Consider the following 109,661-nt stretch of genomic DNA (forward strand, 5'->3'; position numbering starts at 1 on the left):
GCTTCATGAACCGCCGTATACGGAACCGTACGTACGGTGGTGTGGGGGGAGGGCCTAAAATGCCCTCCTACCCGATCCGGATCAATAGAGAATGCGCTCGTTGAGCTTCGTTATTGTCTCGCTGGCATCGGAAACGCCGTGCTCTTCCATGAGGCAGGACCAGCCCCCTTCAGGGCGTTTATCGATACTGAATATATTATAGCGGGCGGCGGGTTTATGGCCGCCGAAGTTCTGGCTCGCAGACGGTACGCTGATAACGGGAATCTTGCCGTCAGGTCCGTCGATCTCATAATGCGTGATCAAATGCGTGTGGCCATGCAGAACCAGCTCAGCACCGTGTTTGCGTATGATCTTTTGAAAACGGCGAATGCCATAAAGGCGTTTATGGGCGGGTGTCGCGCCATAAATGGGCGGGTGATGGATCATCACGATACGGAAGAGCCCGCGCGCACCGGCTTCATCGAGCATTGCAGCCAGACGTTTCCCTTGCTCAGACCGAAAGTCGCCGCTGGCCATGAAGGGAGCTGTTGCTCGCGCCGAAGAAACACCGATCAGCGCAACGGGTCCACGCACCCGCATATAAGGGAATTGCGGGCGATTGCCGTGATTGTCGATGCCGTCACCGCGCATCCACGGTTCCCATTTCCGACAGGTCTTGTCGAGCGCGCCGGGCACATAAGCATCATGATTGCCAGGAACGACCGAAACATCGTTCGGGTTGCCCAATTTGGACAGCCAGTCATGGGCAATATCGATTTCCAGATTGAGCGCCAGATTGACGAGATCGCCTGTCACCGCGATGTGATCCGGCGATTGCGCCTGCATGTCGCCGATGAGACTATCCAGCACAGTTCCGTGCATCGCGTTTTTGCGATTGCGCAGCCAGTTGATGTAGCCGGTGATGCGCTTCGATGCCAGTTCGCGGTATCTCACGCGAGGCAAAGGCGAAAGGTGTATATCGGAGATGTGCGCGAGACGAAACATTAAGCCCATTTACTGGATAATGCGTGAAACCGAAACCTGTTTAGCGACTTTTTGTTGATGTCATTGCTGTTTTGGATAGAGCGCCGTGCATCCTTAAGGATGCACGGCGCTCTAAACTATTGAATCTACGCATCGTGCTTTCCAAAAATCGATTCCGATTTTTGGGCTGATGCTGTAGGTATATTGCCTCGCGGAGAGACGGTATGCGCTTTCGTCATTTTATATTTCATACTTATTTTCTAATGCGGCGCCCGATGACCCTGGGCGTCAGGGCTATTGTCTTCGATGAAAACAAAAATTCCGTTTTCCTGGTGAAGCACACCTATGTGCCGGGATGGCAATTGCCGGGCGGGGGCGTCGAGCGCGGCGAGACCTTCGGGCAGGCGTTGGAAAAGGAATTGCGCGAGGAAGCCAATATTGTTCTGAAAGGCCCGCCACAGCTTTTTGCGCTCTACAAGAATGCGCATGCATCGCCGCGCGACCACGTGGCACTTTATATATGCAGGCAATTCGAACAGACGGCACCGCGTTTGCCGGATCGGGAAATTGCGGAATGCGGTTTTTTCCCGCTGGACGATCTGCCGGAAGGGACGACACCGTCGACCAAGCGGCGTCTGCAGGAAGCGCTTCACGATCTGGAACCGCTTCCGCTTTGGTAAAGGCGCGGATGCCGCACCTTTACCGGAACGTAGAGGTTTAGAATCGGTAGGTGATACCCGTACCGATCAGCCATGGATTAAGCTTGGCCTTGCCGCTGACTTCCACGCCGCCAGCCAGAGTGGCGTCGAACTTGGGCTCCAGGAACAGCTTCTTGACGTCGAAGTTCACGCCCCAATGCTCGTTGAGCATGTAGTCGAAACCGATCTGCAGCGCGCCACCGAATGCATTCTTGACCTTGAGATATTCAACGCCGGTCGCATCCTGGTTGTAGAACATGGTGTAATTCACGCCAGCACCGACATAAGGCTTGAAGGCGCCGAAATTGGTGAAGTGATACTGCAGGGTGAGGGTCGGAGGCAGAATCCATGCCTTGCCGATCTTGCCCAGTCCGTCGATTGAACCCGCGCCGTTGATATTGGCATAGGTGGTGCCGAGAATGAGTTCGGCTGCGAAATTATCCGTGAAGTAATAGGTGATGTCGAGTTCAGGTGTGATCGACTTCGAATAGTCGAGATCCGAACCCGAAACGCCGTTCACATAGCCGGAATTCTGGGGAACGACGCCAAGTGCGCGCACGCGGATCTGCCATGGTGACAGGGCTTCGGGCACAGCCTGAATTTCAGACGCTGGCTGGGCTATGATGGCGTCCGCAGCGAATGCAGCCGGTGCGGCAAATGTCAGCGCTGTCGCAGCCAGCAATCCCCTCGTGAAGCGGTTCATCTTCTCTCTCCTTAAGTCGTGGTCGGTCTTGGGTAATCGTGATGCGTGCAATCTGGACCGCGCAACGAAACGCCCCATTGATCGAAATCAAAGGGGCGCAAGAGATTTCAGAGAGTGCTGATGTTCTTCCCGCACTGTTGCAGGAAGACCGCAGTTTCGTCGGGTCAGTCCTTCGGGAAGCGATCCCGGTCGTGAGGTGCAGAAAAGTCGATTTCCGGCCCCACAGGAACGATACCCGTCGGATTGATCGTCTTGTGGCTGCGATAATAATGACCCTTGATGTGCTCCATGTTCACGGTCGAGGCCACGCCCGGCGTCTGATAGAGCTCACGCGTGTAATTCCAAAGGTTCGGGTAATCGGTGATACGGCGCAGATTGCACTTGAAATGGCCGACATAGATCGGATCGAAGCGCAACAGTGTCGTGAACAGCCGCCAGTCGGCTTCTGTCAGGCGGTCGCCGGTCAGATAGCGCTGCCGCGAAAGGCGATCCTCAAGCGAATCAAGCGCTGCGAACAACTGCCCGAACGCTTCTTCATAAGCGTCTTGCGCGGTGGCGAAGCCGGCGCGATAGACCCCATTGTTGATATTTGGGTAGACGAAGTCGTTGAGCGCATCGATCTCGCCGCGCAGTGCTTCAGGATAGAAATCGAGCGAAGCATCACCGAATTCGTTGAAGGCGGTGTTGAGCATCCGAATGATTTCCGACGATTCGTTGGACACGATCGTCTGGCGCTGCTTGTCCCAAAGCACCGGCACGGTGACACGGCCGGAATAGTTCGGATCGGCGCGGGTGTAGATTTCATACAGCCGCTTCGAACCGTAGAGCGCGTCGCCAGTGCTGCCGGTCGTGCCGGTGAAGGTCCAGCCTTCTTCCGCCATCAGATAGTCCACGACGGATACTGAAATGACGTCTTCCAGCCCTTTCAGCGCGCGAAAGATCAACGTGCGATGCGCCCACGGACAGGCATAGGAAACGTAGAGATGGTAGCGCTCCGGTTCGGCTTTGAAGCCGCCTTCGCCGGTCGGACCGGCACTTCCGTCAGCGGTCACCCAGTTGCGGAATTGCGATTTCGAACGCTCAAAACGGCCTTTCGTGCTCTCGGTGTCGTACCAGGCATCATGCCACTTGCCATCGACCAGAAGTCCCATGTGATTTCTCCTTTTGGATAGAGAATAGGGCTGAAACCGCCGTTTTGCAGCACCGCAAGCCGTGAACAGTGCGTAACGGTGCCAAAACGAACAATCAGCTCTGCCATTTTGAAAAAAATAGTTTTACCTCTGTCCATTTTGGTGTAATGCAACTTCCAAATTGCGGTCGACAGGCCGCCTAGGAGAGCGATGTAATGGAAATGCTTTTCATCCGACGATGAAACTTGGACCGTGCCGTGCGCGCGGAATGCATTCCATTGACCTGATGGTCCCCGACTTCTCCTATTGCGATCAAAGCCCATGCAGCAGCTTGAACTGACCTACGCGCAGGAATGCCCGGCGCACGACATTGAAATCGAAGCCATCAATGCTAGAGCCTTCGGACCGGGACGGTTTACGCGGGCCGCGCATTTCATCCGCGAAGGCGGCCCGCACGCTCTCGACCTCTCCTTTGTTGCGCTTATGGGCGGTATCGTCGTGGGGTCGGTGCGGCAGACGCCGGTTATCGTCGGCAAGACGCCCGCACTCCTGCTTGGCCCCCTTGCTGTGCGGCCTGAATGGAAAAAGCGGGGCATTGGCGGCAAGCTGATGCGCATGTCGCTGGAAGCGGCGACGAAAGCCGGTCACAAGCTGGTCATTCTCGTCGGTGATGAGCCCTATTATGGCCCGTTCGGTTTCAAGATGGTGGAGCCGGGTTCGATGGTCATGCCAGCGCCGGTCGATCCGCGCCGGATGCTTGCTTGCGAACTGGCGCCCGGCGCGCTGAACGGTGTCAGCGGAATCGTGCGCCACGCGAACCGGGGCTGATTTCTGAATAATTTCTCTTGTTTACGGAAATGCTTGTCCTCCCCTCATCCTGAGGAGCCGTCGCAGACGGCGTCTCGAAGGAGAGGGAAGCTGAACTGACGCTCGCCCTTGATCCTTCGACAAGCTCAGGATGAGGGCGTTGGGCGAGTCGGGGCGGGTTACCGCCCTTCGCGATACCACATGCTGCCGAAGACGAAGAGCAGCAGACTGAGCGCCAGAAAGCCGGAGAAAAGCGGCAGGCGATTGACACTTTTCAGTTGCGTGTCCGAAGTCTCGCGGAGGCCGATCCAGTCATTGCCGCTCGCTGCACGGTTGCCGCCGACGGCGGTGATCGTGGGAACCCGGACTGAACTGTCGGCGCTTGGATGCACGCGATGGACCGAGCCGCCGGTCGCCTCGGCAAGTGGCTTCAGGCGATCCGCTGTGGAGATGCTGTCTGCAAATTCCGGCGCATCGATCGGCCCCACATGGGCCAATGCTTCCAGATCGCCGTTCTTCACCCGGAAGATGCCGATCTCGTCCGTCTGCAGCGAGCCTTCGAACAGGCCCGGCTTGCTTTGCGCAAGATTGACCTGCACTTCCTTGCCGGAAGGTGTTGTAACGGCCGCTGTACCCGGATTGTCGCCCATGGTCTGGCGGCGGATGGAAAGCGTGCGGCCATTGCCCGCGGCGGTGAGTGCTTCTTCCTCCAGTTCAGGTTCCTGCATCAGCCAGTGGGCAATGCGACGATAGAGCGAAGCATAGGGGCCTCCGCCTTCGAAGCCGCGCGCCCAAAGCCAGCCCTGATCGGAGAGGAACATGCCGACACGGCCTTTCCCGACGCGGTTGAGAACCAGCAGCGGCTTGTTGTCTGCGCCGCTCATGACCGTTTCGCCCTGCGGCGCCGTGATGTCGATAGTGCGGAACCAGCGGCTCCAGTGCGGCGGCTCCTGTTCGCTGCCGTCGAGGCCGCGTGTCACTGGATGGCGTTTGCCGATAGTCGTGAGACGCGGATAGAACGCCTTCTCTGTCACGGCGCCGGTGGGCATCGCGGGCAGGGCGCTATAAAGCGGTGTGCGTGCAATTGACATGTCGCCTGCATATTCCGGACCGGCCGCGACCAGCAGCGCACCGCCATTCTCCACATACTGCGCGATGTAATCATAATAGAGAAGCGGCAGCACGTCGCGGTGCTGGTAGCGGTCGAGAATGATGAGATCGAACTCGTTGACCTTGTCCACGAAGAGTTCACGCGTCGGGAATGCGATCAGCGACAATTCGTTGATCGGAGTGCCGTCCTGCTTTTCCGGCGGGCGCAAAATGGTGAAGTGGACGAGATCGACAGCAGCATCGGATTTCAGCAGGTTGCGCCAGGTGCGTTCGCCATTGTGCGGCTCACCGGAGACGAGCAGTACGCGCAGGTTCTCGCGAACGCCGTCCACGGTCGCCACGGCACGATTGTTGGCGTCAGTTACTTCGCCGGGAAGCGCTGGCGTGGCGATTTCGACAATGTTCACCCCGGCGCGTGGCAGGGTGATGGTTACAGGCGTTTCCTGCCCGACCTGCGCTTCTTCCTCGCTGACGGTTTCGCCATTGACGCGGATTTCGACCGGCGCGGGACTGCCGAGGCTCTTGCCTTCATCGATCACCGTAAACGACATTTCGAGCGGCTTGCCGCTGATGCCGTAGCGCGGTGCCTTATTGAAGCGGATGCGGCGGTCGAATTCGTCCGGTTTGCCGGTCACAAGCCCATGCAGCGGTGCATCGAAGCCGAGCGCATTCTTGTTGGCGGGGATATCGTGCACCTGACCGTCGGTAATCATGATCGCGCCCGCCACGCGCGATGGCGGCACATCGAGAAGCGAACGCGCCAGCGGTCCAAACAGCCGGGTGGCGTAACCGTCTTCGTTTTCGCCGGGTTTGCCAGCTTCCACGACGCGGGTTTCAAACTGCGGCATGGTTGCAAGCTGGTCCTGCACCGCTTTCAAGGCGGCATCGGTGTCGGCGCGGCGCTGTCCCAGTTCCTGGCTCTGGCTGCGATCCACGACTATTGAGACCACGCTTTTCAGCGGTTCGCGTTCTTCATTGATGATGACGGGATTGAAAAGAGCGAGTGCAAGCGCTGCCGCGGCCAGCAACCGGATCAGCCCGCCACGCATTCTTAGCGCAATCGTGGCCAGAACCAACAGCGCCAGCGGCACGAGAATGGCGATAAGCCACGGCGTGGAGAGGAACGGTTCGAATTCGATATTCATTCTCACCTCCTATCGCCGTAGGTTTCTACCGCGTCAGCTACTACGCTTCCATCCTCATCCTGAGGTGCGGAGCGAAGCGAAGCCTCGAAGGATCGAGGGTGAGGGCAGGCGCGCCGTGCGTTTCCCCTCAGCCCTTCGAGACGCCATCCCCGCGCAAGCGCGGGATGGCTCCTCAGGATGAGGGGGAAAGACAAACGGGATTGGGCGATGACGTGGCTGCAAAACATCATGCTAATTCCCCAGCCGTTCGATGAGGTCCTTGGCGTGGACCTGATCGGACTTATAGTTGCCGGTCAGCATATACATCACGATGTTCACGCCGCCGCGAATGGCATAGATGCGCTGCATCGGATCATTTGGTACGGTCGGGAGCAGCGGATTGCCTTGCTCATCGACAGCCCACGCGCCCGCAAAATCATTGGCCGTAATCATGATCGGCGTCACACCGTCGCCGGTGCGCACGGGACGTTCCCGGGGCGAGGCGTTCGGTGTCGAGGCCTCCACCCAGAGCGGGCTTCCTTCATAGCGACCGGGGAAATCCGGCATGATGAAGAAGGATTTGGTCAGCACGTGATCATCAGGCACGGGTTCCAGCGGCGGAACGTTCATGCCATCGAGAATGGCGCGCAGGCGCTGGTTGGCAGGCGAGGCGGACGGATCGAGACTGGCACCAGCCTGCAACTGGTCGCGCGTGTCGAAAAGCACTGTGCCACCTTGCTGCATATAGGCATCGACCTTGGCAATCGCTTCCGGGCTTGGCATCGGCGCATCAGGGTCGATCGGCCAGTAGATCAGGGGATAAAAGGCCAGCTCGTCCTTGGCGGGGTCGACACCGATAGGGTCGCCGGGTTCAAGTGCGGTCTTGTCCGTCAATGCGAAGTTTAGACCCCGCAGTCCTGCCTTGCTGATATCGTCGGTCTGGGCTCTGCCGGTGATGACATAGGCAAGATGCGTCTGCGAGACGGAGTTGATGATCGCCTCGTCTCCCGGCTTGCTGTCGTCATGCACCTGTTCTTGAGCTTGCGCTTCGCTTACTCCAGATGGAAGAAGGTTGAAGGCGAGGGAACCGGCAAGCAGGAGAGCTATGCCCGCCGCCTTGGCACGCACCTTCATGCGACGACGGAAGGCTCCGCGCAGCCACAACATCAAAAGCGTATCAAGTGCGAGAAGCATCGCTGCGGTCGCAAAGAATGGTCCCGCCAGTGAAATCGACTGATCTGATGTATAGGAAGCAGGCGTTACTCCAACGGAAAGTGCCGGCTGGGCGATCGGTTGCAGCTTGATATTCGCACCTTCGAAAATATTGAGAGCTTTCAAGCCGTCCTCATTGCCATAGAAACCGGGCGGCGTGTTGATGCTGACGCTGGTCTGCTTGTTCTTTTCGACGATCAGTGGCTTGGCTTCCGATGTGGGCGGGGTCAGGGCGCCGGAAGCCGAAAGAAGCTGGTACGGCGGCAGCGAGACCGAAGCCTGATTGTCCTGCGCGCCGGTCCTCTGCGACAGCGACACAATGCGGCGCAGCATCTCCACGAAGGAGCCTGAAATGGGCAGGCTCGACCAGCTAGCATCGGGAGAGATGTGGAACAAAACGATATTGCCGCGCCCGCGCTCTTCTCCAGTCACAAGCGGCGTTCCATCCTGAAGAATGGCATACGCCTTGTCGTTGAGATCGAATGACGGCTCGGCAAGGACCTGCCGGGTGACAGTTACATCATCGGGGACATCCAGACCGGCGAAAGGCCCCTTATCCGGGAACGTGCGTAATTTCTGCGGTTCGGACCAGGACAACGTTCCGCCCAAGGCACGCTCGCCCTTTCGCAGCTTCACCGGCAGGAGCGGATCGTTGTCGCTGGCTCCAGCAAGACGCGGGCCTGCAAATCGCACGAGTGTGCCGCCATCCTGTATCCATTTGGAAAGCTGCTCGGTGACCGGCTGCGGTAATGTTCCGATGTCGGCCATGATGAGGATCGACGGCTTTGCATCCAGCACTTCCGGCACGGATTGCAGAAGATCGGCAGAGCGCGGTTCGATCAGATTGACGTAAGGCGAAAGCGCCCTGGAAATATAATGCAGTGGCGAGAGCAAAGGCTGCGCCAGATCACCGTCACCGCTGGCGATAAGGCCGACTGTGCGCCGTTCCGATCCCGCATCGATCAGCCGGGTTGCACCGGCCTGTTCGATACCATCAACGCGGATCAGGCGGAAATCGTTGCGAAGTTCCACCGGCAGGTTGAACCGTGCAGTGCCTTCCGTGCTTCCAAGCCCGAAGGAAAGCGGCGCTTCGGCGATGCGGCGTCCCTTGTCGTCATAGGCAGCGGCGGTGAGCGTGCGTGGTGCCGACACGCCTTCCGGGCGGATGGCGATGGCTTCGAGACTGTCAGCCTTGTTGTCGATGCCGGTCAGCGCGAAAGTGCGGCTGAGGCTCGCGCCATACCAGAGAACGGAGGCCAGACGCCCTGACTTGTCCAGTTCTGCAAAGGTTTCCGCGTCACCTTGCGATGCGAGCCCATCGCTCATGAAGGCAAGGCGGACCTTTGTATCTGCGGGCAAGGCAGATGCCAGCCGTTCCATTGCCGACTTGCGGTCGACCGGGATCGGGCGCGGTTCCAGCGCCTGAAGACGCTCGGCAGCGCGCTTGCCGTCATAGGGGCCGATTTCGGCGTTGGCTGGTTCTGCCGAGCCCAAGATGTAGATCGGCGCATCGGTGCCTTCCGCATCGGAGATGAGTTTTTCGGCAGCATTGACCCGCTGTTGCCAATCCTCGGCGGAAGCCCAGCCATTATCGATGACGATGGCGAGCGGTTCGTCGCCTGCAAGCGCGACCGGACGTGGATTCCAGATCGGCGAGGCCAGCGCCAGAATGACGAGCGCGGCAATCAGCAGCCGCAGCAAGGTCATCCACCATGGGCTTTTCGACGGGACTTCCTCGCGCTTGAAGACCTGCGCCAGAATGCGGAGCGGCGGAAAGGTTTCCTCCTGCGGACGTGGTGGCGTCATGCGTAGAAGCCACCAGATGACCGGCAGGGCGATCAGTCCTGCGAGAATGAGCGGCGAACCGAAGGCGAGCGGCAGAAAACTCATGCGCCCGCACTCCCGGTTGCGCTGAGCGCATTATGCAGGCGTGCCAGTGCTTCCGCCGTCGGCCGGTCCGTCCGGTGGACCGTATAGCTCCAGCCAAGCCGCTTGCAAAAATCCGACAGGGTTTCGCGGCGGGCGGTGTAGAGGCGGCGATAGTCGTCTGCATAGGTCTCGGCCCGGCCGGCGACGAGCGTGGCGCCGGTTTCAGGATCGCGGAACTCGGTGCGACCGGAATAGGGAAATGTTTCCTCCGCCGGATCGGCAACTTCCACCAGATGCGCGCGGACACCCCGCTTCGCCAGACGGTTGAGAAGGTCGGTCAGCTCGTCGAACGGATGCAGAAAGTCCGACACGAGGACGACTTCGGAAAAACGGCGAATCTGGCCGATGTCCGGCAGTGCTGCAACCGGCACTTCGTGCATCAGTGCGCCTGCCAGACGTTCCGCGCCGTTGCGAGCCGAAAAAGGCTGGATAAGCGCCGGAAAGGCGATGCGTTCGCCTGAGCGCGACAGAAGTTCGGCAAGAGCGAGTGTCAGCACGAGCGAACGCGCTTCCTTGGAAACGGGCGCAAGCTGCGAGCGATAGAGCATCGAGGGCGAGAAATCACACCAGAGCCAGACGGTGTGGGCGGATTCCCATTCGCGGTCGCGGACATAGGTATGGTCGTCGCGGGCGGAACGCCGCCAGTCGATGCGGGCAAGAGATTCGCCGTCCACATAGGGGCGGAACTGCCAGAAATTTTCGCCGGGACCGCGTTTGCGCCGTCCGTGCCAGCCATTCATGACCGTGTTGACCACGCGCTGCGCTTCGACCAGCAGATCGGGGATGGCCGCTGCCCGCGCACGGGCGCGAGCAAGTGTCTCCTTGCGATCTGCGGTGGAAACTTCTGCGCCAATGACCATCAGACAGCAGCCTTTACCAGATTTGCGATGACGTCGCGAATATGCATGCCATCGGCGCGCGCAGCGAAATTGAGCGCCATGCGGTGTTGCAGAACCGGCTCGGCCAGCGCTTTCACGTCGTCGACGGACGGGGCGAGACGGCCTTCATAAAGCGCTCGGGCACGGGCGCACAGCATCAATGCCTGGCTGGCGCGTGGGCCGGGACCCCAGGCGATATGTTTCTTCGCGTGCTCGTTGTCGGCATCCGGTCTGGCGGAGCGCACCAGCTTGAGGATTGCTTCCACGACGCTTTCCGACACCGGCATGCGTCGCACCAAAGTCTGCATTTCGATCAACCGTTCGGCGTTGATGATCTCATAGGCCTTTGCTTCCGAAACGCCGGTTGTCTCCAGAAGAATGCGGCGCTCCGCATCCAGTTCCGGATAGAGAATGTCGATCTGCATCAGGAAGCGGTCGAGCTGGGCTTCCGGCAGCGGATAGGTGCCTTCCTGCTCCAGCGGATTTTGTGTCGCAAGCACATGAAACGGTGCGGGGAGATCGTAGCGCTGGCCGGCGACAGTGACATGATATTCCTGCATCGCTTGCAGCAACGCGGACTGGGTGCGTGGGCTAGCGCGGTTGATCTCGTCGGCCATCAGGAGCTGCGCGAAGATCGGGCCCTTGAGATAACGGAACGAGCGGCGCCCGTCCGCATCCTGTTCCATGACTTCCGAACCGATGATGTCGGAAGGCATCAGGTCGGGCGTGAACTGGATGCGCTGGCCGGAGAGGCCGAGGACAGTTCCCAGCGTTTCGACCAGCTTGGTCTTGGCAAGGCCCGGTACGCCGACGAGCAAGGCGTGCCCGCCAGCCAGAACGGCGACGAGTGCGCGCTCGATCACATTTTCCTGACCGAAGATCACAGTCCCGATGCTGTCCTTGATGCGGGCGATGTCTGCGAGCGCCCGTTCGGCCTCCGCGACTATCTGTTCGGGATTGGCGGTTTCAGGCGTAACGACAACGCTCATGTGGACCTCGCAATATGACCGCTCTGGCGGAAGTGCCTTATAAATCGCATATAGTGCTGACAAGCCGCGAAACGGTGACTATTTCATGACTTCGAGCATATAAACACATTCGGGCAGGAATAACCGAGTCGGATGATAAAAAGCACCCCTGAAGGCAAAGACGCGCCGCAAGATTCCTTATGGAATATTGGGCGGAGCACTGAGACGACCGGCGGATTGGAAGCCCTGATCGCGCGCGCCCATGCCGATGCGCAAAGTGGACCGGCGACGAAAGAGCGCGGAATCCCGCCTGTGGAGCGCTGGAACCCGGACTTTTGCGGCGACCTCGATATGGAAATCAAGGCGGATGGCACCTGGTTCTATATGGGCACGCCGATTGGCCGCAAGCAGCTTGTGCGGTTGTTTTCGACCGTTCTGCGCAAGGATGAGGACGGCAGAACCTATCTCGTAACGCCGGTGGAAAAAGTCGGTATCCGCGTCGAGGACGCCCCTTTTATCGCTGTGGAAATGGAAGTTTGCGGCGAAGGCGAGGCGCAGGTGCTGACATTCCGCACCAATGTGGGTGACGTGGTGACCGCCGACGCGCAGCATCCCTTGCGCTTTGTGATCGAGCCCGTCAGTGGTGGGCTGAAACCCTATGTGCTGGTTCGCGGGCGGCTGGAGGCGCTGATCACACGTGCGGTCATGTATGATCTGGTGGCGTTGGGCGAGGAAATCGAAATCGATGGCGTGCCGACATATGCCGTTCGCTCGGGCGGCATGGTGTTTCCGATCATGGCATCCGATGCACTGGAGGCTGCACTGCAATGAATGAATTCCCAGCCTTTTCAGCCGGTGATTTTGCCGAGCGGGTTCGGCAGTGGCGTCCCAACCAGGATGATCTGACCGGCGATCATTCGCTTAATCCCGATATTACACAATTAATGCAGATGGCTAAGATGCGCGATGCCGCCGTGCTGGTGCCGGTGGTGGATCGCGGATCGGAAGCCACATTGCTTCTGACACAGCGCACGGATACTTTGCGCAAGCATTCCGGCCAAATCGCCTTTCCGGGCGGTGCAATCGACCCGGAAGATGGCACGGCGGAGCGGGCAGCGCTTCGCGAGGCCAATGAGGAAATCGGGCTCGCTGCGGATCGTGCCGAGATCATCGGCAATCTGCCACGTTATCTCACCGGCAGCGGTTTTTCGATCACGCCCATTCTTGCAGTGGTGAAGACGCCGTTCGACGTTCATCCGAACCCGGACGAAGTCGCCGATATTTTCGAGGTGCCGCTTTCCTTCCTGATGAACCCGGAGAACCATCGGCGTGAAAGCCGGGTATTCAACGGCAAGGAACGCTTTTTTTACGCCATGCCCTATCACGAGCGATTCATCTGGGGGGCAACCGCCGGTATCATTCGCGGACTTTATGAAAGGCTCTACGTTTGAGCGAGAGTATGAATATTTCCGGCAAGGCGGACTGGCTGAAATCAAAGCCGTTGCAAGCCCTGTTCAAGGCGCTGAATCGTGATGGCGGCGAAGCGCGTGTCGTGGGTGGCGCGGTGCGCAACACGCTGCTGGGCACCAAGGTGAGCGACGTCGATCTGGCGACGACGCATCTGCCGCAGGATACGGTCAGACTGGCGACAGAGGCCGGTTTCAAGCCGGTGCCGACCGGCATCGAGCATGGCACGATCACAGTCGTCGTGCAGGGGCACCCGTTCGAAGTGACGACGCTGCGGCAGGATGTCGAAACCAATGGCCGCCACGCCAAGGTCGCCTTTGGGACCGACTGGAAAGTCGATGCGGAGCGGCGCGACTTTACCATCAATGCGCTTTATGTGACGGCTGACGGCACGATCATCGATCATGTCGGCGGCCTTGCCGATATTGAATCCCGGACGCTGCGTTTCATTGGCGATGCGGAACAACGCATTCGCGAGGATTACCTGCGTATCCTGCGCTTTTTCCGTTTCTTCGCCTGGTACGGTTCGGGACGGCCGGAGGCTGATGGCTTGCGGGCCAGCGCACGATTGAAGGACGGTCTTTCACAGCTTTCCGCCGAACGGGTCTGGTCGGAACTGAAGAAACTCCTGTCAGCTCCCGATCCGTCGCGTGCGCTTTTGTGGATGCGGCAGGCCGGTGTCTTGAATCTCATTCTGCCTGAAAGCGAAAAATGGGGCATCGACGCCATTCATGGGCTGGTGCGGACCGAGACTGATCTTGGCTGGCAGCCCGATCCGCTGCTGCGGCTTGAGAGCATCATTCCGCCCGATAGCGTGCGGATGGAAGAGATGGGCAAACGGCTGAAAATGTCCAATGCGGAAAGGGCCCGTCTTGAGGCTTGGGCACGCGCTGATGCGGTCAAGCCGGAGCTTTCCGAACAGGCGCTGAAGAAAACAATCTATCGGGGTAGCAAGCAGGCTGTGCTCGACCGCATTCGCCTGGCCTATGCCGCGGCTCGGGCCGATGCTGCAGACAGCGACGATGCGATGATCCGCGCCGGTGGTTTCGCGCGTCTTCTGGATGCCGCCGAACATTATGATACCCCTGTTTTCCCCGTCACGGGCAGCGATCTTCTGGCTATCGGCTTTGAAAAGGGGCCGGAGCTTGGAGAAGCATTGCGGTCGCTTGAAACTTTCTGGATTGACTCCGGTTTTAGCCTTGACCGGGCAGCACTTCTGCGCAAGCTTGATCGCGGTTAGTGCGGTTCCGCTCTAACCGTTTTTTCCCAAGCATTTCCGAACACAAAACCGTGTCTCACTTTTGTTGGAAATGCTTTTAAATTGAACAACTGATGGCTTGCCTGCAAATTTCAGCCGTAGTTTCATCGCCTTATAGCTGGAGCATGTTTCCCGAAAGTGGGAACCGGTTTTGGGGCAAAACATGCCCAAAACAGGAAATGAGAACTTTTTAGCGCGCGTTTTGAAAGAGCATGAGATGTCCAATCCCGATACATCGATACAAGACAAGGCAGCTACCGATCCGCAGCAGAAGTTTGGCACCGAAGGCCTTGCCGCAATGGAGCGGCCGAGCAAAATCACCCGTTTTTTTATGGGGATCGTATCCTGGGCCGAAGGTCTCAATCTGAAATATGCCAAGCTCGGCAATCCGCCTGTCTATGACAATGCGACCTTCCCCTGGTCAGCCGAAATCGAGAAGGAATGGCCCGCCATCCGCAAGGAACTGGAAAAAGTTCTGCTGCGCCAGAGTGAGTTGCCTTCCTTTCAGGATATTTCGACCGATGTGAAGACGATCTCGACCGACAATCGCTGGAAGACATTCTTCCTGCTCGGTTTCGGCGTGAAGTCGGAACAGAACATCAATGCCTGCCCGGAAACCTGGCGTATCGTCAACAAGATCCCCGGCCTGACGACGGCGATGTTCTCCATCTTCGAGCCGGGCAAGCATCTGCCGCCGCATCGCGGGCCTTATAATGGCGTGCTGCGCCTGCATCTTGGCCTCATCGTGCCGGAACCCAACGACCAGCTTGCCATTCGCGTGGACAAGCAGGTTTGCCATTGGCAGGAAGGCAAGGTGCTGATCTTCGACGATGCCTATGAGCACGAGGCGTGGAATCATACCGACAAGACGCGCGTGGTCCTGTTCGTCGATTTCGTGAAGCCGCTCAAGTTTCCGGCGCGTTTCGTCAACTGGTGCCTGATGAATCTTGCGATCTTCACGCCCTTCATCAAGGAAGGGCTCGATAATCACAATGAGTGGGAAAAGAAGTTCTATGCGGAAGCAGAAAAGCTTCGTAACCAGCCGAAGAACTGAACGGTCTGACACTGGTTTGACTTTCAGATCGTGCGCTCTTAGATACGGATAAAGGGCCGTGTCGCCCTTTTAACTATCCACCTCTGAACGAGGAATTGTTGATGCTGGAGATTGTAGGAAGCCTTTGAGCGTTCCGGACGAAACTGCGAATGACAGGGGCTAAGGGCGCCTGACAGGCAGGTCCAGGAGCGGAAACGGCATTGGCCGTGGATGGTTCACCGTCCGCGAGTGCTGATGCTTGTCATGGTTTCCATCCAGGCAAAAACAACAATGAATATCTCACGCATGGAACAGCGCGTCTTGCACGTGCTGGCGCAGGGCGGTTACATCCGCCATCTGCGCGAAGACGGACGTATCTGCGACATCGAATGCTTTACCCGTGAAGGCTATCTGCTTTCCGATTGCACGATGGCAATTTTCCAGCAGTTGCGCCGTAAGCGACTGATCGAATCCCGAATGGGCAGTCCTTATCGCATCTCGTTCAAAGGGCGCGAAAATGTTCGCGCTCAGCTCAACAACCGCTGAAGGAGAGCATCATGCATATTCGCAAGGAAACGCCCGAAGATGCCGCTGAAATCCGCCAGGTGACGGAGACCGCTTTCCGCCCCGTGGCCTATAGCAATCAGAAGGAAGGGGAGATCGTCGATGCGCTTCGCGCTGCAAAGGCGCTTACCCTGTCGCTGGTTGCGGAAGAGAACGGACAGATTCTGGGCCATGTCGCGTTCTCACCGATTCTGATCGACGGCGAGAATAAGGGTTGGTATGGGCTTGGCCCTGTTTCAGTCCATCCGGATCGGCAAGGCGAGGGGATAGGTGGCAAGCTTATCCGCGAGGGGCTTGCCATTCTGCGGCGCGAAGGCGCCAAGGGCTGTGTTCTTCTGGGCGATCCCGGTTATTACGGGCGCTTCGGCTTCAAGGCCGATTCGCGGCTGAAACTGCCGGGCGTGCCAGCGGAATATTTCCAGTGTCTGGCCTTCGGGCCGGATATGCCGGAAGGCGATGTGGCCTATAACGCGGCATTCGATACATAGATGTCTGATCCAAAAGTCACCATGCCTTGCTGCAAATGGCGTTTTTCTGCGCTTCCGGTGCTCATGTACTCAAGTACACTGCGCTCCGGTTCTCGAAAATCACCATTTTCGCTACGGCCTGACGCTTTTTGATTCAGACACTAAAACAAAGGGCCGGAAAACCGGCCCTTTTCATTCAGTGCCGTTACGGCCACTTCACCACAGGCGGCATGGAAGACAGGATGGAATTCACATTGCCGCCGGTCTTGAGACCGAAGATCGTTCCTCGGTCGTAAAGCAGGTTGAACTCGACATAGCGGCCACGGCGGATGAGCTGTTCGTTGCGATCCGCGTCGGTCCAGTCCTTGTTGAAGTTCTGGCGCACCAGATGCGGATAGACGACGGAAAAACCGCGTCCCACATCGCGCGTATAGGCAAAATCCGCGTCCCATCCGCCTTTTTCGTCCGGTGAATGCAGCCAGTCATAGAAAATGCCACCGGTGCCGCGCGGCTCATTGCGATGCGGCAGGAAGAAATATTCGTCGCACCAGTCCTTCACGCGCTGGTAGTCGACAATATCTTTGTGCTTTTCGCAGATGAAACGGAAAGCCTTGTGGAAGGCAAGGGTGTCCGGGTCATCCTGCGTGCGACGGCTGTCCAGAACCGGCGTGAGGTCAGCGCCGCCGCCGAACCACTGGCGCGTGGTCACGACCATGCGCGTGTTCATGTGGACGGCAGGCACGTTCGGGTTCTGCGGATGAGCGATGAGCGAAATGCCGCTGGCCCAATAACGGGGGTCTTCCTCGGCACCGGGAATCTGCTTGCGGAATTCCGGCGAAAACTCGCCATAGACCGTCGAGACATGCACGCCGACCTTTTCGAAGACGCGACCATGCATGATCGACATGACGCCACCGCCGCCACGGCCTTCATCCTTCTGCCACGGGGTACGAACGAAACGTCCGGGTTCGCGATCCGAAAGCGGGCCTTGCAGTTCATCTTCAAGCTGTTCGTAGCTTGCACAGATACGGTCGCGCAGTTCCTCGAACCAGAGCTGTGCCGCCTGCTTCTTCTCTTCGATGTCTGCGGGGATGATTGCCGGAATTTCGTCGCGTTGCATTGTCTGTTTCCTTCCGGCGCGGTTCGCCGGATCGCTTGGCGATATCGCGCAGCCAAGGTTAAATGGATGAACTATTGTTTCATGGCTTATCAAAGTCCGCGATTGGCGCAAAGCGCGAAGCGCGCGATTGCAGGGCAGTATAGACCCTCTCCCCAAGAAAAGACTCGTCTTTGTGAAACTGCTCCCCTATCTTTCTCTACCTAGGGTTTGGAAGTCGTTCATTTCCGGTTTTGCCGGGAGGGCATCGCATGACAGCAGCACCGCCCCGTCCACCGCTCGAAGGCTTGCGCAAGCAGCTTCAGAAGAGCCGTGTCCAGAAAGGCATGAAGCAAAGCCGTATGCCGCGCGATGGGTTCGTTCGCGAGACATTCACCCTGCCGAGGCTGGCGGCGCGCGAAAAGGCGCGCGAATGGTTCGAGACATTCCCCAAGGCGGCCTATTGGACCGAAATCGAGAGCTGGTGCGAGCGACCGGACGATGTGATCGAATTCACGATGCGTCGACTGGAGACTGCGGATTGAGTTGCGCTTTAATCGCAACGGTCAAAGCCTTGAAATACGATTCAGATTAGAAGTCCTGAAGGCGCCCTTCACAGACGCCTTCTCTGTTTGAATCGTTATTCCATTACAGCCTTATTTCGCCGTCGTTTGCGGTGCTTTTTCCCACGCATTCCAGTTCTGGATGATGCTGTCGGCATAGGCCTTGCCGACGCGATAGGCGTTGGTCGTGGCGAGCGGGAAGCCGCCGGAGTTCGCGGCAAGCGATTCAGCCGCAGTCTGGTCCTTGCCCTGACGGTCGAAGTTCGATGCGGTGCGCAGCAATGCGATGCGGTCGAAATCGAGCTTGCCCGCCTCGGCAGCGCGCTTCAGCGCGGTCAGTGTGGCATTATCTTCCATCTGCGATGTGCAATAGTCGGCCTTGCCGTCGGTCAGAAGCTTTACCCATTCGGTCATGGCTTCGCCAAGCTTCGCGCCATGCCAATAGGTATCGCCCGAAGCCGTATCGCAGATTGTGACCTTTGGTGCGCCGGTCGCGGCTTCTTGCGTATAGTGCTTGCGATATTCCTTCGCTGCGTCACTATCCAGAAGTGCGACGTCCTGGGTCGTTGCCAGTGCATAGTCGGCCAGCTTGCCGTTCAGTTCGAAGACCTCCGTGCCTGCGGCCCATTTCGGCTTCTCGCCGGGCTTTGCAGCGCCGAGGCCGAAGAAGTCGGTCGGCCAGCCTTCCGGCGTTTCACGAATATCGATGCGGTGGTTCAGATTGGCATCGATGGCGTATTTTGCCCAATGCGCCGATCCAAGCGTGCCATGCTTCGGATCGACACCGGCGATGCCCGCGATCAGGAAATAGGTGTGGCTGAGGTCGAGCTTGTCGCTCAGCGCCATAGCTGCCGTCGCGCTTGCGGCATTGGCGAAGCCCATCGCCGTCGTCATGTGGCAGAGGCCGTCGGCTGTGCAGTCGATTTCCGGATATTCCGGATTGAGGCCCGGCAGCTTGATTTTCTGCGTGAATTTTTCGCCTTCCAGCCATGGCTTGGCTTCCTCACCGAACATGGTGATGACCATCACCTTCGGTGCGATGGGCGAAGCCTCCTTGGCAAAAGCCGGAGCGCTTGCCAAAAGCGAAGCGGTGGAAGCGGCAAGAGTGATAGTGCGAATAGACAGGTTCATGGAAGAGCGAGCCTTTCAGACCGGATGGGGGGATGGGATGCCTTGCGAAACCGGCCCTTTCGCTAAGCGCAATGCTGGAGTCGTCATTCCTGTCGGAGGGAATCGACGTTTTCCTTCCGCTGGCGCAGAGCTTCGCCTGCTGTCATTGCAACCGAAACCGCAAGATTTAGCGATCTGGCACCGGGCACCATCGGGATCAAAAGCCGGGCATCGGCACAATCGTGGACATCGTCAGGAACGCCCGACGACTCACGCCCGAAGAGCAGAATGTCATTTTCCTGAAACTGATAATCCGTATAGGGGATCGCTGCCTTGGTGGACAGCAATACGATGCGGCGCTTTGCTTGCAGGCGCCAGTCTTCGAAGTGACGCCAGTCTGCATGGCGGGTGAGGGTGGCCTGCTCCAGATAATCCATGCCGGCGCGCTTCAGGGACCGGTCGGAAATATCGAATCCGGCGGGTTCGATCAGGTCGACCGCGAAGCCGAGGCAAGCGGCCATACGCAGGATGGTTCCCGTATTGCCGGGAATGTCGGGCTGGTAAAGTGCGACGCGCAGTTCCATATGAAGCGGGTAGCCCACAAAGCCGGTGGCTGCAAGCGTTCAAAGTGGTTGCGCATCTCACGTCAACACATCAGTTGGCGGGATAGTGTTCGCAAGAATAAAATCATTCCGGCATCACGAAAATATTCCTGTTTTGTTCCCCTTCCGTCTTGGCAATTCCTGCGGGGCCACCTAAAAGGATCACCATGTTCAGATGGTTTGAAAAACGACTCGAAGCCTATCCCGAAGAACCGCCGCGTGAACCCCCGCGCGGACTGGTAGCCTTTTGTCTTTATTACACCCGCGGCGCATGGCCGTGGATCATCGGCATGGCGATTTTCACGACGCTCATCGCCGTGATCGAAGTGTCGCTCTTTGCCTTCATGGGCAATATCGTAGACTGGCTGTCACACCAGTCGCGCGAGACATTCCTGAGCAATGAAGGCTGGCGGCTTGCGCTGATTGCCGGTGTCGTTCTGATTGTCCTGCCGGGCGTGGTGCTGATCCATTCGCTGCTCATCCACCAGACATTGCTCGGCAATTATCCGATGCGCGTGCGCTGGCTGATGCATCGCTATCTGATCCGCCAGTCGATGGCGTTCTTTCAGGACGAGTTTGCCGGGCGCATCTCGACCAAATTGATGCAGACTGCTCTCGCCGTTCGTGAAACGGTGATGAAGCTTCTGGACGTGCTCAACTATGTCATTGTCTATTTCGCGGGCACGCTGTTCATCGCAGCGTCTGCGGATCTGGTTCTGATGATCCCGTTCGCTGTCTGGCTCGGCGTCTACATCATCTTGCTGCGTATCTTCATTCCGCGCCTGCGCGTGATTTCGGAACAGCAGGCCGATGCGCGTTCGTCGATGACGGGACGCATCGTCGACAGCTACACCAACATCGCGACTGTGAAGCTTTTCTCGCATTCCAGCCGGGAGGAATCATACGTACGCGAGAGCCTCGATGGCTTCCTCGGCACCGTGCATCGGCAGATGCGACTCATCACGTTGTTCCATTTCACCCTTTACATGGCGAACTGCATTTTGCTGTTTGCTGTGGGTGCAATCGGCATCCAGCTCTGGATGAATGAAGCAATTTCGGTTGGTGCCGTAGCAGTTGGCATCGGACTGGTGCTGCGCCTCAATGGCATGTCACAGTGGATCATGTGGGAAATGTCCGCCCTGTTCGAAAATATCGGCACGGTTGAAGACGGGATCACGACGATTGCACGCTCGCATGAAGTTGTGGATGTCCCCCGTGCACCCGCGTTGCAGGTGACCAGAGGCGAGCTCGACTTCAACAAGATCGGCTTCCATTACGGCAAGGGCAAAGGGGTTATCGAAAATCTCACGCTCACCATTCAGCCCGGCCAGAAAGTGGGATTGGTCGGACGTTCCGGCGCTGGCAAATCCACGCTGGTCAATCTGCTGTTGCGCTTCTACGATCTGGAGAAGGGCCGCATCCTGATCGACGGGCAGGATATTGCCAAAGTCACGCAGGATTCACTGCGCGCAAATATCGGCATGGTGACACAGGATACATCGCTTCTGCACCGTTCGGTTCGCGAGAACATCATGTACGGACGACCGGACGCAACGGAAGAAATGTTGCAGCAGGCTATCCGGCTGGCACAGGCCGACCAGTTCATTCCGTTGCTGACCGACCCGAAGGGACGGCAGGGACTGGATGCCCATGTCGGCGAGCGCGGCGTCAAGCTTTCGGGCGGACAGCGCCAGCGCATCGCCATTGCGCGTGTGATGCTGAAGGACGCGCCGATCCTCATCCTGGACGAGGCGACATCGGCGCTCGATTCAGAGGTTGAGGCGGCCATTCAGGACAGCCTCAATACTTTGATGGAAGGCAAGACGGTGATTGCCATCGCACATCGTCTTTCAACCATCGCGGCGCTCGATCGTCTCGTGGTGATGGACAAGGGCCGCATCGTCGAAGACGGTACGCATGAGGAACTTGTCGCGCTTGGCGGCATTTATGCAAGTCTGTGGGCCCGTCAGTCCGGCGGCTTCCTCGGTTTCGATGATAATTCCGAGGATGCGCTGGTAAAATAAGGACAGAAGCCATTGATGAAAGCGGTTTACAGCCTGTTCGAACGCTGGGTCGATCCCTTTCGCGAACCGGACAGGCTGAGACCGCCTTCAACCACGCTCGGCTTTCTCTGGCATTATGCAAGGCAGGCGAAATGGCCGCTGGCTGCTTCCCTCGTGGTCGGCGGATTGCTGCCGCTGGTCGAGGCTGGACTGTTCTATTTCACTGGTAGGCTGGTCGATATTCTCGACCAGGCGGGAAAAGGTGGTGTTGAGCGAAGCTGGTCGGCGCTTTTGCAGGCGGCAGGCCCCGAACTGCTTTTCATGGGAATCACAGTCCTTGTGATCCGTCTCGTCGTGACAGCGATCAATACGCTGTTGGATGATCAGACCTTGTCGCCGGGCTTCTACAATATGATCCGCTGGCAGGCGAATTCCTATGTACTCCGCCAGTCCTATGCCTTCTTCCAGAATGATTTCGCCGGGCGGATTGCCACCAAGGTCTGGCAGGCGGGCCAAGCGGCAGGCGACCTCATAGAAAGTCTCATTCAGGTCGTCTGGTTCATGGCGATCTACAGCATCACCACGCTGTTTCTGGTTGGCCGGCTCGACTGGCGGCTGGCGGCAGCCGTGATCCTGTGGATCATTGCTTTCGGTTTCATCGCATGGCGTTATCTGCCGCGCATCCGCAAGAATGCCGAGGCTACGGCCGAGGCGGGCTCCATGATTAACGGGCGTATCGTCGATAGCTATTCCAACATCCAGACGATCAAGCTCAATACCGCCGATGACGACGAACGCTATCTGCGCGAAGGGTTCGAGCGCTATCTTGGCGCCATTCTTCCGTTCATGCGTTCGCTTACCGGGGTCCGCGTTTCGCTCACGGCACTTTCCGGCCTGATGATCGTGACGGTTGCGGCGATTGCCATCGATCTTTGGACGCGCAATGCCATCACAGTCGGGCAGGTGTCGTTCACGCTTGGGCTGGTGCTACGCCTCAACATGCTGCTTGGCCGTCTCATGATGCAGCTCAATGGAATGCTGCGCCAGCTCGGACTGATCGAAAATTCCATGCGGCTGGTTTCTGCCCCGCTCGGTCTGGAGGATAGGCCCAATGCCAAGCCCCTGCAGGTAACAGAGGCGCATATCCAGGTTCAAAACGTCACCTTTCATTACGGCAAAGCTGCGGGTGTTCTCGACAATATAAATCTGAACGTGCGTGGTGGCGAGCGGGTCGGTCTTGTCGGTCATTCCGGTGCGGGTAAATCCACCCTCGTGAACCTCATCCTGCGTCTTTACGATGTTGAGAAGGGCGCGATTCTCATAGACGGGCAGGACATTCGCGATGTCACCCAGACATCGTTGCGCCGTGCCGTTGCCGTCGTCAGTCAGGAAACCGCCCTGTTGCATAGGTCGTTGCGCGACAACATCATGCTGGCGCGCGACGATGCGACCGATGAAGAATTGCTGAAGGCGGCACGACAGGCCGAGGCTGACGGGTTCATTGCCAATCTGGAGGATTTTCAGGGACGACGCTCCTTCGATGCCTTTGTGGGCGAACGCGGCGTCAAGCTTTCCGGCGGCCAGCGCCAGCGCATTGCGATAGCGCGCGCCATTTTGAAGGATGCACCCATCCTCATCCTCGATGAGGCGACATCCGCGCTCGATTCGGAGGTGGAAGCCACCATTCAGGAGAATCTGAAGCGCCTTATGGAAGGCAAGACCGTGATTGCGATTGCCCATCGCCTTTCCACCATTGCGGCGCTCGATCGCCTCGTCGTGATGGATCAGGGGCGAATCGTGGAGGAGGGCACGCATGACGAACTTATTGCCCGTGACGGCATCTATGCGGGACTTTGGGCCCGCCAGTCGGGTGGTTTCATTGGGCGGAATGGATAAAGTTGAAAGCTTTGCGTTATCTGTGGTGCATTATCAGTTTGTTGCGCATTCGCTGAATTGAGCAAGCAAATCCGCCTGCGACATCGTGCCGTCATAAGGGCTTGGTGTCTGGACAAGCGATTTTTACACGCCTAAACCGGAAAGTGAAATGGAGGGAATTTCGTCCTGTGAGCACTTGCGGGACTACTTTTGCGCAAGTGCAAAAGAGGACGAGGGGAGAGTTCAATTGAACATGCAGGTTGAAAAGGAATTGGCACGTGAGCGCACACGACACGGCTGAGCCGACACGGCGTGATTTTTTGTATATTGCGACGGGAATGGCCGGTGTCGTCGGAGTTGGCGGACTGGCCTGGCCGTTTATCGACCAGATGCGTCCGGACGCTTCGACACTCGCGGCTGCGTCCATCGAGGTTGATGTTTCGTCCCTTGCGGAAGGAGCATCATTAACTGTTAAATGGCGTGGTAAGCCGGTTTTTATTCGTAACCGCACCGCCAAGGAAGTCGAGGATGGCAAGACGACCGTTCTTGGCGATCTCAAGGATCCGATTGCGCGTAATGCCAACCTTGCGTCGGACGCGCAGGCGACCGATCTCGCCCGCTCGGCAGGCGAAGGCAAGGAAAACTGGCTGGTGATGATCGGCGTGTGTACCCATCTGGGTTGCGTGCCGCTCGGTGAGTCCGGTTCTTTCGGTGGCTGGTTCTGCCCATGCCATGGTTCGACCTATGACACTGCCGGTCGTATCCGCAGTGGTCCGGCACCGGAAAACATGCACATCCCGCAATATGCGTTCACTTCCGATACGGTCATCAGGATCGGCTAACAGGTCTTGGGGAGAGAAGACATGAGTGCTGGACACTCCACATACACGCCGAAGACCGGCATCGAAAAATGGGTGGACGAACGGCTTCCCTTGCCGCGTCTCGTCTATGATTCCTTCGTGGCCTATCCGACGCCGCGTAACCTGAACTATATGTACACCTTCGGTGGCATTTTGAGCTTCATGCTCATTTCGCAGATTCTGACCGGCGTCGTGCTGGCCATGCATTATGCTGCGGATACGGGCATTGCGTTCAATTCCGTCGAGAAGATCATGCGCGACGTCAACTCCGGCTGGCTGCTGCGCTATATGCACTCCAACGGCGCATCGTTCTTCTTCATCGCCGTTTATCTCCATATCGCTCGCGGTCTCTATTACGGTTCCTACAAGGCGCCGCGTGAGCTCCTGTGGATTCTGGGCGTGGTGATCTTCCTTCTCATGATGGCGACCGCCTTTATGGGCTACGTGCTGCCCTGGGGACAGATGTCCTTCTGGGGAGCCACCGTTATCACGGGCTTCTTCACGGCCTTCCCGATCATCGGCGAACCGATCCAGCAGCTTCTGCTGGGCGGCTTTGCGGTCGACAATCCGACGCTCAACCGCTTCTTCTCGCTGCATTACCTGCTGCCGTTCATGATTGCAGGTGTCGTTATCCTGCACGTCTGGGCGCTGCATGTGACGGGCCAGACCAACCCGACCGGTATTGAAGTGAAATCGAAGACCGATACGCTGTCGTTCACGCCATATGCGACCATCAAGGACGCTTTCGGCGCGCTCGTCTTCTTCGTGTTCTTCGCCTACTTCGTCTTCTATCTGCCGAACTTCCTCGGCCATCCGGATAACTATATCCCGGCCGATTCTCTAAAGACGCCCGCTCACATCGTTCCGGAATGGTACTTCCTGCCTTTCTACGCGATGCTGCGCGCCATCACCTTCAACATCGGCCCGATCGACTCGAAGCTCGGCGGCGTTCTGACCATGTTCGGTTCGATCGCGATCCTTTTCGTCGTGCCGTGGCTCGATACGTCGAAGGTTCGTTCGGCTGTCTATCGTCCGTGGTTCAAGCTGTTCTTCTGGCTGTTCGTGATCAATGCCATCTTCCTCGGATGGCTGGGTTCGCGTCCGGCGGAAGGTTCCTACGTCTTCATGGCGCAGCTCGGTACGCTCTACTACTTTGCCTTCTTCATCGTCATCATGCCGGTCATTGGCCTGATCGAAACGCCGAGGCGTTTGCCGAACTCGATCACCGAGGCGGTTCTGGAGAAAAGCGGCAAGGCCGAGATTACCCCAGTGGAAATCCCTGTTGAAACTCGGGGCTGAACCAGCGAGAGAGATGAAGGACGTAACAATGAAAAACATCCTCAAGAGTTTCGCTGCCTTCGGTATTGCTCCGCTGGTTGCGCTTGGTATCGCCCTGGGTACGATGGGTGGTGCCTCGGCTGAGGAAGGCGGTAATGCCGCGGAGCCGGAACATTTTCCGATCCACCATCCCAAGCAGGAAAAGTGGAGCTTCGCCGGTCCGTTCGGAACCTATGACAAGGGACAGCTTCAGCGTGGCCTGAAGGTCTACAAGGAAGTCTGCTCGGCTTGTCATTCGATGAACCTGGTGGCTTTCCGCACGCTGGAAGGCCTCGGCTACTCGCCGGAGCAGGTCAAGGCGCTTGCCGCTGAATATGAAGTGGAGGATGGCCCGAATGCGGATGGTGAGATGTTCACCCGCAAGGCGCTTCCGACCGACCACTTCCCGGCACCATATCCGAACACGGCTGCGGCTGCGGCGGCAAACAACGGTGCGGCTCCGCCCGACTTTTCGCTGATCGCCAAGGCGCGTGCGGTGGAACGCGGGTTCCCGCAGTTCATCTTCGACATATTCACGCAATATGCTGAAGGCGGTCCAGATTATATCCATTCTCTGCTGACCGGCTTTGACGAACAGCCGCCAGCGGGCATGCAGATTGCCGAAGGTACGCATTACAATCCGTACTTCATTTCGGCAAAGGCTCTGGCGATGGCGAAGCCGCTGAGCGACGACCAGGTCACCTATGACGACGGCGCGCCGCAAACGGTGGATCAATATGCGCGCGACGTTTCGGCTTTCCTGATGTGGGCTGCAGAGCCGCATCTGGAAGATCGCAAGCGGACCGGTTTCCGGGTCATCATATTCCTGATTCTTTTTGCCGGTCTGGTTTATGTTGCCAAGCGTTCGATCTGGTCGAACGTGAAGCACTAACCGGTCAATCCGAGTTAAAAAAATGGGCGCCGCGGGCGCCCATTTTTTTGTGGTATGGATGCATGGAAAGTGATTGTTCGGTTCGCCGGGATACCATTGCCGCAATTAAGCCATAAAAATGACGGTGCGTCGCCGCAATGTTCTTGGCGCAAATGGGCGGTTTCTTTTGCAATTTGCTCGTTTGAGGGTGTAAAGGAGCTTGGCCCCAACTTTGCCTTGATTAATTTGACCGGCCCAACGGCCGCCTGAAAGGATGGAAAATGGAATCCGGATTTAAAGCCAGCTTGAAGGATGCGATCCGCACTATTCCGGATTATCCGAAGCCCGGCGTCCAGTTCCGTGACGTGACGACGCTTATGGGCGATGCACAGGCATTTCGCCGTTCGGTCGATGAACTGGTCTATCCTTATGCAGGCAACAAGGTCGACAAGGTAGCCGGCATCGAAGCGCGTGGCTTCATTCTCGGAGGTGCCATCGCGCATCAGCTTTCAGCCGGTTTCGTGCCGATCCGCAAGAAGGGCAAGCTGCCGCGCGATACCGTGCGGATTGCCTACAGCCTTGAATATGGCATCGACGAAATGGAAATGCACCGCGACGCGATCGAAAAGGGTGAGCGGATCATTCTGGTCGATGATCTGATCGCAACGGGTGGAACGGCGGAAGCGGCGGCGAAACTTCTGCTTCAGATGGGGGCAGACATCGTCGCAGCCTGCTTCATCATTGATCTGCCGGACCTCGGCGGACGCAAGAAGCTCGAAGCTCTCGGCGTGCCGGTTCGCACGCTCGTTGCCTTCGAAGGCGATTGAGAATACGAGAAAGCCCGGACTATACTCCGGGCTTTTCTTATTTCAGGCGCCGGTCTTGGGCGGCAGCTTCACCATCGCCGCGTTGTCGAATAACAGCACTTCTTCACCGTTCTGGTTATAAGCGCTTGTCGTCATGGTCAGCATCGACCAGCCGGGACGGGACGCAAGCGGTCGGATGGCATGGACCACACGCTTGTAGGTAATGGTATCTCCGGCATAAACGGGCTTCGACCATTTCAGGTTTTCAAAGCCGGGCGAGGGGCCGAATGTCGGGGGCGTCTCGCCGCGTTTCAGCGCTTCTTTCGTCGCCGCGAGGATGGACGCGACATTGAGCTTCATGAACACCGCCGTGGTATGCCAGCCGGAAGCGCAAAGCCCGCCGAAGACGCTCTTCTTTGCCGCTTCCGCATCCAGATGGAACGGTTGCGGATCATATTTTCTGGCGAAATCGATGATTTCATCGGCAGTAAACGTATAGCTGCCGATGACGAGGTTCTGTCCGAGATTTTCTTCCAGGAAACTCATGACGCATCTCCCGCTTTCTCATCGTAGTCGCGGCGTCCCATCATGCATGGATGCTGCATTTCGCACACGCTTTCGCCGCGCTGATTGAACAGCTCATGGTGGAACGTTACCAGCCCGATGGCCGGACGCGATTTGGAAATGCGCTTGTCCTTGATGGTCGTCACGCCGTTCAGCGTATCACCGGCAAGCACGGGGCGTTTCCAGCGTGTGAATTCGACGCCGGGGCCGCCTTGCGACGTGGAATTGGTGAGATAGGCATCGCAGACCATGCGCATGATGAGGGAAGTGGTCTGCCACCCCGATGCTGCCAGCCCGCCGAGAACGCTCGCCTTGCCCGCTTCTTCATCGAGATGGAACGGCTGCGGGTCGAACGCGCTGGCAAATTCGATGATTTCTTCCTTGTTGATCGCACGAGGGCCGAAGGGAAGGGTCATTCCCGGTTCCATATCCTCGTAGGCATATTTTGGCAGAGGCTTGGTCACCCTCGATCTCCTCCCACTGGAGCGGATTGCGTTCACATTCGGCAGCGCTTCCGCTCTATCTGTTTGTCTTGGATCGCGCATCCTATTCCGAAAACCGCTTCGCACCTTTCGGGATGCGCTTTATGCAGAATAAAGAAAAGGCCGCCGGTTTTTGGCGGCCTGATCGTATCAGGTATTGAAGCGGAACAGCATCACATCGCCGTCATGGACGATGTATTCCTTACCTTCGTCCCTGGCCTTGCCGGCTTCCTTGGCGCCGACTTCGCCATTGTATTTGACGTAGTCTTCATAGGCGATGGTCTGGGCGCGAATGAAGCCGCGTTCGAAATCTGTATGAATGACACCGGCAGCACCGGGAGCCTTGGTGCCGCGCCGGATGGTCCATGCACGGGTTTCCTTCGGTCCAGCGGTAAAATAGGTGATGAGGTCGAGAAGCTTGTAACCGGCGCGGATGAGGCGGTCGAGGCCCGGCTCTTCCAGGTCCATGCTTTCCAGATATTCCCTGGCTTCCTCGTCGGGAAGCTGGGCAACTTCCGCTTCGATTGCAGCCGAAATGATGACCGTCTGGGCACCCTGCTCATCTGCCATCTTTTCGATGGCGGCGCTGTACGCGTTGCCCTTGGCGGCATCGCCTTCGGCGACGTTGCAGACATAGAGCACAGGCTTGGAGGTCAGCAGGTTCAGACCTTTAAGCGTCAGCAGGTCTTCTGCTGCGATGTCCTTCAGCATGAGGCGAACCGGCTGGCCGTTCTGGAGCAGTTCCAGTGCGGTTTCCATCACCGGCAGAATGGTGAGGGCTTCCTTGTCCTTGGCCGTAGCGCGCTTGCGGATCTGCACGATGCGGCGCTCGATGCTTTCGAGGTCCGACAGCATCAGTTCCGTTTCGACCGTCTCGGCGTCTGACACAGGATCAATGCGGCCTTCGACATGGGTGATGTCATCATCTTCGAAGCAGCGCAACACATGCACGATGGCATCGACTTCGCGGATATTGGCGAGGAACTGGTTGCCGAGACCTTCGCCCTTCGAAGCGCCACGCACGAGGCCGGCAATATCAACGAAGTTGATGCGGGTCGGGATGATTTCCTTCGAACCCGCGATTTTCGCAATGCCGTTCTGGCGTGGATCGGGAACAGCCACTTCACCGGTGTTCGGCTCGATGGTGCAGAACGGATAGTTTGCGGCCTGTGCAGCGGCCGTTTTGGTCAGCGCGTTGAAAAGGGTCGACTTGCCAACATTTGGCAGACCGACGATGCCGCATTTGAAACCCATGATCGTACCTGTCAGACTAGAATAGAATTACCGTCGCTATGCGACATTGAGGTGTGAAGCGTCAAGAGGCGCAGCCGTCGCCGGGGATTAATCCTTCTTCCCCAGCAGCTTTTTCAGCATTTCAGCCATCGGGCCGCTTTCGGGAATGCCCGGCTTCCTCTGGTTCTGCCGCGCCTGCCGGATATGGCTCTGCGCCTTGGCCTTTGCTTCAGGGGGGGCCTTTTCCGCTTGCGCGGGATTGGCCTTGAAGCCGCTTGGCCGCTGATTGCCGTCGCCCATGGCGAGCGCAATGCGGTTCATGAAGCTGTTGTCTTCGCCTTTGGTGGCAAGCAGGCCCACATTGTCGGCGATAGCACCCAGAAGCGTATCCAGCCATTCATTGTCAGCCTTGGCGAAGTCGCCGAGGACATAATTATGCACGAGTTCCTTCGCGCCGGGATGGCCGATGCCAAGCCGCATGCGGCGATAATTTTGGCCGCCGGGGAAAGACTGTACATGCGCGTCGATGGATTTAATGCCGTTATGGCCGCCAGAGCCGCCACCGGTCTTGATACGCAGCTTGCCCGGAATAAGGTCGAGTTCGTCATAGATCACGACGAGATCGGCGGATGTCAGCTTGTAGAAGCGCATGGCTTCGCCGATGGACTGACCCGAGAGATTCATGAAAGTCTGCGGCTTGATCAGCAGCACCTTTTCGCCGTCGATCACACCGTCGGCGATCTCGGCCTGAAATTTCTTCTGCCATTTGGAAAAGCGATGGCGGCGGAATATTTCATCCGCCGCCATGAAACCGATATTGTGCCGGTTATGCGCATATTTGGGGCCCGGATTGCCAAGACCTGCGATGAGCAGCATGGTTCAGAGTCCCCAAAATACGAAAAGCGATTATTCGCCGTCCTTGGCTTCTTCTTCTGCAGCGCCTTCCGAAGCATTTTCTTCCGACTTCAGGCCGGCAGGAGCAGCAATCGTGGCGATGGTGAAGTCGCGGTCCTGAATGGCAGCGGTCGCGCCCTTCGGCAGCTTGATTGCCGAAATGTGGACCGAGTCGCCGATTTCGAGGCCGGTCAGGTCGAATTCGAGCGCTTCCGGAATTGCATTAGCCGGAACAATCAGTTCAACGTCGTGACGAACGATGTTGAGAACGCCGCCGCGCTTGATGCCCGGTGCAGCTTCTTCGTTCTTGAAGTGAACAGGAACGTTCACGTGCACAACCGACTTGGCGGAAACGCGCAGGAAGTCGACATGCTGCGGGAAGTCACGAACCGGATCCAACTGGTAGTCCTTCGGGAGGACCTGAATCTTCTTGCCGTCTACTTCGATCGTGGCAACCGTGGTCTTAAAACCACCGCCATGAATCTTGTAGAAGATTTCCTTGTAGGGGACGGCGATTGCGAGGGGTTCCTGCTTGTCGCCATAGATGACTGCAGGAATCTGGCCGTTGCGACGCAGTTCGCGGGAGGACCCCTTACCAACCCGGGTACGCAGATCGGCCTTGAGCACGTAAGTCTCGCTCATGGCATTTCCTTTCGATGTTACTGGAGTGTCGCTAGTACCGCTTGATGAGCCGTGCAAACGACATGAAACAGCCCGTATCGTCTGTCACAAGGTGAAAGACCGGACCGCTCCATTCCGCGTTGCCTCCAAGGGTGTCTACGCGGATGGCGGTGGCTATAGACCATAGCGTGCGGCGGCGCAAGTTTTTTGGATTTGCCCTCGCGCGGAGGCTGACAGGCTATAGTTGAAAAAATGATCCCGATAGCCTATATTCGGATCGGTAGCTGAAGCGCGAACTCCAGCTACCATGTTCTTAGATAAAGAATTGAACCCGCACTGTGGCTCGCCAGCTGGTGCGGGTTTTCTTTATTCTAAGCGTGAATCTAATAGGTATAAACCACATAGAGTTCACCTCCGAATAGAGGGCAAAGCCTTTGCCACGGTCCAGGTGGCTCATCCTCCCCGACGCGCCCGCTGGCTGGACGCTTGCTGCTTTTGCCCCCTGATCCAATTGCTATCAAAACTTCTGGTTGAAATCTACTGCCCGGCATCTGTGGGCATTTGTCTTAACGGGTGGCAATGGCAGCCGCAAAAGTGTTAAGCGAATGCCTGATCGACTGGCGGCTTGACCGTACGAGTCGTCTGTTCCTGCAATGTTTAAATAGAGCGGTTCCGGGCAAAGCTGAATCGTCGGAACCGCTCCATCAATTTGTTTTAACGCGCATCTTGTCCGAAAACCACTTCGCACTTTTCGGGATGCGCTAAAAGGAGGCGAGATGCAGGTCGGTATCGACATGGGTTCTGTTGCCGGAAGCGGTTCTGCCTCGGCAGCGGCGCTTGGCGGTGGCAAGCAGGCCATGCTTGATCTTGAGGAGCTGCTCGCCACGCGTCTGCTGGTGCAGGGCAATTCCGGCTCCGGCAAGTCGCACCTTCTGCGTCGTCTTCTGGAACAGAGCGCGCAATGGGTGCAGCAGTGCATCGTTGATCCTGAAGGCGATTTCGTCACACTGGCCGATCTTTACGGCCATGTCGTTGTCGATGCCGCTCGTACCGAAGCTGAACTGACCCGCATTGCCGGACGTATCCGCCAGCACCGTGTTTCGGTAGTGCTCAATCTGGAAGGGCTGGACGTCGAGCAGCAGATGCGCTCGGCTGCGGCTTTCCTCGGCGGTCTTTTCGATGCCGAGCGCGACTATTGGTATCCGATGCTCGTGGTGGTGGATGAGGCGCAGCTTTTTGCGCCTGCCGCCGCAGGCGAAGTGTCGGACGAAGCGCGCAAGCTGTCGCTGGGCGCGATGACAAATCTCATGTGTCGCGGACGAAAGCGCGGCCTTGCGGGTGTCATTGCCACGCAGCGACTGGCAAAGCTTGCTAAAAACGTGGCTGCCGAAGCCTCCAACTTCCTGATGGGGCGCACATTTCTCGATATCGACATGGCACGCGCTGCCGATCTTCTGGGCATGGAGCGCCGCCAAGCTGAAATGTTCCGGGATTTGCAGCGCGGGCATTTCGTGGCGCTTGGCCCTGCATTGTCGCGCCGTCCCTTGCCGATCAAGATTGGCAAGGTGGAGACATCGGCACGTTCGTCATCGCCGAAACTGATGCCGCTGCCGGATGCACCGGAAGATGCGCTCGACCTTATCTTCACGCCCGCACCGCAAGAAATCCGCACTGTTGTGCGCAGGACGCCGCCACCTCCACCGCCGCCATCGACGGCGGAAATTCTGGCGCAGGTGGCAAAGCCGAAGCCCGAGGCCGAACCGGCACAAGAGCCGTTGTTCCCCGGCATCGTGGAAGCCGAGCGCGATGAGCTTCTTGAAAAGGTCATGCGCGAGATCGTGGACGATCCGGAAGCTTCGTTCCGCTCAGTTGCCGTTCTCTATCAGGACTTTCTTGTGCGCTGCCGCATTCACCGCGTTCCGGGCGAGCCGCTGGCTCTGCCTGCCTTCCGCCGCAGGCTGGCGGTGGCGCAGGCCAGCATTGAAAGCGATGTGGCCAGTGGCGAAACATGGCAGCAGGCGCTGTCGCTGTCAGAAAGCCTCACCGACGATGTGCAGGGCGTGTTCCTGATCGTGGCGCAGGCAGCCGTCACCGGTGCGCCTTGCCCCTCCGATGCGGCTTTGGCGCGGGCTTACGGCACGCATTCGTTCAGCCGCGCGCGGCGTTTGCTGACCTATTTCGAGGAGCGCGGGCTTCTGGTTGTTCGCAATGATTTCAAGGGAATGCGCATCGTCAATTTCCCCGATCTTGCCTGTGAGACCGCTCCGGGCGACCCGAATGCGCCGGACGAGCTGGCGGAAGAAGGCGCTGCGGCTGAATAGAATAAGTTGTTGCCTGTGAAAACTGTCATGAACCTGTAATGATCCTCGCCGACAGCTTGCGAAACGGATCATTCAGGGCGACAGCGTGACAGAGCCAGTAAAGCAGCCGGATTTCAAAGAACTTTTCACGACTTTCGGTAAAGTGGGCCTTCTGTCCTTCGGCGGACCAGCCGCGCAGATCGCCATGCTGCAGCGCATCCTCGTGGATGAGAAAAAATGGATGGATCAGGAACGGCTGATCCATGCACTCAATTTCTGCATGTTGCTGCCGGGACCGGAAGCCATGCAGCTTGCGACCTATTCGGGCTGGGCGGTGAAAGGCTGGCGCGGCGGCCTGCTGGCAGGGCTGTTATTCGTGCTGCCCGGCGCAGTTGTCATGCTTGCATTGTCGGCACTTTATATCGCTTTCGGGCATGTCGAGGTCGTGGCGGGGCTGTTGTTCGGCCTCAAGGCTGCGGTTTTGGCCGTGGTTTTCGAAGCGCTCTACCGCATGGCCAAACGGACATTGGCCTCCAGCTTCTCCTACACAGTGGCGATTGCGGCATTCATTGCGATCGCCTTTCTGAAGCTGCCGTTTCCGCTCGTTGTTCTGCTGGCGGCTCTCGCGGGTGGGTTGCGACATATAGTTCAGGGAAATGGCGCAGCAACAATTCTGGGAGAGGCGACACCCGGTGCCCTGCGCGAATTCACGCAGCAGACGTTGATCTGGGGCGGGCTATGGCTTTTGCCTCTTGTCGGGCTTTTCATCATTTTTGGCGGTACGCATGTCTTTGTGCAGGAAGCCGCATTTTTCTCGAAGCTCGCCGCGGTGACATTTGGTGGCGCTTATGCCGCCCTTTCCTATACAGCGCAGCAGGCGGTCGAGCATTTCGGCTGGATGAAGCCGGGTGAGATGCTGACCGGGCTTGGTCTGGCCGAGACCACGCCGGGGCCGTTGATCCTCGTGCTGGTCTTTGTAGGCTTCGTGGGAGCTGCGAACCTATCGGGCCTGCCACCGCTTCTGGGTGGCTTCTTCGGCGGGTTGATTGCGCTCTGGTTTACCTTCGTACCGTGTTTTCTATGGATATTGGCGGGCGCGCCATTCGTGGAGCGGCTGCGTCAGGTGCGCTGGCTGTCGGCGATGCTGGGCGGGATCACGGCTGCGGTTGTCGGCGTGATTGCCAATCTGGCGCTATGGTTCTCGCTGCATGTCCTGTTTTCGCAGGTGGTCGAGAAGGCTGTCGGTCCCTTCACATTGCCGCTGCCGGTCTGGAGCACAATAGACAATGCCGCCGTCCTGATCGCAGGCGCGGCGGCATTATTGCTTGTCGTCTTCAAAATGAACATGCCGCTCGTGCTGTTGCTGGCGGCATGTTTCGGAATTGCTATTCGCCTGATGTTTTGATTAGTCGAACAGGCTCGAAACAGACTCTTCCGCTGCTGTACGCGCAATGGCTTCGCCGATCAGATCGGAGATAGAGAGCACGCGGATATTCGGCGCATCGTTGATCGCGGTGGTCGGCTGGATGGAATCGGTGATGACCAGTTCCTTCAGCTTCGACGCGGCGATACGGGCAACCGCGCCACCGGACAGAACGCCATGCGTAATGTAGGCGGTGACGCTGTTCGCGCCCTTGGCCAGCAGGGCTTCGGCTGCATTGCAGAGCGTGCCGCCGGAATCGACGATATCGTCGAACAGCAGACAATCTTTGCCGACGACGTCGCCGATGACGTTCATGACTTCCGATTCACCTGGACGTTCGCGGCGCTTGTCGACGATGGCGAGCTGTGCATCGATACGCTTGGCCAGCGAACGGGCACGCACCACGCCACCGACGTCAGGCGAAACGACCATGCAGTTGCCAGTTGCGTAATTGGCCTTCACGTCACGCGCGATAACCGGAACCGCATAGAGATTGTCGGTCGGGATGTCGAAGAAGCCCTGAATCTGACCGGCATGAAGGTCGAGCGTCAGAACGCGGTTCGCACCGGCTTCGGTGATGAGGTTGGAAACAAGCTTTGCCGAGATCGGCGTGCGCGGACCGGGCTTGCGGTCCTGACGGGCATAGCCGAAATAGGGCAGGACGGCGGTGATGCGACGTGCGGAGGAGCGGCGGAAGGCGTCGATCATGATGAGCAGTTCCATCAGGTGATCATTTGCCGGGTAGGAAGTCGATTGCAGAACGAATACGTCTTCGCCGCGGACGTTTTCCTGAATCTCTACGAAGATTTCCTGATCGGCGAAGCGACGGACGCTGGCCTTACCGAGTGGAATGTTGAGATATTGAGCAACGGATTCGGCAAGAACCCGGTTGGAGTTGCCTGCGAAAAGTTTCATTCTTTTGCCTCTGACGCCGATGCGGTCGCGGTTTGCAGTTTGGTTCTGTCGCAACAGTCCGCCGTAACGGACGTAATCTCTTAAAAACTTTAAGCTGCGTACTTTCTGACGGGATCAAGTACTGCAGCTTGCAAGGTTTTCTTTCGGATGTGGGGCCTATTGCAAAGAGTCACCGTCATTGCAAGGCCCTTGGGAACACAATTGCTGTTAAAAGCCCGGTTTTCCGGCTTTCCCACAGTAGGCAAACATGATTCAGCAAAAGATTTCAGTCTTTTGCTGCCAAAGCAACTTTCTATGCGCGATTTGCCGCAAGCCAGGTCGAATATTCCTGCATGGTGCGGTCGGCGATTGCCTGCATTGCGGAAGCCGGAACGACGCTCCATGAGTCTGCGGCCGCACCTGGAACTTTCTCCTGCCCCTGTATCCGGTGAAGACGGTTGCCGGAAGCGTCCAGCACGTCCCAGACGTAGAGCACAGTGGTCTGGTTATCTTCCGAAAGAACGGAGAAATAACCCTTCATGACATAAGCCGCACTTGGGTCGTTGTTGCCTGCAAGCTCGATGCCCTTCGCCTTGGCGTCATCATTCATACGATGAGTGAGGGGAGTCACCACATTCACAGGCGCGCCGACAATCGGAGCGATATGCAACTTGCCCGGCTTGAGCGCCGCACTGCGCTGCGGTGCCGCTGGTGCGGTCGTTGCGGGCGCTGTTCCGGTCGCAGCCGGGGTTGTTCCCGTGGGCTGGACAGGTGCTGTCCCTGTCGCCGGGGTGCCCGGTGTCGTCGCCGGTGCAGCAGTTTGACCGGAACTTTGATTGCTACCCTGTACGTTCAGAGCGGATTCGGTGCTGTTGCAGGCGGCAAGCAAGCTTGTAAGCACCCCGGCCAGCAACAACATCGTTGAAAGACGTGCCTTGTTCATGTTCGGCTTCATGCTCCTGAAGGCGCAGTTTCTCTGCGATAGGGCATTTTCAGTATGAAATAGTCTATCGATCTCTCCCGACGTGCATCTCACCCGAAAACTGCTTCGCACTTTTCGGGATGCACTTGTGGCAGTTTTATCGCCGATTGCGCCTCATTTGACAATCATATCAAGAGAATGGCGGGATAATGGCTGAGCCGCGCCATTTGTTGTGAGATAAGTCTGCCCCAGCGTCATCGCAGTCTGCGTATCGGAATCCGTGATGATCATATGCGCGAAAAGTGTCATATCCGGCTGGATGCTTTCCGGGTTTCCAGCATAAAACATCTGCGGGTCCATCCACGATGGCGTGAAGCGCGCACCCACCGAATAGCCGCAGGCATTGAGGCGGTGGCGGGTGAGGCCGTGCGCTTCCATGGTCCGGGCATGGGCGTCGAACACGTCGCCGAATGTCGAGGCGGGCGTCATTGCCGCTTCCACGGCTTCCAGTGCCTCACGTGCGGCTGCATAGAGCTCCAGATGATGTGTGGTCGGCTTCCCGACGATCAGCGTGCGCATCATTGGCGCGTGGTAATGCCGAAATACGCCCGACCATTCGAGCGTAAGCTGGTCGTTCTTGTTCAGCTTGCGCCGGCCGGATTTGTAGCGGCAGAGCAGGGCATCGTCGCCCGAGCCGATGATGTATTCATTTGCGGGGTAGTCGCCGTCACCAGCGAAATTGGCGCTCATCATCGCAGCCAGAATATCGGCCTCGTTCGCCCCGCCTTTGGTCAGCTTTATCGCGGCGTCGAGCGCATCGTCGCTGAGTTCGGCAGCGCGCTTGGCATAGGCGATTTCGGCAGGGCTTTTCAGCAGGCGCAGGCGATCCACCATGCCGGATGCGTCGTAAAGCTTGGCAAAGCTCTGCAACTGTTCATCGAGCTTGCGGGCATTGGCACCGGTGAGGCCGTGCGTCTGGTATTCGATCCCGATCCGGGTGCCGAGAAGGTCGAGTTCCGTCAGGATATTGCGCAGGTCGGAAGCCGGATTGGCATTGTCGCGGTCTGTCCAGACGACGATGTTCTCGATATTCGACGTGTGGCGCGCCTGCCGCAGATCGGCGGAACGCGTCATCAGGACCATCGAACCGTCGGCCTTCACGACGAGACACTGGAAAAAGCAGAAGCCGAACGTGTCATAGCCGGTCAGCCAGTACATGCTCTCCTGCGCGAACAGCAGAAGTGCATCCAGCTTTTCCTCCTCCATCTTCAAGATCAGACGGTCGCGACGTGCGGCGAATTCTTCCGGCTCGAAGTGAAGGGCCATGCGGTTCTCCCTATTCTTTGATGATGGCTATCGCTGCAATCTGGCGCCCGTAGTCGGGTTCGTTGCGATGAGTGGTGCGCCGGTAGGAATAGAACTGTTCCTCATCGGCATAGGTGCACTGGCGAAGGGATTCTGCCCGCACGCCAGCCTTTGTCAGCCGGTCGGTGATGAATGCCCACAGATCGAAAAGCTTGTGTTCCGGCTTATCGGAAGGCTGGAAATAGGCGGTGTAGGCAGAGTCCCTGCCGATAAATTCCGCGTAGAATTCCGGTCCGACTTCGTAGTTTTTGGGTCCGATGGTCGGGCCGAGAACGGCAACGATATTCTCGCGCTTTGCACCGAGGCCGATCATGGCTTCAACGGTGTTCTCGAGCACACCGCCGAAAGCGCCGCGCCATCCGGCATGGGCGGAGCCGATGACTCCCGCTTCATGATCGGCAAAAAGCACTGGCCCGCAGTCGGCAGACAGGGCGCCAATGGCGATGCCGGGAACATTTGTCACCATGGCATCAGCCTTCGGACGCGGGGCGCCGAACGGTTCGGTGACATGGAGGACATCGGGCGAATGAACCTGATGCACGGTCATGAGATGATCGGGTGCAACGCCAAGGCTTTCCGCTACACGACGGCGATTCTCGGCAACCTTTTCCGGCACATCGTTTGAACCGCTTCCAACATTCAAGCCCATATAGATGCCATCGGAAACGCCGCCCTTGCGGGTGAAAAAGCCATGCGCAATCCGCTTCCCGTTCTGTCCGACGGGCTTTTCAAGGAGAGGCGAGCGGAGCGGTTGCGGCATATCTGTCATCTTGCTGACTTTCGTAAACGGCGGGATGGTGGGGGAGGTCTGTTGGCTTGTCAATCGCTGCTTTTTGAAGGCCAGGGCATTACGTGGCCTCGAAAGGATAGAGGCGCGTCTGCCGGTCACTCAATGCGAGAACCTTGAACAAGGTTCCCATTTGATCGGGTGCGGCCAGTCTTTCGACGTCCTGCCGGATTTTCTCTTGAAACGCAGAATCCTTGCCCGAACCGAGTTTTCCGGCGCGATCGAGAAGGCCCATTGCGAGTAGAAACTCGCCTTGCGTCATCGTTCCGGTTTTGCAGCCGCTGGCCCGTGCGGTCTTCTCCAGACTATCGAAATCGACATGGCTGGTCAGATCGGCTTCGCCCGGATGGCCGAACACATCGTCGTAAGCATGTTTAAGCATGGCTTGCAGCGTATCGCCGAAACCGGCTTTCAGATGGCCGTAGTCGATATTGAGCGCCGCGCCGCGTGTGGTCGCGATACGACTAGCAATTTCCTGTATCAAGGCCGTGCGCGCCGGAGCCGCTTCAAAGATAGCGCCTTCGGGTGCTTCCGCATGGCTTGCAGGTAAAAGTGCCGGATCAATGCCGCCCAGTCCGCTGACGAAATGGAACTCATCCTTTTCATTGAGCGCGATCATCCGTTCGACAAAGCGGCCACCGGCCTTAACGAACTGCCGGAACGGAATCGCATCGAACAGCTCATTGGTGACGAGGATCAGTGGCCTGTTGGCAGTTTCGGTGGAAATATCGGCGAAGCGTTCGAACCAGTCGATCTTCGCCCCGGCATCGGACAGCTTTTCCTTTTGCCTTTCGACAAGGCGCGGGCTGGTTTCGACCATGGCAACACGCATCTGGCCCAGCATTTGCGGGGCAAGCCTGCCGATGGTGCGCAGCATGTCGCTCATCAGTGTGCCGCGACCGGGGCCGATTTCGCACAGCACGATATTGTCCGGGCGTCCGAGCGCATCCCATTCGCTGACGCACCAGATACCGATCAGTTCGCCGAACATCTGGCTCACTTCCGGCGCGGTGATGAAATCGCCGTCACGCCCAAAAGGTTCGCGGGTCGTATAATAGCCCGCTTCGCGATCACCGAGGCAGGCTGCCATATAATCGGCAACGCTGATCGGTCCGGTGCTGGCGATCAACCGTTTCAGCCGGTCTTTCAGCGTTGCTTCAGGCATCTTTCGCCGCTGCACGGTTGGCGCGCCACATGGCCCAAAGCCCGATCAGCACCATTGGCACCGAAAGAACCATGCCCATGGTAAGCCACCCGCCGAAGAGATAGCCGAGCTGGGCATCCGGCTCGCGGAAGAATTCGACGACGATGCGGCTGAGACCATAGCCTGTGACGAAAGCACCAGCGATGAAGCCCGGCTTCTTCAGTTTGCGCCCGACCCAGACCAGCAGGAACAGCACGAAGAAGAGCACAAGGCCCTCAAGAAAAGCTTCGTAAAGCTGGCTCGGATGGCGCGGCAGCGGGCCGCCATTGGGGAAATAAACTGCCCATGGCACATCGCTGACACGGCCCCACAGTTCCGAGTTGATGAAATTCGCAACACGCACCACGCCAAGTCCGACCGGAACACCGGCGGCAATCGTGTCGAACATGCTCCAGACCTTGATGCCGCGCGAGCGGGCAAAAAGGATCATGGCGAGCGTAGTGCCGAGAATGCCGCCATGAAACGACATGCCGCCATCCCAGACAGCCGGAATGGCAAGCGGGTTGGAGATATAATAGGAGAAATTATAGAAGAGCACGTAGCCGATGCGTCCGCCGAGCACCACGCCGAGCGCTGCCCAGATCACGAAATCATCGAGAGCTTCCGGTGCCATTGGCGGCTGGTTGTGTGCCCAGAGGCGATGACTGCGCAGAAGCTTTTTGCCATACCACCAGGCAAACATGATGCCCACGACATAGCCAAGGCCGTACCAGTGCACTGCCAGCGGCCCGATCTGGAAAATCACCGGATCGATATTTGGGAAGGCGAGCGCCGATGCGGGCAGCAACGTCTCAATCATGAAATCACTCCGTTTTGTGACGGAACATGCTGGACCGGCCCGTTATGGTCAAGCTGTTCCCGTCTGCTGCAAATCGCATTTTCGGCGCTTCCGGTGCTCGTGTACCCTTAAGGTAACCTTAAGTACATTCGCCTGCGGTTCCTGCGGGCGGCTATTTTCGCGACGTCCATGATTATTGCTTCAGATGCGCGGAACCCGATCACTTTCTATAGCTGCGCTTGCATCGGAACTGAGACGGCCCTATTTCAAATCTATGTTTTCAACAGGTCTTACCTGGAAATAAGGAATGATTGCCATGACCAGCGGACAGAACCGGGTTCTCGATGAACTTGCCAAGCTTGTGACGGATGCGGCGGGCGCTGCGCAGGGCGTGCGCCGTGAAGTGGAAACGGCGTTGCGTTCGCAAGGAGAACGCGTGCTGAACACGCTCGACGTGGTGCAGCGCGAAGACTTCGAAGCCGTTCGCGAAATGGCGATCAAGGCGCGGGCGGAAAACAGCGCGTTGCTGGCAAGAATCGAAGCTCTCGAAGCACGTCTTGCCAAATTCGAAGTTGATTCTGATGCCAAATCGGCGAAATCAGCTTCATCTTCGGCGAAATCCAAAAATAATCCCTGAATATTTATTAACAGGCCGCAAGTGGCAAAAACCCTTGTCTTAGAGTCGGTTAAGGCAAGGGTCGCGGTCGGTCCCTCATATATTTCCACATGCTTTCACGGCTCTTTGTTCAAAAGGGGCTAGCGTTCAGATTCAGCATCAATAGACTGAAAACACTACATGATTCGTAACGCGGTCATGTAGGCGGCGGCGAGGGGCTTAGTGTCAGGTTTCGCGTCTTTCAGGCTGCTTTCCAGTATCAGTTGCGTATGTGCGTGTGCCATTGAGGCGCTTGCATGCCGTTGTGCATGCCGGTTCCTCAACCGATCAATTCGTGTCTGTTTTCCTGCGCTTGTTCTTGCGCGGTGGCTGGCACGGGCGAGCAATGACTTGCGCGCCGGGAATTAGGAAGCATCTGGGGGCAGATGGTTCCCAGAACAGGAAACGGACATGAGCCTTCTTGAGCTTGAATTCGCACGTGAGGCACATCCGGTGGATGTGATCGAACAGGTCGCGCATTCAAACGACTGGACGTTCGAGCGGACTGGCGACGACGAAATCGCAATCTCGGTTGCGGGCAACTGGACTGACTATCACATCTCGTTTTCCTGGATGGAGGATTTCGAGGCACTGCATCTGGCCTGCGCATTCGACATCAAGGTGGCCGAGCCACGTGTGAACGAAGTGATGCGCCTGCTGTCGCTCATCAATGAAAAGCTTCTGATGGGGCATTTCGATCTCTGGCAGCAGGAAGGCGCGATCATGTATCGCCAGTCGCTGCTGCTGGCAGGCGGTGCGGAACCGACGAGCCGTCAGGTGGAAGTGCTGCTGTCGGCAGCGCTGGAAGCTTGCGAAGCCTATTTCCAGGCCTTCCAGTTTGTGGTCTGGTCGGGTGTTACGGCGCGCGAGGCGCTGGAATGCGTGGTGTTCGAGACCGTCGGTCGCGCGTGAGCGCGGATATTATCTGAATTTTGGCCCGGCGCTCGCGCCGGGTTTTCTGCGAGGCCGGGAATGAGGGCCGGGGAGTGAAAGAATGAGCGAAGCAGCCACCATCACCTGGGCAGATTTCGAAAAGGTCGATATCCGCAGCGGAACCATCGTGGAAGCCGTGCCATTTCCCGAAGCGCGCAAGCCAGCCTTCAAGCTGAAGATCGATTTCGGCGAAAAGATCGGTGTCAAGAAGTCCTCGGCCCAGATCACCAAGCACTACACGCCGGAGCAACTCATCGGCAAACAGATCATGGCCGTGGTGAATTTCCCGCCACGCCAGATCGGCCCCTTCATGTCGGAAGTGCTGACACTCGGCATGCCGGATGAAGACGGCGAAGTGGTTCTCGCGGCAATAGACAAGCCCGTGCCGAACGGTGGCAAGCTTTATTAACAGCGCGACGGCTTCAGATTGAACGCGCCGCGGCATCCGTCACCCTTTTCCCTCATCCTGAGCTTGTCGAAGGATCGAAGGACGAGGGAGAACGAAAGGTGCCTGCCCTGATCCTTCGAGACGGCTCCTTCGCAAGCTCAGGAACCTCCTCAGGATGAGGGGGAGGCGTTGTTGTGCTCCATGCGATGATCGCGATGAATCAAAACGATCTTGGAAAAGAAAACGGCCCCGGACGCTGGATGCGCAGGGTTCGTTCTTCAAGCCGGAATATGAATGGTGGCGCGCAGGCCGCCGGTCGGGGCGTCTTCCAGTGTAATGTCGCCACCGTGGCTGCGTGCAATATCGCGTGCAATGGCAAGCCCCAGCCCGCCGGTGCCACCTGAATCCTGCGTTCGTGCTTCATCCAGCCGGACGAAAGGCTTGAAGACGTCCTCACGGCGATCTTCCGGAATGCCGGGCCCGTCATCATCCACGACGACCTTCAGCCAGCCATCCTCATGCGAAATCGAAAGCTCGACATTCTGCGCGTGACGGAAGGCATTCGATACGAGATTACTGACCAGGCGCGAGAAGGCGTTCGGGCGCACATGGACCTCGCTGTCGCCCTCAATATGATATTTGAAACCACGTTCGCGCAGACGTGCCTCGTGCTCCAGTTTCTCGCAAAGCCTGGTGACGTCATAGCTTGCCGTTTCTTCCGAACCTTCGCCGCGCGCAAAGGCGAGATAGCCTTCAAGCATGGTCTGCATGTCGGCGATGTCCTGATTGAGCGGCTCGGTGTCGATCGAATGGCCAGTCAGTGCAAGCTGCAGCTTGAAGCGGGTCAGGATGGTGCGCAGATCGTGGCTGACGCCGGACAGCATGGCAGTGCGCTGCTCGATCTGGCGCTCGATGCGCGAGCGCATCTGGACGAAGGCAATGCCTGCACGGCGCACTTCCTCGGCCCCGCGCGGATGAAAACCTTCCGGCATCGGGCGCCCCTTGCCGAAACTTTCTGCCGCTTCGGCAAGTTGCTGGATCGGCTTGATCTGGTTGCGCAGGAAGGCGATGGCGATAATCAGCAGAACAAGCGCGGTGCCGACCATCCATGTCAGGAAGATGCCCGTATTGGACGCATAGGCCTGACTGCGCCGGGCAAAGACGCGCAACACCTTGTCCTCAAGCTTGATCCGGATTTCGATGAGATCGGAATCGCCAACGGTATCCACCCAGAAGGGACGATTGATCTGACGGGTAATCTCTTCACTGAGGAAGTAATCGAGAATGGCGAAAAAGGGTTTTGGTCCAGGCGGCGGCAGCGGATCGGGCGGCAGGATCGAAATGTTCAGCGCCAGCCGCTGCTGCGCGATGCGGATGAGATTGTCGTAGCCCGGTTCCTGCGGATAGGTTTCAAGAATGTCGATGATGCCCGCAATATCGCGCACAACGGCGGTCGACAGTCGTTCGGTCACCATCTGCCAATGACGCTCCATGAACACATAGGCGATCACGGATTGGAGCAGAACCATCGGGGCTATGATGATGATGAGCGACCGCGCATAAAGCCCCTTCGGCATGATGCGCGCCAACCAGCGGGAGAATTTTCTCAAGGGCGATTTCATCGTGTTAAAACGTCCCTAAGGCCGCACGGTTGCGTTTTCCATGAACAACATTGCGCCTGTACCTTCTGTACACGTCGCCCTGCGTTTTGAGAAAACACCATTTTCTGATCGCGATATTCCTGATTGCCGATGATTGCTATTCGATGCTGAGCTTGTAGCCGATACCGCGCACGGTCTGGAGCCAGACCGGATTGGCTGGGTCCTGCTCAATCTTGCGGCGCAGGCGATTGATCTGGACGTCGATCGTGCGCTCACCGACATCGCCGTCCTGACCGGTCAGCTCGTGGCGGGGGATGGTTTCACCGGCACGCTCGGCGAAGATCGCCATGATGTCCTGTTCACGATCAGTCAGCTTGATCGTCTCTGTTCTTTTCTTCAATTCGCGACGCGGAATGAAGAACGTGTAAGGCCCGAAGACGATTTGCTCGATCTTTGGCTGTGCAGGCGGCGCACCGCGACGCAGAATGTTATTGATGCGCAGCGTCAGCTCGCGGGGATCGAACGGCTTGGGCAGATAATCGTCCGCACCGGCAGACAGGCCGTCAATGCGACTGTCGGTCTCCGACAGGGCCGTAAGCATGAGAATCGGCACATTCTTCTGCTCGCGCAAAGAGCGCGTCAGCGAAACGCCGGTTTCGCCCGGCATCATGACGTCGAGGATCAAAAGGTCGAAGTCGATGCCTTCCAGCTTGCGGCGCGCTTCGGCAGCACTTCCAGCAATAGTGACACGGAATCCGCTATTGGTCAGATATTGCGAGAGAAGGCTGCGGATACGCGTGTCATCGTCAACAACGAGGAGATGCGGCGCGTCGTCCGAGAGCGTCTTTTCTTCTTCTGCAGCCATGGCGTCTTTCGATCCCATTCCGTTCCAATTCGACTATGACGCAAGATGCGTCGGACGGCATATTACTCACTGGAATGCGGCACGTCCATTCACTGCCTGCACGGAAGCGTTTTTGTACAAGCACTTACTGCTACTTTACGTAACACTTCCTCTCAACCTTGCCGGGCGGAGCTGTCTTCTGCGGAAAACTCGTCGATTTGCGTCCGCCGCTCGGGATTGACCATATTATAGAGGAAGCGTTCGATGACTTGGCGGTCCTGCGGACCGCAGTCTTCCAGTGCACGTGCGATGCGCCGCGACTGTGGAAGGGCCAGCGCAAGCGTGAGCTGGCGACCGCTCTTGGTCGGATAAAGCTTGCGGTGGCGGCGGTCATGCAGACCGGTGGCCTGAACGACATGGCCGGTATCGATCAGTTGTTTGAGCACGCGCGACAGGCTCTGCTTGGTGATCCGCAAAACCTCCAGCAGTTCCGCAACGGTCATGCCGGGTTTCCGGTTGATGAAGTAGAGAACACGGTGATGTGCCCGCCCGAATCCGATCTTTTCCAGAATAAGATCAGGGTCGGCGGTAAAATCGCGATAGGAAAAAAACAGAAGTTCGATCACGTTGAGATCGGCCGCCTCCTCAGCCGTCAACGGATTGCTTATATAATTCATATCGTTCGTCGAATTCACATCTGTGCTCCGTTCTGTCGCGTTAAATATGTCAGCATTATTGACATAATTCAATCGCCCAGATAATTTTCGATAAGCGTGAGCTGGATTTTTGGAATAATGTTTGCGTTGATGCATGCAAGGAGGAAGAATAATTGCGCCGACTGGCTTCCTGCCGCCGTCCCGAAAGGAAGGTGACAGGATCGGATTGTCGCAAGATTTCGTCCCTATGGAGGATTTATTTTCTTTCCATGCATGCTCCGCCTGGGATTCGCGCAATATGTTTGCGTGACATCAAAGCATTTTGAACAAAAAGGCCAGCGGTTACGCCGGAAAAGGTGACCGTCACACCAGTTATATCGATTTAACTGGGGAAGACGGGTTGCGGAGACGCTTGCCCGATCTGAAATCGACCTGAAACTGGCCGGAAACCAGATCGAGACAGCGCCGCGAGAAAAACTAAGGAGCAAGAAAATGGCCGCGATTCCATTCGATCAACGGGACGGATTCATCTGGTTGGACGGAGAATTCGTCGATTGGAAAGATGCGAAAATCCACGTGCTGACACATGGCCTGCATTATGCGAGCGCCGTGTTTGAAGGCGAGCGCGCCTATGGCGGCGAGATATTCAAGCTTAATGAGCATACCGAACGCCTGCACGATTCTGCGCGCATTCTCGGCTTCGAGATTCCTTTCAGCGTTGCTGAAATCAATGATGCCTGCCGCGAGCTTCTGAAGAAGCAGGGTTTTGAAGATGCCTATGTGCGTCCGATTGCCTGGCGCGGTTCGGAAACGCTGGGCGTCTCGGCGCAGAACAACCGCATTCATCTTGCCATCGCCATCTGGCAGTGGCCAAGCTATTTCTCGCCCGAAGAAAAGATGAAGGGTATCCGGCTCGATATTGCTGAATATTGCCGCCCGGACCCGCGCACCGCGCCTTCGCGGTCGAAGGCTGCCGGTCTCTACATGATCTGCACGATCTCCAAACATGCCGCCGAAGCCAAGGGCTACGCCGATGCATTGATGCTCGACTGGCGCGGGCAGGTTGCGGAAGCAACTGGTGCTAACGTCTTCTTCGTGAAGGACGGAGCACTGCATACGCCGAAGCCTGACTGCTTCCTTGACGGTATTACGCGCCGGACGATCATTGATCTTGCCAAGCGCCGCGGTATCGAAGTCATCGAGCGGGCAATCATGCCGGAAGAACTTGCCGGTTTCTCTGAATGCTTCTTGTGCGGAACAGCAGCGGAAGTGACGCCGGTGTCCGAGATCGGCCAATACCGTTTCAAGCCTTCCGAAATTACAAATGTTCTAATGAATGACTATTCTGCAGAAGTTCAGCCAAAGCGAGTGGCAGCAGAGTAACTGAGTTTTAAACAGAAAAAGAGCGGCCTTCGGGCCGCTTTTTTGTTATTCCGTCGCTTATTGTTTGACATTCCCTAGTTTAGGCACAAGATTTTTTTGCCGGAGTCGCGCTATTCCGGTTTAAAACTCAGATGGGGTGACGGTTATGGAATCTCTACTACCTATCATTCTCCAGCTTGTGGCTGGCGCTGTTGGCGGCAACATCGCAGGCGCAGTCAAGAATATCAGTCTGGGCACCACGGGTAACACGGTGGCAGGCGGTATCGGTGGTGTCATCCTCGGCCAACTGCTTCCGATGTTGACCGGCGGCGGTCTTGATTCCGCCCTAAGCGGTATCGTTGGACAGTTGGCAGGCGGCGGTGTTGGCGGTATCGTGCTTACGGCCGTTGTCGGCTTGATCAAGAACGCGATGGCCGCCAAGGCTTGACGCACGAGCGCATGTCTCCCGAAAGTGGAAACCGGTTTCGGGATAAAGACATGCGTAAAAGCAAATGAATAGAGCGCCGATCTGGTTCAATCAGACCGAAACGCGCTCTACAGACTGCATGGTTGTGGGGACAACCGGTGAGACGAACTGTCAGAGTGCATTCCGCAGACCGTGAAACGGTCTTCGGGGGAAGTGCTTTGGACAATCCTGGAGAGGGAAAACGGGCGGCGTTCAGCCGCCCGTATTTATTTAGAGCGCCTATCTTTTCCGAAAACCGCTTCGCACTTTTGCTGGAATTGTACTATCTGTGTGTCAGAAAGTGCTTTCCTGACTGCTATTTATTCGAGTGGAGTAAGACCATGGGGCAATTGCAGGCCATCATCGTTCCCGTCACGCCGTTCCAGCAAAACTGCACCATCCTTTTCGATAGTGAGACCAAGAAGGGGGTGGTGATCGATCCGGGCGGTGACCTCGATCGCATTCGGGAGGCGATTGAATCTCAGGGGGTCGACGTCGAGGCGATCTGGATCACGCATGGTCATATCGATCATGCGGCTGCAGCCCTCGACCTCAAGGAAGCTCTGAATGTGGACATTATCGGCCCCCATAAGGACGACAAATTCCTGCTCGATAATCTTGAAGCGACCGGCCTGAAATATGGCATCACAGAAGGCGTGCGCAATGTCACGCCAGATCGCTGGCTGAATGAGGGGGACAAGGTTTCCGTTGCCGGTCACGAATTCGATGTCTTCCATACACCCGGTCACGCGCCGGGGCATGTCGTGTTCTTCAGCCCCGAAGCGCGGTTTGCGATTGTCGGTGACGTGCTTTTTAACGGTTCGGTCGGGCGAACCGATCTGCCGGGCGGCGATCACGCGGCGCTGATTCGCTCAATCAAGGAAAAGTTGCTGCCGCTCGGCGACGATATCGGTTTCATCTGCGGACATGGTCCCGGCGGACGGTTCGGTGAGGAGCGGCGCTCCAATCCGTTTCTGACCGACGTGGGATATGCCTGATTATAATGAAGAAAGCCGCCTTTGAAGGCGGCTTTTTATATTGAACTCCGGCTTTAATTCGCAGAGCAGAAGTGGTCGCGTCCGTCATAACCGCGATAGGTGCCGGTATTCGGATTGAATGACCGGTAACGGTCGGAACAATACTGATACCAGCCGCGGCTCCATGGCTCATAGCTTGAGCGATAATAGGTCACCTGGCGCGCCGGGGCCGCCGGGTAGTAGGCAGGCGGCGGCGGAGGCGGCGCATAAACCGGGGCAGGCTGCACATAGGTCGGCTGCGGCTGGCTCAGCGCGCTGCCGATGAGGGCGCCTGCTGCCAGGCCGATCACACCTGCGGCGACAGCGTCGCCATTGTTGTGATGCCGACCACGATAATAGGGACGGTCCCAGCCACCGCGATCCCAACCATGACGACCCCAGGAATCTGCCGATGCTGTTGCAAGCGGTGCGGCAACTGCCGCGAGGGATGCCGCTGCCAGGATGGCTGTTTTCGCAAATCGGTTCATTGTTCGCTCCTTCAGAAGCTCGACTGTAATTTCTCCGATACGTCTGCCTATCGGGCGCAGACGTATCGTTTATGAATAACTGATTAACTCTTTCGACATGAATGGAGGCTGAACAATGGTGAAGGGCGACGGAAAGCTGTCAGTTTCCGGTCAATTACATGCAGTATCTGTAATATTTCGCGCCTGAATTGCTGGCCATTTATCGGCGATGAAGGGCAATAAAAAACCCCGGCAGAAGCCGGGGCAAAAGGTAGGTTCTTTTATGAACGATCAACCGGTAACGGTAATGTTCACAGCCTTGGGGCCTTTGCCGCGACGATCCGGTTCCGTCTCGTAGGAAACCTTCTGATTGTCTGCGAGGCCAGTGAGGCCAGAAGCCTGTACGGCAGAGATATGTACGAAGATGTCAGCGCCACCATCGTCCGGCTTGATAAAACCGAAGCCTTTTTCGGTATTGAAGAATTTGACCAGTCCGGTCTGTGCCATTGGATCCGTTCCTTTTCCTTGGCGCCACTGCTCTTGTGGGAGACAGTGGTATTACAAATTCTGCCAAGCGCACCACACACCCGGCAGAGGGTTATGCAGGCAGTTCTCGACATTGGGAAGGAACCGATCATTGCCGAAGGGGAGCCTTCGACCCGGAACTTATAGCGGCCCCGGCACGCCGTTCTTCCAGTCTTCCATTTGTTCGCTAAGTGCCCGAACAGGTGGAGACTGATCTATGATGCGGTATTTGGCAAGCAAATTCTTTGGGGGGTACATGATTGGTTATCTTTGAACCGGTATCGTCTGGATTTTTTACGATTGTTTCAAGAAAATCGTATAGCCATTTCCAAAATAGAACAGGCTATCCCTAATATATCGCGGATATATTAGGAAATTTTGGGGTTTTCTCATCGATTGCGCGAAACTATGCATGCACCACCGGCGGCGCGCAGCTTCGCGCAAATACCGTCGGCTTCACCACGGCTGTCTGCCCCGATGCGTACTGCATATATACCACGGCGACCGATCGGCGTCCGAATCCGGCTGATGACGGGATCGTGGCCGGCAAGTACGGCACTGAACTGCTTGCGCAGACGCGCCCATTGATTGACGGCTGCGCTACGGCGGAAATTGCCTGCGACCTGTATGCCCCACGGTTTGGGTTTCACACGTGACATTGGAATGGTGGCGCTCCGGATGATGGGCAGGCGTTTGCAAGCCGCATTGAATGCAAGCTTCGGATCAAGCGGACGGTTCACGATCTCCTTGCCTGCCGCAAAGTCGTCGGCGGGGGCGCCGGTAATGTCCAGCACGTAATTTTCTGTTTCGAGCGGCAGAAAACCGCCGGACCGTATCCAGTTGGAAACACGCCCGGCCCCTGCATTATAGGCGGCGGCTGCAAGGCCCCAATTGCCGAAGGCACCTTTCAGATCCCGCAGGAAACTCGCCGATGCGGGAATCGCCTGCTCGATGTCGAAGGGATCGGTGAGGCCGCGTTCCTTTGCCGTGTAGGGCATGAATTGCGCGATACCCTCAGCGCCCACAGGGCTGACGGCATTGTGGTCGAAACGGCTTTCCTTCCAGATCAGCCGGGCGAAGAAATCGCGCGGAATGCCATGGGCATCGGCATTGGCGCCAATGAGCTGGCAGATGCGTCCGACAGTCGGCGTCTTCTTCTCTGGCGGTAACGGTGGCGCATAGACCGGCGGGTTCGGTTCGCTCGCTGCGTAGGGTGAAGCGAGGCCGAAAGGCAGGCTGAAAAGCTGCGAAGCCAAGATAACCGCTATGCTACGCCGGTAACGATTCATGCTGCCTGTTCCGCCCCTCGACCTCGGCCAAAGTAACCTATATCGGCAGGTTGTCGATATGGTCTGCAAGGTTTTGCACTTTTGCGAAAAGACTTGCTCTTATCGAAGGTTGCGCCATCTTAGCCTTCGGGACAAAAGGAGAGGACAATGCAATTTCATCGATTCAGACAATTGGCTGTGCTTGCGGGCGCGCTGCTTCTCGCCGGTTGCGTGGCCGAAGGCGGCCCGGATTATCGCCCACCGATGCGCCCCGGACCGTCACAGCCGCAAATCTGTCCTATGAATTATGCGCCAGTTTGCGCCACGCGCGGCTCTTCGCGTAAAACCTTTGGCAATTCATGTCAGGCAAGAGCGGAGGGCTATCGCATCATCGCAAATGGCCAATGCTCGTCAAGGCCGGGTCCGGGTTGGGGCGGCGAGGGCGGTATGCGTCCGCCACATCAGGGCAACAGACCGGGAGTTGGCGCTTGCACGCGGGAGTATAGGCCCGTTTGCGCACGGCGTGGTAACGACAGGCGCACTTTCCCCAATCGTTGCGAAGCCGACCGCGCAGGCTATCGCATCATGAATGGCGGGCAGTGCCGCTGAAGACAGCTCACTTGAAAGGGCGGCAATTGCCGCCCTTTTTTAGACCGCATCCTGAACGGATGATGATTCTCTCACCGGTTTGCCAAAGCGGTCGATATTGGCGTCGCCCCATTCTTTCAATGCAAGCAAAATGGGCTCGATGCTGCGACCCAATGGGGAAAGACTGTATTCCACTTTTGGCGGCACCTGTGCATAGACCTTGCGCTCGATGAGACCATCGTCTTCCAGCTCTCGAAGCTGGTTGGTCAACATGCGCTGCGTGACGCTGGGTATCTGCCGCCTGATTTCATTGAACCGAAGCGTACCGTCCATGAGGTGAAAAAGAACCACGCTTTTCCATTTTCCGTCGATCAGACTGATGGCTGCCTCGACGGCGCAACCGGGGCTACAGTCGAAACGCGAATGCTTGGCCTTGGTCACATTGGTATCCTTTGTATACTAAGTACATATATAGACACTATGGGCGATATTTGTGCGTATTTATATAAATCGATGGTAGTCTAATATTTGGTCCATAGCAAATGGAGCAAAGACAATGAAAGCTGTTGCCTATCAGAACGCCGGTAAACTGGAGCGTGTGGATTCGCTCGTCGATGTGACACTGGACAAGCCGGTTGCAACTGGGCGCGATCTGCTTGTTCAGGTGGAGGCAGTTTCAGTAAATCCGGTTGATTATAAAATCCGTAACGGCGTTTCGCCCGAGGCTGGTCAATGGAAAGTGCTCGGCTGGGATGCGGTTGGCACCGTCGTGCAGACCGGCGATCAGGTGCGGGGTTTCAAGTCCGGCGACAGGGTCTGGTATGCAGGCTCGCTGGTTCGTCCGGGTGCCAACAGCGAGTTTCATCTTGTCGATGAGCGCATCGTTGGGCACAAGCCAGCATCGCTCGCCAATAGTGAAGCGGCGGCCTTGCCGCTAACATCGATAACCGCTTGGGAAATGCTGTTCGACAGGCTGGATGTGCGCAAACCTGTCGCTGGTGCGGCTAATGCCATTCTTATTATCGGCGGGGCCGGTGGTGTCGGCTCAATCGCAATCCAGCTAGCACGCGCATTGACCGATCTGACGGTGATAGCGACGGCTTCGCGACCGGAAACGCAGGAATGGGTCAAGCAGCTCGGAGCGCATCATGTCATTGACCACAGCAAGCCGCTGGCCGAACAGGTTGAAGCTTTGGGGATCGGTGCACCGGCCTTCGTCTTTTCGACGACGCAGACACTGGATCACCTTTCCGAAATCGTCGGTCTCATTGCGCCGCAGGGTCGGTTCGGGCTGATCGATGATCCGGACAAGCTTGACATCATGCCGTTCAAGCGCAAGTCGGTGTCGGTGCACTGGGAACTGATGTTCACGCGCCCGATTTATCAGACCGCAGATATGGGTGAGCAGGGCAGGCTGTTGAACGAAGTCGCGCGACTGGTTGATGAAGACAAGGTCAAGACAACGCTGACGGAGGTTCTTTCACCGATCAATGCCGCCAATCTCAAGGCAGCTCATGGTGTGCTTGAAAGCGGCAAGGCGAAGGGCAAGATCGTGTTGGAAGGCTGGTAAGTCCTCCAACACATAATCAGTGCGCCCCAATCACCGTCCCGGCCGGCCTGTCTTGCCGGGGCGGCGCTTCTTGCGCGCCGTTTCGGCCGGGTCTTCGTAAGACCCGATGCCAGCGCGCTCACGACGGATCGCCGCGTCATTTCCGCCAGCAGGCACTTCCGTCCGCTTGACCGTCATCTCGTCCAGCGTGTTCTTGCGGAACAGCGGTTTTGCCATGTCGGTGCCCGGTCCCATATCGTCGAGCGACGGCTTCTGGAACAGAGACGGCTTGCCAGCCGGGCGCGTCGTGTCGGCACCCATTTCATCCAGTGTCGGCTTGCGGAAACGGGATTTGCCAGTGGGTTTGCCCTTGTTGCGACCTGCACCCGCATCGCCCGCTTCGAATTCGCGTGCCAGCGGATCGTCGGCAATCGCCAGTTCTGTTTCGCGCAACCGCTTGATTTCGTCGCGCAGGCGCGCGGCCTTTTCGAAGTCGAGATCGGCAGCGGCGTCGCGCATCTGCTTCTCCAGATGCTCCAGATGGGCGGCAAGATTGTTGCCCATCATCGCGCCTTCTTCCGCGAAGCCCGAAATATCTGCGCGGACATGATCGCGCTCGTAAACCGAGCCGAGAATATCTGAGATATTCTTCTTCACCGAGGCAGGCGTAATGCCATGCTCTTCATTATAGGCAACCTGTTTCTCACGGCGACGGCTGGTTTCGTCCATCGCGCGCTGCATCGAGCCGGTAATATTGTCGGCGTAGAGAATGACCTTGCCATCAACGTTACGTGCAGCACGGCCAATTGTCTGGACCAGAGAGGTTTCCGAACGCAGGAAGCCTTCCTTGTCGGCATCGAGAATGGCGACAAAGCCGCATTCCGGAATGTCGAGACCTTCGCGCAGCAGGTTGATGCCAACCAGCACGTCGAACGCGCCGAGGCGCAGATCGCGAATGATCTCGATGCGCTCCAGCGTGTCGATGTCGGAGTGCATGTAACGCACACGCACGCCCTGCTCATGCAGATATTCGGTCAGGTCTTCGGCCATGCGCTTGGTCAGCACCGTGACCAATGTACGATAGCCTTTCTGCGCTGTTTCGCGGATTTCGCCGAGAACGTCATCGACCTGCGACTTGGCGGGCCGGATTTCGACAGGCGGATCGATCAGTCCGGTCGGACGGATGACCTGTTCTGCGAACACGCCGCCCGCTTCCTCCATTTCCCAGCCGCCCGGCGTTGCCGAGACAGCGATGGTCTGCGGGCGCATGGCGTCCCATTCCTCGAAACGAAGCGGGCGGTTGTCCATGCAGGACGGAAGGCGGAAGCCATATTCGGCAAGTGTTGCCTTGCGGCGGAAGTCGCCGCGATACATGCCGCCGATCTGCGGAACCGTGACATGGCTTTCGTCGATGAAAACCAGCGCGTTGTCGGGAATATATTCGAACAGCGTCGGCGGCGGCTCACCGGGGTTGCGGCCGGTCAGATAGCGCGAATAGTTTTCGATGCCTGCGCAGGAACCGGTTGCTTCCAGCATTTCCAGGTCGAAGGTCGTGCGCTGGTCGAGGCGCTGGGCTTCCAGCAGGCGACCGGCCCGATTCAGTTCGTCGAGACGATGCTTCAGCTCTTCCTTGATCGACTTCATCGCCTGATTGAGAGTCGGGCGCGGTGTCACATAGTGGGAATTCGCGTAGATCTTGACCGATTTCAGCTCGCCTGTCTTCTGGCCGGTCAGCGGGTCGAATTCGGTGATGGTTTCAATTTCGTCACCGAAAAGGGAAATGCGCCAGGCGCGATCTTCCAAGTGGGCCGGGAAGATTTCGATCGTATCGCCGCGCACACGGAACGAGCCGCGCACGAAATTAATGTCCTGCCGCTTGTATTGCTGTGCCACGAGATCGGCGAGCAATTGGCGCTGGTCGAGCCGGTCGCCGATCTTCATTTCGAAGGTCATGGCCGTATAGGTTTCGACCGAACCGATACCGTAGATGCACGAGACCGAAGCGACGATGATCACATCGTCGCGTTCGAGCAGCGAGCGCGTGGCCGAGTGGCGCATACGGTCGATCTGTTCGTTGATGGACGATTCCTTCTCGATATAAGTGTCCGAGCGGGGCACATAGGCTTCCGGCTGGTAATAATCGTAGTAGGAAACAAAATATTCGACGGCGTTGTTCGGAAAGAAGCTCTTGAACTCGCCGTAAAGCTGCGCGGCCAGCGTCTTGTTTGGCGCGAGGATCAGGGCAGGGCGCTGCGTCCGCTGGATGACCTGCGCCATGGTGAAGGTTTTGCCCGAACCGGTGACGCCGAGCAGAACCTGCGTGCGGTCGTCATTCTCCAGTCCTTCCATCAGATCGCGAATAGCCGTCGGCTGATCGCCGGATGGTTCGAAACTGGTTTCCATCTCGATGGCGATGCCGCCTTCGGATTTTTCCGGGCGGGACGGGCGGTGAGGTGTCCAAAGCTCGCCGTTTTTGAACAACGGGTTGCCGGAAGCGATCAGGTCCGACAGTGCCTGAACCGTTGCCGTGGCACCACTGGCATTGAGACCAGTGGCGTCTTCCAGACTGATGTCGAGACCGGCAACCGGATTGAGGCCAGCCGCCGCACGTTCCTTGGCGGAAGCGGCGCCGCCCATCGACGTGCCGCGCCCCGTGCGCGAGGCTTCCTTGCTGCGCTCGGGAATCTTCTTTGGTTGTTTTTTCGCGCTCACGCTGCCGCCGCGCGGCTTTGCGGCCTCGTCGCCAATCTCCTTCGCCCAGTCGGCGATGGAACCAGACAGGGGGGAACCGGATAGGGGAGCGCCGGAAAACTCGGCCTGTGGCGCTTCACCGAAGCCGCCAGCCTTGTTGTGCGAATCCTGGGAGTGTTTGTCTTTTGAGGAAGCCATGTCCCCAATATGGAATTTCAACGTCCAAATGAAAAGAGTGCGGGGCCGAAATCCTCCACACCCTTTTTATATCCAGCGATGCTCCTGACAGAAGGCTGTCAGGAGGGCTCGGATTTTCGGGCTGCTTTAAAGCCTGCCGCCGAGACGCATACGAGGGCCCGGACCGAAGTTATGCCCGAAGCCAGGACCAAAACCGGGATGATAGCCCGGATTGTCGCGCCAGCCGGGCCTGTCGACCCAGTGAGGACGAGGTGCCCCCGAGTTGGACTGACAATTGCGCCCGATGCAGCCATTATAGACGTTGCCGCCGCCGCCCCAACCCCGATAAGGGCCCGGACCCCAACCAGGCCCCCAACCGGGACCGCTATTGGCGATAGCCGAGCCGATAACCATGCCTGCGATGAGCGGTATGCCGACAGCGGCGGCAGTCGATCCGAAATTGTCGTTTGTCGTGTAGCCATTGCCCGTCTGAATGGCGATGTAGCTGGATGCAGCCCATCCTGTCATGCCGCCATAGGTGACCTGGCACCAGCCATAACCGCTGGTGCAGCCAGCGACGACGATGCCGACCCCGTTGGGAATGGTGCCGATGGTTCCGTACTGCGTTCCTGGACCTACGCGCAAGTTGAGAGAAGTGGTTACAATTGCCGATGATGCGTAAGCATTCGTTGAAATAAGAAGTGCTAATGTAACTATGGAAGATCTTACCGATAGTTTCATATATCATTCCTCTAATATACTTCTATTGATTACTTATAGCATGAAGATAATTATTTACGTGCATCACGATTTTTCGATTTCAATTCATGATTAATAAATGTCAACCTCTTGAAATCGCCGTCCATGCTAACGGTTTAAGCGCTTCATGCGGTACTTTTCTTCGCGACGGGCTTGTCTCATATTAAAGGGCGACTCTCTCAAGAACTTAAGGACTGACTTCGATGAATACTGACAATGCGCCGAAGGGCATGCTGACATTGCGCGTGCCCGCCATGCCCAAGGATGCGAATGCAGCGTTTGATATTTTCGGCGGCTGGGTGATGGCGCAGATGGACTCCGCCTCCGGTATTCGTGCGGCAGAGCGCGCCAAGGGCCGCGTGGTGACGGCGGCCGTCCGTGAAATGTCCTTCGCCAAGCCGGTGAAGATCGGTGACGCACTCTGCGTCTATACGGAGATTACGAAGGTTGGGCGCAGCTCGATCACACTGCGGGTCGAAGCCTGGGCACAGCGCTACCTGACCCAGCACATGGATCTTGTGACTCACGGCGAATTCGTCATGGTTTCTCTGGATGAGAACGGCAAGCCGACGCCGGTGCCGCCGGAAGAATAAAGCATCGTCGAGCCCGGCATTGCGCCGGGCTTATTTACAGGCGCGATAGCCGCTGCGGCGCTGCATCAGGTCGAAATGGAAATGATCGGCATGTTCCGGGTTATAGCCGGGGCCGAGAACCGTCGTGAAATAGCCGCAGGCATCGGAGCGCACGCTGTTGAGCAGGCCTTTTTCGCGGAAGGCGAAGAAGCCCGGTTTGCGCACCATGATGTTCTTGCCATTGTTCAATACGATCTTGGTGACGTCGATGGCGTTGCCGCGTGAATGTTCCGACATTTTCGCGCCGCGACGGTTGTTCATGGTACGGCAGGAATAGCCTCCGGCATTATAGATCGTGCTGACGCCGGACAGATAGCGCATCCGCGACGCGGGCTGCAGGTCGCCCTTGATCCAGCGGGCAAAGGCTTCCGTCACCTGACAGTTCAGCGTTGCTGCCGGTTTGAAGGCGATGGACCCGCTGTTGAAACCGGATACCTCGATTGGGTTTGCGATCTGGCAGGAACTGCTGCGATAGATCGTCGGCTTTTCTTTGAATACGACGCCGAGCCGTTTCAGCCGCGTGCGGCAGGCGGCTTCCGCATTGGACATCGTGTAGATGTTTTCGGCGGCTGTTACCGGGTTTTGGATCGGGGCCGTGAAGCCGTAGTCGCCGGAATATTGCGGCTGGCTCTGCTGTGTGGATCGCGCGACGTGGTTTTCTTCCTCTTCGGCAAGCCCGACGATGCGCTCTTCCTGCGGTTCCTGCATGACAGGTGCGTCCACAACCGGGGCAGCACTTGCGACCGGCGCGTCGGGAACCATCATATCCGAATTGCCGACACTGGCCTGCGGACGCGGGGCGCTTTCACCGGAACAACCGGCGATGATGGCCAGCAGAGCGATGGATAATGACGGGGCCAGACCTCGCAACCGGGAGCGCTGGCGGCTGACTGGAGCGGTGGCGGACAACACAGAACTCATGTCCATACCTTTTCTTCGGGAGACCAGACCGATGGCGTTTCCCGAATATTAGCCCGCAAGCGTAAAGGAAGAGTCAGCGCCCGCGTTAAGGGCTGTGGCGTAAACGGGGCAGCATTGGCAAAATGCCGCCGTTGTTTTATCACCATGCTGCGGCTTCGGGCCATGCCGCAGACAACATCCTCCCGGTCCCTAAAGTCATTTCCATGTCAGCACTGATTTCGCCAAGTGTTCTGCCGATCCTGCTTCTCATCGGTTCGAATGTTTTCATGACATTCGCCTGGTACGGGCACCTGAAATTCACCAGCACGCCACTTATCACCGTCATTTTCATAAGCTGGGGTATCGCGCTGATCGAATATTGCCTCGCGGTTCCGGCCAATCGCATCGGACATGAGGTCTATTCGGCGGCGCAACTGAAGACCATTCAGGAGGTTATCACACTGGTGATCTTCAGCCTGTTCTCGGTCTTCTATCTCAAGGAAGCCTTTACCTGGCACCATCTGCTGGGCTTCGCTTTCATAGCGGGCGGTGCGGCGTTAATCTTCAAGGCATGACGCCTTTTATACCAGGGCGCTGAGATGCTAACGCATCACGCCCTGAAAATGCTCAATCGCCGCACAGGCTTAACCAAAACTCGATGAGTCAAACTCATCGAGTTTTGGTATTACTCGGCGGGAACGAGTGCCGGCTTGCGTTTCCAGAACATGGGAATGAGCTCTACGGCCAGCATGGCGGCAAAGATCAGTCCGCAGCCGATGAAGCCGATGAAGGTCAGTCGTTCGCTGAGGAAGATAGCGCCGAACAGGGCCGCGAAAAGCGCTTCTGACGACAGGAAAATCGCGGCCTGTGCCGAGGTGGTGTAGCGCTGCCCGATAGCCTGCAAGGTGAATGCGATACCGGACGAGAAAACGCCGGTGAAGAGAATTTCCTTCCAGGTGAGCGCAATGGCAGTCCAGTTGAAGTCTTCGATCATGGACGCGATGGCAAGTCCTGCGACAGCGCTGGTCGCAAACTGGATGCAACTGAGCGCGATAGGCCGTCCTGCGCGGTTTGCCCGACCGATCAGGACCACCTGCAAGGCCCAGAAGACGGCGCCGCCGATGACCAGCCAGTCACCTTGCTTGAGTGCGGTCAGCGCTCCGCCGGAAAGCAGGAATATGCCTGCCAGACATGCCGCCGCACTGGGCCAGACGACCGGATGCGGCCATGTGCGAAACAGGATGACGCCGAGCACAGGCACCATCACGACATAAAGCCCGGTCAGAAAACCGGCATTGGTGACGGATGTGGTGATGAGCCCGATCTGCTGGAGAACGAGCCCGGTGAACAGGCTCAAACCAATGATCATGAAGAAGAGATAGTTCGACCGGCTCAGCCTGGCTTTTGCCTTTCTCCCTTCGGCTATGGCCAATGGCAGGACCGTAAGCGAGGCGATTGCCGAGCGGACACCGATGAACAGAAACGGGCCGATACTGGCCATCGCCGTCGATTGGGCGACGAAACCCATGCCCCAGATGACGCCTGCCAGAAGCAGCAGCATGTTGGCTTGTACGCGCGTCATCATTGCCTCGTTTCAAATTTTTCAGGATGTATTTCTATAGAAAGAGAAACCGGAAGCTTTTCGGCCTTTTCCGGTCGCCATGCTATAGGCAATATTACGGGCAGACGGCAAGGAAACTTCCGATTCTGCGACATTCGTGCATGGTCTGTTTATAGTTAGAGCGATTTCTTACTGACGGGGTATCTTATGCTTTTTGGGGATCGTCAATCCGTTGCGGTGACATCGATTGCCACAGCGATGCTGTTTCTGGCGGGTGGGGAATCGCAAGCAGCCTTCAAGAAAGTTCGCGATACGCTGGTTTTGTGCGATTTCGCGCAAAATTGCACGCTGACCCTGAGCCCGGTTGCGAGCGAGGGCGCGCCGGGGCTTGGCATCTTTCGCAGCAGCCAGTCCGGGGCAAAACCGGCGCTGCGACTGTCCTATATCGATCCATCACAGAAATCGGGCAGGCTGGAGGTTTCAATCGACGGCAAGCCGCTGATCGACGTCGACGTGACGGTCCTCAAAGCGCAGGACGATCAGCTTGATTATGTCGATGCAGGCGATGTCGCCAAAACGCTTGCCGCCATGAAGGCCGGCCAGAAATTGCAGCTAAAATTCGCCGGAAAGACTTCGACCTATTCGCTTTCGGGCCTTGTCGGCGGGTTGATCTATGTCGATGAGCAACAATCGCGCGACGGCACTGTCGAGGCATTACAGGTTACGGGCAGCAAGCCTGCTCCCGTTCCACCGGCAATCAAGCTGATCGAAACCGTCGAGCAGATACCTGCTGAAATCCGCAAGGATTTTTCGGACGAAGCGGCGGTTTGCGGCGGAGCCAGCCCCGGCACGTTCCGCAATGCGGGCGGTTTTGAGACGAAGATTGCCGATGGTCTCGATCTCATCGGCCTGCCATGCGGTTCGCCGGGGGCCTATAACCAGCCTTATAGCTTCTACAGCCGCTACGAAAACAAGATCGTGCCGATCTCGCTGCCGACCATTTCCGATGATGGCCCGACAGTGACCGACACGGCATGGAACATCGACTGGACGCAGAAAACTTCGACGCTGACGGCCTTCTTCAAGGGGAGAGGGCTTGGAGATTGCGGCATTTACGATGTCTGGAAAGCCACAGACAGCGGTGAGGGCCGGGTGCGTTTCGTCCTGCTGCAGGAGCGGTCGAAAGGCGATTGCGATGGAAATTATTCGGGAGGCCCGGAGAAATGGCCTGCGAGCTGGCCGGTCAACGCAAAGTAGGTGCCGCTTCAGGGTGGAGTTGACAGAGGCATACTTTTCCGCGTGAAATGATTGATGGAAATGCTATAGTTCTGTGAACGGCTATTCGAACGGTTCCGAGACGGATGTTTCGGTGACCGTTTTCTTTTTGTGTGTCGGAGGCTGCAGCCTTCGAAAAGCGCCTCGCATTATCCAAGCATTGCGCGAGGTGAGGCGGGCAAATCAAGATGCCGGTGCGTGCAGGCCTCGGGGTGAGGCGAGCACCGGACGAAGGAAAGGACTGGGTATGGAAAAGTTCCCTATGACCCCTGGCGGTTTTGCAAAGCTTAAGGAAGAGCTGCGCTGGCGTCAGCAATCGGAGCGCCCTCGGATTATTGAGGCAATCGCTGAAGCGCGTGCGCATGGCGATTTGTCGGAAAACGCCGAATATCACGCTGCGAAAGAAACCCAAAGCCTGAATGAAGGTCGTATCAACGAACTGGAAGATCTGGTTGCGCGCGCCGAGATTATCGACGTCTCGAAATTGTCGGGCGACCGCATCAAGTTCGGCGCTACCGTCACTATGATCGACGAAGATACGGAAGAAGAGAAAATCTACCAGATCGTCGGCGATCAGGAAGCCGATGTGAAGGAAGGCCGCATCTCCATTTCATCGCCGATTGCACGTGCGCTGATCGGCAAGGGCGAAGGCGACACGATTGAAGTCAACGCTCCGGGCGGTTCGCGTTCCTACGAAATCGTCAGTTTGAAATTCGTCTGATTTCCGTGTCCGCTGACAAGTCAGATTCCGGACAGGTTCGGGTTCAGGATGTCGAGGTGGTGGCGCCGAATTTCAAGCGCCGCCTCTCCGGTGTCACATCGACGATTGTTCAGTTGATCCCTTTGCAGCGCGCAAAGGGCCTGAACATTGCGACGATGGGGCCGGGTCTGCCGGACACGCTTCCGCATCTGGGATGGAACGCTCTTCTGTCTTTCTGGTCGAAGCCAAGGACAAAACCGTTCCGCATCTGGCATGCGCGGCGCAATATCGAAATGCTTGCGGGTATTTTCATGCGCGATGTGCTGCGCATGAAACTGCGGCTGGTGTTTACCTCGGCTGCGCAGCGCCACCACAAGCCTTTTACCAAATGGCTTATCCGCCGCATGAATGCGGTGATTGCAACGAGTGGCCGGTCGGGAAGCTTTCTCGAAGTCCCGTATCAGGTCATCATGCATGGCGTGGACTTGCAGCGGTTCCATCCGCCTGTCGGCGAAGAAGATAGCTTCGCGGCATCCGGCCTGCCCGGAAAATATGCCGTTGGTTGTTTCGGCCGTGTGCGTTCCTCCAAGGGAACGGACCTTTTCGTCGATGCGATGATCACGTTACTGCCGAAATATCCTGAATGGACCGCCATCATCACCGGGCGCACGACCGCTGAGCATCAGTCTTTCGAGGACGCTCTGAAGGCGAAGATCGCCGCTGCGGGTCTGCAGGATCGTATCCTCATTCTGGGGGAAGTGCCGGATATCAGGATCTGGTATCGCCGTCTGACGCTTTATGTTGCGCCTTCGCGCAATGAAGGTTTCGGGCTGACGCCGCTTGAAGCCATGGCATCGCAAACGGCCGTCGTTGCCAGCGATGCAGGCGCTTATGCGGAAATGTTCGTTGACGAGACGGGCATATCGGTTCCGGCGGGAGACGGCGAAGCCCTGTGCAAGGCAATCGAGCCCTATATGGCAGACCCGGCATTGGCACAACGCCACGGCGAAAATGCTCTCAAGCATGTCCGCGCCACTTTTCCGCTGGAAAAGGAAGCTGCCGCTATCAGTGCTGTTTACGAGCGCGTATTCGCCGGGAAGTAAAAAGTAACCCCCGGCGCAGAATCCAATATTTAAAGGATCATCAGCGGTTCGTCCTTGACCGGACGAATGGTCAAAGCTGTGCGCACGGAATCCACATTGGGAGCTGCGGTCAGCTCCTCGATCACGAAGGTCTGGAACGTGTTGAGATCGCGCGCGACGCAATGGAGCAGGAAATCGGACTCGCCCGAAACCATCCAGGCGCGGCGTACCAGTGGCCATTGCTTGGTTTTTTCAGCAAAAGCCTTGAGGTCCGCATCGGCCTGACGATGGAGGCCGACTGAACAGAAAGCAACGAGGTCCTGCCCGAGCGAATTGCCGTTGAGAATGGCGCGATACCCTCGGATGACGCCGCTTTCTTCCAGCTTGCGCACGCGGCGAAGACACGGCGGAGCCGAAATGCCGACGCGTTCGGCCAGCTCGACATTGGTGATGCGCCCGTTATTCTGGAGCTCCCGAAGGATTTTCCAATCGATTTCATCCAGATCGGCCTTGATCGGCATGCATAACTCCGCGCGCAAGGAAATTTCATTCCGGGGTAATTATAGAACATTCGTCGCCATCGTGGCGCAATCTAATCCTGCTCATATCAAATGAAGCAGGCGGATGTAAACTGCCTAACGCATGTCTTCCAAAAGTGGAAACCGGTTTTGGGAATAAAGACATGCTCAAGCAAAATGTTAAAGCGCGTCGCGCTTTAACACGCTGTCAACGCACCCAAAAAGCGCGCGTGAACAGGATATACACGGTAACGAGCTCCAGACGCCCGGCCAGCATCAGGAATGAAAGCACCCATAAGGCAGGGTCCCGGATGGTTGAAAAATTGCCAACGGGGCCGATGGTGTCGCCCAAACCGGGGCCAACATTGGAAAGCGCGGTCAGGGCGCCGGTGAAGGCCGATACGAAGTCAAGCCCGAGTGAGGCGAGCAGTACCGCGCCTGTGACGAGCGAAGCGCAGTAAAGGAACAGGTAGAGGAGAACATTCTGCGCAATGTCACCGGAGACTTCTGAACTGCCGTAACGAATCTTGATGACGGCATGGGGCATGATGAGGCGGGCGAGATTGGCCTGCGTCAGGCTCCACAGGATGATAAGACGGTTCATCTTGATGCCGCCCGATGTTGAACCGGCACAGCCACCCAGAAACGATGCGAGAAAGAAAATTCCAATCGCTGGCGGTCCCCAGAGCGAATAGTCCTCAGTGGCATAGCCTGTCGTCGTCATGACCGAGACGAAATGAAACGAGGCCGAGATCAATGCTTCGCCGAAAGGCACATTGGAACCGAGCCGCAGGACCACTGCGAGCGCGAAGCTGAAACCGATCACGATTGTGAAGAACAGCTTCACCTGGGGATCTGCGAGCAGTTCCATGCGACGTGGCATGAAGGCTTTGATGTAAAGCACGAAGGGTAGAGCCGAGAGGGCCATGAAGATCGTGGACACGACCAGAAGCAGCCGGTTTCCTTGATAAAAGCCGATTGAACTGTCGTGGGTGGAGAAGCCTGCTGTGGCGACGGTCGTCAGGCCATGATTGATGGCATCGAACACACTCATGCCGACGGCAAAATAGGCGATGATACAGGCAGCCGTCAGGCTGAGATAAGCAAGCACGATGCCCAGCGCGATCTGGTTCATGCGCGGCAGGATTTTTTCCGACTTGTCGGAGTTCTCCATGTGGAAAAGCGCGAGTCCGCCTGCACGCAGAGAGGGCAGCATCAGCAAGGCCAAACCGATAAAGCCGACGCCCCCGATCCAGCAAAGAAGCGAGCGCCATAAAAGGATGCCACGCTGCATATGGTCGAGCCCCGTCAGCGCGGTCGCGCCTGTCGACGTCACGCCTGACATGGCCTCGAAGAACGCCGTCGCATAGCTGATCGGCAGATGCGAAAAATAAAGCGGGATCGAGCCGAGAAAGCTTGCGGTCATCCAGAGGCAGACCGTCAGCAGAAAGCCGAGGCGCGGGGTGAAGCGCATGGTCTGGTTTTGCGTGGCAAGCAGGATCAGAGCAGAGAGCGCGCCTGTTGCCGCAGCCGAGCGCACGAAGATCAGCCAGTCGTCACTTCCGTCGCGCAGGTCGATGGCCGCAGGCAGAAGCATGGCAGCAGCCATGATGAGGCCGAAGCGCGCGCAGATATTGGCGACTGTTTTATAGATGGCGGCTGGCTCCGAGGTTGGGCGAATTGTCTCTTATATGATGTTTGTTTAGCGTGAGATCGATCCACCCGCAACGTGTGGCTATCAAAGGGTTTGCTTAAAGGTCACAAGCTGTGGCTAACGCACAGCAAATCCCTGTCAAACCTTGCAAACATTCAGGGGCAGACCTACTTTGGCCATAAGGTCGGGGCATTCGCCGAACTGGACGCAGAAGCGATTCCGGTGAGTTGAAACCCGCTGCTTTAAATCGATTTTAAAGTGCACCCCAAAAGTGTGGAACGGTTTTGGACAAGGTGCCGAAAAGACAAACGTGCGAAAACAGACATAAGGAGCGTCGATCTGGCTCGATCAGATCAAAACGCTCCGGGACCGGAGAGAACTTCATGTCACAGCGTCATGCGCCAGTCATCGTCATCGGCTCAGGTCCTGCTGGTTATACTGCAGCGATTTATGCCGCACGCGCGATGCTGAAACCCATCATCATTGCCGGGCTGCAGCAGGGTGGCCAGCTCATGATCACCACGGATGTGGAAAACTATCCGGGCTATGCCGAGCCGGTGCAGGGGCCATGGATGATGGACCAGATGGCGACGCAGGCGCAGAATGTCGGCGCTGAAATCGTCCATGACATCATTACCGAGGTCGAAACCACGGTACGACCTTTCCGTCTGAAGGGTGATTCCGGCACGATCTATACCTGCGATGCGCTGATCATCGCGACGGGCGCACAGGCCAAGTGGCTTGGCCTCGACAGCGAACAGACCTTCATGGGCGGCGGCGTTTCCGCCTGCGCGACCTGCGACGGTTTCTTCTATCGCGGCAAGGATGTGGTTGTCGTCGGCGGTGGCAATACCGCTGTCGAGGAAGCGCTTTATCTTTCGCATATCGCCAAGAGCGTGACGGTCGTACATCGCCGTGACGGTTTCCGTGCAGAAAAAATCATGCAGGATCGCCTGCTTTCGCGCCAGAATGTCTCGGTTGTCTGGAACAGCGTGATCGACGAAATCCTCGGTACGCAAGCAAAGCCGCCGATGGGCGCAACCGTGACCGGCGTGCGCCTCAAGAATGTCGTGACGGGCGAGACGCAGGAACTCGACACGCATGGCGTTTTTGTCGCCATCGGCCATGCACCTGCGGTTTCTTTGTTCGAGGGCAAACTCAAGCAGAAGCCAAACGGTTATCTCTGGACGGCGCCTGATTCGACGGCCACCGACGTTGCGGGCATTTTCGCTGCGGGCGACGTCACGGACGATATTTATCGGCAGGCTGTGACCGCCGCCGGTATGGGGTGCATGGCTGCTCTTGAAGCCGAGCGCTGGCTCGCCGCACAAGAACCGCTGCACGAAGCTGCGGAATAGAGCCTTTCCGAGCCAAAAGTGTGAGGCGGTTTTGCGTAAAGTGAATGCGGTGAAAACAATGAGAGGGGATAATCGTGGTCGCTCCGCTCGACTGGGATAAACTGCGCATTTTTCATGCTGCGGCTGAGGCTGGGTCGTTCACCCACGCAGCCCAGACATTGCATCTGTCGCAATCGGCTATCTCACGGCAGGTGAGCGCGCTGGAGCAGGATGTCGGCGTCCCGCTGTTTCATCGTCACGCACGCGGTCTGATCCTGACCGAGCAGGGCGAAACGCTTTATCGCACGGCACATGACGTGCTGATGAAGCTCGAGAACGTTCGCTCGAAGCTTGCCGAGAGCAAGGAAAAACCGACAGGCCGTCTCCGCGTGACGACGACTGTTGGTCTGGGTTCCGGCTGGCTGGTCGAGCGCATTCAGGAATTCGTCGAGCTTTATCCCGATATCCAGCTCCAGCTCATCCTCGACAATGAGGAACTGGACCTGACGATGCGTCATGCGGATTGTGCCATCCGGTTGAGACAACCGCAGCAGCCGGATCTGATCCAGCGTCGGCTGTTCACGGTGCATATGCATGTCTATGCATCGGCTGGGTATGTTTCGAAATATGGCAAGCTGAATTCGATCGATGAGATCGACCAGCATCGCGTCGTCACTTTCGGTGAACCGGCGCCAAGCTATCTGACAGGCCTGAACTGGCTGGAAATTGCCGGACGCGCCGACGGCAGCACACGTATTCCGGCGTTGCAGGTGAACAATCTGCTGTCGATTCGTCGCGCTGTTCAGCGTGGGGTCGGTATCGCCGTTCTGCCCGACTATATGGCCGACAAGGAATCGGGTCTGGTGCAGCTTCTGCCGGAACTGGAAGAAATACCGTCCTTCGATACGTTCTTCTGTTATCCGGAAGCTTTGAAGAACTCTGCGAAACTGCACGCCTTCCGCGACTTCCTGTTCTCGAAGGCCCGCAACTGGACCTATTGATCGTATCTTATGCTTCATCAAAAGGCCGCGCTGACTGCCAGCGCGGCCTTTTGTTTTTTGGTGATGGCTGATTACTTGCGCGGCAGCAGGCGCTGAACTTCCTTGGAGGCATCGGCGAGGGCGTCTTCCGGCGTGGCGGACTGCTCAACGACGCGCGAAAGATTGTCCACGATGGTCTGCGTTACCTTGACGCCGTTCGAGCCGGGGAAGGCATACCAGGGGATCATCAGCGACATCTGGTTGAGGCCGGCCTTGAAGAGCGGATTTTCCTCATAGAACTTGCCGAGATATTCGTCCGACTTTGCAGCCAGTTCGTTGTTCGGCACGTAGCCGGTGCCGGGAACGACAACGGAAGCACCGTAAGGACCGGCAGCAAACTTGGCGAATTTCCATGCCGCATCGATCTTGGCCTGATCTTCGGTCAGGATAACAACCGCATTGCCGCCGGTTGGCAGGCGACCCTTTTCAGCGTTGATGAGCGGGATTTTTGCCGTGCGAAGATCGAACTTGTCGCCGACATTCTTGATTGTGTTGCGCAGTGCACCCGTCGTCTGGAACGAGAAGCCGACTTTGCCAGCCGCGAAAGCCTGCTCGCCCGCCGCCTTGGTCAGAACCGGCATGCCGCCTTCCTTCACCATGCGGTCGACCAGCTTGAAGGCTTCGAGACCTTCCGGACCGTTGAAGGCGACCTTCTTCTCGTCTTCGGTCAGCATGGTGCCGCCCGCGCCGAACAGAAGCGCGGAGAACATCCAGTCGTCACCCTGCCAGCGGAAGTCGATGCCCTCATTGCCGTTGCCGAGGGCCTTGATCTTGCCGCCGAGCTCAATCACTTCATCCCAGGTGGTGGGCGGAGTGTCGGGATTGCCGCCCGCCGCCTTCAGAAGATCGGCATTGTAATACATGATCGGGTTGGAGGTTGCGAAAGCAAGGCCGACTTGACGGTCGCCGACGCGCGCCAGGCTCAGAAGATGATCGGTGAAACCCTGCGCTTCCATGTCGGCTTCTTTTTCGACCAGCGGCTTCATGTCGACGCCGATATTTCGCTCCGCCAGAACACGCAGGCGGTTCAAACCGGTGAAGGTGATGTCCGGCATTTCCGATGTCCCGGCCTGACGCATAATCGTCTGGATGCCTTCTTCGTAGGTTGCCGACGGGCTGACAAAGTTGATCTTGATGTCCGGATTTTCCTCCATGAATTTTTTGGAGATGTCGGCCATGACATCCTTGAAAAAGCCCGGCATCGGATAGTGCACGTTCAGTGTCGTGTCGGCAAAGGCAGGCGAGCCGAGGCCTGTTGCCATAGCCAGAGCGGCAAATGCGCCGGAAAAGCGTTTCATGTTTGAACTCCTGTGGAGGATGGGAGGGACGAATTCAGCCCTTGAGGCCGGTGAGGGTAATGCCTTCGATGAAGCGGCGCTGGGCGGCGAGAAATGCCAGCAGCAGAGGCAGGGTGATGACGAGAGTTGCGGCCATCAGCGCCCCGTAATCATCGCCTGCTTCCGCAGCGCGGAAATAGAGGAGGCCAAGCGGCGGCGTGGCGCGTTCCATGCCGTTGACGACGATCAGCGGCCAGAACAGATCGTTCCAGTGCGCGACAACCGAAAAGATCGAAAAGGCGGTAATCGCAGGCCAGGCATTGGGTACGATCACTCGCATCACAATGCCTGCTTCCGACATGCCGTCGAGACGCGCGGCGCTGATCAGATCGTCCGGCATGGCGCGGAAGAACTGCAGAAACAGGAATATGCCGAAGACCGAAATGAAGAACGGGGCGCTGAGAGCAAAATAGCTGTTGAGCACGCCGAGCTGGTTGAAACCGACATAAAACGGCAGTGCTGTGGCATGGATCGGCACAAGCAGGCCGAGCATGACCATCATCATCATGGCGCGCTGGCCGCGAAATTCTAGCTTTGCCATGGCATAAGCGCAGGGAATGGCGACCACGACCTGAATGACCAGAACCAGTGCACAGACGACCACGCCGTTAAACAGCAAAAGCCCCATCGGCACACGGTTGAATGCCTTGGCAAGATTGTCCCAAAGTGCCCAGTTGTGCGGGATCAGCGACAGGGAGGACGAGAAAATATCCTGCTGCGATTTTGCTGCCGTCGACAGCATGAAGATATAGGGCGCGAGGAAAAGCAGGGCACCCAGTGAAAGAATGCCGAGGCGAAGCGAACGGGCGAAAGACATACCGGATTCCTCAATAATGGGTGCGGCGGTCCAGCACGCGGAATTGCAACATCATCAGGATCACGAGAACCGCGAGAAAGATCACCGTCATTGCCGAGGCATAGCCAACGCGCAGATAGACGAAGCCTTCCTGATAGATGGTCCAGAGCAGGACTTCGGAAGCCTTGTTCGGGCCGCCTTCGGTCAGCGTCTTGACCGTCTCGAACACCTTCACAGCATTGATGATGCTGATCGTCGTGACAAAAAGCGTGGTGGGGCCGAGCAAGGGCCATGTGACCAGCCGGAAGCGCTCCCAGCTATTTTTCACGCCGTCCACTTCGGCTGCGGAATAGAGTTCTCGCGGAATGGCGGTGAGACCGGCCAGAAACAGCACCATGTTAAAGCCGACGCTCTGCCAGATGCCGATCAATGCGAGGCTGAACAGCACCGTTTCGCTGGAACCGAGCCAGTTAGGACCGGCAATGCCGATCATGCCCAGCATGGCGTTGACGGGGCCGAGTGTGGGATGCAACAGATATTGCCAGACGGTTGCCATGGCAACGAGCAGAGATGCCACCGGCAGAAAGTAGACCGTGCGGAAGAAGGATTTGCCGCGAACTTCGCCTTCGATGAGGAGTGCCACGCCGAGGCCGAGAAAGACGGAAGCGGGTGCCACGATCGCGGTATAAATTGCGGTGTTCTTCAGCGAGATCAGAAACGTCCGGTCGCTGAACAGTTCGGCATAGTTTTCCAGTCCGATGAATTCGAAACCGTCATAACCAAGCTCGAAATTGGTCAGGCTCCAGAAAATGACGGCGGCAGTCGGCAGGAGGATCAGGAGCACCGTTAAAATGATGGCCGGAGCTGCCAGTTTCCAGGCAAGCCGTTCCTCGCGGCGCCGGGCTTCTTCGGCCGCCGTGCGTGCGCTGCTGGCTGCATGGCCGGATAGCGTTATATCAGACATGAGCGGCAGCCTTTGCCGGAGATGCGGTTCTGACGATGTTCCCGGCGGGCTGGCGCAGGCGCAGACCGTCTTCTCCGAAGAGGTGGGCGTGGCTCGCATCGAAATGCAGGCCCACGGGCAGACCGACGGCGATGTCACGGGCTTCTTCGGGCGCAAGTTTCACGGTGAGGTCCTGCGGGGCACCGGGAGCCTTGAGGAAGACGAGCACTTCCGAGCCGAGAAATTCGATCCGCGAAACCTCTCCCGCAATGCCTGTCTTGTCGTGCAGCTTGAGCTGGAAATGTTCCGGACGAATGCCGATGCGGATAGCGGTGCCGGAATGAGCGACGACGTCCTGCAGGATGGCACGGCCTGCAAAATGCACCACGCCGTTATCGCTGACCAGTGCTTCCAGAATATTGATGCGCGGCGTGCCGATGAATTGCGCGACCTCGATATGGCGCGGATCGTTATAGATCGCAGTCGGCGTGTCGATCTGGAGCAGTTTGCCGCCCATCATCACCGCTACACGGTCGGCCATGCTGAGTGCTTCGGCCTGGTCATGGGTAACGTAGATTGTGGGGACACCGGCGCGGCGATGCAGTTCGACGATTTCCGCACGGGTGTGAACGCGCAGATTGGCATCGAGGTTCGACAGCGGTTCATCCATCAGGAATGCGCCGGGCTGGCGGACGAGCGCGCGGGCAAGAGCCACGCGCTGGCGCTGGCCACCGGACATCTGGCCCGGCTTGCGGTCGAGCAGGTGGTCGATCTTGAGGCTCGTTGCCGTTGCCTTGACCTGCTTCTGGATGGCGGCGCGCTTGCTGCGCTGGCCGGGAATGAAAGCGCCGATCATGGGCAGGCGTTCCATTGCGGTCAGATCGCGCATTGCCAGCGGCACCGCGATATTCTGCGCCGTCGTCAGATGGGGATAGAGCGCGTAGGACTGGAACACCATGGCGATGTTGCGGTCTGCGGGGTGAGCGCCGGTTATGTTGCGCCCTGCAAGCTCCACCCTTCCTTCATCCGCATGGTCGAGACCGGCCAGAATACGCAGCAATGTGCTCTTGCCGCAGCCCGATGGACCAACGAGGGCGATGAATTCACCTTCCGCAGCCTCGAGAGAGATGCCATCGAGAATGCAATTTCCCCCGTAGGATTTGCCGATGTCACGAAGGACGAGCGTGCTCACTGGCTTGCCTCCTCGGTGACTTTTGCGCCGTCGCCGGTGTGGTGGGGATAGACCTCATGCACTACATCATCGATGACATACGGCGTCAGTTCATCGATGCGGACGATGCTGCTTGTGGCGACTTCATCGAGATCGTGAATGGCAGCGCCGAGGATACGCTCGCCGGGTAGGTCGCGTTCCATCGGTCCTACGATGAAGGCGGCGGCAGGCGCCCAGACGTAATTCGTGCCGAAAGCATCGCCCGACCACGCACGATGCAGGTGACCGCTGGCATGAAGCTGCACATTATACTGCGCGAAAAGATCATAAAGGCGTTGGCGTGGGGCAGGGCGAATGCCCCAATAGCCGCTGTCGCCTTCATCTGGATCGTCCACAAAGAGCGGCTTGTGCGCGAAGACGGCGACGGGCTTGCCGTCACTGTCTTTCAGTTCGTCTTCGAGCCACTGAAACTGCTCTTCTTCTTCGGCTTCACCCGATCCGATAATCAGGCTGTTGAGGCCGACAATGCGCCAGTCGCCGAAATTTTCCGCCCAGCGATCCGGACCAACATGACGGCGCCAGCGCATCAGGCGTTGCGCATTGACCGGCTGATGGCTTTCGGGAAGATGGCCGATATCGTGGTTGCCCGGAAGGCTGAGAACGCGTGCTGGAAGATCGTTCAGGCAGGCACGGCAGAACAGAAGATCCGCCTCCACATCGGCGCCATCAACCGTCAGGTCGCCAGTGTGGATGATGAGATCGGGCTTTTGCTGATCGATCCAGGCAACGAGCGGTTCCCAGTTGCGATTGAAGTGCGGCTTGATGGGGCTGAGATGGGTATCTGTAATCTGAACGATCCGCACGGGTACGCTCCTTCTCGGGTCTGTCAATTATCGCCGCGGTTTTTCAAGCGCTGCTCATCCGCCAGACGCGTCATGCGCGGCGTCTTGCCGGGGCTTTTAGGCTCGTTGTGTGACAGGCCCGCTGCACTGCAGTGACAGTTGCATGACATCTGCTTTGGGCGACTCAGGGAAGGTGATTTGCCAATTTTGGAGGCATCGCATTTTTGCCGATGCTCATCCTTTAGGCGGCCGATCTGCACATTATAATATTACGAAGTAGTTCGAATGCTTTTAAACTATTGTTTTCATTTAGTTTTTACATTGAATCTAGTCATGCGTAAAACGCATAGCTGCATTGCGATAAAGCCGCATTGCAAAAACAATGTGCACGAGGCATATAAAGATCATCTCAGCGCTGCGTTTCCTCCTCCCATTTGCGCAGGCTGAGTGTTCCCCTCTGGAGGTTTGCCTCAAAGGCACCTTCAAAACTCAAAGCCAGACATTTGTCTGGCTTTTTTTTTGGCTTTTCGCCAGAGCGCAAGTCGTCCCGAAATCTGGATATGAAAAAGGGGCCTTTCGGCCCCTTGGTCATTCTGTGGTTGAAGTGTTTAGCGCAGGCTTGCGCAGAAGCGCTGGATGCGGGTGCAGGCTTCTTCGAGCAGCGTATCCGACGTTGCATAGGAAATACGGAAGTTCGGTCCAAGTCCGAATGCCGAACCGTGAACAACGGCGACGCCTTCGGCTTCGAGCAGCTCGGTGACGAAGTCTTCGTCTGTCTCGATGACCTTGCCAGCTTCCGTCTTCTTGCCGATCAGGTCAGCGCAGGACGGATAGACGTAGAAAGCACCTTCCGGCGTCGGGCACTTGATGCCTTTGGCCTGGTTCAGCATCGATACGACCAGATCGCGACGGGCCTGGAAGATCTTCTTGTTTTCCGGGATGAAATCCTGGGTGCCGTTGAGTGCTTCGACTGCGGCCCACTGTGCGATGGAGCAGGCGCCCGAGGTCTGCTGACCTTGAACCATATCCATGGCCTTGATGAGCTGCAACGGTCCTGCTGCATAGCCGATGCGCCAGCCGGTCATGGCATAGGCCTTCGACACGCCATTCATGGTGAGCGTGCGGTCATAAAGCGAAGGCTCGACCTGAGCGGGCGTCGTGAAGACGAAATCGCCATAGACCAGATGCTCATACATGTCGTCGGTCAGGATCCAGACCTGCGGATGACGAACCAGAACGTCGGTCAGGGACTTGAGTTCTGCTTCCGTGTAAGCCGCGCCGGTCGGGTTCGACGGTGAGTTGAAGATCAGCCACTTGGTCTTCGGCGTGATGGCCTTTTCCAGATCGGCGGCGGTCAGCTTGAAGTTGTCTTCGATCTTGGTGTTGATGAAAACCGGGTTGCCACCGTTGATCGCTACCATTTCTGGATAGCTGACCCAGTAAGGGGCGGGCACGATGACTTCGTCGCCGGGGTTCAGCGTCGCCATGAAGGCGTTGAACAGGATCTGCTTGCCGCCGGTGCCGACGATAACCTGTTCCGGCTTGTAATCGAGGCCGTTTTCACGCTTGAACTTATCAACGATGGCCTGACGCAGTTCAGGAATACCGGCAACGGGCGTGTACTTTGTTTCGCCGCGATTGATCGCGTCGATGGCAGCCTGCTTGATATTTGTGGGCGTGTCGAAGTCGGGCTCGCCCGCACCGAGACCAATCACGTCCTTGCCCTTGGCTTTCAGTTCACGTGCTTTCTGGCTGACCGCGATGGTCGCAGATGGCTTTACACGAGAAAGGGCGTCGGCGAGAAATGCCATGATAGATCTCCATAGATGGCAGGCTCTGTTAACCGGCACCGGGCGCGTCCGGTTTTGCGCGTTTTCTATGTCGCATCGGCGCGGGAAGCGCAACAGATGGATTGTGATTTCATCGGCAATTGCTTGATTTCGCGAAAATGTGTTGCCGAAACGAACAGATCGATCAGCAATGCTGACATATTAACGCAAGGAAACTGATTGGATCGGGCGATGTTGGGCTCTATCCCGCCATCAGGTCGTGCAAACTGCGCGTGGCCATGACTTTGTAGGCCGTTATCAGTGCATCGCATTCATCCTCCGGAACCTCGACTGCGATGCGCATGGCGGATTCGCCAAAATGCATCAGCAGGAAAGCGGACTCGTCCAGTAGTGCCGGCTCTTTGTCGGGGGCGATTCGGCGGATCGTATCGGCCAGCAGTTGCCCGTTCTGCCTGCTTTCGGCAATCTCCAGCTTTGACAGTGATTTGTCGGTTTGTGTGGCCGACCATATGTCGCGCATTGCCGGTTCCAGCCGCATCAGGGCCAGATACTCATCGATCAGTGCGTTGAACGCGACAATCAGCTCGTCGGCTGAATTGGCCGCCGCAAGTCCTTCCGCGATGCATTGGCGCGATTGTGCGTTGCAGCTTTCAAACAGGTAGCGGATCAGGGCGCTTTTATCGGGGAAATACTGATAAAGCGCACCAATCGAAATACCGGCCTGTTGGGCGATCTCGCTCATCTTGAGGCTGTCGCTGCCTTTAGCGGCGATCAGCGCCGTGGCGCATTCGGCGATGCGGCGGATCTTCTCCTGCGCGCGGCTCTGACTGGGCGTACGACGCAGGATCGGCGCGCTGATTGTCTCTGCTTGCTTGGCGGAATTCTGCTTCATGATCGACTCACATTTTTCGCTCTTGACAGAATATGAGGATTGCTCACATATTGCAAATATGAGGGTTACTCATATTTTGGGAGATGAAGAATGAGTATGGATCGGAATGACCGTTATCTGGTGATTGGTGCTACCGGCAAAACCGGTAGGCGCGTCGCGGAGAAGCTGCTGGAGAAGGGGTTGCCTGTTCGCGCCGTATCGCGAAGCACCGAAGTTCCCTTTGACTGGAACAACCAGTCCACCTGGGCTGCAGCGCTTGAAGGCATTACTGGCGCCTATGTCACATATCAGCCGGATCTGGCTTTGCCCGGTGCCGTGGATGTCATCCGCGCATTTCTTTCGGCGGCGAAGAAGGCAAGTGTGAAGCATATCGTGCTTCTCTCCGGGCGCGGCGAGGAAGAGGCGGAAGCTGCGGAACAGGTTCTGCAAGCTTCCGGGCTGGACTGGACCGTGCTGCGCGCTAGCTGGTTCATGCAGAATTTCAGCGAGAATTACATGCGGGACGAGTTGCTTTCCGGCTCGCTGACCTTGCCTGTCGCAGGGACGAAAGAGCCGTTCATCGATGCCGACGATATTGCCGATGTTGCGGTTGCCGCTCTTACGGAACCCGGCCACCGTAATAGGCTCTATGAACTGACCGGCCCGGAACTGTTCAGTTTCAACGAGGCGGTAAGCCAGATTGCCAAGGCTACAGGCCGGGAATTGTCATTTCACCCGGTTTCGTTCGCTGAATATGAGGTGGTGCTGCGCGAGCAGGCATTGCCTGAAGATGTCATTACGCTCTTGCGCTATCTTTTCACCGAGCTTTTCGATGGCCGCAATGCCAATGTGGCACATGGCGTGGAGGAAGCTCTCGGACGAAAGCCGCGCCGGTTTGCGGATTTTGCCCGCAAGGCTGCCGATGAGGGCATATGGGAGGGACGATCATGACAATGAGTTTTCAACTGCTTGTGCTACTGACGGCGTGGGGTAGCGCCATTACAGGCGGCATCTTCTATGCGTTCTCAAGCTTTGTGATGGCCGCACTGGCACGCATTCCGGCCAATGCAGGCATAACAGCGATGCAGTCGATTAATATCACTGTCATCAACGGTACGTTTTTTGCCATGTTCTTTGGGACGGCGCTGTTGTGCCTGGTGATTATCGTTCTGGGCTTGATGGGCATCGGAAGCCTGTCGAAATGGGCGATGATCGGCGCTGCCGTTTATCTTGTTGGCACTATCGGCGTCACGATGGTTTTGAATGTGCCGCTGAACGACCAGCTTGCGGCGATGGATGCCAATGATGCCGCATCGGCGGAGGTCTGGCTGGCTTATGTGCGCGACTGGACCATATGGAATCATGTCCGCACCGTGGCCGCGCTGATTGCGGCGCTTATTCTGGGCGCGAGCGCGATGGCAAAGGTCTGAGCAAAAAGCGGACAAACAAAAAAGGCGGGCCCGAGGACCCGCCTTTTCTTTGCCTAGCGGCAAAACTTATGCTGCGACGAGGTTGTCGGCAGACGAACGGCCCGAACGACGGTCCTGTACGATTTCGTACGTGACCTTCTGGCCTTCATCGAGCGTGGCCAGACCAGCGCGCTGAACAGCGGAAATGTGGACGAATACGTCCGTGCCGCCCTGATCAGGCTGGATGAAGCCGAAGCCCTTGGTCGTGTTGAACCACTTAACTGTTCCCGTAGCCATGGGAAATTCCTTTGTAACATTAGTAGTAGAGTAGTCCGTATGCTTCACATACGTCCCTGTGAATCGAATTTATGGACAGGAGATCGTCAGGAAGCACGGCGGGCCGCACGGGTCGCAAAGTCACTTGACCGAAAAATCGATGCACTAACTATATGCGACAAATTTGACCAATACAAGTCAGCTACGTTGCCAGCTAAAGCGTTTTGATCTGATTAGGCCGGGTCGACAGCTTTCGCTGTCCTGTTTTGATACGCATCTTGTCCGAAAACTATTCCATGCTTTCCGGGACAGGATCTAGAAATTGATTTTATTCAGGCTTTTTGCCATTCCGAGTCCCAACTGGTTTCGCGCGCTCGATCGGTCGAGCCAGAACAGCCGGAACAGAATCGGAGCACTTCCGTCGCAAGGCGACATTTCATGGTGATCCCAGGTTTCAGGCGTGGGGCTTTTCAATCGCAGATGGAAGCAGTGGCGGCGGTGAGACTCTGTCTGCCCCTGTTCGGGATAGTTGTAATCGACGGTTTCGAGATGGAGCATCCCTTCGTCATAAAGAAGACCGGTTTCCTCGGCGAATTCGCGATAGGCGGCGGCGAGAATATCTTCTCCCGGATCGACCGTGCCGCCCGGCACTTGAAGCGGTGTTTCAGGAAAATCGGGTTCTTCAAAAACCAGAAGGCGATCGTTCCACGTGGCGTAAATGAGTACTTTGTCGATGGGCAGGGTTGTGACAGTCATGGAATGTTTCCGGCGGGGTTCGCGTTCAGGCCATAATTGCAACGAATGATTTGCGGTAAAACCCGCATATTGTTGTGGGCCATCATGGATGGTTTGCGGGAAAAGCGTGCTGATCTCCTATCTTTGACTTCCACGTGACGTAGATATTCAGCATGTTGCAAACATATCTGCAAAATTGAACGGGCGGATGGGCAGCGAGGCAGGACATGACGTCTGAACCAGACAAGGACAAGACGAAGCAGAGCGCGCCTAAAAAAGAGCGTCGCCGCAGAAAGCCCAGACGCAGTGTCACCGAGCGCCTGCGCAAAAGTTCGGCCAAGCTGATCGGCGGCACTCCCTCACGCGACGGAACCGATCTCTTCTCTCAGGTGTCGATGATGGTAGGGGCTTTTCTGGCCTCGCCTGTGCGCAACACGCTGATTACGCTCGGAACCGGAATTTTCGTTCTCGTCGTGCTGATCGCCGTCGGACAGGTCGCCATCAATCGCTGGAATGAACCCTTCTACGACGCACTCTCCCGTCGGGATTTGCAGGCTTTCTTCCATCAACTGATGGTCTTCTTCGGGATTGCGGGCAGCCTGCTTGTGCTCAATGTATCGCAAACCTGGCTCAACCAGATGTTTGCGCTCAAGATGCGCGAGGGGCTGGCGCGTGATCTGGTGGGACAATGGCTTGTGCCGGGCCGGGCGTTTCGTCTCGCCAATGCGGGCGAGATCGGCATCAATCCCGATCAGCGTCTGCATGAAGACGCACGTCACCTCGCGGAAACCTCGTGCAATCTCGGGATCAATCTCCTCCAGTCGACCGTCATTCTGGTGAGTTTTGTCGGCGTTCTGTGGTCGCTGTCGAGCGGCTTCGTGTTTCATGTCGCGGGCTACAGTTTCTCAATCCCCGGTTACATGGTCTGGGCTGTCATCATCTACGCGGCTTCGGCCTCATGGCTGACATGGATCGTCGGGCGCAGTCTGGTCAACATCAACGCCAATCGCTATGCGCGCGAAGCTGATTTCCGCGCATCGCTGATGCGGGTCAATGAGCACGTGGACGCCATCACCCTGTCGCGCGGCGAAGGGGATGAGAGACGCCGCCTCGATCTGGATATCGATGCGGTTCTGGCTGCTATTCGCAAGATCGTCTTTGCGACCACGCGATTGACCTGGGTGACCGCCGGTTACGGCTGGCTCACCATCGTCGCCCCTATTCTCGTTGCGGCGCCGGTCTATTTCTCCGGAGGACTGACCTTCGGCGGGCTGATGATGGCAGTCGGCGCGTTTACGCAGGTGCACAATTCGCTGCGCTGGTTCGTCGACAATTTCGGGGCGATTGCGGACTGGCGGGCGACATTGCTGCGTGTCGCAAGCTTCCGTCAGGCGGTGTTGCGTATGGACGAGCTCGGTCATCTGGACCGGCAGATCGATCTTGCCACGAACGATAATGACAGGCTGACACTGGATGATGTTTCCATCGCCGCGCCCGATCAGTGCCTGAAACTTTCCCGCAAGGCCTTTTCGGTCAAGCCCGGCGAGCGGGTGCTCGTCACGGGCGGAACCGAGACGCAAAGAACGTTGTTGTTCCGCGCATTGGGCGGGCTTTGGCCATGGGGCGAGGGGCGGATCGGGATGCCGGTCGGCGATGGTGTCGCCTTCATGCCGCGCGCGCCTTATTTTCCGCCGGGCAACCTCAAGGGCGTGATCGTTTATCCGCTCGATATCAAGAAGTTTTCCGAAGAAGACGTGGAAAATGTTCTGCGGCGGGCCGGGCTCGAGCGGCTTTCCACGAGCCTCGACCGCGTTGCGCGCTGGGATCGCGTGCTGACGGACGATGAGCGCCAATGCATCGCCTTCGCCCGTCTGATCCTGCAGAAGCCGGAGTGGATCGTCATCGATGGCGCGCTTGATGGCCTTGATGCCGAAGCCTACGACCGGATTCGCGACATGCTGAACAGCGAACTGAAAGACGCTGCCGTCATTCATCTCGGCAAGCCGCATCTGCATGACGGTCTTTTCACGCAGCAGGTCAATCTCGAAGACGACCCTTCCGGAAAACCTCTGGAGCTTCCAGCCCTGAAAACGGCATAGAAAAAGCCGCCGGGGTGACCGGCGGCTTTTTTACTTTTATGCCCTTGCGATCAGCGGAAGTAATCCTGAAGCGGGCGCACTTCCAGCGATCCTGCCTTGAGCGCCGCGATGGCTTCGGCAGCAGATTCCGCTCCGGCCATGGTCGTGTAGTAAGGCAGTTTTTGCATCAGCGTTGCACGGCGGATCGACTTGCTATCGGAAACCGCGCTGGCGCTGTCGGTCGTATTGAAGACAAGATGGATCTGGCGATTGCGGATCGCATCCTCCACGTGCGGACGGCCTTCGATGACCTTGTTGATCTTGGTCGATTCGACGCCGTTGGCTTCGAGGAACTTCTGCGTTCCGCCGGTTGCCATCACCTTGAAGCCGATGCTTGCAAGCTTGCGGACTGCACCCAGCACGCGTTCCTTGTCTTCGTCACGAACCGAAACGAAAACAGTACCTTCACGCGGCAGTTCAACGCCTGCACCGAGCTGCGCCTTGGCGAAGGCCAGCGCATAGTCGTAGTCCAGGCCCATGACTTCGCCGGTGGACCGCATTTCTGGTCCGAGCAGCGTGTCGACGCCGGGGAAGCGGGCAAACGGGAACACAGCTTCCTTGACCGCGATATGCGGACGCTTGGAGGTTTCCGGTTTGCCGCCATAGGCGTTGAGTGCGTCTTCCAGGCTTTCACCGGCCATGATGCGCGCTGCAACCTTGGCAATCGGCGTGCCGATGGTCTTGGCGACGAATGGAACCGTCCGCGATGCGCGTGGATTGACTTCAAGGATGAAGATTTCATCATCCTTGATGGCAAACTGTACGTTCATCAAACCGCCGACATTGAGCGCTTTGGCGAGCGCCGCAGTCTGGCGTTCCAGTTCAGCAACGATTTCTGGCGAAAGCGTGTGGACAGGCAGCGAGCAAGCCGAGTCACCCGAATGGATGCCGGCTTCTTCGATGTGCTCCATGATGCCGGAAACATAGCTGTCCTTGCCGTCGCACAGGCAGTCTACGTCCACTTCGATGGCCTGCGTCAGGTAGGTGTCGAAGAGAAGCGGATTCTTGCCGAGCAGCGTGTTGATCTGGCCTGTCTTGTCGTTCGGGTACTTCGCCTTGATGTCTTCCGGCACCAGCTCCGGTACGGTGTCGAGCAGATAGTTCTGCAAGGAACGTTCGTCGGTGATGATCTGCATGGCGCGGCCACCCAGAACATAAGACGGGCGAACAACCAGCGGGAAACCGAGGTCAGCCGCAATGAGGCGGGCCTGTTCAACCGAATAGGCAATGCCGTTCTTCGGCTGGTTGAGATCGAGCTTGATCAAAAGCTTCTGGAAGCGGTCGCGATCTTCCGCAAGGTCGATGGCATCCGGCGAGGTGCCAAGGATCGGGATGCCCGCCTTTTCCAGTGCTGTCGCGAGCTTGAGCGGGGTCTGTCCGCCGAACTGGACGATGACGCCGTGCAGCGTGCCCTTTTCCTTTTCGACGCGCAGGATTTCCAGCACATCTTCCGCCGTTAGCGGCTCGAAATAGAGGCGGTCCGACGTATCATAGTCGGTTGAAACCGTTTCCGGGTTGCAGTTAATCATGATGGCTTCGTAATCGGCATCATTGAGCGCGAAAGCCGCATGGCAGCAGCAATAATCGAACTCGATGCCCTGACCGATACGGTTCGGGCCACCGCCGAGGATGACGACCTTCTTGCGATCTGAGACTTCAGCTTCCGAACGCGGCTGGCCGACGAATGGCGTTTCATAAGTCGAGTACATGTAGGCGGTCGGCGAAGCGAATTCCGCGGCGCAGGTGTCGATGCGCTTGTAGACCGGATGCACGTCGAGATCGGCGCGTAGCTTGGCCACGTCTTCCGCGTCCTTGCCCGTCAGGCTTGCGAGGCGCGCATCGGAGAAGCCCATGGCTTTCAGCATACGCAGGTTTTCAGCGTCCTGCGGCAGGCCGTGCTCGCGGATGCGCTCTTCGGTCTTCACAATGGCTTCGATCTGCTCGAGGAACCACGGATCGATCTTGGATGCATCGTGCACCTGCTCGGTGGTCAGGCCAAGGCGCATTGCCTGTGCGACCATGCGCAGACGATCCGGCGTCGGCGTGCCGATGGCCGCACGGATCGCATTCTTCTCGTCGCCTTCCTCGATGTTCGGAATGGCGATTTCGTCAAGACCCGTCAGGCCGGTTTCAAGACCACGAAGCGCCTTCTGCAAGCTTTCCTGGAAGGTACGACCGATGGCCATGACTTCACCGACCGACTTCATGGCGGTGGTCAGGATCGGCGAGGAGCCAGGGAATTTTTCGAATGCGAAGCGCGGGATCTTGGTGACGACATAGTCAATCGACGGTTCGAACGAGGCAGGCGTTGCGCCGCCGGTGATGTCGTTGTCGAGTTCATCCAGCGTGTAGCCGACGGCAAGCTTGGCCGCAACCTTGGCAATCGGGAAGCCGGTTGCCTTGGAAGCCAGCGCCGAAGAACGCGAGACGCGCGGGTTCATTTCGATGACGATCATGCGGCCATTGGCCGGGTTGATCGCGAACTGCACGTTGGAGCCGCCGGTTTCGACGCCGATCTCGCGCAGTACCGCAATCGAGGCGTTACGCATGATCTGGTATTCTTTGTCGGTCAGCGTCAGCGCCGGTGCAACGGTGATCGAGTCGCCGGTGTGCACGCCCATCGGATCGAGGTTTTCGATCGAGCAGATGATGATGCAGTTGTCCGCCTTGTCGCGGACGACTTCCATTTCATATTCTTTCCAACCCAGAACCGACTCTTCGATCAGAACTTCGGTCGTCGGAGACGCATCCAGACCGCGTTCGATGATTTCGAAGAATTCCTGACGGTTATAGGCGATGCCGCCGCCGGTGCCGCCGAGCGTGAAGCTGGGGCGGATGATGGCTGGAAGGCCGACCACGTCGAGCGCCTGCGCGGCCTTGGCCAGCGCGTGGGTCATGTAGCGTTGTTTGCGGTCAACTTCGCCGAGCTGCCATTCGGTTTCAAGCTTGTCGAGGGCCTTGTCCAGCTCATCACCCGAATACTGAGCCTTGACTTCGGCGCGCTTGGCTTCGTGGCGCTTGCGGTCTTCGTCCTTGATTTCGGTGGCGTTTGCGAGCCTGGACTCCGGCGTGTCGAGACCGATCTTTTCCATGGCTTCACGGAAGAGCGCGCGATCTTCCGCCTTGTCGATGGCTTCGGCATTGGCGCCGATCATCTCCACATTGTAGCGCTCCAGAACGCCCATGCGGCGCAGCGACAATGCGGTGTTCAGTGCGGTCTGGCCGCCCATGGTTGGCAAGAGTGCGTCGGGGCGTTCCTTGGCGATAATCTTGGCGACGACTTCCGGCGTGATCGGCTCGATATAGGTCGCGTCCGCCAGATCGGGATCAGTCATGATCGTGGCCGGGTTGGAGTTGACGAGGATGATGCGGTAGCCTTCCTCTTTCAACGCCTTGCAGGCCTGTGTGCCCGAATAGTCGAATTCGCAAGCCTGGCCGATGACAATGGGGCCCGCGCCGATAATCAGGATCGATTTGATATCTGTACGTTTCGGCATGGGCTCATCCTGTGTTTAGCCTGCCAGAAAAGCCCGCACGGTTTACCGGCGGGTTGGCAGCGTATGAATTCTGTGGGCTAAGCGGGCCTTATAGGCAATCGATTCCGAAAGCGGAACCCCACAAATCGTTTTATTTCAAAGAAAGTGCGGGCATTCACGAAAATTCTTGCCTGCCGCGGACTTTCTCGATGGATGTTATAACCGAACCAAACCGTTCGCGCGTAGATTTCTGGCTCGCGCGGCTGATCGGCAGCACGGAGCCGTCGTTCGTCAGCAGGCTGAAACTGCCATTGGTTTTGCGCAATTCGGCAACATGGCGGTCGGCAATCCAGTGCGAACGATGAATCTGAAGCCCGCTCGTGGTGCCGACCTCTTTCACGGCATCCGAAAAGCGGAGAAGGATGAGTTCCTGCCCCCGGCTGGTGACAACCCGCGTGTAGTGATCCTCGGCGGAGAGACGCAGGATCGCACCCCGATTGCTCGGGTTCAGTCGGGCCAGCAATGGTGGTGGCGTGTCGGAAACATTTCTCGGTGCGGCTTCCAGATCACGGCGTAGCGTCATATAGGCCAGAATGCAGAACAGGGCGCTGAGTGGCAACGCGATAACGGCATTGGCGAGGATGGCGGCAATTGTGGGCGTTCTGCCAGAGAAACCCCAGTCGATGAACGCAATCCAGAGCCCGATCGGCAGAGCTGCTGCGGCCGCCCCGATCATCATGCGGGCGAAGGCGTGTCTGGCGACAGGTTCCAGAAAGGCATCAGCCAGAACGGACAACACGATTGCCGTAGACCATCCGGCAAACTGCACGGAGAGCCAGTAAAAGAAGCGAACCGCCACCGGCATGGACTGGTCTGTTCCGAACGGACCCGTAATAGTGAAGATCAGGACAACAACAATGAAGGTGCCCCACAGACGCGGCGCCCGAATAATGGTCGCCAGTTCGCGAAGCGCGAATTGCAACAGGTCGCCGGTCACGTAGTTTTCCTGCATTTGACGCCGTTTCGATTGAGCCGGGTGCAGTCTTGTTGAAAGCGATGGGAAATTCAACAGGAACCCTGCGATGAACTTCGAACCGCTTCTTCATGCACCGCTTGCCATTCAAATTCATGTTGCGACTGTCGTGGCTGCTGCGGTTATCGGACTTGTTATTTTCATGCGTTGCAAAGGCACCACGCTGCACAAGGTGCTTGGGCGACTATGGATGGTCCTGATGATTACAACTGCATTATCCAGTTTCTTCATTCACAAGATCAACCTCGTCGGCGGATTCGGTCCGATACATATTCTTTCGATACTGGTGCTGTTGGGTTGCGGGCGCGCTGTCGCCGCAGCCCGAACGGGGCAGATCGAGTCTCATCGTAAAATCATCAGAAGCATTTATCTCGGCGGTATTCTTGGGGCGGGGGGCTTTGCGTTCATGCCGGGGCGCATCATGAATGAAGTCGCTTTTCCCTATGGCTTAAGATCGCCGTTTCTCATGGTATGTCTTCTGATGGTGCTTGTTGCGGCAGTTTTTATCTATCGCAATAGAAAGAGCTTTCTTGTGCCCAAACTATTGCGAAAGAGTCTCCGTTTGTGATTGACACTGCCATTTACTTTTTATGTTGCCGTGCCAACTCTTTATGCGACAATTGCATATATAGTTTGGTGCTGCTTCGTTGAGAGCGGCACGGTGCAGGGGAGTTGGTCAATGCGCTGGCAAGGCCGTAGACAAAGCGACAATGTAGAAGATGTGCGCGGAGAACAGGGTGGAGGCGTAGGCGGCGGCTTCGGTCGCGGTGGTGGCCTTGGCGGTCCCGGCTTCCGCATCGTGCGCGGCGGGGGAATTTCCGGCATTCTCATCCTTGTGGTGATGTTCTTCGTGCTGCGTGCGGTTGGCATCGATCCGCTGCCGATCCTGTTCGGTGATGGCAGTATGGGGCCGAGCGTGACGCAGCAGGCCGGCCAATCCGGACGGACAGTTGCCGAGGGCGGCAACGTTGCCAATGACGAGACGACGCAATTTGCCCGCACGGTGCTGGCTGAGACGGAAGACGTCTGGAGCGGCATTTTCCAATCCCGCGGCCAAACTTACACACCGCCGACAATGGTGCTATTCTCTGGACAGGTTCGTTCGGCTTGCGGCTTTGCTTCTGCAGCGTCCGGTCCGTTTTATTGCCCCGGTGACCGTAAGCTCTACATCGATCTGAGCTTCTATAAGGAACTGGCAAACCGCTTCGGCGCGTCCGGTGATTTCGCGCAGGCCTATGTCCTTGCGCATGAGGTCGGTCACCATGTCCAGAACCTTCTTGGCATTCTGCCCAAGTTCAACCAGATGCGTCAGCAGATGAGTGAAGCGCAGGCCAACCAGATGTCGGTTCGCGTTGAGCTCCAGGCCGATTGCTTTGCCGGTGTGTGGGGATATTACACGGAGCAGAAGGGTATTCTTGAGACAGGCGACCTTGAAGAGGCGCTCAATGCAGCACATCAGATCGGTGACGATACGCTGCAAAAGCGCAGCCAGGGCTATGTCGTGCCGGAGAGTTTCAACCACGGCACTTCTGCTCAGCGCGCCAAGTGGTTCCAGCGCGGCTTCGATAGTGGCAAGCTGGAATCCTGCGATACGTTCAGCGGCGATGTTTAAAGTGCCTGCAACATTTTAGAAAAGGCGGTTTCGACCGCCTTTTTCTTTATACAGGGAAAGCACCCGTTCTTTTTGGCCAAACCCGGCAATATTCGTCTTGTCGTGAAATAATTTTCCAGATAAATGCTTTCGCACCGGCGCGGCCTTTTCCGATTTGCAAGCGTGACGTTCAATTTTGAGCGACGATGGCGCGCGAGTTCTCCAATCAACACAATTTATGAATGTTCCACCCTTTTTGTCGTGGAGCATATTTCAGGTGTCCCATGCATGATCCCCAGTTTGTACGGCGGGGCTTGTTACTCGTCTTTATGACACTGTTTCTCGACATTATCGGCATTGCGATCATCATGCCGGTTCTGCCCACTTTTCTCGAAGAGCTGACCGGCGCGGATATCAGCACCGCTGCCGTCGATGGCGGCTGGCTCTTGCTGGTCTATGCCGGGATGCAGTTTCTGTTCGCGCCGATGATCGGCAATCTGAGCGACCGTTTTGGGCGGCGCCCGGTTCTGCTGGCCTCGATCTTCACCTTCGCGCTCGACAACCTGATCTGCGCGCTCGCAGTCTCCTACTGGATGCTGTTTGTCGGCCGTGTGCTGGCGGGGATCAGCGGAGCAAGCTTCGCGACCGCCTCCGCCTACATCGCCGATGTTAGCGATGACAGCAATCGTGCCCGTAATTTCGGCCTGATCGGCATCGCCTTCGGTGTCGGCTTTGCACTCGGTCCGGTTCTGGGCGGTTTGCTGGGTGAATTCGGTCCGCGCGTTCCGTTTTATGGAGCGGCGTTTCTGTCGTTCATCAACTTCATTCTGGCTTATTTCCTGTTGCCGGAGACTTTGAAGCGCGAAAACCGACGCACGTTCCAGATTGCCCGGGCCAATCCGCTTGGCGCGCTCAAGCAGATGCGAAACTATCCCGGCATCGGCTGGGTAGTGCTGGTCTTCTTCCTGTTCTGGTTGGCCCACGCCGTCTATCCGTCCGTCTGGTCCTTCGTCGGTGCTTATCGCTATAACTGGAGCGAAGCCCAGATCGGCTTGTCGCTCGGGCTCTTCGGTGTCGGGGCCGCATTCGTGATGGCGCTGGTTCTGCCACGGGTTCTGCCAGTGCTCGGCGAGCGGCGCACGGCGATCACGGGTGTGCTGTTCTCCTGTCTGGGCATGATCGGCTACGCTATCGCATGGGAAGGCTGGATGGTCTATGCCGTCATCTTCCTGACGGCGCTGGAAGGCTTGGCCGATCCGCCGCTGCGCAGTATTGCGGCGGGCAAGGTTCCTCCGTCGGCGCAAGGCGAGTTGCAGGGCGCGCTGACAAGCGTGTCGAGCATCACGACCATCATCGGTCCGCTTATCTTTACGCAGCTTTTCGCCGTGTTCACCGGCATGAATGCCCCGTTCGTCTTTGCGGGCATGCCCTATGCCGTTGGTGCGGGGCTGGTCTTTCTGGCGCTGGTCATCGTGGTGGCGCGAGTGCGGCCCATGCCGTCAGCCAAGCTGTCAGAGGTTTGATCGATACGGAAAACGAAAAGGCCGGAGTTTTCACTCCGGCCTTTTACTTTGATAACTCATGCGGCGGATTTATGCAGCCTGTTCGCGCTCGGGAAGCGGCGTTTCGCCCTTCTTTTCGCGGATCAGGTTGATGAAGCGGCGGAACAGATAGTGCGAATCCTGTGGGCCGGGCGATGCTTCCGGATGGTGCTGCACGGAGAACACCGGCTTGCCGACAACGCGCAGACCGCAATTGGTGCCGTCGAAGAGCGACACATGCGTTTCCTCGACATTTTCCGGCAGCGAATCTGAATCAACTGCGAAGCCGTGGTTCATCGACACGATCTCGACTTTGCCCGTCGTGTAGTCCTTCACCGGATGGTTGGCGCCGTGATGGCCCTGATGCATTTTCTCGGTGCGTCCGCCAAGCGCGAGCGCCAGCATCTGGTGGCCGAGGCAGATGCCGAAGACCGGAAGGTCGGTTTCGACGAGCTTCTTGATGGTCGGCACGGCATATTCACCCGTTGCTGCCGGATCGCCGGGACCGTTGGACAGGAAGACGCCATCCGGGTTGTGGGCCAGAACGTCTTCAGCCGTCGCCGTTGCGGGCAGCACGGTAACCTTTGCGCCGAGGCCGGTGAGCAGGCGCAGAATGTTGCGCTTCACGCCGAAGTCGAGCGCGACCACGTGATAGTCCGGGGCACCCTGTTCACCATAGCCGTCTGCGAGTGTCCATGGCGTTTCCTTCCATGTGAGGCTCTGGCCGATGGTGACGTCCTTGGCAAGATCGAGATTTTCCAGGCCGCCCCATGCGGCAGCGCGCGCCTTGAGGGCGTCGAGATCGAACTTGCCGCTCGGATCATGCGCGATGACCGCGTTCTGCGCGCCGCGCTCGCGGATAAGCGAGGTGAGCGCACGCGTATCGATACCGGCGAGCGCAATGATGCCGCGATGCTTCAGCCAGGCATCCAGATCTTCTGTTGCGCGGAAATTCGACGGTGACGTGATGTCAGCCTTGAAGATCGCGCCGACCGCGCCGTGGCGATTGGCTGGCGTCAGGTCTTCAATGTCTTCGGCATTGGTGCCGACATTGCCGATATGCGGGAAGGTGAAGGTCACGATCTGTCCGGCATAGGACGGATCGGTCAGGATTTCTTCGTAACCGGTCAGGGCTGTGTTGAACACGACTTCGGCTTCGATCGCACCGATTGCGCCGAGGCCCTTGCCTTCGATCACTGTTCCATCGGCCAGTACGAGGACGGCGGTTCGCTTTTCAACAGTCCAGGGTGCTGTTTTCGGTGTGGTCTCTGTCATGGTCTGCACTCCTGTTTCGTTAGCCGCGCGCCAGCGTGTGCTGTTATTTCGTTACCAGTTAGTGCGTCGAACTGATGGAATCAAATCGACACCCTAACTGTTTGTTTTCGTGCATGCCGTTGTCCCAAAACCGGTTCCCACTTTTGGGCGGCATGCTTTAGGCGACACGCATCCGTGTTTCAACCAGCCACAGTGCCGTTACGGGCGGATGGCTTGAAAGATGAAGCGTCAAGGGTCATATATGCGCCAAAAGGCAGCGGGGATTTAAACCTCCCGCCGCGAGCACGTGCCGATGTCCTGCTAAGCCTTGAGCAATAGAGAAACTTGAAGGCCGGGTCAATCGTCCGAAGCCATGCTTTCCTGAAATAATGATGATAATCGTCGTATTATTATTTCACGGGATGGTGGTTCGGACAGCTCGGCGTTTCTATGCGCTTGCTGTATAGATGCACGAAACGAACAACACAGAACAAACACCGTCAGGAGAGACGTTATGCTTCGCCAGGAGATTTCCCAGGCCCTCACAACCGCGCTGAAAGCACAGGAGAAGCGTCGCACGTCGACGCTGCGCCTTATTCTGGCTGCGGTAAAGGACCGAGATATCGCCAACCGTACCGCTGGCAAGGACCCGGTCGGGGATGAAGAATTGCTGGGCATTCTCGGCAAGATGGTGAAGCAGCGCGAAGAATCCGCTCGCATCTATGAAGAAGGCAGCCGCCTTGAGCTTGCTGAAGCCGAGCGCGAGGAAATCACGATCATTACCGAGTTTCTGCCACAGCAGATGACCGAAGATGAGATCAAGCAGGCCTGCGCGGATGTGATCGCTGAAATCGGTGCCCAGGGTCTCCGTGACATGGGCAAGTGCATGGCTGTCCTGAAGGAACGCTATGCAGGCAAGATGGATTTCACCAAGGCCAGCGCCATCGTGAAATCGCTTCTGCAGTGAAAGCGTAAGGTTTAACCGCCCTTCGTTTTGTTTAGCCCCCGCTCTGGCGGGGGCTTTTTCTTGTGCTATGCATGGCAAAGACCGATCAAAAACCGGGTGTGAACCGATGAAAACAGCTTTGCTTGTCATAGACGTTCAGAACGACATCGTGGCCGGGACGGGCACGCCGGAGCGGCAACCAGCTATCGACCGTGCCCTTGATGATATTGTCATCAGACTGCGTGATTTGCGGGAGAAAGCGCATAAGGCTGGAATTCCGGCCATCATGGTGCAGCACGATGGCGGTCCGGGCGACGAGCTTGAAAAAGGCATGGCCGGATGGGAAATCCGCGAAGAACTCGCCCTGGAACCGGGAGATATTCTCGTTGAGAAGCGGAGCTGCGACTCGTTCCACGAGACGGATCTTCACACCCTTTTGCAACAGCAGGATATCTCGCACCTCGTTATAGGTGGTTGCCAGACCCAATATTGCATCGACACCACTGTCCGGCGCGCCGTTTCGCTCGGCTATGACGTCACTCTGATCGGGGATGCACACACGACGGGCGACACTGCCAGCCTGCAATTTGCGGATATCGTTGCGCACCACAATGAAACGCTGAATGGTTTCAAGGCTGGGAATGCCCGTGTGCGGGTTCGCCCTGCTGCGGATATTTCCTTTTGATATTCAACGGCATGCAGCAGCGGGTGTTGTACCTGCTGCCGCATGGTCTGACGGTCAGCTCTGCTTGACCGTCTTGAGGCGTGTATCGCTGAGGAGGCCCTGTTCTTCGAGGACGGGATAGGCCATTGAGGCGAGCAGCGAGTTGATCTGCTTGAGGTCTCGGATGGTGTCGAGATGGATGGTGCTCGTCTCGATGCTGCGGGTGGCGCCTTCACGCAGCCGGGTGAAGTGGCGCAGGCTCGTCTGCTTTTCCAGTTCGCGCAGGCGGTCCTTTTCCTGCACGAGCTGACGGGCCGTGCGGCCATCGCGCGAAACGATCACGTTGAACGCCATATGCGCATTGGCCAGAACCATGGCGTGGAAATGGCTGAGTTCCGTCCAGCCTTCCTCGGTGAATTCCAGCTTGTGATCCATCTTCTTTTGAACATGCACCAGCATGTTGCGCACGATGATGTCGCCCACCTGTTCAAGCTTCACACAGGCACCCAGCAGTTCCTGCATGCGCAATGACTCGAAGTCGGTCATCTCATGGGTTGCAAGCCGGGTCAGGTAAAGCTTGATCGCGGCATGGCGCTTGTCCACGCGGTCATCGAGGGCTTCCAGCTCATTGATCCGCACCTGATCGGGCTTTTCATAAAGCTCGATGATCCGCCGCAGCATGACTTCGATCGTGTCGCAGACGCCGACCACTTCGCGGGTTGCATTGGCGAGCGCCTGCGAGGGCCGGTCGAGAACGGCGGTATCAAGGGCGCTATATTGTTCGATCTCGATCGGCTGCTGCGAAGCAGGGCTATCCTTGCCTGCATTGAGATTAACCAGCGCTTCGGTCGCACGCAGCACGAGGCCCGAAAGCGGAATGCCGGCAATCATCACGATGACATTGAACAGGATATGCGCATTGACGACCTGCGAGACCGGATCGGCGCCAAGGAAGGCGACCGAGGGCTTGAAGGTCTGGTAAAGCACCAGCATGATGAGCGATCCGGCACCGCGCATCAAGAGATTGCCGAGCGGAACGACGCGGGTTTCAGGCGGCGCCTGGCGGGTCAGGATCGGGGCGATGATCGACGAGCCCAGATTGACGCCAAGAACCATCACCACGGCAAGCTCTGGATGGATCAGCCCGCGCGAGGCAAAGGTGGTGAGCAGGATGACGGCGGCAACGCTGGAATGAAACAGCCATGTCATCAGCGCTGCTAGCAGATAGGCTGTGATCGGATCGCCGGACAGATAGTCGACGATGACCGGCAGCAATTCGCTTTGCCGCAGCGGCTCGGTGGCCTGTCCGGTCATTTCCAGCGACATGATGAGAAGGCCGATACCGACCAGAATGCGGCCGATCTGGCGCCAGTCGCGGCGCTCGGTGGTCATGAAGATGCCGGTGCCGATGACCAGGCAGAGCGGCACCAGAAGCGTGAGGTCGTAGCTCAGGATCTTGACGACGAGGGCGGAGCCAAGCTCGCCGCCGCGCACGGCCATGAGGCCTGCGACACCGCTGACAAAACCTGAACCGACGAATGAACCGACGAGAAGCGTGACCGCTGTCGAGCTTTGCAGGGCGACAGCAAGGGCAAGGCCGAAGGCGACGGAAAGCAGCGGGTTCTGCATCTGGTTGCGCAGGCGTCTGCGCAGCCGGTCGCCATAGGCACGCTCCACCCCGGTCCGCACCATCCGCGTCGCCCAAAGCAAAAGCGCAACTGCACCGGCCAGATGCAAAAGGACCAAAGAACCATTCACGGCAAAATCCCTTCGGGTTGGAGGTGAGGGTTGTAACTTAAGGTGATTAAGCTAACGCAACAAATGAAGAAAAAATATGTTCCGGCTAATCAAATCTTCAAGAGATATGGGCTTGTTCGCAATAAAATGCAATCCATTCCCGCAGTGTCATGACGAATATATGACAGTTTTGTGACAATGCGCTTGTTTGACCGCGACATGTGATTAGCGGGGAGGGACATGCCTGCGCGATGGACTGTCGGAGCGGGGGCGCCTATATAGTCAAATATCTATATTATCGTATCATCGGCCTGCCCGTATGACCTGAAAGTGAAATCTGTAATGCGTTTTCCGCCATCCTTTCTCGATGAGATCAGAGACCGCGTCCCGATCTCGACGCTGATAGGAACGCGCGCTTCGTTCGACCGCAAGAAAAGCAATCCGCCGAAGGGTGACTTCTGGGCCTGCTGTCCGTTCCATGGCGAAAAGACGCCGAGCTTTCATTGTGAAGATCGCAAGGGCCGCTATCATTGTTTCGGTTGCGGCGTGACCGGCGATCACTTCAAGTTTCTGACCGACCTTGAAGGACTGAGTTTCCCGGAGGCGGTGGAACGTGTTGCCGATATGGCTGGCGTTCCAATGCCAGCGCGCGATCCAGAAATGGAAAAACGCGAGGCACAACGCGCCACGCTTTACGATGTCATGGAATTGGCAGCGCAATTCTTCGAAAATCAGTTGCAAAGCGCCGTCGGCGCCAAGGCGCGCGCCTATCTGCGGGATCGTGGACTTTCGACCGCGACACAGCAGTCGTTTCGCATCGGCTATGCACCGGAATCGCGCAATGCGCTGAAGGAATTTCTGGCAGGCAAAGGTGTTTCCCGCGAGCAGATCGAGGCATGTGGCCTTGTCGTGCATGGTGAAGGAATTGCCGATTCCTATGACCGTTTTCGTGATCGTGTCATGTTCCCGATCGAGGATCTACGCGGGCGGATCATCGCTTTCGGCGGGCGTGCGCTTTCTGCGGACGCTCCGGCCAAATATCTGAATTCGCCGGAAACGGAACTGTTTCACAAGGGGCGGGTGCTCTATAACGGGTTGCGGGCGCGCAAGGCCTGTCAGCCGCAAGGCGGCGAGCCTGCCAAATCGATCATTGCCGTCGAAGGCTATATGGATGTGATTGCGCTGGCGCAGGCAGGCATCCATCAGGTGGTAGCCCCGCTTGGCACGGCGCTTACCGAAGAGCAGCTCGAACTTCTCTGGCGCATCAGCCCGGAGCCCGTTCTGTGTTTCGACGGCGACGGGGCGGGGCTTCGCGCCGCCTATCGAGCCGTCGATCTGGGACTGCCTGCCTTGCAGCCGGGCAAGTCGCTGCGCTTCGCACTTCTGCCGGAAGGGCAGGACCCGGATGATCTGGTCAAGGCGGAAGGTCCGGCGGCATTTCATGTGGTCTTGCGCGATGCGAAGCCGCTGGTCGATATGGTGTGGACACGGGAAACGACGGGCGGCGTTTTTGATACGCCGGAACGCCGGGCCGAACTTGAAGCGCGCCTGCGTGAAATAACGAGCCGCATCGCGAATGAGGATATCCGGCGCCATTACAGCCAGGATATGCGCGAGCGGGCACAGGCCTTCTTCGGCCAAGGACGTCATCAGGGGCGTCAGGGGTATCAAGGCGGTGGTCAGCGCAATTCGTCTTTCAATAACAGAAATGATGGCGGACGTGGGCGCGGCGGGCCGGCTGGCGGCAATGGCCGTCTTGCATTTTCCGACAGTCTTGTCCGCTCGACGCTGGTAAAGGGCGGCAGGCCGGGCGCGGGATCACATGCCCCGTTGCGTGAAACGGCTATCGTGCTGACGCTTCTCAATCATCCGCGCCTGATCGAAGAGGACTTCGAGACGCTGGCTGCACTCGATCTGGGACACGAAGTCCTCAAGTCGCTGCATCTGGCCATGCTGGATGTGCTGGCTGCCGGTCACATGGAAGATGGCCATGCCATGCGGCGTGCATTGGTGAATGCCGGTCATGGCAACCAGATCGAAATGCTCGAACTCGTGGTGAAGGGTGCGAAACTCTGGACTGCGACAGCTCTGGCGGCCGAAGACGATGCGCGCGAGGCCCTTCGGCAGGCGCTTCACTTGCATCAGCGTGCACGCACACTACATAAGGAGCTGCGAGCCGTTGAGGCCGCGCTTGAAACAGACGAGACGGGCGAATTGTTTGCGCGTCTCAGAGATATACAAAATCAGATTTTGAAAGCTGATGCGACTGAAGCTCTGATCGACGGTTTTGGCCTGTCTTCGGGGCGCCCGCCCGGCGGTTTCTGATTCGGTTTTCCGAATCAGCTCTGCGAGAACAGCCGGAAATGCGGGGGTTGCGATCCGGAAAACGTGCTCTATCTGGCCAACGAAGAGGCTGCGACAACAAAATGATTCGCTTTTTAAGCGCGAATCAGGTGAGTCGCTCTTGACGTATGGCGTAAATGACGGAATCACGACAGTTCGAACAAGGAAAAGAACAGAAACCGGTGATATCCGAGGCTGCAGGGCGGCGAGCTGGGGCCGGGCCGGAAAAATGGCCTGGAAGGCATCGTCTGGTCGACCGCCTGATCTGCCCACAAGAAATCGGAGATGATGAAGCCCGATACCGGTGGCAAGGTTAATCCACCATTAACAGGAAATCGGCTATTCGCAGAATCAACCGACGGATTGCGACCTCGCAAAACTGTCCGAGAACTCTATATATCTTAGAAGCGACCGGGGTCGCCTGGAGAAGAACATATGGCAACGAAGGTTAAGGAAAACGAAGAAGCTGAAGTCGAGCGCGAAGGTGCCACCGACGGTCCGCTTCTCGACCTTTCTGACGATGCTGTCAAGAAGATGATCAAGCTCGCGAAGAAGCGCGGCTACGTCACCATGGACGAGCTGAACGCTGTACTGCCTTCCGAGGAAGTGACATCTGAGCAGATCGAAGACACGATGTCGATGCTATCCGATATGGGCATCAATGTCGTTGAAGACGACGAGCAGGACAACGATCGCGAAGAAAACAGCGACGACGACACGGAAGAAAGCAACGATCTGGTCGAGTCCGGCGGCACGGCTGTTGCCACCACGACGACCAAGAAAGAGCCGACCGACCGTACCGACGATCCGGTGCGCATGTATCTGCGCGAAATGGGTTCCGTCGAGCTTCTGTCGCGTGAAGGCGAAATCGCGATCGCCAAGCGCATCGAGGCTGGCCGCGAAACGATGATCGCCGGGCTTTGCGAAAGCCCGCTGACCTTCCAGGCAATCATCATCTGGCGCGACCAGTTGAACGATTCCAACATTCTGCTGCGCGAAATCATCGACCTCGAAACCACCTATGCCGGTCCGGAAGCCAAACAGGCCCCGGTGATCGAGCGCGTGGAAGAGGAAAAGCCCCGCGATGACAAGCCTCAGCGCCGTTCGCGTGACGACGACGATATTACCAATGTCGGCGGCGACATGCCTGCGGAAGAGGAAGAAGAGGACGAGGACGAAGCCAACCTGTCGCTGGCGGCCATGGAAGCCGAACTGCGTCCGCAGGTCATGGAAACGCTCGACCTCATCGCCGACACCTACAAGAAGCTGCGCAAGCTGCAGGATCAGCAGGTCGAGGGCCGTCTGGCCGCGACGGGTGAACTGTCGTCCAGCCAGGAGCGTCGCTACAAGGAACTCAAGGATCAGCTTATCAAGGCAGTGAAGTCGCTGTCGCTGAACCAGAACCGTATCGAACAGCTCGTCGAACAGCTTTACGACATCAACAAGCGTCTGGTGCAGAACGAAGGTAAGCTGCTGCGTCTGGCCGAATCCTTCGGCGTGCGCCGTGAGGAATTCCTGAAGGAATATCAGGGTCACGAGCTGGACCCGAAGTGGGTAGAGCGCGTTGGTACGCTTTCGGCCCGCGGCTGGAAAGAGTTCGCAGCCAAGGAAGCGCGCGCTATCGACCGTCTGCGTTCTGAAATCCAGATGCTGGCGACCGAAACCGCGATTTCGATCGGCGAATTCCGCCGTATCGTCAATCAGGTGCAGAAGGGCGAACGCGAAGCGACCATCGCCAAGAAGGAAATGGTGGAAGCCAACCTTCGTCTCGTTATCTCGATTGCCAAGAAGTACACGAACCGTGGCTTGCAGTTCCTCGATCTCATTCAGGAAGGCAATATCGGCCTGATGAAAGCTGTCGACAAGTTCGAGTATCGCCGCGGTTACAAGTTCTCGACTTATGCGACCTGGTGGATTCGTCAGGCGATCACCCGTTCGATTGCCGATCAGGCGCGCACTATCCGTATTCCGGTGCACATGATCGAAACGATCAACAAGATCGTTCGCACGTCGCGCCAGATGCTGCATGAAATCGGCCGTGAACCGACGCCGGAAGAACTGGCCGAAAAGCTCGCCATGCCGCTCGAAAAAGTGCGCAAGGTGCTGAAGATCGCCAAGGAGCCGATCTCGCTCGAAACGCCGGTTGGCGACGAGGAAGATTCACACTTAGGCGATTTCATCGAGGACAAGAACGCGCTTCTGCCAATCGATGCGGCCATTCAGGCCAATCTGCGCGATACGACGACCCGTGTTCTGGCATCGCTGACGCCGCGTGAAGAACGCGTTCTGCGCATGCGCTTCGGCATCGGCATGAACACCGATCACACGCTGGAAGAAGTCGGTCAGCAGTTCTCGGTTACCCGCGAACGTATCCGCCAGATTGAAGCGAAGGCTCTGCGCAAGCTGAAGCATCCGAGCCGTTCGCGTAAACTGCGTTCGTTCCTCGATAGCTAAGCGGGCCTCGATAGCGAAGCCGAACAAAACATACGGAAAGGGGAGGCGATATGTCTTTTTTGAAGCGTCTTTTCGGTGGAGGTTCTGCCTCTGAGACACCGGCAGAGCCGAAAGAGGCTGGTCGCCTTGAGCACAAGGACTTTTTGATCATTGCAACGCCTTATAGCGAGGGCGGGCAGTATCAGGTCTGCGGCGTCATTTCCAAGACGATTGGTGGCGAAGCGAAGGAATATCGTTTCGTTCGTGCCGACCGTTGCCCCGGTATCGAAGATGCCGCCAGCATTGCGCTGAACAAGGGACGGCAGATTGTGGATGAGCAGGGCGAAGCTATTTTCCGCTGAACTACCTGCAAGAAAAATTGAAAGCCGCGCATATATGCGCGGCTTTTTCTGTTTAGAGGTTAATGCGGGTGGCACACCATGGCGACCATTTTGCGCACGACGGGCAGAATGGCGAGGAGGACCGGAAAGGCGACCGCCCAGGAGAGAGCCCATGCAGTCATCCAGCTCGATGCGAGATCGGGATGGGTAGCGCCAAGGCTCTTGGCGGTCGCAATCAATGAGACGATGAACGTCATCATGATCGATAGAATGAAAGGCATCACAATAGATGCATAGCGTGCTGGCAGCTTTCTGCGGCGTGCGCATTCAAACTGAGACATGTGTATTCCTGAATATTATGCGGGGAAGACGCAACGAAACATCAATGCGAATTGCCGTTCCCGGCCAGATTGATGCGTTGCCTAACGTAAGACGCTTACGGTCATGATGATGACTTGGGTCTAATAACCCGATAAGGATCGGATATCAAGTGTTCTGAAATGGCGGCGATTTGTCCATGCCATTCCCGACATAATTCCATTATACGCTGCATCATGAACGACAAACCATTCTGGCGCACCAAGACCTTGAACCAGCTCACCCGCAGCGAGTGGGAGAGCCTGTGTGACGGTTGTGGCCAATGCTGCCTGCATAAATTGCTCGATGACGACACCGACGAGATTTACTGGACGAGCGTAGCCTGCACGCTGCTCAATCCGGATAGCTGCCAGTGCCGTGATTACCCGAACCGGAAGAAGACGGTGCCGGACTGCGTTTTTCTGACACCGGAAATCGTTGATGAGGTGAACTGGCTGCCTGTAACCTGTGCATACCGTCTGGTTGCCGAAGGCTCGGATCTCTATTGGTGGCATCCGCTTGTTTCAGGTTCGCCTGAAACGGTGCACGAGGCTGGCATCTCCGTTCGCGGCAAGGTCACGGCTTTCGATCACGATCTGGAAGATGAGGACGACTATATCGACCATATGGTGATGCCGAGCCACCGATGATGGTTCGCTTGCGTTTTTCAAACATTGCGTAAATTTAATCTGCGGTGCGAATATCGCGGCGCGGTTTTAGTGGCACTGTAATATATTGTTTTAATTGAATTTATTTGGATAGCGTTTGGGTATGCGCTTTGCTTTAGGGGAAGCTGAACGGCACATGAACGTGAGTTTTTCATTCTGTTCATCTATCGGGCGCTACTTCTTGGGTGTCTCAGGCAAGACCTGAAAACAAATTGAAAGAGGTTCAAAGATGTCTGCTATTTCGCTCAAGTCGTTCGTCGTAACCGCCGCTCTTGGTGTTGCCGCCATCTTCACGACGGCAGCTTCGGCCAGCGCCGCATCGCCGGTTGTTGCTCCAGCCATCAGCACGTCGGCAAGCTCTGCCATCGTGAATGTCGACTACAGAGGCTATCACCATGGCCGTCCAGCCTATCGCGGCCGTGCCTGCTCCATTGAAGGCGCCAAGATGAAGGCCAATCGCATGGGCATCCGCAATGCGCGCGTCGTCTATCGCGGCAAGTCAGTTCAGGTTCGCGGCTTCCGTCACGGTCGTCCTGCCGGTGTCGTGTTCGCAAATGTGCGTGGCTGCCCGATCATTCGCTAAGAGGCCTGTACACGTATCAAAAGCCCCGGACTGATTGCTCAGGCCGGGGCTTTTCTTTGCTCGACAGACAAAAGAAAAGGGGCGCTGGTGTGCCCCTTCGCAATTCCCAATTGGGTTGCCGCTATTCCTTGATCTCGAAAACGACATTGACCGAAACGTTGTAGCTGTTCTCGCCGGCTGCGACAGGCACGGCATCTTCCGGTGCTCCCGCAGCCATGGTCTTGAACTGGGCGCGGGCGATCGGCATCGGCATGGGTGGACGGCTCTGTTCGTTGATCTCGATGACGCGACCAACGCCTACACCGGCAGCATCGGCAAGGGTCTTTGCCTTGGCGATGGCATCGGCAACGGCGCGTTTGCGCGCTTCATTGATCGTGGCGGACGGGTTGTCGTTGACGAAGCTCAGATCGCCGCCCTGATTGACGCCGAGCGTAACGGATTCATCGAGCACGTTTCCGACCTTGGCCAGATCGCGCACGCGCACCGTCAGGCTGTTTGAAACCGTGTAACCGGTGATGCTTGGCTCTTTCAGGCCATTCTTGTCATCAGGATAGACGTAGCGCGGCTGAATGCTGATGCCGCCGGTCTGCAGATCACGGTCTTCAATACCGGCTTTCTTCATGGCTTCGAGCACTTTTGCCATGGCTTCGTTGTTGGCAGTCATGGCTTCGCGAGCGGTCTTCGCCTCGCGCAGCACAGAGAGATTGAGGATGGCCATATCGGGCGAGGCAGTCATGGTGCCTTCGCCGGTGACGGCGATACGCGCAGGCTGCTTCGTCATCTGATTCTCCTGTGCCAGAGCTGGCAGCGTCAGAGCGCCTGCGAGCATGATTGCAGAAAATGAGGTTGCAAGAAGAGTGGTAGCGCGGTTGTTCATAAAATCTCCTGTAGAGAAAGTTGAGGCAGCTTTGGCGGAGCTGGTCGTGCCGACAAGGTTGACCGCTTTACCATTGAAATCATTTATTTCTTAAGTTCCCTCTTATGTCTGAAGCCAACGATATCAGATTCGGAATGCGTGCCAATTGCAACTGCCGGTTCAAATCAGAAACACCGTGGTTCTAGGTTGCATGCATCGCAACTGAATATGTGCGCATTAGGGCAACTGATGCATTTGACAGCTTGTATCCCGGCTTTCTTTAGGGTAGGGCAAGGATGCGTGGGGCCTGTAGCTCAATTGGTTAGAGCCGGCGGCTCATAACCGCTTGGTTGGGGGTTCGAGTCCCTCCGGGCCCACCATTCTTATTCTAAGTCACTGTTTTTTATTGCGGTGCGGGGCATCTGGGATTTGGGTGCGGGATTTTTCGTCCTCTATTTGTTCGGAAACCCGCCTTGATGACCTGATGCCTAACCGTGCCCTGTCAGCGTTCTTGGTGTAAAGCTCTGCCTGTTTCAGATTGGTCCAGCCGTACTGAGCCATTAGCTCGTGCGCACCTGCTCCGGCGTTGGCGGCAAGGGTTGCAGACAGTTTGCGCAGCCCGTGGGCATTCAGGGGAAGGCCAGCTTCGCGGCACTTCTCACCGAACCAATTCCCGAACCCTTCTTTCACGAACGGCTTGCCATACTCGGTAACGAGAAATGCCAAATCACCCGTTGGCGTATTCTCGATAACGGCCATGAGGGATTGCGGGAACTCAACGGTGATGACGGCCCCGGTCTTTTCAGTGCGCATCGTGAATATGTTTCCCGCCATGTGCTGGCGTCCTGCATGCACGATGTCAGAGCGCCGAAGGCCAGAATGAATTAATAGTTCGCAGGCGAGGCGGGGCTTTGTGCCTACCGGCCACCGTTCACAGAACTTTTGATAATCAGCTATCGACCAAGCTTTGAACCCTTCGGACTTATAACGGACGCGCTCAACATCGTCGGTGGGATTGACCGCAACATGGTCGTTTAGCTTCGCCCATGTAAAAAGGGCCTTCATCGCCTTCAGGAAGTTGTTTGCGAGCGCCGGACGGTCGGCACGGGCATCAATGGCCGCAATGATGGAACGCTTGTCTATGAGCCGGAAATCGGCGTTCTGCGATTTATCCAGCGCATCCTTGAAGAAGTTTTCCTGCTGCCGTCTCGTAGCCGCAGAATAGCTTTTCCACTTTGCGCTTTCCCTATATCGGTCAACAAGCCACCGCAAAGACTGCGCGGGGGCTTCTGGCGCTCTTGGTCGTAATTGGACGCCAGCCAACGCTTTCGCGTAAGCTAAGTCAAATTCAGCGCTATCGGGATCGGGTGGGAGCCGTACACGAGCGCCCTTGCCGCGCCGGAAGTACAGTTTAACCGTACCGTGGCGCGACACTTCTTTGACAACATGCTTTGGCAGTTTCTTGGGCATGGCGTTCACTAAAGCGGAATAATTTGCGGTTGAACAGTCTGTTTGTTGGATTGGTCGTCGTCATCAGGACTGACGCGATAAGTCCTGTCGCCTATCTCAACCTCAACTTTTACACGCTCCCGCTTGGCGATAGTTGCCATGCGCCGAAGATCAGCCTGCTTAATTGCAGCTCTTTTTGTCATCGGTCATACCTCTGCTTGTAAACTCGGTCAGCATGCTTGGAACAAGCCAGCGCCAGCCACTGCCAGAAGCGGTTACGGAATGAATAGAGGAGCATCATTGATCGGCCCTCCGCTGTTCAATCGCCATGTTGAAGCCCTCTTTAATCTGATGGATGTGGCGCTTCGCTTGATGGCCGATGTACATGAAGTCGGAGATTTCATTATCCGACAGATACCAATGGTTCGTGTCGCCGGTTACCTCGGCGTGATCCTGATCAAATCGCGAATGTAGAATATTCATCAGGATCGATATGGCGTTCTCTGCATCGCAAATCGGGTTTTCCAGAGCAAAGAGCGCGTCAGGCTGCTTCTTCTCATTCACTCGCATGTGACCGCTCCATAGTTCTGAATGCCTGCCAGATAGCCCATAGCGGCCCGTATCATGCGTTCGGCGGCTTCCGATCCGTAAACGCCGTTGCTGTCAGCCATAGCGATCTGCAAGGCTTTCAAAGCGCCCTGACGGGTCCATGCTGGTTGTGTCCAGTTACAGAGAACTTCGAGCGGCGGGCCATAAGAAACCTCTGCATAAGCCTGCGCCTCGTCATTGCCCTGCGGCGCATTCTTGTTGAAGTCATCCAGACCAGCCAAATAGGCGTCAATCGCTTCAAGCAGTGGATCATATGACGGCTGTGTATTCGTGGCCTGTAAGCCCACCATGGCGCGGTGGGTGCTGATTGGCCCAAAAAGTACCGGGCAGCTTACCGACCGACTGCGCGGCGTGATTGCGGCCATCATCGTACCGTCTGCATATTCGTCCAGAGCATCGCAAAGCTCATAGGAGAGGCGCGTTACTCGGTCGATGGGGCGCTCATTTTTCGGCATACCTTCGGCGGTTGCCTGACTTGGTTGTGTCGGCATTGCTATTCTCCGAATTGATTGAAATAGGCGCTTAGAGCGGTGCGCCGTCCTTGATCCAATCCTCGACAATCCCGTCGATCAGATCGGCAACGTTGTATTGGTTGATCGTGGCAAGCGCCGCATAGAGGACGAAATCCTGATCGTCAGGCGTCAGAACATCATATTCTGGAACGCGACCGCCATTGCCGAGCGCTATGCTCAGATCGTCGTCATCGGAAAGCGCCAAGCCCAAGGCAACGACTTTACGCACCACAGGGGCAAGGCGTCCCGGATTAACCGGGATACCAAAGGCGGGGTGAACAACCGTCATTGCTCGCCCCCATTCGATACCTTCATGTATGCAAGGAAAGAAATCGCGACGGGGTCATTTTTTGCAGCTTTGGCTACTGCGCACTCTTCCAAGGTCATACCAGACGGCATACCCTCGAAAAGGGTCGAGACTAAAGCAAGAGCCTCAAGCTCCCTCTCTGCCCGCTCAACACCATCATCAAGCATGTCGGCGGCGGCATCCAGACCGATGATAAAATCCTCATTGGTCGCATTTGGATAGCGCTCGAAAGCGAGTTTTTCCAAGGCTTCCATGCTGATGCGGTTTTCTACCGCCAGTTCAGCAATAGCCATCTGGGTTTCGGTTAATCGTGCAGATGTCATGTGTTTCTCCATCGGGCAAATCGCCCGTGGAGACAGTAATAATCCGTTCACGGATATTCCGTCAAGCTAAATAATCCGCGAACGGATTAGAATGTGATTGGCTTGTTCGGATAAACCCAATCAATCGGAGCAAACCATTCGACTTCTCGGTTGATAAGATCGTGTGAATTTTCGCTTGAAAGCGTCCACTTTCCGGGTGCCTCGCCGTGTCGAAGCTTGCGAAGATAGGTCGGGCCGTCCTTCACTTTTATTAAGCCGCGATACCCGGCAGCATCATTCGGATCGATTGTGGCTGAATAATAGATGTACGTTCCAGCCGAATACATTGGCTCAAGAGCACCGGGTTGCACCGTCAAAGCCCTAGTTTTCTCGGTAAAACCCGCAGGTTTTGGCACCCATGTCTCTTCATTGCGCTCAAACATCGCGACGATCTGGCGATCTGCCATAACGGTCCCTGACGCGGGCATCATGTCATTGGCAGATGTCCACCCCATTCTCGCATTGAACAGGTCAGACAAAGCATCTCTATGATGCCCTTCTGGCTCTGTTCCCTTGGTCCAGCGATTAACCGTTGATTGGGAAACGCCGAGTTCCTCCGCAAGCTTGGCTTGCGTCCATTCGGGTGTCGATAAAAGTACAGCGATTTTTTGAGCTATTTTCATGCCGCGATAATATCCGCCAACGTATTAACAATCTACTTCCGTTTGCGGATATTTGTAATTGACGAATAATCCGCGAACGGATAAATTGGCGGCATGCAACAGATACTTTTCCTCCGACATAAGATATTCAAGGCCAACCAAGCGGAATTTGCTCGGATGGCCCAAGTCAGTCAAGCGACTGTCTCGCGTTGGGAAAACGGGGAAGGCTCCCCGTCTCTCGAAAACATCATTGCACTTCGGCAGGCCGCTGCCCGAAAGGGGATCGCCTGGGATCATGAATGGCTTTTCTCGCCTCCATCCGATGAGGTGTCGGCATGAGCGAGTTCGTCACCGATGATGGTGAAGTACTCGACTATGCCACGGCGAAGGCCAAAGCAAAGTCCAACATTGCCACCTTCAAATTCGAACTTCTGGAGACAGTTCGCGGTGACCCCAGGTTGAGTGCAGCGCCATGCGAAGCCGTTATCGGTGTTCTCATCTCGTTTCTTTCGGTGGATGAGAAATCGCTAAAGCCGACGTTGGTCTATGCCTCAAGCATTACAATCATGGCGAAGACCAATATCAAGACGAAGCTATCAGCGAGAAAGGCGCGAAAGCTTCTCGAAGAGCAGGGGTATCTGGTCAGGAAAGGCACAACAGCTAGCGGCTGTGAACTTTATCAGGTCTGCAACCCCCATGTCGAACGTGTAAAAATGCACATTCAAGCAAAAGCAGAAAAGCTCAAGGAAGATGCGGCAGCGGCCCGTGAGGAATATCGGAGGAAGAAGGCCCTCAAGCTTCACAGGGGGTCAACGAATGACCCCACGGAAAATGACGAGGGGGTTATTAATTGTCCCCACAGGGGGGCAACGAATGACCCCAATATCGTAGAGCACTACCGTGGAAAGGCTAGCATAGAAGAGGAGCAATTCCTTTCTGCCTATGGAGAGGAGGACAATCAGTGTCAGCCTTTACCTGTTCCGGCCTCGCAGGAAGAACTTGAGCACATGATGACGGAAATTTGCTCCGGCGTCTCAATATCTCCAGCGGTCACATCGTATTTGAGACGAATGCTTCTGGCCGGTGAACTCACCCCGGCGATTATCACCCAGCAACGGGCTTTCGCGGAAAGGCATGTAGCATGAAGCAGCTCGACCTATTCGAATGGGCTTCAGCGAGGCCCACCGCGCAAATCATCAACTGGATACCGCACCTCGCTAAAAGAATGTGGGAAGAGCGGAATATTCCTATCCAACCGCAGCAGGCAACCGTCATGGATTTTCGGGCCACGATCTATCAGTCCGAAGAAAGGAAACGCGCATGATTGTGAGTAAGCATCCAGATGGTGGTTATTGCGTCATGAACGGCGCTTCCATCGTCGCAGGCCCTTTCGAAACAAACTCGGACGCATGGCGCGCCCTGGATCGTCTGGAAGGTGATCCGATTAATCCGGCAGAGAAGAAATCGGAATGGATCGCCAGCAAGATAATCGGAGGTGCCGCATGAGCCAGATCATGAACATCAAGACCGATGAGATATTCATCGTCGGCAACCGCCGCCCACTTAATCAGGATGCTGTTGCTCGATTGGCAGACAGTATCAGTAATATCGGGCTTCAGACGCCAATTACCGTTCGTTTAACTGATGTGCTAGACCCGGAGGACGGGGAATACACTCGCGCCTTTGTATTGATCACAGGGCATCACAGGCTTGAAGCTTACAAGGTTCTCGGCCTTGATCGTATTCCCGCGATCATTCGCAACTGCGATGAAATTGAAGCCCAGCTTTGGGAAATTGCTGAGAACCTTCACCGTGCCGAACTGACTGCTCTTGAGCGTGATGAGCAGGTTGCGAAGTGGATCGAGTTGAGCACTGAAAGAATTTCGTCTCAAGTTGAAACGAAAATCGAAAGAGGCAGGCCGGAAGGCGGCGTCAGTGCTGCCGCTCGTGACCTGAACATTTCCAAGCCTGATGCTCACCGCGCCGTCAAAGTTGCCAGCCTTTCCGAGGAAGCCAAGGAAGCCGCTCGCGAAGTTGGGCTTGATAACAACCGATCCGTATTGCTGAACGCCTCCAAAGAGGAAGACCCAGCGAAACAGGTTGAAGTCATCAAACAGAAGGCCGAACGTAAGAGCCTCAAGCAGCAAGTGGACGATGCATCATTCGCGGCAAGGGATGCAAAGGCAACGGCTGACGATTTTAATCGCCAGCTACAAGAATTGCGCAAGGAACTCGCCAAGCTTCGCGACGACAACGACACCCTGAGACACGAGCTTGCCTATGCCAGAAGCGGCACAACCGCCAAGCCTGACGACATCAGCCAAGAGCATTTCGACAGCATGGTAAAAGCGATGCTGGCATATCGTGAGGCTATGCGCATATCAAGCGAGAAGCCTTCTAATCTATCGCCACGTTCCGACGAATATCGACTTTCCAAGGATAGTGTCCTGCAAGCGCAGAGCAACTTGTGGAATTCATTCTTCCCTGACGACGAGGAGGAACACGCATGACCGAGCAAACCAATCCCCGCGTGACCGAGGCTGCCCGTTGGCTGGCGACGACACCGACAGACCAGAAGCCTCACCCTATCATTCCGGCGCTCCGTCGGCGGTTTGGCCTAACGATGCTGGAAGCCACCCTTGCCGCAGCGGAAAGCGTCCTTATCCAAGCGAGGGCAAATTGATCAGGAGGACCAGCAGCGAACGCCCCAGGACGGCAGCAGAGCGTCAGCGTGATTGTCGCGCCCGTCAACGCCGTGGTGATGTGATATTCCCTCTCGCGCTTCCTGGTGAAGCCGTCAGAGATTTCCTCATCGAAACCGGACATCTGAAGGAATGGGACGATGACGATCCGGAGCGGGTCAAGGAGGCTCTAGAAGTCGCCTTCCGGGATTATGTCACGCGTGACGGGTCGTGACGATGCGGGGTGATAGATTTGTCAGCAATGGCAAACAAGGCACCCAACATGACCCGGAACACCAAAGACCAGAAGGGCGCGGCATACTTCACCCGCGCTCTTCGTCTTCCAGAGAAGCCCCGCCAGCTTGTCGAAGCGGGACAGGCATATGAAGCGACCCGGAACGCCAGAGCGTTAGCATCGCGTGAGCTTTCCGATATGCGGTTGAGCCGCAGCAATGCCGAAGCCGGAGTTACGGTTCGGTCAATTCCCAGCCAAGTACAGATTGATGATGCAGCCGACAATCTGGCCGAGCTTGTCAATCAGGATACCGAGACGAGCGGCACCTTTCAAAGTCTCCATCGCCAATACGTCCACACGGCCAACCAGCAACTCCAGCCGGTTTATCAGGAATATGCCGCTGCCGTTCTCGAAGCGGTGGAGACACTGGATACCCTTCTGAAAGCTGGCGAAGATTTCCATCGTGAAGCTCTGCGGGCCGGTCTCTCGCCCGACCATCCAGCAATCAACGGCAGCAAGGGCCAGCGCGGCCTTATCGACAACTCCCTGAAACTTGCCCGGAGTTGGTGCCGATGATCTTCAGCATGTTCTCAGATGATGGCATTAGCCTGGAGCCGACCGAGGCCGTGAAGCAGCGCAATCTGAAGCTTGCCGAGCGTCACCGCGCCAAGGGCGATTACGTCCGTCATATCGAGATCGACATCAAGGGACCGATTGACGAACTGATGTTCTGCGACACGGTTGAGAAGCTTGCATCTGCTCCGGCAGCCCATTCGATCGATCTGATTATCGACTGCCCCGGAGGCGAATGCTTTCCCGCGATGTTGCTACACAAGCAGCTTCGCGACCATCCCGCCGAACGCAAGACGGCCCATATCGTCGGTAGCTGCGAAAGCGGCGGCCTGTTGATCGCACTGGCAGCAGATCGGCGCATCGCCAGCCGTAAAGCGTCTTTCCTCATTCATCAGACACGATGCGGGGAATACTCGGTCACATCGTGGACGGCGGCTGATTTCCAGCGTCAGGCAGATCAATTCCGGGCGATTGACACGGATATGTTCGCCCTAATCACGCAGCGCACCGGCATAGACGTTTCCACGATCCAAAACATCGCATCGGACGAAAGCCCGTCTTCTATCGATTGGTGCCTTGAAAACGGGATCATTCACGAAATTGCGGAGGATCGGCAATGAGCCTGCGAGACTTAATCAAGAACGCCCCACCGGAGCTTTTGAAATCATCCGTCCAAACTGGCGTCTTCTATGAAGCTCTAGCCGAAGTCATGGACGTATTTGATGCGATGAAGAAGCGACTGGATGCCCTGGAAGAAGGCGGCATCAAATACCGAGGCGCTTACCAGCGAGCACAGGACTATTCCAAGGGCGACGTGGTGACGTTCAACGGGTGCGCATGGATCGCCGTACGGACGCTCAAGGAAACAGAGGCACCGGCTTCATGTGATGGCTGGATGCTGATGGTGAAGAAAGGACGTGATGCGTGATGACCAATGACGAATGGGAAAAGCGCGGCGAGCAAATGGCCGAGGCCGTCCTGAATACAATCGAGAGAAAGATCAGCGAACGTATGGGCGACAAGATGCCCTTTCAGAAGGCTTTTGATGAAGCTTTCGATGCAGTGAAGGGTTACATCGACCGATCCTTTGAGGCTCTCGAAGAGACACTTTCCGATGTTGAGAAACGCCTCAGTGCCGTTGAGGCCAAGGCCAATCGGGAGGAAGAGCGATGAGCGATACCATCCGCGACCAGAAGCTTTGCGCCGATCTTGAAAGGCATCTCAACAAGAAGATGGCGCAGTACCTCGCAGAAATTTGCGATGAGGTGATGATCGAACATCCTCGTGCCGATCCCGTTGCCGTCGCCCGCACCCTCGCAGTGGCGTTGTCATCGGTCGATGTGATCGCCCTCACCAAAACCATCACAAGCAAATCTGTAATGACCGAAAGGGCATCAGCATGACCACGAACGCACAAGAATTCGTTACGGCCATCATGGCCCAGATCAAGCCTGTTCTCGATGAGAGCTTGGCCGCAATCGACCAGAAGATCATATCTCTCGAAAAGGCCCTGTCTCGACATGAGGCCGCAGCGAAACATCAGGCCCGTACCGACGACAAGCCCGACGCATTCAATACGCCGATTGTTGAGCTATTCGGTGACGATGCTGTGAATACGCTCCAGCGAGTTCAGGATGAGTTCGGCACCCGCGCCCGATACGAGACCGAGCTATTCCTGCGATGCTACGCACACGCAACCGAGATATTCGGACGCGTCCCTACCAAGGACGAGCAGCGCACAATCTTCAAGGTCGTCAAGCGCAATACAGATGGGATGACCTTCTGATGGCCAGACCTAAGCTCAAGATGATGAAGCCGCTGGTCTCGACCATGAAGCCCCGCCTCGGCCCTACACCTGGTAGCCAGAAGAGCCGAGACGCGCACCGTGTGAAGGTGGAGCCGTGGCGTCGGTGGTATCGCATCGCACGATGGCAGAAGCTTCGCATGAAGATTTTCACTCGCGACCTCTTCACCTGTCAGATGTGCGGACTGCTTGAGCCTGACACGTCCAAGCTGGTTTGCGATCACCGCGAACCACATGGCGGCAGTGAGACTAAGTTCTGGGATGAGACGAACCTGCAATGTCTCTGCAAGACTTGCCATGACGGCGAAAAGCAGCGCCTCGACCATCAGATGAGGGCCTATCGATGACCGGGGGGGCCATTTCGATCCAAAATCGGGCTTTGATCGCGTACCCACGCCCTCCACATTCGCATAATTTTTTTCCCCCAGATCGAATTGTTAAGCGAAACGGAAAAATGACCGAAAAACCCTCCGCCCGCTTGATCCTGAAAATCCGGGCTTCTGACCGCGCCACGATGGCGGCGGCACCCCATTTTTATTCGGAGAGTTAACATGAGCACCGAAACAGCCAAGGCGTTAACTGTTAACGCAAATATCAACGGCAATCAGGCCAATATCGGTATCAAGCGCCACGCATTGCCATATTTCGAGTACGACCATGGATCAGCAATTTCCATGCTCAAACGCCTGATGGGCAATTCGTGGACGGCGGATGATGTCACGAACGTTCTCGAATTTGCACTTGGGCCACAGCCAGCAGAAGGCACCGACCTCATGCAGTGGAGGCTTCTCAAGCCAATCGCTAGGGTCAACGGGGGTCTCACTACCCGAAAATCATGTGAAGGCATCATTCAGCTTAAGGAAGCTATTCG

The 109,661-nt window shown here is 57.1% G+C and carries 117 protein-coding genes, 1 tRNA gene and 1 pseudogene (1 of these 119 running past the window's edge); 61 read left to right on the forward strand and 58 right to left on the reverse strand.

Going from position 1 to position 109,661, the window contains the following annotated elements:
• Nucleotides 1–81: 81 nt before the first annotated feature.
• Entirely contained in the window at nt 82–984 is a 903-nt protein-coding gene (locus FIB18_RS20040; RefSeq protein ID WP_140022390.1) for a metallophosphoesterase family protein, read from the reverse strand.
• Between the two features lie 203 nt (nt 985–1,187).
• Here FIB18_RS20040 and FIB18_RS20045 point away from each other — a divergent pair, with 203 nt between their 5' ends.
• Entirely contained in the window at nt 1,188–1,643 is a 456-nt protein-coding gene (locus tag FIB18_RS20045; protein ID WP_140022391.1) for an NUDIX domain-containing protein, read from the forward strand.
• A 37-nt stretch (nt 1,644–1,680) separates the two neighbouring features.
• Here the strand turns inward: FIB18_RS20045 and FIB18_RS20050 are convergent, their stop codons facing one another.
• On the reverse strand, nt 1,681–2,364 hold the full coding sequence (locus FIB18_RS20050) for an OmpW/AlkL family protein (RefSeq protein WP_140022392.1): 684 nt from the start codon (nt 2,362–2,364) through the stop codon (nt 1,681–1,683).
• Between the two features lie 164 nt (nt 2,365–2,528).
• Nucleotides 2,529–3,515 carry a glutathione S-transferase family protein gene (locus FIB18_RS20055; protein ID WP_140022393.1) on the reverse strand — a complete coding sequence of 329 codons (987 nt, stop codon included), beginning with the start codon at nt 3,513–3,515 and terminating at the stop codon, nt 2,529–2,531.
• Nucleotides 3,516–3,815: 300 nt separating this feature from the next.
• Here FIB18_RS20055 and FIB18_RS20060 point away from each other — a divergent pair, with 300 nt between their 5' ends.
• Complete coding sequence (locus FIB18_RS20060; protein WP_140022394.1) at nt 3,816–4,322, forward strand: GNAT family N-acetyltransferase; 507 nt, start codon at nt 3,816–3,818, stop codon at nt 4,320–4,322.
• 158 nt (nt 4,323–4,480) lie between these two features.
• Here FIB18_RS20060 and FIB18_RS20065 read toward each other — a convergent pair whose 3' ends face one another.
• The 4 genes from FIB18_RS20065 to FIB18_RS20080 form a co-directional block, all read right to left on the reverse strand.
• On the reverse strand, nt 4,481–6,556 hold the full coding sequence (locus FIB18_RS20065; RefSeq protein WP_140022395.1) for a glutamine amidotransferase: 2,076 nt from the start codon (nt 6,554–6,556) through the stop codon (nt 4,481–4,483).
• A gap of 231 nt (nt 6,557–6,787) precedes the next feature.
• A complete protein-coding gene (locus FIB18_RS20070; protein ID WP_140022396.1) occupies nt 6,788–9,637 on the reverse strand; it encodes a DUF4159 domain-containing protein in 2,850 nt (949 codons plus the stop codon).
• Nucleotides 9,634–10,536 (reverse strand): DUF58 domain-containing protein, encoded by a 903-nt coding sequence (locus tag FIB18_RS20075; protein WP_140022397.1) that lies wholly within the window; start codon nt 10,534–10,536, stop codon nt 9,634–9,636. The genes FIB18_RS20070 and FIB18_RS20075 overlap by 4 nt, the downstream gene beginning before the upstream one ends.
• Entirely contained in the window at nt 10,536–11,543 is a 1,008-nt protein-coding gene (locus FIB18_RS20080; RefSeq protein ID WP_140022398.1) for an AAA family ATPase, read from the reverse strand. Before FIB18_RS20080 ends, FIB18_RS20075 begins: the two co-directional genes overlap by 1 nt.
• Nucleotides 11,544–11,675: 132 nt before the next feature.
• On the opposite strand from FIB18_RS20080, the gene FIB18_RS20085 reads away from it, so the two are divergent.
• From FIB18_RS20085 to FIB18_RS20110, 6 genes are all read left to right on the forward strand, one after another.
• Nucleotides 11,676–12,353, forward strand: coding sequence for a DUF1285 domain-containing protein (locus FIB18_RS20085; RefSeq protein ID WP_140022399.1), 678 nt, complete (start codon nt 11,676–11,678; stop codon nt 12,351–12,353).
• A complete protein-coding gene (locus tag FIB18_RS20090) occupies nt 12,350–12,973 on the forward strand; it encodes a CoA pyrophosphatase (protein WP_140022400.1) in 624 nt (207 codons plus the stop codon). The genes FIB18_RS20085 and FIB18_RS20090 overlap by 4 nt, the downstream gene beginning before the upstream one ends.
• Nucleotides 12,970–14,229, forward strand: coding sequence for a CCA tRNA nucleotidyltransferase (locus tag FIB18_RS20095; RefSeq protein ID WP_168436428.1), 1,260 nt, complete (start codon nt 12,970–12,972; stop codon nt 14,227–14,229). Before FIB18_RS20090 ends, FIB18_RS20095 begins: the two co-directional genes overlap by 4 nt.
• Before the next feature lie 235 nt (nt 14,230–14,464).
• Nucleotides 14,465–15,301 (forward strand): aspartyl/asparaginyl beta-hydroxylase domain-containing protein, encoded by an 837-nt coding sequence (locus tag FIB18_RS20100; RefSeq protein WP_140022401.1) that lies wholly within the window; start codon nt 14,465–14,467, stop codon nt 15,299–15,301.
• 270 nt (nt 15,302–15,571) lie between these two features.
• A complete protein-coding gene (locus FIB18_RS20105; RefSeq protein ID WP_140022402.1) occupies nt 15,572–15,826 on the forward strand; it encodes a YjhX family toxin in 255 nt (84 codons plus the stop codon).
• 11 nt (nt 15,827–15,837) lie between these two features.
• Complete coding sequence (locus FIB18_RS20110; RefSeq protein ID WP_140022403.1) at nt 15,838–16,332, forward strand: GNAT family N-acetyltransferase; 495 nt, start codon at nt 15,838–15,840, stop codon at nt 16,330–16,332.
• 184 nt (nt 16,333–16,516) lie between these two features.
• On the opposite strand, the gene hemF is transcribed toward FIB18_RS20110, so the two are convergent.
• The gene (gene hemF, locus FIB18_RS20120; protein WP_140022404.1) at nt 16,517–17,431 is read right to left on the reverse strand and encodes an oxygen-dependent coproporphyrinogen oxidase; all 915 of its coding nucleotides are present in this window, start codon (nt 17,429–17,431) and stop codon (nt 16,517–16,519) included.
• Nucleotides 17,432–17,679: 248 nt separating this feature from the next.
• Here hemF and FIB18_RS20125 point away from each other — a divergent pair, with 248 nt between their 5' ends.
• Entirely contained in the window at nt 17,680–17,952 is a 273-nt protein-coding gene (locus FIB18_RS20125) for a hypothetical protein (protein WP_140022405.1), read from the forward strand.
• Between the two features lie 111 nt (nt 17,953–18,063).
• Here the strand turns inward: FIB18_RS20125 and FIB18_RS20130 are convergent, their stop codons facing one another.
• A complete protein-coding gene (locus tag FIB18_RS20130) occupies nt 18,064–19,101 on the reverse strand; it encodes a purine-nucleoside phosphorylase (RefSeq protein WP_140022406.1) in 1,038 nt (345 codons plus the stop codon).
• Between the two features lie 83 nt (nt 19,102–19,184).
• On the reverse strand, nt 19,185–19,664 hold the full coding sequence (locus FIB18_RS20135; RefSeq protein ID WP_140022407.1) for a tRNA (cytidine(34)-2'-O)-methyltransferase: 480 nt from the start codon (nt 19,662–19,664) through the stop codon (nt 19,185–19,187).
• 185 nt (nt 19,665–19,849) lie between these two features.
• Between FIB18_RS20135 and FIB18_RS20140 the strand changes: the two genes are divergently transcribed.
• The 6 genes from FIB18_RS20140 (at nt 19,850) to FIB18_RS20165 (ending at nt 27,435) form a co-directional block, all read left to right on the forward strand.
• Nucleotides 19,850–21,706 (forward strand): ABC transporter ATP-binding protein, encoded by a 1,857-nt coding sequence (locus FIB18_RS20140; protein WP_140022408.1) that lies wholly within the window; start codon nt 19,850–19,852, stop codon nt 21,704–21,706.
• A 15-nt stretch (nt 21,707–21,721) separates the two neighbouring features.
• A complete protein-coding gene (locus FIB18_RS20145; protein WP_140022409.1) occupies nt 21,722–23,581 on the forward strand; it encodes an ABC transporter ATP-binding protein in 1,860 nt (619 codons plus the stop codon).
• A 257-nt stretch (nt 23,582–23,838) separates the two neighbouring features.
• A complete protein-coding gene (gene petA, locus FIB18_RS20150) occupies nt 23,839–24,402 on the forward strand; it encodes a ubiquinol-cytochrome c reductase iron-sulfur subunit (RefSeq protein ID WP_140022410.1) in 564 nt (187 codons plus the stop codon).
• A gap of 21 nt (nt 24,403–24,423) precedes the next feature.
• Nucleotides 24,424–25,719, forward strand: a complete 1,296-nt coding sequence (locus FIB18_RS20155; RefSeq protein WP_140022411.1) for a cytochrome b — start codon at nt 24,424–24,426, stop codon at nt 25,717–25,719.
• Nucleotides 25,720–25,747: 28 nt separating this feature from the next.
• Nucleotides 25,748–26,629 (forward strand): cytochrome c1, encoded by an 882-nt coding sequence (locus tag FIB18_RS20160; protein WP_174977460.1) that lies wholly within the window; start codon nt 25,748–25,750, stop codon nt 26,627–26,629.
• 260 nt (nt 26,630–26,889) lie between these two features.
• Nucleotides 26,890–27,435: an adenine phosphoribosyltransferase gene (locus FIB18_RS20165; protein ID WP_061345912.1), complete on the forward strand. Its 546-nt coding sequence runs from the start codon at nt 26,890–26,892 to the stop codon at nt 27,433–27,435.
• A gap of 42 nt (nt 27,436–27,477) precedes the next feature.
• Here the strand turns inward: FIB18_RS20165 and FIB18_RS20170 are convergent, their stop codons facing one another.
• The 5 genes from FIB18_RS20170 to FIB18_RS20190 form a co-directional block, all read right to left on the reverse strand.
• Nucleotides 27,478–27,960: a MaoC family dehydratase gene (locus FIB18_RS20170; protein ID WP_140022413.1), complete on the reverse strand. Its 483-nt coding sequence runs from the start codon at nt 27,958–27,960 to the stop codon at nt 27,478–27,480.
• Nucleotides 27,957–28,442 carry a MaoC family dehydratase gene (locus tag FIB18_RS20175; RefSeq protein WP_140022414.1) on the reverse strand — a complete coding sequence of 162 codons (486 nt, stop codon included), beginning with the start codon at nt 28,440–28,442 and terminating at the stop codon, nt 27,957–27,959. Before FIB18_RS20175 ends, FIB18_RS20170 begins: the two co-directional genes overlap by 4 nt.
• Nucleotides 28,443–28,610: 168 nt before the next feature.
• On the reverse strand, nt 28,611–29,714 hold the full coding sequence (ychF, locus tag FIB18_RS20180; RefSeq protein WP_140022415.1) for a redox-regulated ATPase YchF: 1,104 nt from the start codon (nt 29,712–29,714) through the stop codon (nt 28,611–28,613).
• Between the two features lie 87 nt (nt 29,715–29,801).
• The gene (pth, locus tag FIB18_RS20185) at nt 29,802–30,569 is read right to left on the reverse strand and encodes an aminoacyl-tRNA hydrolase (RefSeq protein WP_140022416.1); all 768 of its coding nucleotides are present in this window, start codon (nt 30,567–30,569) and stop codon (nt 29,802–29,804) included.
• A 30-nt stretch (nt 30,570–30,599) separates the two neighbouring features.
• Nucleotides 30,600–31,229, reverse strand: coding sequence for a 50S ribosomal protein L25/general stress protein Ctc (locus FIB18_RS20190; RefSeq protein WP_140022417.1), 630 nt, complete (start codon nt 31,227–31,229; stop codon nt 30,600–30,602).
• Nucleotides 31,230–31,984: 755 nt separating this feature from the next.
• Here FIB18_RS20190 and FIB18_RS20200 point away from each other — a divergent pair.
• Together FIB18_RS20200 and chrA are read left to right on the forward strand one after the other, a co-directional pair.
• Complete coding sequence (locus FIB18_RS20200; RefSeq protein WP_140022419.1) at nt 31,985–33,529, forward strand: ATP-binding protein; 1,545 nt, start codon at nt 31,985–31,987, stop codon at nt 33,527–33,529.
• Nucleotides 33,530–33,614: 85 nt separating this feature from the next.
• Nucleotides 33,615–34,913, forward strand: a complete 1,299-nt coding sequence (gene chrA, locus FIB18_RS20205) for a chromate efflux transporter (protein WP_140022420.1) — start codon at nt 33,615–33,617, stop codon at nt 34,911–34,913.
• Here the strand turns inward: chrA and FIB18_RS20210 are convergent, their stop codons facing one another.
• The 6 genes from FIB18_RS20210 to lgt form a co-directional block, all read right to left on the reverse strand.
• Nucleotides 34,914–35,846, reverse strand: a complete 933-nt coding sequence (locus FIB18_RS20210) for a ribose-phosphate pyrophosphokinase (protein WP_140022421.1) — start codon at nt 35,844–35,846, stop codon at nt 34,914–34,916.
• Nucleotides 35,847–36,138: 292 nt separating this feature from the next.
• Nucleotides 36,139–36,780, reverse strand: coding sequence for a hypothetical protein (locus FIB18_RS20215; protein ID WP_140022422.1), 642 nt, complete (start codon nt 36,778–36,780; stop codon nt 36,139–36,141).
• 141 nt (nt 36,781–36,921) lie between these two features.
• A complete protein-coding gene (locus tag FIB18_RS20220) occupies nt 36,922–38,073 on the reverse strand; it encodes a M24 family metallopeptidase (RefSeq protein ID WP_140022423.1) in 1,152 nt (383 codons plus the stop codon).
• A gap of 10 nt (nt 38,074–38,083) precedes the next feature.
• Nucleotides 38,084–38,881, reverse strand: coding sequence for a peptidoglycan editing factor PgeF (pgeF, locus tag FIB18_RS20225; RefSeq protein WP_140022424.1), 798 nt, complete (start codon nt 38,879–38,881; stop codon nt 38,084–38,086).
• A 79-nt stretch (nt 38,882–38,960) separates the two neighbouring features.
• Complete coding sequence (locus FIB18_RS20230; RefSeq protein ID WP_140022425.1) at nt 38,961–40,064, reverse strand: class I SAM-dependent methyltransferase; 1,104 nt, start codon at nt 40,062–40,064, stop codon at nt 38,961–38,963.
• Nucleotides 40,057–40,902, reverse strand: a complete 846-nt coding sequence (gene lgt, locus FIB18_RS20235; protein ID WP_140022426.1) for a prolipoprotein diacylglyceryl transferase — start codon at nt 40,900–40,902, stop codon at nt 40,057–40,059. The genes FIB18_RS20230 and lgt overlap by 8 nt, the downstream gene beginning before the upstream one ends.
• Before the next feature lie 295 nt (nt 40,903–41,197).
• Here lgt and FIB18_RS20240 point away from each other — a divergent pair, with 295 nt between their 5' ends.
• The 3 genes from FIB18_RS20240 to FIB18_RS20250 all read left to right on the forward strand — a co-directional run bounded on the left by FIB18_RS20240 (nt 41,198) and on the right by FIB18_RS20250 (nt 42,878).
• Entirely contained in the window at nt 41,198–41,518 is a 321-nt protein-coding gene (locus tag FIB18_RS20240; protein WP_071633505.1) for an accessory factor UbiK family protein, read from the forward strand.
• A gap of 429 nt (nt 41,519–41,947) precedes the next feature.
• Complete coding sequence (locus FIB18_RS20245; protein WP_010659627.1) at nt 41,948–42,448, forward strand: type III secretion system chaperone family protein; 501 nt, start codon at nt 41,948–41,950, stop codon at nt 42,446–42,448.
• Between the two features lie 82 nt (nt 42,449–42,530).
• Entirely contained in the window at nt 42,531–42,878 is a 348-nt protein-coding gene (locus tag FIB18_RS20250; RefSeq protein WP_140022427.1) for a tRNA-binding protein, read from the forward strand.
• A 257-nt stretch (nt 42,879–43,135) separates the two neighbouring features.
• Here the strand turns inward: FIB18_RS20250 and FIB18_RS20255 are convergent, their stop codons facing one another.
• The 3 genes from FIB18_RS20255 to FIB18_RS20265 all read right to left on the reverse strand — a co-directional run bounded on the left by FIB18_RS20255 (nt 43,136) and on the right by FIB18_RS20265 (nt 45,997).
• Nucleotides 43,136–44,479, reverse strand: coding sequence for an ATP-binding protein (locus FIB18_RS20255; protein WP_140022428.1), 1,344 nt, complete (start codon nt 44,477–44,479; stop codon nt 43,136–43,138).
• A gap of 136 nt (nt 44,480–44,615) precedes the next feature.
• The gene (locus tag FIB18_RS20260) at nt 44,616–45,323 is read right to left on the reverse strand and encodes a response regulator (protein WP_140022429.1); all 708 of its coding nucleotides are present in this window, start codon (nt 45,321–45,323) and stop codon (nt 44,616–44,618) included.
• A 152-nt stretch (nt 45,324–45,475) separates the two neighbouring features.
• The gene (locus tag FIB18_RS20265) at nt 45,476–45,997 is read right to left on the reverse strand and encodes a MarR family winged helix-turn-helix transcriptional regulator (RefSeq protein WP_140022430.1); all 522 of its coding nucleotides are present in this window, start codon (nt 45,995–45,997) and stop codon (nt 45,476–45,478) included.
• A gap of 453 nt (nt 45,998–46,450) precedes the next feature.
• Between FIB18_RS20265 and FIB18_RS20270 the strand changes: the two genes are divergently transcribed.
• From FIB18_RS20270 to FIB18_RS20280, 3 genes are all read left to right on the forward strand, one after another.
• Complete coding sequence (locus FIB18_RS20270) at nt 46,451–47,341, forward strand: branched-chain amino acid aminotransferase (RefSeq protein ID WP_140022431.1); 891 nt, start codon at nt 46,451–46,453, stop codon at nt 47,339–47,341.
• 145 nt (nt 47,342–47,486) lie between these two features.
• Nucleotides 47,487–47,768: a hypothetical protein gene (locus FIB18_RS20275; protein WP_140022432.1), complete on the forward strand. Its 282-nt coding sequence runs from the start codon at nt 47,487–47,489 to the stop codon at nt 47,766–47,768.
• A 359-nt stretch (nt 47,769–48,127) separates the two neighbouring features.
• The gene (locus tag FIB18_RS20280) at nt 48,128–48,784 is read left to right on the forward strand and encodes an MBL fold metallo-hydrolase (RefSeq protein ID WP_140022433.1); all 657 of its coding nucleotides are present in this window, start codon (nt 48,128–48,130) and stop codon (nt 48,782–48,784) included.
• A 53-nt stretch (nt 48,785–48,837) separates the two neighbouring features.
• On the opposite strand, the gene FIB18_RS20285 is transcribed toward FIB18_RS20280, so the two are convergent.
• The 3 genes from FIB18_RS20285 to FIB18_RS20295 all read right to left on the reverse strand — a co-directional run bounded on the left by FIB18_RS20285 (nt 48,838) and on the right by FIB18_RS20295 (nt 51,083).
• Nucleotides 48,838–49,290, reverse strand: a complete 453-nt coding sequence (locus FIB18_RS20285) for a BA14K family protein (protein ID WP_140022434.1) — start codon at nt 49,288–49,290, stop codon at nt 48,838–48,840.
• Between the two features lie 270 nt (nt 49,291–49,560).
• Nucleotides 49,561–49,776: a cold-shock protein gene (locus tag FIB18_RS20290; RefSeq protein ID WP_010659637.1), complete on the reverse strand. Its 216-nt coding sequence runs from the start codon at nt 49,774–49,776 to the stop codon at nt 49,561–49,563.
• Nucleotides 49,777–50,183: 407 nt separating this feature from the next.
• On the reverse strand, nt 50,184–51,083 hold the full coding sequence (locus FIB18_RS20295) for an SPOR domain-containing protein (RefSeq protein ID WP_140022435.1): 900 nt from the start codon (nt 51,081–51,083) through the stop codon (nt 50,184–50,186).
• A 147-nt stretch (nt 51,084–51,230) separates the two neighbouring features.
• Here FIB18_RS20295 and FIB18_RS20300 point away from each other — a divergent pair, with 147 nt between their 5' ends.
• Nucleotides 51,231–51,671 (forward strand): Kazal-type serine protease inhibitor family protein, encoded by a 441-nt coding sequence (locus FIB18_RS20300; protein ID WP_140022436.1) that lies wholly within the window; start codon nt 51,231–51,233, stop codon nt 51,669–51,671.
• 39 nt (nt 51,672–51,710) lie between these two features.
• On the opposite strand, the gene FIB18_RS20305 is transcribed toward FIB18_RS20300, so the two are convergent.
• A complete protein-coding gene (locus FIB18_RS20305; protein WP_140022437.1) occupies nt 51,711–52,091 on the reverse strand; it encodes a winged helix-turn-helix transcriptional regulator in 381 nt (126 codons plus the stop codon).
• Between the two features lie 115 nt (nt 52,092–52,206).
• Here FIB18_RS20305 and FIB18_RS20310 point away from each other — a divergent pair, with 115 nt between their 5' ends.
• Nucleotides 52,207–53,220 (forward strand): zinc-binding alcohol dehydrogenase family protein, encoded by a 1,014-nt coding sequence (locus FIB18_RS20310; protein ID WP_140022438.1) that lies wholly within the window; start codon nt 52,207–52,209, stop codon nt 53,218–53,220.
• A 30-nt stretch (nt 53,221–53,250) separates the two neighbouring features.
• Here the strand turns inward: FIB18_RS20310 and uvrB are convergent, their stop codons facing one another.
• A complete protein-coding gene (uvrB, locus tag FIB18_RS20315; protein ID WP_140022439.1) occupies nt 53,251–56,088 on the reverse strand; it encodes an excinuclease ABC subunit UvrB in 2,838 nt (945 codons plus the stop codon).
• Nucleotides 56,089–56,214: 126 nt separating this feature from the next.
• On the reverse strand, nt 56,215–56,808 hold the full coding sequence (locus tag FIB18_RS20320; RefSeq protein ID WP_140022440.1) for an SH3 domain-containing protein: 594 nt from the start codon (nt 56,806–56,808) through the stop codon (nt 56,215–56,217).
• Between the two features lie 221 nt (nt 56,809–57,029).
• On the opposite strand from FIB18_RS20320, the gene FIB18_RS20325 reads away from it, so the two are divergent.
• On the forward strand, nt 57,030–57,419 hold the full coding sequence (locus FIB18_RS20325) for an acyl-CoA thioesterase (protein WP_140022441.1): 390 nt from the start codon (nt 57,030–57,032) through the stop codon (nt 57,417–57,419).
• A gap of 30 nt (nt 57,420–57,449) precedes the next feature.
• Here FIB18_RS20325 and FIB18_RS20330 read toward each other — a convergent pair whose 3' ends face one another.
• Nucleotides 57,450–58,379 (reverse strand): extensin-like domain-containing protein, encoded by a 930-nt coding sequence (locus tag FIB18_RS20330; protein ID WP_140022442.1) that lies wholly within the window; start codon nt 58,377–58,379, stop codon nt 57,450–57,452.
• A 203-nt stretch (nt 58,380–58,582) separates the two neighbouring features.
• Between FIB18_RS20330 and FIB18_RS20335 the strand changes: the two genes are divergently transcribed.
• A complete protein-coding gene (locus tag FIB18_RS20335; RefSeq protein WP_140022542.1) occupies nt 58,583–58,933 on the forward strand; it encodes a DMT family protein in 351 nt (116 codons plus the stop codon).
• A 110-nt stretch (nt 58,934–59,043) separates the two neighbouring features.
• Here FIB18_RS20335 and FIB18_RS20340 read toward each other — a convergent pair whose 3' ends face one another.
• Entirely contained in the window at nt 59,044–59,940 is an 897-nt protein-coding gene (locus FIB18_RS20340; RefSeq protein ID WP_140022443.1) for a DMT family transporter, read from the reverse strand.
• A gap of 186 nt (nt 59,941–60,126) precedes the next feature.
• On the opposite strand from FIB18_RS20340, the gene FIB18_RS20345 reads away from it, so the two are divergent.
• From FIB18_RS20345 to FIB18_RS20355, 3 genes are all read left to right on the forward strand, one after another.
• Complete coding sequence (locus FIB18_RS20345) at nt 60,127–61,176, forward strand: DUF1176 domain-containing protein (RefSeq protein WP_140022444.1); 1,050 nt, start codon at nt 60,127–60,129, stop codon at nt 61,174–61,176.
• Nucleotides 61,177–61,441: 265 nt separating this feature from the next.
• The gene (gene greA / locus FIB18_RS20350; protein WP_140022445.1) at nt 61,442–61,915 is read left to right on the forward strand and encodes a transcription elongation factor GreA; all 474 of its coding nucleotides are present in this window, start codon (nt 61,442–61,444) and stop codon (nt 61,913–61,915) included.
• A 5-nt stretch (nt 61,916–61,920) separates the two neighbouring features.
• Nucleotides 61,921–62,997 (forward strand): glycosyltransferase family 4 protein, encoded by a 1,077-nt coding sequence (locus tag FIB18_RS20355; RefSeq protein ID WP_140022446.1) that lies wholly within the window; start codon nt 61,921–61,923, stop codon nt 62,995–62,997.
• A gap of 29 nt (nt 62,998–63,026) precedes the next feature.
• Here the strand turns inward: FIB18_RS20355 and FIB18_RS20360 are convergent, their stop codons facing one another.
• Nucleotides 63,027–63,497, reverse strand: coding sequence for an Lrp/AsnC family transcriptional regulator (locus FIB18_RS20360; RefSeq protein WP_006471903.1), 471 nt, complete (start codon nt 63,495–63,497; stop codon nt 63,027–63,029).
• 205 nt (nt 63,498–63,702) lie between these two features.
• The gene (locus FIB18_RS20365) at nt 63,703–65,103 is read right to left on the reverse strand and encodes a TrkH family potassium uptake protein (RefSeq protein ID WP_140022447.1); all 1,401 of its coding nucleotides are present in this window, start codon (nt 65,101–65,103) and stop codon (nt 63,703–63,705) included.
• A gap of 428 nt (nt 65,104–65,531) precedes the next feature.
• On the opposite strand from FIB18_RS20365, the gene trxB reads away from it, so the two are divergent.
• Both trxB and FIB18_RS20375 read left to right on the forward strand, forming a co-directional pair.
• A complete protein-coding gene (gene trxB, locus FIB18_RS20370) occupies nt 65,532–66,506 on the forward strand; it encodes a thioredoxin-disulfide reductase (protein ID WP_140022448.1) in 975 nt (324 codons plus the stop codon).
• 74 nt (nt 66,507–66,580) lie between these two features.
• Nucleotides 66,581–67,486 (forward strand): LysR family transcriptional regulator, encoded by a 906-nt coding sequence (locus FIB18_RS20375; protein ID WP_061345943.1) that lies wholly within the window; start codon nt 66,581–66,583, stop codon nt 67,484–67,486.
• A gap of 71 nt (nt 67,487–67,557) precedes the next feature.
• Here the strand turns inward: FIB18_RS20375 and FIB18_RS20380 are convergent, their stop codons facing one another.
• The 8 genes and pseudogenes from FIB18_RS20380 to FIB18_RS20415 form a co-directional block, all read right to left on the reverse strand.
• Nucleotides 67,558–68,823: an ABC transporter substrate-binding protein gene (locus FIB18_RS20380; RefSeq protein ID WP_140022449.1), complete on the reverse strand. Its 1,266-nt coding sequence runs from the start codon at nt 68,821–68,823 to the stop codon at nt 67,558–67,560.
• Between the two features lie 34 nt (nt 68,824–68,857).
• Nucleotides 68,858–69,679, reverse strand: a complete 822-nt coding sequence (locus FIB18_RS20385; RefSeq protein WP_140022450.1) for a carbohydrate ABC transporter permease — start codon at nt 69,677–69,679, stop codon at nt 68,858–68,860.
• Nucleotides 69,680–69,689: 10 nt separating this feature from the next.
• Nucleotides 69,690–70,622 (reverse strand): carbohydrate ABC transporter permease, encoded by a 933-nt coding sequence (locus FIB18_RS20390; RefSeq protein ID WP_140022451.1) that lies wholly within the window; start codon nt 70,620–70,622, stop codon nt 69,690–69,692.
• Nucleotides 70,615–71,793, reverse strand: a complete 1,179-nt coding sequence (locus FIB18_RS20395; protein ID WP_140022452.1) for an ABC transporter ATP-binding protein — start codon at nt 71,791–71,793, stop codon at nt 70,615–70,617. The genes FIB18_RS20390 and FIB18_RS20395 overlap by 8 nt, the downstream gene beginning before the upstream one ends.
• Nucleotides 71,790–72,635 (reverse strand): metallophosphoesterase family protein, encoded by an 846-nt coding sequence (locus tag FIB18_RS20400; RefSeq protein WP_140022453.1) that lies wholly within the window; start codon nt 72,633–72,635, stop codon nt 71,790–71,792. Before FIB18_RS20400 ends, FIB18_RS20395 begins: the two co-directional genes overlap by 4 nt.
• 383 nt (nt 72,636–73,018) lie before the next feature.
• Nucleotides 73,019–73,206 (reverse strand): annotated as a pseudogene (locus FIB18_RS25225) (hypothetical protein).
• A 16-nt stretch (nt 73,207–73,222) separates the two neighbouring features.
• Nucleotides 73,223–74,425 carry a pyridoxal phosphate-dependent aminotransferase gene (locus FIB18_RS20410; protein WP_140022454.1) on the reverse strand — a complete coding sequence of 401 codons (1,203 nt, stop codon included), beginning with the start codon at nt 74,423–74,425 and terminating at the stop codon, nt 73,223–73,225.
• A gap of 220 nt (nt 74,426–74,645) precedes the next feature.
• Nucleotides 74,646–75,296 carry a TetR/AcrR family transcriptional regulator gene (locus tag FIB18_RS20415; RefSeq protein ID WP_140022455.1) on the reverse strand — a complete coding sequence of 217 codons (651 nt, stop codon included), beginning with the start codon at nt 75,294–75,296 and terminating at the stop codon, nt 74,646–74,648.
• Nucleotides 75,297–75,386: 90 nt separating this feature from the next.
• On the opposite strand from FIB18_RS20415, the gene FIB18_RS20420 reads away from it, so the two are divergent.
• Nucleotides 75,387–76,226 carry an NAD(P)H-binding protein gene (locus FIB18_RS20420; protein WP_140022456.1) on the forward strand — a complete coding sequence of 280 codons (840 nt, stop codon included), beginning with the start codon at nt 75,387–75,389 and terminating at the stop codon, nt 76,224–76,226.
• The gene (locus FIB18_RS20425; RefSeq protein WP_140022457.1) at nt 76,223–76,705 is read left to right on the forward strand and encodes an anthrone oxygenase family protein; all 483 of its coding nucleotides are present in this window, start codon (nt 76,223–76,225) and stop codon (nt 76,703–76,705) included. Before FIB18_RS20420 ends, FIB18_RS20425 begins: the two co-directional genes overlap by 4 nt.
• A 66-nt stretch (nt 76,706–76,771) precedes the next feature.
• Here FIB18_RS20425 and FIB18_RS20430 read toward each other — a convergent pair whose 3' ends face one another.
• A complete protein-coding gene (locus FIB18_RS20430; RefSeq protein ID WP_007875924.1) occupies nt 76,772–76,981 on the reverse strand; it encodes a cold-shock protein in 210 nt (69 codons plus the stop codon).
• Between the two features lie 294 nt (nt 76,982–77,275).
• Nucleotides 77,276–77,716 carry an NUDIX hydrolase gene (locus FIB18_RS20435; RefSeq protein ID WP_140022458.1) on the reverse strand — a complete coding sequence of 147 codons (441 nt, stop codon included), beginning with the start codon at nt 77,714–77,716 and terminating at the stop codon, nt 77,276–77,278.
• A gap of 206 nt (nt 77,717–77,922) precedes the next feature.
• Here FIB18_RS20435 and FIB18_RS20440 point away from each other — a divergent pair, with 206 nt between their 5' ends.
• Nucleotides 77,923–79,794 carry an ABC transporter ATP-binding protein/permease gene (locus tag FIB18_RS20440; RefSeq protein ID WP_140022459.1) on the forward strand — a complete coding sequence of 624 codons (1,872 nt, stop codon included), beginning with the start codon at nt 77,923–77,925 and terminating at the stop codon, nt 79,792–79,794.
• Nucleotides 79,795–79,844: 50 nt separating this feature from the next.
• Here the strand turns inward: FIB18_RS20440 and carB are convergent, their stop codons facing one another.
• Nucleotides 79,845–83,330 carry a carbamoyl-phosphate synthase large subunit gene (gene carB, locus FIB18_RS20445; RefSeq protein ID WP_140022460.1) on the reverse strand — a complete coding sequence of 1,162 codons (3,486 nt, stop codon included), beginning with the start codon at nt 83,328–83,330 and terminating at the stop codon, nt 79,845–79,847.
• Nucleotides 83,331–83,484: 154 nt separating this feature from the next.
• A complete protein-coding gene (locus tag FIB18_RS20450; protein WP_407921870.1) occupies nt 83,485–84,306 on the reverse strand; it encodes a LytTR family DNA-binding domain-containing protein in 822 nt (273 codons plus the stop codon).
• 85 nt (nt 84,307–84,391) lie between these two features.
• Here FIB18_RS20450 and FIB18_RS20455 point away from each other — a divergent pair, with 85 nt between their 5' ends.
• Both FIB18_RS20455 and ypfJ read left to right on the forward strand, forming a co-directional pair.
• A complete protein-coding gene (locus FIB18_RS20455) occupies nt 84,392–84,910 on the forward strand; it encodes a DUF2306 domain-containing protein (RefSeq protein WP_140022462.1) in 519 nt (172 codons plus the stop codon).
• Nucleotides 84,911–85,021: 111 nt separating this feature from the next.
• Nucleotides 85,022–85,954, forward strand: a complete 933-nt coding sequence (ypfJ, locus tag FIB18_RS20460) for a KPN_02809 family neutral zinc metallopeptidase (RefSeq protein WP_140022463.1) — start codon at nt 85,022–85,024, stop codon at nt 85,952–85,954.
• Nucleotides 85,955–85,969: 15 nt separating this feature from the next.
• On the opposite strand, the gene FIB18_RS20465 is transcribed toward ypfJ, so the two are convergent.
• Nucleotides 85,970–86,203 (reverse strand): hypothetical protein, encoded by a 234-nt coding sequence (locus FIB18_RS20465; RefSeq protein ID WP_140022464.1) that lies wholly within the window; start codon nt 86,201–86,203, stop codon nt 85,970–85,972.
• Nucleotides 86,204–86,217: 14 nt separating this feature from the next.
• Here FIB18_RS20465 and FIB18_RS20470 point away from each other — a divergent pair, with 14 nt between their 5' ends.
• Nucleotides 86,218–87,456 carry a TCR/Tet family MFS transporter gene (locus FIB18_RS20470; RefSeq protein WP_140022465.1) on the forward strand — a complete coding sequence of 413 codons (1,239 nt, stop codon included), beginning with the start codon at nt 86,218–86,220 and terminating at the stop codon, nt 87,454–87,456.
• A gap of 69 nt (nt 87,457–87,525) precedes the next feature.
• Here FIB18_RS20470 and carA read toward each other — a convergent pair whose 3' ends face one another.
• The gene (carA, locus tag FIB18_RS20475; RefSeq protein ID WP_140022466.1) at nt 87,526–88,749 is read right to left on the reverse strand and encodes a glutamine-hydrolyzing carbamoyl-phosphate synthase small subunit; all 1,224 of its coding nucleotides are present in this window, start codon (nt 88,747–88,749) and stop codon (nt 87,526–87,528) included.
• Between the two features lie 493 nt (nt 88,750–89,242).
• Here carA and FIB18_RS20480 point away from each other — a divergent pair, with 493 nt between their 5' ends.
• Nucleotides 89,243–89,695 (forward strand): GatB/YqeY domain-containing protein, encoded by a 453-nt coding sequence (locus FIB18_RS20480; protein WP_105542295.1) that lies wholly within the window; start codon nt 89,243–89,245, stop codon nt 89,693–89,695.
• A gap of 106 nt (nt 89,696–89,801) precedes the next feature.
• Entirely contained in the window at nt 89,802–90,359 is a 558-nt protein-coding gene (locus FIB18_RS20485) for a cysteine hydrolase family protein (protein ID WP_140022467.1), read from the forward strand.
• 54 nt (nt 90,360–90,413) lie between these two features.
• Here FIB18_RS20485 and FIB18_RS20490 read toward each other — a convergent pair whose 3' ends face one another.
• Nucleotides 90,414–92,096 carry a Na/Pi cotransporter family protein gene (locus FIB18_RS20490; RefSeq protein WP_140022468.1) on the reverse strand — a complete coding sequence of 561 codons (1,683 nt, stop codon included), beginning with the start codon at nt 92,094–92,096 and terminating at the stop codon, nt 90,414–90,416.
• A gap of 321 nt (nt 92,097–92,417) precedes the next feature.
• On the opposite strand from FIB18_RS20490, the gene dnaG reads away from it, so the two are divergent.
• From dnaG to FIB18_RS20505, 3 genes are all read left to right on the forward strand, one after another.
• The gene (gene dnaG, locus FIB18_RS20495; protein WP_140022469.1) at nt 92,418–94,400 is read left to right on the forward strand and encodes a DNA primase; all 1,983 of its coding nucleotides are present in this window, start codon (nt 92,418–92,420) and stop codon (nt 94,398–94,400) included.
• Between the two features lie 453 nt (nt 94,401–94,853).
• On the forward strand, nt 94,854–96,872 hold the full coding sequence (rpoD, locus tag FIB18_RS20500) for an RNA polymerase sigma factor RpoD (RefSeq protein WP_140022470.1): 2,019 nt from the start codon (nt 94,854–94,856) through the stop codon (nt 96,870–96,872).
• 50 nt (nt 96,873–96,922) lie between these two features.
• On the forward strand, nt 96,923–97,213 hold the full coding sequence (locus tag FIB18_RS20505; protein ID WP_140022471.1) for an HlyU family transcriptional regulator: 291 nt from the start codon (nt 96,923–96,925) through the stop codon (nt 97,211–97,213).
• 59 nt (nt 97,214–97,272) lie between these two features.
• On the opposite strand, the gene FIB18_RS20510 is transcribed toward FIB18_RS20505, so the two are convergent.
• Complete coding sequence (locus FIB18_RS20510) at nt 97,273–97,533, reverse strand: DUF2798 domain-containing protein (protein ID WP_140022472.1); 261 nt, start codon at nt 97,531–97,533, stop codon at nt 97,273–97,275.
• Nucleotides 97,534–97,746: 213 nt separating this feature from the next.
• Between FIB18_RS20510 and FIB18_RS20515 the strand changes: the two genes are divergently transcribed.
• Together FIB18_RS20515 and FIB18_RS20520 are read left to right on the forward strand one after the other, a co-directional pair.
• Nucleotides 97,747–98,199 (forward strand): YcgN family cysteine cluster protein, encoded by a 453-nt coding sequence (locus FIB18_RS20515; protein WP_140022473.1) that lies wholly within the window; start codon nt 97,747–97,749, stop codon nt 98,197–98,199.
• A gap of 247 nt (nt 98,200–98,446) precedes the next feature.
• Nucleotides 98,447–98,800: an antifreeze protein gene (locus FIB18_RS20520; protein ID WP_140022474.1), complete on the forward strand. Its 354-nt coding sequence runs from the start codon at nt 98,447–98,449 to the stop codon at nt 98,798–98,800.
• A gap of 121 nt (nt 98,801–98,921) precedes the next feature.
• Here FIB18_RS20520 and FIB18_RS20525 read toward each other — a convergent pair whose 3' ends face one another.
• Nucleotides 98,922–99,677 (reverse strand): SIMPL domain-containing protein, encoded by a 756-nt coding sequence (locus FIB18_RS20525; protein WP_140022475.1) that lies wholly within the window; start codon nt 99,675–99,677, stop codon nt 98,922–98,924.
• Between the two features lie 282 nt (nt 99,678–99,959).
• Here FIB18_RS20525 and FIB18_RS20530 point away from each other — a divergent pair.
• Nucleotides 99,960–100,036: transfer RNA gene (locus FIB18_RS20530), tRNA-Ile, on the forward strand.
• A 13-nt stretch (nt 100,037–100,049) separates the two neighbouring features.
• Here the strand turns inward: FIB18_RS20530 and FIB18_RS20535 are convergent.
• From FIB18_RS20535 to FIB18_RS20560, 7 genes are all read right to left on the reverse strand, one after another.
• Nucleotides 100,050–101,126: a tyrosine-type recombinase/integrase gene (locus FIB18_RS20535; protein ID WP_140022476.1), complete on the reverse strand. Its 1,077-nt coding sequence runs from the start codon at nt 101,124–101,126 to the stop codon at nt 100,050–100,052.
• Between the two features lie 8 nt (nt 101,127–101,134).
• Nucleotides 101,135–101,308 carry a hypothetical protein gene (locus tag FIB18_RS25025; RefSeq protein WP_168436433.1) on the reverse strand — a complete coding sequence of 58 codons (174 nt, stop codon included), beginning with the start codon at nt 101,306–101,308 and terminating at the stop codon, nt 101,135–101,137.
• Between the two features lie 94 nt (nt 101,309–101,402).
• Nucleotides 101,403–101,675 carry a hypothetical protein gene (locus FIB18_RS20540; protein WP_140022477.1) on the reverse strand — a complete coding sequence of 91 codons (273 nt, stop codon included), beginning with the start codon at nt 101,673–101,675 and terminating at the stop codon, nt 101,403–101,405.
• Complete coding sequence (locus FIB18_RS20545; protein ID WP_140022478.1) at nt 101,666–102,205, reverse strand: hypothetical protein; 540 nt, start codon at nt 102,203–102,205, stop codon at nt 101,666–101,668. The genes FIB18_RS20540 and FIB18_RS20545 overlap by 10 nt, the downstream gene beginning before the upstream one ends.
• Nucleotides 102,206–102,236: 31 nt before the next feature.
• Nucleotides 102,237–102,515, reverse strand: a complete 279-nt coding sequence (locus FIB18_RS20550) for a hypothetical protein (RefSeq protein WP_140022479.1) — start codon at nt 102,513–102,515, stop codon at nt 102,237–102,239.
• Nucleotides 102,512–102,856 carry a hypothetical protein gene (locus FIB18_RS20555; RefSeq protein ID WP_140022480.1) on the reverse strand — a complete coding sequence of 115 codons (345 nt, stop codon included), beginning with the start codon at nt 102,854–102,856 and terminating at the stop codon, nt 102,512–102,514. The genes FIB18_RS20550 and FIB18_RS20555 overlap by 4 nt, the downstream gene beginning before the upstream one ends.
• 86 nt (nt 102,857–102,942) lie before the next feature.
• The gene (locus FIB18_RS20560) at nt 102,943–103,518 is read right to left on the reverse strand and encodes a helix-turn-helix domain-containing protein (protein ID WP_140022481.1); all 576 of its coding nucleotides are present in this window, start codon (nt 103,516–103,518) and stop codon (nt 102,943–102,945) included.
• A gap of 93 nt (nt 103,519–103,611) precedes the next feature.
• Here FIB18_RS20560 and FIB18_RS25475 point away from each other — a divergent pair, with 93 nt between their 5' ends.
• The 15 genes from FIB18_RS25475 to FIB18_RS24865 all read left to right on the forward strand — a co-directional run.
• On the forward strand, nt 103,612–103,836 hold the full coding sequence (locus FIB18_RS25475) for a helix-turn-helix domain-containing protein (protein WP_140022482.1): 225 nt from the start codon (nt 103,612–103,614) through the stop codon (nt 103,834–103,836).
• Nucleotides 103,833–104,642, forward strand: coding sequence for a hypothetical protein (locus FIB18_RS20570; protein WP_140022483.1), 810 nt, complete (start codon nt 103,833–103,835; stop codon nt 104,640–104,642). Before FIB18_RS25475 ends, FIB18_RS20570 begins: the two co-directional genes overlap by 4 nt.
• Nucleotides 104,639–104,821: a hypothetical protein gene (locus FIB18_RS20575; RefSeq protein WP_140022484.1), complete on the forward strand. Its 183-nt coding sequence runs from the start codon at nt 104,639–104,641 to the stop codon at nt 104,819–104,821. The genes FIB18_RS20570 and FIB18_RS20575 overlap by 4 nt, the downstream gene beginning before the upstream one ends.
• Nucleotides 104,818–105,003, forward strand: coding sequence for a hypothetical protein (locus FIB18_RS20580; RefSeq protein WP_029924523.1), 186 nt, complete (start codon nt 104,818–104,820; stop codon nt 105,001–105,003). The genes FIB18_RS20575 and FIB18_RS20580 overlap by 4 nt, the downstream gene beginning before the upstream one ends.
• On the forward strand, nt 105,000–106,007 hold the full coding sequence (locus FIB18_RS20585) for a ParB/RepB/Spo0J family partition protein (RefSeq protein ID WP_158295721.1): 1,008 nt from the start codon (nt 105,000–105,002) through the stop codon (nt 106,005–106,007). Before FIB18_RS20580 ends, FIB18_RS20585 begins: the two co-directional genes overlap by 4 nt.
• Nucleotides 106,004–106,180: a hypothetical protein gene (locus tag FIB18_RS25030; protein WP_168436441.1), complete on the forward strand. Its 177-nt coding sequence runs from the start codon at nt 106,004–106,006 to the stop codon at nt 106,178–106,180. The genes FIB18_RS20585 and FIB18_RS25030 overlap by 4 nt, the downstream gene beginning before the upstream one ends.
• A complete protein-coding gene (locus tag FIB18_RS20590) occupies nt 106,177–106,413 on the forward strand; it encodes a hypothetical protein (RefSeq protein WP_140022486.1) in 237 nt (78 codons plus the stop codon). Before FIB18_RS25030 ends, FIB18_RS20590 begins: the two co-directional genes overlap by 4 nt.
• A 48-nt stretch (nt 106,414–106,461) precedes the next feature.
• Nucleotides 106,462–106,989, forward strand: a complete 528-nt coding sequence (locus FIB18_RS20595; RefSeq protein WP_140022487.1) for a hypothetical protein — start codon at nt 106,462–106,464, stop codon at nt 106,987–106,989.
• Nucleotides 106,986–107,606: an ATP-dependent Clp protease proteolytic subunit gene (locus tag FIB18_RS20600; protein ID WP_140022488.1), complete on the forward strand. Its 621-nt coding sequence runs from the start codon at nt 106,986–106,988 to the stop codon at nt 107,604–107,606. Before FIB18_RS20595 ends, FIB18_RS20600 begins: the two co-directional genes overlap by 4 nt.
• Nucleotides 107,603–107,914 carry a hypothetical protein gene (locus FIB18_RS20605; protein WP_140022489.1) on the forward strand — a complete coding sequence of 104 codons (312 nt, stop codon included), beginning with the start codon at nt 107,603–107,605 and terminating at the stop codon, nt 107,912–107,914. The genes FIB18_RS20600 and FIB18_RS20605 overlap by 4 nt, the downstream gene beginning before the upstream one ends.
• Nucleotides 107,914–108,159, forward strand: a complete 246-nt coding sequence (locus FIB18_RS20610; protein ID WP_140022490.1) for a hypothetical protein — start codon at nt 107,914–107,916, stop codon at nt 108,157–108,159. The genes FIB18_RS20605 and FIB18_RS20610 overlap by 1 nt, the downstream gene beginning before the upstream one ends.
• Nucleotides 108,156–108,389: a hypothetical protein gene (locus FIB18_RS20615; protein ID WP_140022491.1), complete on the forward strand. Its 234-nt coding sequence runs from the start codon at nt 108,156–108,158 to the stop codon at nt 108,387–108,389. The genes FIB18_RS20610 and FIB18_RS20615 overlap by 4 nt, the downstream gene beginning before the upstream one ends.
• A complete protein-coding gene (locus tag FIB18_RS20620) occupies nt 108,386–108,772 on the forward strand; it encodes a hypothetical protein (RefSeq protein WP_140022492.1) in 387 nt (128 codons plus the stop codon). The genes FIB18_RS20615 and FIB18_RS20620 overlap by 4 nt, the downstream gene beginning before the upstream one ends.
• Nucleotides 108,772–109,137 carry an HNH endonuclease gene (locus tag FIB18_RS20625; protein ID WP_140022493.1) on the forward strand — a complete coding sequence of 122 codons (366 nt, stop codon included), beginning with the start codon at nt 108,772–108,774 and terminating at the stop codon, nt 109,135–109,137. Before FIB18_RS20620 ends, FIB18_RS20625 begins: the two co-directional genes overlap by 1 nt.
• 204 nt (nt 109,138–109,341) lie before the next feature.
• A protein-coding gene (locus tag FIB18_RS24865; RefSeq protein ID WP_158295722.1) for a hypothetical protein crosses the window boundary here: on the forward strand, nt 109,342–109,661 show its 5' portion. It continues 118 nt past the right edge of the window; only the first 320 of its 438 coding nucleotides appear in the window; its start codon is at nt 109,342–109,344; the stop codon falls past the right edge of the window.

The organism is Brucella pecoris, from assembly GCF_006376675.1.
Taxonomy (GTDB): Bacteria; Pseudomonadota; Alphaproteobacteria; order Rhizobiales; family Rhizobiaceae; genus Brucella; species Brucella pecoris.

Bases quoted from the DNA above. Each gene is read 5' to 3' on its own strand.
- FIB18_RS20160 (WP_174977460.1), top strand. From the start codon at position 25,748: ATGAAAAACATCCTCAAGAGTTTCGCTGCCTTCGGTATTGCTCCGCTG.
- FIB18_RS20320 (WP_140022440.1), bottom strand. From the start codon at position 56,808: ATGAAACTATCGGTAAGATCTTCCATAGTTACATTAGCACTTCTTATT.
- trxB (WP_140022448.1), top strand. From the start codon at position 65,532: ATGTCACAGCGTCATGCGCCAGTCATCGTCATCGGCTCAGGTCCTGCT.
- FIB18_RS20535 (WP_140022476.1), bottom strand. From the start codon at position 101,126: ATGCCCAAGAAACTGCCAAAGCATGTTGTCAAAGAAGTGTCGCGCCAC.
- FIB18_RS20555 (WP_140022480.1), bottom strand. From the start codon at position 102,856: ATGACATCTGCACGATTAACCGAAACCCAGATGGCTATTGCTGAACTG.
- FIB18_RS20040 (WP_140022390.1), bottom strand. From the start codon at position 984: ATGTTTCGTCTCGCGCACATCTCCGATATACACCTTTCGCCTTTGCCT.
- FIB18_RS20615 (WP_140022491.1), top strand. From the start codon at position 108,156: ATGAGCGATACCATCCGCGACCAGAAGCTTTGCGCCGATCTTGAAAGG.
- FIB18_RS20050 (WP_140022392.1), bottom strand. From the start codon at position 2,364: ATGAACCGCTTCACGAGGGGATTGCTGGCTGCGACAGCGCTGACATTT.
- FIB18_RS20595 (WP_140022487.1), top strand. From the start codon at position 106,462: ATGACCCGGAACACCAAAGACCAGAAGGGCGCGGCATACTTCACCCGC.
- FIB18_RS20220 (WP_140022423.1), bottom strand. From the start codon at position 38,073: ATGGCCCTTCACTTCGAGCCGGAAGAATTCGCCGCACGTCGCGACCGT.
- FIB18_RS20625 (WP_140022493.1), top strand. From the start codon at position 108,772: ATGGCCAGACCTAAGCTCAAGATGATGAAGCCGCTGGTCTCGACCATG.
- FIB18_RS20215 (WP_140022422.1), bottom strand. From the start codon at position 36,780: ATGAAGCCGAACATGAACAAGGCACGTCTTTCAACGATGTTGTTGCTG.
- FIB18_RS20575 (WP_140022484.1), top strand. From the start codon at position 104,639: ATGAAGCAGCTCGACCTATTCGAATGGGCTTCAGCGAGGCCCACCGCG.
- FIB18_RS20165 (WP_061345912.1), top strand. From the start codon at position 26,890: ATGGAATCCGGATTTAAAGCCAGCTTGAAGGATGCGATCCGCACTATT.
- FIB18_RS20435 (WP_140022458.1), bottom strand. From the start codon at position 77,716: ATGACTGTCACAACCCTGCCCATCGACAAAGTACTCATTTACGCCACG.
- FIB18_RS20505 (WP_140022471.1), top strand. From the start codon at position 96,923: ATGTCTTTTTTGAAGCGTCTTTTCGGTGGAGGTTCTGCCTCTGAGACA.
- FIB18_RS25030 (WP_168436441.1), top strand. From the start codon at position 106,004: ATGACCGAGCAAACCAATCCCCGCGTGACCGAGGCTGCCCGTTGGCTG.
- FIB18_RS20380 (WP_140022449.1), bottom strand. From the start codon at position 68,823: ATGAAACGCTTTTCCGGCGCATTTGCCGCTCTGGCTATGGCAACAGGC.
- ychF (WP_140022415.1), bottom strand. From the start codon at position 29,714: ATGGGTTTCAAATGCGGCATCGTCGGTCTGCCAAATGTTGGCAAGTCG.
- FIB18_RS20075 (WP_140022397.1), bottom strand. From the start codon at position 10,536: ATGGTCATTGGCGCAGAAGTTTCCACCGCAGATCGCAAGGAGACACTT.
- FIB18_RS20425 (WP_140022457.1), top strand. From the start codon at position 76,223: ATGACAATGAGTTTTCAACTGCTTGTGCTACTGACGGCGTGGGGTAGC.
- FIB18_RS20340 (WP_140022443.1), bottom strand. From the start codon at position 59,940: ATGACGCGCGTACAAGCCAACATGCTGCTGCTTCTGGCAGGCGTCATC.
- dnaG (WP_140022469.1), top strand. From the start codon at position 92,418: ATGCGTTTTCCGCCATCCTTTCTCGATGAGATCAGAGACCGCGTCCCG.
- FIB18_RS20330 (WP_140022442.1), bottom strand. From the start codon at position 58,379: ATGAGTTCTGTGTTGTCCGCCACCGCTCCAGTCAGCCGCCAGCGCTCC.
- FIB18_RS20365 (WP_140022447.1), bottom strand. From the start codon at position 65,103: ATGGCTGCTGCCATGCTTCTGCCTGCGGCCATCGACCTGCGCGACGGA.
- FIB18_RS20550 (WP_140022479.1), bottom strand. From the start codon at position 102,515: ATGACGGTTGTTCACCCCGCCTTTGGTATCCCGGTTAATCCGGGACGC.
- hemF (WP_140022404.1), bottom strand. From the start codon at position 17,431: ATGCAACGCGACGAAATTCCGGCAATCATCCCCGCAGACATCGAAGAG.
- FIB18_RS20285 (WP_140022434.1), bottom strand. From the start codon at position 49,290: ATGAACCGATTTGCGAAAACAGCCATCCTGGCAGCGGCATCCCTCGCG.
- FIB18_RS20480 (WP_105542295.1), top strand. From the start codon at position 89,243: ATGCTTCGCCAGGAGATTTCCCAGGCCCTCACAACCGCGCTGAAAGCA.
- FIB18_RS20060 (WP_140022394.1), top strand. From the start codon at position 3,816: ATGCAGCAGCTTGAACTGACCTACGCGCAGGAATGCCCGGCGCACGAC.
- FIB18_RS20455 (WP_140022462.1), top strand. From the start codon at position 84,392: ATGAACTTCGAACCGCTTCTTCATGCACCGCTTGCCATTCAAATTCAT.
- FIB18_RS20255 (WP_140022428.1), bottom strand. From the start codon at position 44,479: ATGAAATCGCCCTTGAGAAAATTCTCCCGCTGGTTGGCGCGCATCATG.
- ypfJ (WP_140022463.1), top strand. From the start codon at position 85,022: ATGCGCTGGCAAGGCCGTAGACAAAGCGACAATGTAGAAGATGTGCGC.
- FIB18_RS20470 (WP_140022465.1), top strand. From the start codon at position 86,218: ATGCATGATCCCCAGTTTGTACGGCGGGGCTTGTTACTCGTCTTTATG.
- FIB18_RS20280 (WP_140022433.1), top strand. From the start codon at position 48,128: ATGGGGCAATTGCAGGCCATCATCGTTCCCGTCACGCCGTTCCAGCAA.
- FIB18_RS20125 (WP_140022405.1), top strand. From the start codon at position 17,680: ATGACAGCAGCACCGCCCCGTCCACCGCTCGAAGGCTTGCGCAAGCAG.
- FIB18_RS20585 (WP_158295721.1), top strand. From the start codon at position 105,000: ATGAGCCAGATCATGAACATCAAGACCGATGAGATATTCATCGTCGGC.
- FIB18_RS20170 (WP_140022413.1), bottom strand. From the start codon at position 27,960: ATGAGTTTCCTGGAAGAAAATCTCGGACAGAACCTCGTCATCGGCAGC.
- FIB18_RS20300 (WP_140022436.1), top strand. From the start codon at position 51,231: ATGCAATTTCATCGATTCAGACAATTGGCTGTGCTTGCGGGCGCGCTG.
- FIB18_RS20210 (WP_140022421.1), bottom strand. From the start codon at position 35,846: ATGAAACTTTTCGCAGGCAACTCCAACCGGGTTCTTGCCGAATCCGTT.
- FIB18_RS20570 (WP_140022483.1), top strand. From the start codon at position 103,833: ATGAGCGAGTTCGTCACCGATGATGGTGAAGTACTCGACTATGCCACG.
- FIB18_RS20085 (WP_140022399.1), top strand. From the start codon at position 11,676: ATGATAAAAAGCACCCCTGAAGGCAAAGACGCGCCGCAAGATTCCTTA.
- greA (WP_140022445.1), top strand. From the start codon at position 61,442: ATGGAAAAGTTCCCTATGACCCCTGGCGGTTTTGCAAAGCTTAAGGAA.
- FIB18_RS20100 (WP_140022401.1), top strand. From the start codon at position 14,465: ATGTCCAATCCCGATACATCGATACAAGACAAGGCAGCTACCGATCCG.
- FIB18_RS20245 (WP_010659627.1), top strand. From the start codon at position 41,948: ATGAGCCTTCTTGAGCTTGAATTCGCACGTGAGGCACATCCGGTGGAT.
- FIB18_RS20545 (WP_140022478.1), bottom strand. From the start codon at position 102,205: ATGCCGACACAACCAAGTCAGGCAACCGCCGAAGGTATGCCGAAAAAT.
- FIB18_RS20055 (WP_140022393.1), bottom strand. From the start codon at position 3,515: ATGGGACTTCTGGTCGATGGCAAGTGGCATGATGCCTGGTACGACACC.
- FIB18_RS20070 (WP_140022396.1), bottom strand. From the start codon at position 9,637: ATGAGTTTTCTGCCGCTCGCCTTCGGTTCGCCGCTCATTCTCGCAGGA.
- carA (WP_140022466.1), bottom strand. From the start codon at position 88,749: ATGACAGAGACCACACCGAAAACAGCACCCTGGACTGTTGAAAAGCGA.
- FIB18_RS20580 (WP_029924523.1), top strand. From the start codon at position 104,818: ATGATTGTGAGTAAGCATCCAGATGGTGGTTATTGCGTCATGAACGGC.
- FIB18_RS20520 (WP_140022474.1), top strand. From the start codon at position 98,447: ATGTCTGCTATTTCGCTCAAGTCGTTCGTCGTAACCGCCGCTCTTGGT.
- FIB18_RS20360 (WP_006471903.1), bottom strand. From the start codon at position 63,497: ATGCCGATCAAGGCCGATCTGGATGAAATCGATTGGAAAATCCTTCGG.
- FIB18_RS20525 (WP_140022475.1), bottom strand. From the start codon at position 99,677: ATGAACAACCGCGCTACCACTCTTCTTGCAACCTCATTTTCTGCAATC.
- FIB18_RS20190 (WP_140022417.1), bottom strand. From the start codon at position 31,229: ATGAGCGAGACTTACGTGCTCAAGGCCGATCTGCGTACCCGGGTTGGT.
- FIB18_RS20065 (WP_140022395.1), bottom strand. From the start codon at position 6,556: ATGAATATCGAATTCGAACCGTTCCTCTCCACGCCGTGGCTTATCGCC.
- lgt (WP_140022426.1), bottom strand. From the start codon at position 40,902: ATGATTGAGACGTTGCTGCCCGCATCGGCGCTCGCCTTCCCAAATATC.
- FIB18_RS20090 (WP_140022400.1), top strand. From the start codon at position 12,350: ATGAATGAATTCCCAGCCTTTTCAGCCGGTGATTTTGCCGAGCGGGTT.
- FIB18_RS20620 (WP_140022492.1), top strand. From the start codon at position 108,386: ATGACCACGAACGCACAAGAATTCGTTACGGCCATCATGGCCCAGATC.
- FIB18_RS20430 (WP_007875924.1), bottom strand. From the start codon at position 76,981: ATGGCTACGGGAACAGTTAAGTGGTTCAACACGACCAAGGGCTTCGGC.
- FIB18_RS20080 (WP_140022398.1), bottom strand. From the start codon at position 11,543: ATGAGCGTTGTCGTTACGCCTGAAACCGCCAATCCCGAACAGATAGTC.
- rpoD (WP_140022470.1), top strand. From the start codon at position 94,854: ATGGCAACGAAGGTTAAGGAAAACGAAGAAGCTGAAGTCGAGCGCGAA.
- FIB18_RS20390 (WP_140022451.1), bottom strand. From the start codon at position 70,622: ATGTCTGATATAACGCTATCCGGCCATGCAGCCAGCAGCGCACGCACG.
- FIB18_RS20510 (WP_140022472.1), bottom strand. From the start codon at position 97,533: ATGTCTCAGTTTGAATGCGCACGCCGCAGAAAGCTGCCAGCACGCTAT.
- FIB18_RS20385 (WP_140022450.1), bottom strand. From the start codon at position 69,679: ATGTCTTTCGCCCGTTCGCTTCGCCTCGGCATTCTTTCACTGGGTGCC.
- FIB18_RS25025 (WP_168436433.1), bottom strand. From the start codon at position 101,308: ATGACAAAAAGAGCTGCAATTAAGCAGGCTGATCTTCGGCGCATGGCA.
- FIB18_RS20325 (WP_140022441.1), top strand. From the start codon at position 57,030: ATGAATACTGACAATGCGCCGAAGGGCATGCTGACATTGCGCGTGCCC.
- FIB18_RS20410 (WP_140022454.1), bottom strand. From the start codon at position 74,425: ATGGCATTTCTCGCCGACGCCCTTTCTCGTGTAAAGCCATCTGCGACC.
- FIB18_RS20200 (WP_140022419.1), top strand. From the start codon at position 31,985: ATGCAGGTCGGTATCGACATGGGTTCTGTTGCCGGAAGCGGTTCTGCC.
- FIB18_RS20345 (WP_140022444.1), top strand. From the start codon at position 60,127: ATGCTTTTTGGGGATCGTCAATCCGTTGCGGTGACATCGATTGCCACA.
- FIB18_RS20260 (WP_140022429.1), bottom strand. From the start codon at position 45,323: ATGGCTGCAGAAGAAGAAAAGACGCTCTCGGACGACGCGCCGCATCTC.
- pgeF (WP_140022424.1), bottom strand. From the start codon at position 38,881: ATGACAGATATGCCGCAACCGCTCCGCTCGCCTCTCCTTGAAAAGCCC.
- FIB18_RS20250 (WP_140022427.1), top strand. From the start codon at position 42,531: ATGAGCGAAGCAGCCACCATCACCTGGGCAGATTTCGAAAAGGTCGAT.
- FIB18_RS20295 (WP_140022435.1), bottom strand. From the start codon at position 51,083: ATGAATCGTTACCGGCGTAGCATAGCGGTTATCTTGGCTTCGCAGCTT.
- FIB18_RS20415 (WP_140022455.1), bottom strand. From the start codon at position 75,296: ATGAAGCAGAATTCCGCCAAGCAAGCAGAGACAATCAGCGCGCCGATC.
- FIB18_RS20145 (WP_140022409.1), top strand. From the start codon at position 21,722: ATGAAAGCGGTTTACAGCCTGTTCGAACGCTGGGTCGATCCCTTTCGC.
- FIB18_RS20515 (WP_140022473.1), top strand. From the start codon at position 97,747: ATGAACGACAAACCATTCTGGCGCACCAAGACCTTGAACCAGCTCACC.
- FIB18_RS20230 (WP_140022425.1), bottom strand. From the start codon at position 40,064: ATGCCTGAAGCAACGCTGAAAGACCGGCTGAAACGGTTGATCGCCAGC.
- pth (WP_140022416.1), bottom strand. From the start codon at position 30,569: ATGCTGCTCATCGCAGGTCTTGGCAATCCGGGCCCCAAATATGCGCAT.
- FIB18_RS20605 (WP_140022489.1), top strand. From the start codon at position 107,603: ATGAGCCTGCGAGACTTAATCAAGAACGCCCCACCGGAGCTTTTGAAA.
- FIB18_RS20335 (WP_140022542.1), top strand. From the start codon at position 58,583: ATGTCAGCACTGATTTCGCCAAGTGTTCTGCCGATCCTGCTTCTCATC.
- FIB18_RS20485 (WP_140022467.1), top strand. From the start codon at position 89,802: ATGAAAACAGCTTTGCTTGTCATAGACGTTCAGAACGACATCGTGGCC.
- FIB18_RS20560 (WP_140022481.1), bottom strand. From the start codon at position 103,518: ATGAAAATAGCTCAAAAAATCGCTGTACTTTTATCGACACCCGAATGG.
- FIB18_RS20130 (WP_140022406.1), bottom strand. From the start codon at position 19,101: ATGAACCTGTCTATTCGCACTATCACTCTTGCCGCTTCCACCGCTTCG.
- FIB18_RS20310 (WP_140022438.1), top strand. From the start codon at position 52,207: ATGAAAGCTGTTGCCTATCAGAACGCCGGTAAACTGGAGCGTGTGGAT.
- FIB18_RS20135 (WP_140022407.1), bottom strand. From the start codon at position 19,664: ATGGAACTGCGCGTCGCACTTTACCAGCCCGACATTCCCGGCAATACG.
- FIB18_RS20610 (WP_140022490.1), top strand. From the start codon at position 107,914: ATGACCAATGACGAATGGGAAAAGCGCGGCGAGCAAATGGCCGAGGCC.
- FIB18_RS20155 (WP_140022411.1), top strand. From the start codon at position 24,424: ATGAGTGCTGGACACTCCACATACACGCCGAAGACCGGCATCGAAAAA.
- FIB18_RS20110 (WP_140022403.1), top strand. From the start codon at position 15,838: ATGCATATTCGCAAGGAAACGCCCGAAGATGCCGCTGAAATCCGCCAG.
- FIB18_RS20290 (WP_010659637.1), bottom strand. From the start codon at position 49,776: ATGGCACAGACCGGACTGGTCAAATTCTTCAATACCGAAAAAGGCTTC.
- carB (WP_140022460.1), bottom strand. From the start codon at position 83,330: ATGCCGAAACGTACAGATATCAAATCGATCCTGATTATCGGCGCGGGC.
- FIB18_RS20420 (WP_140022456.1), top strand. From the start codon at position 75,387: ATGAGTATGGATCGGAATGACCGTTATCTGGTGATTGGTGCTACCGGC.
- uvrB (WP_140022439.1), bottom strand. From the start codon at position 56,088: ATGGCTTCCTCAAAAGACAAACACTCCCAGGATTCGCACAACAAGGCT.
- FIB18_RS20600 (WP_140022488.1), top strand. From the start codon at position 106,986: ATGATCTTCAGCATGTTCTCAGATGATGGCATTAGCCTGGAGCCGACC.
- FIB18_RS25475 (WP_140022482.1), top strand. From the start codon at position 103,612: ATGCAACAGATACTTTTCCTCCGACATAAGATATTCAAGGCCAACCAA.
- FIB18_RS20105 (WP_140022402.1), top strand. From the start codon at position 15,572: ATGAATATCTCACGCATGGAACAGCGCGTCTTGCACGTGCTGGCGCAG.
- FIB18_RS20540 (WP_140022477.1), bottom strand. From the start codon at position 101,675: ATGCGAGTGAATGAGAAGAAGCAGCCTGACGCGCTCTTTGCTCTGGAA.
- FIB18_RS20465 (WP_140022464.1), bottom strand. From the start codon at position 86,203: ATGCTCCACGACAAAAAGGGTGGAACATTCATAAATTGTGTTGATTGG.
- FIB18_RS20240 (WP_071633505.1), top strand. From the start codon at position 41,198: ATGACCAGCGGACAGAACCGGGTTCTCGATGAACTTGCCAAGCTTGTG.
- FIB18_RS20275 (WP_140022432.1), top strand. From the start codon at position 47,487: ATGGAATCTCTACTACCTATCATTCTCCAGCTTGTGGCTGGCGCTGTT.
- FIB18_RS20140 (WP_140022408.1), top strand. From the start codon at position 19,850: ATGTTCAGATGGTTTGAAAAACGACTCGAAGCCTATCCCGAAGAACCG.
- FIB18_RS20270 (WP_140022431.1), top strand. From the start codon at position 46,451: ATGGCCGCGATTCCATTCGATCAACGGGACGGATTCATCTGGTTGGAC.
- FIB18_RS20045 (WP_140022391.1), top strand. From the start codon at position 1,188: ATGCGCTTTCGTCATTTTATATTTCATACTTATTTTCTAATGCGGCGC.
- FIB18_RS20440 (WP_140022459.1), top strand. From the start codon at position 77,923: ATGACGTCTGAACCAGACAAGGACAAGACGAAGCAGAGCGCGCCTAAA.